The sequence below is a fragment of the Kushneria indalinina DSM 14324 genome, from assembly GCF_003385845.1.
GTDB lineage: Bacteria > Pseudomonadota > Gammaproteobacteria > Pseudomonadales > Halomonadaceae > Kushneria > Kushneria indalinina.
Map to the genome: position 1 here is coordinate 170,461 of NZ_QRDJ01000008.1, position 115,343 is coordinate 285,803.

The following is a 115,343-nucleotide window of genomic DNA, read 5'->3' on the forward strand; positions in this document are numbered from 1 at the left end:
TGGCGATATAGCTCAGCATGCCGGTCGACCTCGGCACATGATGGACATATAAGACACGGGGTTACTCCTCGAGGCTGATATAGCGCAGGGGATGGACGTCCATGGGGGTGGGTGCCCAGCCATGAACGCGCTCTGACACCAGCGCAGTGTTGACGTAATCGTAAAGCGGCAGCAGGGCGTAGTCGTCCAGCAGGTGCTGCTGGGCGCGGGTCAACAGCTCGGCGCGGGCTGAAGGGTCGATGGTTTCGCTGCTCTGCTCGACCAGACGGTCATAGTCGGCATTGTGATAGCCGCTGCTCAGCGCCGATGACCCGCCGGTGGTGTAGCTGCCCAGGAAGTCGTAAGGGTCATCGATGGTCGCCACCATGCCGTAGCGGGCCAGCTGGAAATCGCCTTCACGAATGGCGGCGTAGTGGCTGGCGGCCTCGGTATTGATCAGCGCGACGTCAACGCCCAGCGGTTTCCACATGGCGGCCAGCGCCACCGCAATCTTCTTGTGATCTTCCAGCGTGTTGTAGCGCAGCGTCAGCGTCAGGGGATTGTTCGGACCAAAGCCTGCCGCCTGCATCAGTTCACGGGCACGCGCCATGCGCTCATCCATTGCCATCTGCGCCGTAGGCAGCGCACCCTCGGCGCCACCGGCCGTTACCCGGGGCACCAGCCAGTACGACGGCGTCTGTCCCATGCCCAGCAGCTGATCGGTAATCACCTCACGCCGGGTGGCCAGGTTGAGCGCTTCCCGCACGCGGATGTCGCTGAGCGGGCTCTCGGGGCGCAGATTGAACATGTAGAAATACTCGGCCACCATCGGGTTGACCCGCAGAGTCTCCCCCAGCTCCCGGCGCAGCTGCTCAAAGCGCCCACCCGGGACGCTGGTATAGCTGATGTCCAGCGCACCGGTGCGAAAACGGTTCAGCGCGGCGCTGGCCTCTTCCAGCGGATAGAAAATGGCCTCATCGAGGGCCACGTCATCGGCGGCATAAAACTGCGGGTTCTTCTCCAGCGTGATGTGATCCTGAGGGGACCACTCGCTCAACGTGAAAGCGCCGCTGACCACTGTCCTGCCCGGTATGACCCAGCGCTCGTCCTGTTCTCTCAACACATGCTCGGGCAGCGGGGCGGCCTCGGGCATGGCGATGGCCTGCAAAAACCAGGCGGTGGGGCGCTCCAGCTGGATTTCCAGATGATGGTCGTCAAGAGCGCGCGCGCCCAGCGTCTCCGGGGCGGCCTCGCCGGCATTGATGGCCCGGGCGTTCTCGATTGGATAGTAGAGGTTGGCGTTGTGGGCCGTTGTTTCGGGGCGCAGCAGCCGGCGCAGGCTGAAAACGGCGTCACCGGCGGTAATGGGCTCGCCGTCGGACCACTGTGCATCGTCACGCAGTTCAAACGTCCAGGTCAGGCCGTCATCGCTCAGATCCCAGCGGCTGGCCAGTCCCGCTACCAGCTCGCCGGTAGCGTCCTGGCTGACCAGGGTCTCAAACAGCTCACGCACGATGCGCGTCTCCCAGACACCGCTGGTTTTCTGCGGATCCAGGGTGCCGGGTTCGGCGCCGTTATCGATACGCAGCGTGGCCGCCATGCTCAGTGGGGCGATGGTCAGCAGGCAGGCCGTGAGCGCGGCACGTTTGAAAAGGGAGTGATGTCTCACAGGGCGCGGAAATGGGGTCGTGTTGGTCATTGTTGTTGTCCGGGGCATGTCATCACGTCGCGCGAGCCGGTGCACCCGCGCGACATGAAAGGGTTACGGGTTGATGCTGATCCAGCGTGACAGGTGGCGATTGATGGCGTTGTCTTCCCAGCCGCTCATGTCCGGATTGACCAGATTGCGGGCCGCGTCGGCATAGATGGGGGCCATGGCGTAGTCCCCCAGTGCCTGCCGTTCGGCCTGCTCGAGCAGCTCGCGGCGCTCGTCCGGGTCGGCTTCCGCCGTGGCCTGCGCCAGAAGGTCATCGAATTCGGCGCTTTTGTAGCCGCTGTAGTTCTTGGTATTGCCCGAGGCGAGAATGCCCAGAAAATTGCTGGCGTCATCAAAGTCCGCCACCCAGCTGGCACGAGCGATGTCGAAATCGCCACGGGCGATCTCGGCGTAGTGCACGTTGGCTTCGGCGTTGACCATCTCGATGTTGATGCCCAGCGGCTTCCACATGGCCGCCGCGGCCACGGCAATGCGGCGGTGATCATCGCGGGAGTTGAAACGCAGACGCAGATCCAGCGGATGCTCGGGGCCGTAGCCGGCCTCCTTCAAAAGCGTTTTTGCCCGGTCCATGCGCGCGTCGATGTCGCCTTCTACGCCCGGCATGGTCTGCATCTCATAGTGGGCGGTGCCGTCAGGCACCAGTGAACTGGTCGCGTTGGCCGCGCCCTGCAGGACCTTTTCCACGATGATGTCGCGCCGCAGGGCCAGATTGAGTGCCTCGCGCACGCGCACGTCGCTGGTCGGATGCCCCTCGCGGTTATTGAGCGCGTAATAATAGGTCGAGAGCTGGTTATGCAGGTGGACGGCGTCGCTCAGGTTGTCTTTCAACCACTGATAGCGGCTGGCATCAAAGTCGCGCATGACGTCCAGATTGCCGCTGCGAAAGCGGGACAGGCCGGTGTTGAGGTCTTCAACGAGGTGATAGTTGACGCCGTCGAGGGTGACGCTGTCGGCATCATGAAACTGCGGGTTCTTTACTGCCTCGATATGGTCATGCGAGACCCAGCGGCTGGGCATGAAAGCGCCGTTGCTGGCGATGTTCGAAAGCTGCGTCCAGTCGTTGCCATGTTCGCGCACCAGATGGGCCGGCACGGGCGCGGCGATGATGTGGGCCATCAGGGTGGGCAGATAGGGCGTGGGCTGCTCGAGGGTCACTTCCAGCCGGTGATCGTTCGCGGCGTGGACACCCAGGGTGTCGAGTTCGGCCTCGCCGCGGTTGATGGCGGCGGCGTTGTCGAGCGGATAAAGCAGGTTGGCGTAGATGGAGGCGATGCTCGGATCGAGCGCGCGCTGAAAGGCGAGCACGAAGTCCTCGGCCGTGACCGGCTCACCGTCGGACCAGCGGGCATCTTCACGCAGGTTGAAGGTCCAGGTCAGGCCATCATCGGAGACCGACCAGTCGGTGGCCACGCCCGGCTGATAGTCGCCGTCCGGGGCCAGTGTGACGAGTCCTTCGAACAGATCGCCCAGCACATCGTTGTCATAAACGGCGCCGGTGACGCGAGCAGCGTCCAGCGAAGCGGGCTCACCGTAGATGCCGATATCCAGCGTGGCGGCGTGAACGGTTAGCGGCAATGACCAGACCAGGGCGGCTGCCATGCAGCCGGAAACAAGACGCTTCATGAGTGTGCCTGTTCAAAAAATAAATAACATCAGCATGATGGCACCGCCAGGGAGGCGGTGCCCTGAAAGTACAGGCTACTGCTCGATGCTGATCCAGCGAGAGCGGTGGATGTCTTCGATGTTGTCTTCCCAGCCCGTCAGGCGAGTGCTGACGAGATTGCGCGACACATAGTAATAAAGAGGCAGTGCGCCGAAGTCCTCAAGCATGACGTGCTCGGCGCTTTCCATGACATGAGCGCGCTGCGTCATGTCCAGCGTGCCGGCCGCCTGATCCATGAGCGCATCAAACTCGTCGTTGGAATACGCGCCGTAGTTGTTGGGTACGCCGGTCTCGAAAAGGCTCAGGAAGTTCTGCGGATCGTTGTAGTCACCGATCCAGCCGGCACGGCCGACATCAAAATCACCCTGACGCATGTTTTGGTAGTGGACCGCGACTTCGGCATTGCGCAGGTCGAGATTGATGCCCAACGGTTTCCACATGGCGGCCAGCGCTACCATGACCTTGCGATGATCATCGTCGGTATTGTAGGTCGCGACCAGATTGAGCGGCTTGTCGGGGCCATAGCCTGCCTCGGCGAGAAGCTCTTTCGCGCGGGCCATGCGCTCATCTGCACTCATGTCGTGACCGGGCATTTCCTGCAGCTCATAGTCATTGATGCCCTCGGGCACGATGCTCCAGGCAGGAATGGTGCCAATTTTCAGGATGTTGTTGCTGATGACATCACGGCGTGTGGCCAGATTCAGCGCCTCGCGGACACGAACATCGCTGGTGGGGTGACCTTCGCGCGAATTGAGCGCCATGTAATAGATACCCAGATAGGGGGCCACATGGGTCTCATCGGGCAGATTGTCCTTGAGCCACTGATACTGCTGGGTCGGGAACTCGCGGGCGATATCCACTTCACCGCCCCGGAAGCGGTTCAGCGCGGCGTTACGATCCTCGATCGGGTAATAGATGATCTCATCGAGCGCGACGTTATCGGCGTCGTGGAAGTACTCGTTTTTTGACGCTTCGATGCGATTCTGCGAGCGCCACTGATCCAGTTTGAAGGCGCCGTTGGAGACCAGGTGGCCCTGACGGATCCAGTCACGGCCATACTCCTTGAGCACATGCTCGGGCAGGGGATAGGCCGTGTAGTGAGAGAGCTGATCCAGAAAGTAGGGGGTTGAATGGGTCAGCGTGACTTCAAGGGTGTGTTCGTCGATGGCGCGAACGCCGAGGGTGTCGACCTCGGCCTCTCCCTTGTTGATCGCTTCCGCCCCTTTGACGGGATAGAGCAGATAGGCGTAGTTGGCGGCCGTATTGGGGTCGAGCAGGCGGCGCCAGGAGAAGACAAAATCCTCGGCCGTCAGGGGTTCACCGTCTGACCACTTCGCATCTTCTCGCAGGTGGAACGTGTAGGTTCTGCCGTCCTCGCTGATGTCCCAGGATTCAGCCACCCCGGGAATTCTTTTGATATGGGCATCTTCAGTGACCAGGCCTTCAAATAGATCCCCCACAACATCGTTTTCCCATACGCCACTGACCTGATGTGGGTCCAGCGAGGCGGGTTCGCCCATGATGGCAATGCGAAGGGTATCGGCAAGAGCAGGAGAGGCAGCAAACAGGGAGGACGCAAGCGCAACGGCGCTGACCAGCGGACGAATCGAGGGCATGGGTGTTCCTGACTATATTGGCGTTGTTGTTATCGCTATCGCGGACCGGGATAGCGGCGCGAGCTGAGATATCGCTTATGACGATTTTGTGAACTTACTCCGCGCCAGGGGGATGTGTCCAGAGTTAACAAAGCGTTAAAAAATGCGGCCCATGTCGAGGTCGCAGGGCCGCATGGTAATAAAAGGGTGACGGGCGCGAGCATGCGCCTGGCACCCGGGTGGGGCTTTTTAAGCGATCAGCGATCGCCGTCAACGGAGATCCAGCGTGAGGCGTGCATGTCCAGCGCGTTGTTGTCCCAGCCCTCGATCTCCGGGCTGACCAGGTTGCGCGCGGCGTAGGTATAGATCGGCGCCAGCGGGTAGTCGGCCAGCGCCATGGCTTCGGCGCGCTGCATCATGTCGCGGCGTTGGTCACTGTCGAGTTCGCGGTCGGACTGCTGGATCAACTGGCTGTAATCAGCGTTTTGATAGTCACCGTAGTTGTTGGTTTCGGCCGACAGCAGCTGCAGGAAGTTCTGCGCATCGTCATAGCTCGAGATCCAGGCGGCGCGGGCGACCTGAAAGTCGCCCTGCATCAGCTCCGAGTAGTGCACGTTGGCTTCACTGTTGCGCATCTCGACGTTGACGCCCAGCGGCTTCCACATGGCGGCGACTGCCACGGCAATGCGCTGATGCTCATCACCGGAGTTGTAGCGCAGGGTCAGATCAAGCGGCTTGTCGGGACCAAACCCGGCCTCTTTCAGAAGTTCGCGGGCCCGATTCAGGCGGGTGTCCATGTCGTCTTCAAGGCCCGGCTGGGCGGCCGGTGTGTAGTCGTTGACGCCTTCAGGGACCAGCGAGTGTGAGGGCGTGACGGCGCCATCCAGCAGCTTTTCGCTGATGACGTCGCGACGAATGGCCAGTGAGAGCGCCTCGCGCACGCGTTTGTCGGCCACCGGGGAGCCCTCGCGCAGATTGAAGACGTAGTAATAGCTGCCCAGCGACGGCGTGATCTGCACGGCATCGGGGATCTGCTCTTCGAGCCACTGATAGCGCGCGGCGGGGAAGTCTCGCAGGATATCGAGCTCACCGGCACGAAAGCGCGAGATGCCGGCGTTCTTGTCTTCGACGGGGTAGTAGTTGACTCCGTCGAGTGAGACGCTGTCGGCGTCATGAAACTCGGGGTTTTTGACCGTATCCAGCTGTGAGTTGGAGACCCAGCGCACCGGCTTGAAGGCGCCGTTGACCACGATATTGTCCGGGCGGCTCCAGCGCTCCCCCTTGTCCTTGACGACGTGTTCGGGGATCGGGTAGCCAAACGGCAGCACCAGCGTCTTGAGAAAGTAGGCGGCCGGCTCGGTCAGATGAATGACCAGAGTGTGGCCGTCGTCACGGCTCTCCACGCCCAGGCTGTCGAGTTCGGCCTCGCCGGCGTTGATCTTCTGCGCATTGACCACCGGGTAGAGGCGGTGGGCGTAGTTGGACGCGGTTTTGGGATCGACCTGATAACGCAGGGCAAAGACGAAATCCTCGGCGGTGACCGGCTCTCCGTCCGACCAGCGGGCATCCTCGCGCAGGTGGAAGGTGTAGGTTTTACCGTCTTCGCTGGTTTCCCAGTTCGTCGCCACGCCCGGGATGATCTGTCCCTGGGCGTCGATGGCCACCAGCCCTTCGAAGATATCGCGCAGCACGTCCTCTTCCCAGACGCCGCCGGTCACCCGCGCCGGGTCGAGCGAGGCGGGGTCGCCGCTGATACCGACATTGAGCGTGGCCGCAAGGGTCAGCGGCGCGCCCAGCGTCAGTCCGGCACCGATCAGCGACAGCAGTAGTTTTCTTTTCATGACGTTCCCCGGCAGAAATTGTTATCGATGCGCCCACTCGGGCATGACTGAAAGATCACAGCAAGGCGAGACGGTGTCAAAGCAGCACTTATAATCATTTCTGCCATTTTTATTTTGCAGGCGGGAAAGGCGCGGGCGGCGGGTGACGGGCAGGGCGTGGTTTGGCTACAATAACGCCCCTTGTTTTTCAACTCTTACATGAGGTGCTGCGGCCCTTTCCGGCGCAGTGGCCCTGGCCGAGCGAGCTATCATGCAGCAGGAACTCACGCCCATTCATCACCTGCTCAAGGACCTGTCCGAACGGACAGACGTCCTGAGGGGGTATCTTTGACTATGCCGAGCGAAAGGATCGTCTCGAGGAAGTAACGCGCGAGCTGGAAAATCCCAACGTCTGGAACGATCCGGACCACGCGCAGAAGCTGGGCCGCGAGCGCGCGCAGCTTGAAGACATCGTCACCACGCTGGATACGCTGCAAAGCGGCATTCGCGACAACGGCGAGCTCTACGAGCTGGCGCACATGGAAGACGACGAGGAGACCATGACGGAAATCCGTCGCGACCTCGACCGTTTTGAAGCGCAGCTGGCCAAGCTTGAGTTTCGTCGTATGTTCTCCGGCGAGATGGATCCCAACAACGCCTACATGGATATCCAGGCCGGCTCCGGCGGTACCGAGGCGCAGGACTGGGCCAATATCCTGCTGCGCATGTATCTGCGCTGGGCCGAGCATCACGGCTTCAAGGCAGACATCTCCGAGATTTCGGCCGGTGACGTGGCGGGCATCAAGTCGGCTACCATTCATGTGCAGGGCGAGTACGCCTTTGGCTGGCTGCGCACCGAAACCGGCGTGCATCGTCTGGTCAGAAAGAGCCCGTTTGATTCCGGCGGTCGGCGCCATACCTCGTTTGCCTCGGTGTTTCTCTCTCCGGAAATCGATGACAGCTTCGAGGTCGACATCAACCCGGCCGATCTGCGCGTGGACACCTATCGCTCCTCCGGCGCCGGCGGTCAGCACGTCAACACCACCGACTCGGCCGTGCGTATTACCCACGAGCCCAGCGGCGTGGTGGTGTCATGTCAGACCCAGCGCAGCCAGCATGCCAACCGCGATTTCGCGATGAAGCAGCTCAAGGCCAAGCTCTGGGAGCTGGAGATGCAGCGCCGCAGCGCCGAGAAGCAGCAGGCCGAGGACTCCAAGTCCGATATCGGCTGGGGCAGCCAGATCCGCTCCTACGTGCTCGATGATCAGCGCATCAAGGATCTGCGTACCGGCGTGCAGACCAGCAACTGTGAGCGTGTGCTCGACGGCGACCTGGATCAGTTCATCGAGGCCAGTCTCAAGCAGGGACTTTGATCGGAAGGAGCGCCTGAAAGGGACGACTTCCGACCGGCAGGCTCGTTGGCCGCCATCGCGTGTTTCAGACATGAACCGCTTCAGACATGAACCGCAGGCCGTAACGCGCCTGCCATTGACGGTTATTTTCAATAGGCAAGGTAATGGCGAATCAGGATCAGCAGGCAGGCAGCGAACACGAAGAGAACCATCTGATCGCCGAGCGGCGGGCAAAGCTTGCCGCTCGCCGCGAGCAGGCAAGCGCCCAGGGCGGTAGCGCCTTTCCCAATGATCTGCGTCGTGACAGTCTGGCCGCGGACCTTCAGGCAGAACTTGGCGAGCACGACAAGGAAGCGCTGGAGTCGCTGGGCCGTCAGGCGGCAGTGGCCGGTCGCATCATGCGAAAGCGCGGCCCCTTTATCGTCATTCAGGACGCCTCCGGCCAGATCCAGCTCTACGTGGACAAGAAGGGTCTGCCCGCCGAGGTGCTGGAAGACATCAAGGGCTGGGATATCGGCGATATCGTCTTCGGCCAGGGCCCGGTGCACAAGTCCGGCAAGGGCGATCTCTATGTGATGATGGAGACCGCACGTCTTCTGACCAAGAGCCTGCGCCCGCTGCCGGACAAGTTCCATGGTCTGACCGATCAGGAGGCGCGCTACCGCCAGCGCTACGTGGATCTGATCATGAATCCGGAGGTGCGTGACACCTTCCGCATTCGCGCGGCCGTGATCAGCGCCATTCGCCAGTTCTTCACCGAGCGTGACTTCATGGAAGTCGAAACGCCGATGCTCCAGCCGATCCCCGGCGGGGCCACGGCGCGACCGTTTGTGACCCATCACAATGCGCTGGATATCGACATGTATCTACGCATCGCCCCGGAGCTTTATCTCAAGCGGCTGGTGGTCGGTGGTTTCGAGCGGGTCTTTGAGATCAACCGCAACTTCCGCAACGAGGGGCTGTCGACCCGGCACAACCCTGAGTTCACCATGCTCGAGTTCTACTGGGCCTATGCCGACTACCACGATCTGATCGATCTGACCGAGTCGCTGGTGCGCTTTGCGGCCGAAAAGGCGGTGGGCACCACGTTGATCCACTATCAGGGCACCGAGTTTGATCTCTCTCAGCCCTTTGATCGCCTGACCCTGCGCGAGTCGATTCTGAAATATGGCCAGAACATCGAATCCGGCGAGCTGGACGATCTCGAGCGCGCCACCGCGCTGGCCGGGCGTCTGGGCATCGACGTCAAGCCGGGCTGGGGTCTTGGCAAGCTGCAGACCGAAATCTTTGAAACCGTGGCCGAGCATCGTCTCGAGCGGCCAACGTTCATTACCGAATACCCGGCCGAGGTCAGCCCGCTGGCGCGTCGCAACGATGACAATCCGTTCGTGACCGACCGCTTCGAGTTCTTTGTGGGCGGACGTGAAATCGCCAACGGCTTCTCCGAGCTCAACGACGCCGAGGACCAGGCCGAGCGCTTTGCCGCCCAGGTGGCCGAGAAGGACGCCGGTGATGTCGAGGCGATGTACTATGACGCCGACTACGTGCGGGCGCTCGAGTATGGCCTGCCGCCCACGGCGGGCGAGGGCATCGGCATCGACCGGCTGGTGATGCTGCTGGCGGATGCGCCGTCCATTCGCGATGTGCTGCTGTTTCCGGCCATGCGTCCGGAAGCAGAGTAAATCGCGGCGGCTTTGGTCGCCCGGCCACCCGATGTGCGCCAATGCCCGGATGAGTCATGGCATTGGTGACCCCGGGCGGCCATACTGGGGCGCTTGAACAGGATTTCCACCAGCCCCGAACCGGGAGAGTCGCAATGAAACTGGTGAACCGCTCTGCACTTAGCGTGCGTCCCAGACAGGCCTTTGTAGACTGGATCAATTCGCTGGAGGCGACCGAGGGTGAAGACGACCTCACCCTTGAGGATGCCGAACGCGAAAGCACCATCTACCTCATTCCCGAGATGGATACGGAAGACGCGCTGCAGGCCTGCCTGCACGAACGCTTTGCCGATATCCTTGAAAACGAGCTGTCCGCCTGGGAAGAGGATTCCCGTCACTGGCCGGACATCAACGAAGTCACCTTTGAATTCTTCCTTCGCGTCGAGCACAGCTATCTGTGTGTGGATCTGGACGAGGAAGCGGCCCTCGAGCAGAGCGATTTCGAGGACGACCTGCTGCTTGATACCGACGAGGTCTGATCATTCAGCAGTGAGATGACCCCAGGGCTTGCCCGGCATGCTGGCCGGTGTGAGCTTTTCTCGCCGTGTTTCTGCCCCCTGTGCTCACGCGTTCGTTGTCTCGCATGACCGGTAACTCTTCTTGAAAGCACTACTGTCCTGGCGTGAAGGTGATGATGGCCTGCCTCCCCGCCAGCGTATTCTGGCCATGATGGTCCTGATGTCGGGGTCGCTGATGGCGGTGCTCAACATCAATAGCGTCAACATCGCCCTGCCGACCACCGCCCGTGAACTGGGCGTCTCTTCTGCGGCGTCCGTCTGGATCATCAACATCTATCAGCTGGTGGGTGCCGCCTCGATGCTGACCTTTGCCGCCCTGGGCTATCGCATCGGGCGCTATCGGCTCTATATCGGCGGCATGATCATTTTCGTGCTGACCTCGGTGGCCTGTGCGCTGTCGCCCACGTTGGGCTGGCTGATCGCCTTTCGTGCCATTCAGGGGCTGGGGTCGGCGGCCATGATGAGCATTGGGCCTTCCATGTATCGGGTTATCTTCCCCACGCGGCTGTTGGGGCAGGCGATGGGGCTGACCGCGCTGACCATTTCACTGGCGGTGGCCGGCGGCCCGGCGCTGGGCGGCCTGGTGCTGGCCGTGGCCAGCTGGCCGTGGCTTTTCTGGATCAACGTGCCGCTGGGCGTGGCGGCCATCTGGCTGGCGATCCGGGCGCTGCCGAAAGAGCAGGGCAGCCGCTACCGGTTTGATGTGCTCGGCGCCGTGTTGTCCGCCGTGGGTCTGGGAAGCTTTGTCATCATGCTCGACAGCATCGCTGACATGTCGCGCCCGGGCAGCGTGCCGCTCCTGCTGATCGTGAGTCTGGTGGCACTCACCGGCTTCATCTGGCGCCAGCGCCATTTTGAAAACCCGCTGCTGCCGCTGGTGATCTTCCGGGAGGCGCGGTTCACCATGGCGGTGATGACCTCGTTTTTCTCCTTTCTGGCCCAGAGCATGGCGTTTATCAGTCTGCCGTTTCTGTTTCAGAGCGTGCAGGGCTACACGCCGCTGGAGTCGGCCTTTTTATTCACGCCCTGGCCGCTGGGCGTGATGATCGGCGCACCGCTGGGCGGACGGCTGGCCGACCGCTTCAGCCCGCCGGTGATCTCCTCCATGGGGCTTTTGCTGTTCATGGCGGGGCTTGCAGCGCTGGCCCTGCTGGGGGATCAGCCTTCGACCATCGATATCCTGTGGCGCAGTGCCCTGTGCGGGATGGGGTTTGGTCTCTATCAGGCGCCCAACAACCGTGAAATGATGGGGTCATTGCCCAAGGCGCGCAGTGGCAGCGCCTCCGGCGTACTGGCCAGCGTGCGTACCTTTGGTCAGTCTGTTGGTGCTGCCTTGGTTGCACTGGTGCTTTCTGGAATAATGAATACCACGATGGACAGTGCCATGACGGTCAGCCTGGCCCTCTGGATGGGCATGGCCTCGGCCATTGTGGCGCTGGTGCTTTCGGCTTCGCGAATACGCATGCTGAGTCGGCATCAATCAGGGTAGGCGACGGCATATCGACAGCCGCCGTCGTTCATGCCCACTGACAATATCTGACGTGCCGGAGGTGACAACCCATGACAATTTCTTCGGTGGATACGCTTGAAGGCGCGGATATTGCTGCGCTGATCGAGCAGAAACTGGCCGTTTTCGAGCCTCAGTGGCTCACCATCGAAAACGAAAGCCACAAGCACAATGTGCCCCCCGATTCACAGACGCACTTCAAGGTGACCCTGGTGTCCGAGCAGTTTGAGGGCATGATGCCGGTCAAGCGCCACCAGCAGATCTATGCCGCGCTTTCCGATGAGCTGGCAGGTCCGGTACATGCGCTGGCGCTGCATCTGTATACGCCCGAGCAGTGGGAAGCGCGCGGCAATGCCCGCCCGGATTCCCCGAACTGCCGCGGCGGTGGCGCCTAGTGCTGTTCAGACCGTGAGCCATCGATGCCGGTCTCTGGCCTTCCCTGCGGGAAGGCCTTTTACGCTGTATCCCTTCAATGGACGTAATGCATGGTGACCGAGCGCGCGCGCCGACAATACCTCGAGGCCATGGGGATCAACCTCTGGGTGGCCCGGCACCCGCTGCCCAATGCAATGGCGTCTTCCCTGCCGGCGCTGGAAGAAGCACCGGAAAGTACCGGTCAGTCGCTCGATCATCATCAGCGCCTGCATGCCCTGATCGATGATATCGACGCTCCGGAGATCGCGCCCGAGCCCGAGCCGCCGGCATCAACGCCCCGGGCAACGCCACATGACACCTCCCAGCCGGCACGGTCGATCCGCGCCCTGCTCGGTACCGGCACGGATGAGGCCGAAGACCGCGCCGGCACTGCGCCGGCACCGACAGCCTCTGCGCCCGCCGTCGAGGATAAAACCACCGCGACGGAGCAGAGCGCTGAAGAGAGCGTCACGCGAGCGCCTCATGAGCCGCTGCGCTTCTCGCTGCAGGCCGGCACGCTTGATGGCCGCTGGCTGCTGCTGCTGGCCCGCGATGAGGCGCTGAGCGAGCAGGAAGAGAGGTTGCTTGATGCCATATTGCAGGCCGGTGGGGTTCAGCCTGCCGCGTCGCTGTCCTGTCAGCGCTTTGGCTGGCCCATGATGGAGGGTTTGCCGGTCGATGATGCCCTCGATGAGGCGCGCCAGGGGTTCAAGGCCTTTCTGGCCGGCCGTCGGGCACGAGGCTGGAACCCCGAGCGCATCCTGTTGTTTGGTCGGCTGCCGGTGCTGGAGCAGGTGCTGGATGTGCAGGATGGGCAGAGCCGGGTGCTTGATCTGCCGCTCTGGCAGGGGCCGGCGCTCGAGTCACTGAATGAGGCGACATCACGGCGAGAACTCTGGGCCGCCATGAGTGAGTGGCGCACGTGGTGGCAGGCGCAGGCCGAGGCGCAGGATAACGATGATCATTGAACGTGTCCGTGACGCCGAGGCTCTGGCAGCGCTGGACGCTCGCGTCAGAGGGGCGCAGGCCTGGTCGGTGTCACGCTTTGAAACACTGGCCAATGACGAGGGCTATCGCCTGACGGGGATCGCAGACACCGCCACGAGGGCGCTGCTGGCCTTTGCCGTGGTCTCGCTCGGCCCCTTTGATCTTGAGCTTGAAATGATCGCGGTGGACCCGGGACATCGACGTCAGGGGCTGGCCGGTCATTTGATCGAGGCCATGATCGATGACGGAAAGACGTCGGGGCTGGAGCGGGTGCTGCTGGAGGTGCGCGCCGGCAACGAGGCGGCACAGTCACTCTACAGGCACTACGGCTTTGAGATGGACGGGCGCCGGGCGGGGTATTACCCGCTGGCGCCGGGCAGGCGCGAGGACGCGATACTGATGTCGCGTCCTCTCACGCGCTGAGTCAGGGCGCCGAAACCCCGCTTACCAGGAGGGGCTGGCCGTCGGTGCTTCGGGCGCCGAGGTTGCGCCGGTGTCAGGGGCAGAGGCCGTGCTGGCGTCGAGCTCACGAAAGCGCTCCAGCAGGCTACCCAGACGGCTTTCCCACTGCTGGCGTTCATTTTTCAGACGCTCGTTTTCCTGGCGCAGTTCATCAAGCTCCATGCGCTGCATCTCGATGGTGTCGACGGCGCTGTTGACGCGCTGTTCAAGCTGCTCGAAAAGTTCATTGCTCATGCTGTACTCCTGATACAGATAATAAGGCGAAATGCCGCCCTGCAGGGCCCGGGTCGGGTGCCGGCGCGCGCGCAGGCCAGACTACGCGCGCCGGCGCGTGGCGGCAAGAGGGGTGCCGGGTTATTGCGCGCTTTCACGCCGATAAAGCCGGGCGTGGCTGTCGCCTGCCCGGGTCTCGCGGATCAGACGCCAGCCGGCGGGCAGATGGGGGATCAGTTCGGCCTCGGTTTCGACGTGAATCAGCGCGTCGTCGGCCAGCCATCCCTCCTGGTCAAGCCGCTGACAGCAGTCAGTGATCAGGTCCTGGCGAAAGGGCGGATCAAGAAAGACCAGATGGAACGGCTGCACGGGGCGGGTGTCCAGAAAGGCATGCGCATCCTGCTGGTGGACCGGCATCGTGACCTCAAGCGTTGCCAGGTTCTGTTCGATCTGGCGGGCGACCTGGCGGTCGGCTTCAACAAAATGCACCTCGCCGGCGCCGCGTGAGAGCGCTTCGAGTCCCAGCGCGCCGGTGCCGGCAAAAAGATCGAGCGCGCGGGTGCGGCTGTCGATGTCATTTGCCAGCCAGTTGAACAGCGTCTCGCGCATGCGGTCCGGCGTGGGGCGCAGACCCGGATGATCGGGTACGGGCAGCAGGCGACGACGGAATCGACCGCCAATCAGCCGCAGGCGGCCACCACCCGAGCGGGCCCTGCCCTGTCGGTTGTCATGTCCTTGAGTGCCGTGACGCTGTCGCCTCATGTGCCCTGCAAGCCCCTCTTGGTGAAGATATGCGGTGAAGCTACGCTGCCGGTGCCGGGCAGTACGTTTGCCCGGGAGATCTGCAGCCGCAGCCGGTTGTGCCATCCTTGTCGATGGCTTGCACGGATTGTACCGGCGGGCAGCGCTTGAGTGGTAGGATGCGGTATCAAATGGCGTATCAGCCGCCTTTCCCCGATGGATCAATCGCGACGACATAGCCCATGTTTGGTTTTTTAAAGCGCAAGAAGCATCGCCGCGATCAACAGGATCGCGAAGAACAGCAGCAGTCTGAACAACAGGCGCCGGCGCAGGTACCTGACGAGACCGAAAAGGATACCCCGGAGCAGCCGCCCGAGGCGCGGGAAGACGCGGCCCCACGCCCGTCCGAAACGCCAGAGCCGTCGCCGGCTGCTCCCGAGCGTGAAGAGGAGAGCGAGACCGCCCGTCAGATCGCCGAGCCGGAGCTCGTCGTTGAGCCCGAACCGGAGCCCGTCATCGAGCCCGAGCCGGTGGTGGAACCTGAACCGCCGCTCGAGCCCGAACCGCCGCTCGAGCCCGAACCGCCGCTCGAGCCGGAGCCCGAACCGCCGATCGAGCCGGAACCGGAGCCCGTCATTGAGCCAGAGCCGGTAGTCGACCCGGATCCCGAGCCCGTCGAAGAGCGCCCGATCGAGACGCTGGACGATTCGACAGTGGTCTCCGATGAAACGGCGCTGGAAGAGGCGCCGGTCGAAAAAACACCTGATACGAAAGACGACAAGACAACGCCCGGGGTTGCCTCCGAGGTCACTACGCCGGCGCGCAACCGTGGGCGTGACAAGCCGCGTCGGGCGCGCTACGACACGGCCGTTGAAGTGGGACCGGAAACCGCTGACGAGCAGGGCGAAACGGCCGGTGCCAAAAAGGGCTGGTTTTCGCGCATGCGTCAGGGGCTGGGCAAGACGCGCTCCAACCTGACCGATGGTCTGGCGACGTTGCTGCTGGGTCACAAGGAGATCGACGATGATCTGCTGGAAGAGCTCGAAACGCAGCTCCTGATGGCCGACGTCGGCGTCGCCGCGACCAGCGAGATCATGGAAAATCTGGAAGGGCGCATCTCGAGACGCGAGCTCAAGAACGTCGATGCGCTCTACAAGGCGCTGCAGGAAGAGCTCTCCACGATGCTCGAGCCGGTGGCGAAACCGCTGCGTCTGCCGCCCAAGGGTGAAGGCCCGTTCGTGATTCTGATGGTGGGCGTCAACGGTGTGGGCAAGACCACGACCATCGGCAAGCTGACCCAGCGCTTTCAGCGTCAGGGCCGCAGCGTCATGCTGGCCGCGGGGGATACCTTCCGTGCCGCGGCCGTCGAGCAGCTGCAGGTCTGGGGCGAGCGCAATGACGTACCGGTGATTGCCCAGCACACCGGCGCCGACAGTGCCTCCGTCATCTATGACGCGGTGTCGGCGGCCAAGGCGCGTGGCATCGATGTCCTGATTGCCGACACGGCCGGGCGATTGCACAACAAGGGCCATCTCATGGATGAGCTCAGCAAGGTGCAGCGCGTCATGGCGCGCCTGGACGCTCAGGCGCCACACGAGGTCATGCTGGTACTCGATGCCGGCACCGGTCAGAACGCGATTTCCCAGGCGGAGACCTTCAATCAGGCGGTGCCGGTGACCGGCATCACCCTGACCAAACTGGACGGTACTGCCAAGGGCGGCATCATCTTTGCCATCGCCAAGCAGCTGGGGACACCCATCCGCTATATCGGGGTGGGGGAGACGCTGGACGATTTGCGTCCCTTCGAGGCCGAGGATTTTGTCGGGGCACTCTTTGACCGGGATGGCAGCTGATCTCTCATGGCCATGATCGAGTTTGCGCATGTCGGCAAGCGCTATGGCGGTCGTTTCGAGGCGCTGGCGGATCTCAATTTCAACGTGGAACGCGGTGAGATGGTCTTTCTGACCGGCCACTCCGGTGCCGGGAAGAGCTCGGTGCTGCGCCTTCTCATGGCGCTGGAGCGACCTTCCCGGGGCCGCATTGCTGTGGCCGGTCATGACATCACGAACCTTCATGTGTCACACATTCCCTTTTATCGGCGCCAGATCGGGGTGGTCTATCAAAACCACCAGCTGCTCTTTGATCGCAGCGTGTTCGATAACGTGGCGCTGCCGCTGGTCATCCAGGGGGCGACCCCTCAGGATGCCCGGCGCCGCGTGCATGCCGCCCTCGACAAGATCGGACTGCTGCACCGTGAAAGGGCGCTGCCTATCGAACTTTCCGGCGGTGAGCAGCAGCGGGTGGGAATCGCGCGGGCCGTTGTGACCAAGCCGGCCATGCTGCTGGCAGACGAGCCCACCGGTAACCTGGACCCGCAGCTGTCGGCCGACATCATGCGCCTTTTCGAAGACTTCAATCGCATCGGCACCACGGTGCTGCTGGCCAGTCACGATCTGGCGCTGATCGCCCGCCTCAGACACCGGGTGCTCAAGCTGCGCGATGGTCGTCTGATCGGCGATGAGGAGGCCGCATGAGTCAGAAGCCGCGTCGTAATCCTCAACAAGACACCGAGAAGCCACATCGCCCGTCTCAGGGCACTGAAAAGTCTCGTCGAGGGGCGCGCTCCCACCAGATTACCTTTGAAAGCCGCACCCGCGCCTGGCGGCGCCATCATGGTCAGATGGCCGTGGACAGTCTTTATCGTCTGCGTCGACGACCCCTGTCGACGCTCATGACCATGCTGGCGATTGCGATTGCCATGGTGCTGCCGGCCAGTCTCTGGCTGGCCCTGGGCAGCGCGCAGCTTTTGGACAGCAATCTGGACGACACTGCCCGCATGACGCTGTATCTGGACCCGGCGCTTTCCGAGTCGCAGGCCATGGACATTACCGACCAGGTGCGCGGTGAAAGTGACATTGCCTCCACTGAGCTGATCACGGCCGCGGCCGGTCTGGAAAGCTTCCAGCAGCGTCTGGGCATGAGTGATGCCCTGGCCATGATGGAGGACAATCCGCTGCCGGCGACCATTCTGGTACAGCCGCGCTCGCGTGACCCGGACGCTGCGCAGGCGCTGGCCGAACGACTCGGGCAGATCGAGGGTGTGACCGACGCGCGGCTGGACATGGCCTGGCTGGAGCGACTGCGCCAGCTCAGCGAGCTGGGGCGTCGTGTGGTGCTGGCCTTTGGCGTGCTGTTCGCGCTCGGTGTGCTGCTGGTGGTGGGCAACACCATTCGACTGGCGGTCGAAAGCCGTCGTCAGGAGATCGAGGTCGTGACCCTGATCGGCGCGACCCATGCCTTTGTGCGCCGTCCCTTTCTTTATGTGGGGGTCTGGTACGGACTGGGCGGCGGCATACTGGCGCTGCTGTTGCTGACGCTGGGAAGACGCTGGCTGTCGGCCCCCATCGATATGCTGGCCTCCGGATTTGGCAGCCACTTTTCGCTACCGGGCATCGGTCTGGGTGGATCGGCTTTGCTTTTGATCTGTAGTACCATGCTGGGTCTTGTCGGGGCATGGCTGGCCGTCAGCCGCCATCTGGCAGAAATCAGCCCGCGCTGAAATTGTTTAACGCAGGTGTCCGAGAAAAGTCGTCATACGGGCACCAAAGCACCATTACCATGGTCTATAATGGTTGATAATTACCAATCAGAGGCCAGGGGAGACCGTTTGAACATGAGTACCAGTCTTCAACCTATTGGTCATCTTTCGCCGGGCAATGACCTGAACGGCTATATTCAGGCCGTTAATCGTATTCCCGTACTGACCGTGGACGAGGAGAAGGATCTCGCCACGCGCTTGCATGCTGACAGTGACATTGAAGCCGCCCGTCGCCTTGTCATGTCGCATCTGAGATTCGTGGTCCATATCGCACGCAGCTATTCCGGTTACGGTCTGCCGCAGGCGGATCTGATTCAGGAAGGCAACGTGGGTCTGATGAAGGCCGTCAAGCGCTTCGATCCGGCTCAGGGGGTACGACTGGTATCCTTTGCCGTGCACTGGATCAAGGCCGAGATTCACGAGTTCGTGCTGCGCAACTGGCGCATCGTCAAGGTGGCGACCACCAAGGCGCAGCGCAAGCTGTTCTTTAACCTGCGCAGCGCCAAAAAGCGTCTGTCATGGCTGAACAACGATGAAGTGGATGCCATCGCGCAGGATCTGGACGTCAAGCCGGAAGCGGTACGCGAGATGGAAGGGCGCCTGTCGGCCTTTGATGCCGGCTTTGATCCCGCGCCCGGCAGCGAGGATGACGAGCAGAGCTATCAATCGCCGTCGCAGTATCTGGAAGACGGCCGCTCCGACCCGGCGCTGTCGCTGGAAGAGTCCGACTGGCAGGACCGCTCCTCGCAGCAGCTGCGCGAAGCGCTGGCAAGGCTCGATGATCGCTCACGCGATATTCTGCAGCGCCGCTGGCTGGCCGAGCAGAAATCGACCCTGCATGAGCTTGCCGATACCTATGGGGTGTCTGCCGAACGTATTCGACAGCTTGAAAAGAATGCCATGAAAAAACTCAAACAGGCGATCGGGGAATCCACCGAGGCGGCCTGAGCAATGGCATTGCTGTTCTCATACTAAAGATGGTTTTTGACGCTAAAGATGACCCCGGGCTCCCAAGGCCCGGGGTTTTTGCTATATGGTTGGGCATCATGAAAAAAAATGATGTTGAATGAAATGGATTATTTTAATTCATTTTTATCGATATAATTCTCTGTCGCTGTCATGAGCGCTGATCGATGTTTAGCCCTGCCTTCTTTTGCAAATCACCAGAGACGGTGCCCCATGCGCCACGATCCCTGGTCACCCTGCATCACTGCCTGATAGGCCTTTCCCTGGTCATCACCTGTCTACTGTGGTGGGGAAAGCACATGGATGCCGGCAGGCTGGCCCTGGGACTGCTGTTCTGGCTCTGGAGTCTGCAGCAGGGAATGAAGCTGGTGTTGAATGGGTGTCAGCGCTCCGGACGCCAATGCGTGGCGTCCGTGGATGGCGATCAACTGATCAGTGGATTTTCCGGGGTGGTGTACTGTTATTGCCCGCTACAGCAGCAGTATTGCTATCGAGCGAACGTGTCCGCTTCGGTCAAGGGACTCTCGCACCGGGCCTGCCAGCTGACCATCAGGGCCTTTGACGCCATGGTGCATCCCGAGGATCGGGCCTCCCTGCAGCGTGCTCGACGTCTTGCCCTGCACCGGGGATATTTTGAACATACCTACCGTTTGATTCATGGCACGTCCGTACAGCGGGTGCTGGACCGGGGCATCGTCCTGCGTCGCGGCGGCAAGCCCGAATGCCACGGCCTTTTGATGGACATCAGTCAGCTTGAGGAAGTCGGCGCGGCCCCGGGAGATGTCGAAAAGGAAATGGAGGCGGATGCCACGGTTCCTGTGACGGATAACGAAGACGCCTGCGGCGAGGTGTCCGGTCTCGGAGAGACGCCGTTTGCCGACCCGTTTCCTTTTGCAGAGACGTTGCGTCAGGCGCTGGCCGGCAGGCAGCTACGTCTGGTCTACCAGCCTCAGGTGCATGGTCATGATCAGCGCCTCGCCGGCCTTGAGGCCCTTTTGAGGTGGCATCACCCCACCCGGGGCAATATTCCACCGTCGTGCTTTATTCCCGTGGCCGAATCGATGGGGCTCATGCCGACGCTGGGCAACTGGATCATCGAGGAGGCCTGCCGACAGATCAGCCACTGGCGTAAGCAGGGTTATCGTGTACCGCCCGTGGCGATCAATGTGTCCGTGCTGCAGCTGGATGGAACATTGTTGACCCATGTTACCGGTGTGCTGGACAGATACGGGCTGGAAGGGGCCTGTCTGGAATTCGAGATCACCGAAAGTCGGCTGATGCAGAATTTTGACGAGTGCGTGCATGTCATCTCAAAACTGCGCCGGCAGGGCATTCGAATCTCGCTGGACGATTTTGGCACCGGCTACTCGTCGCTGGACAAGCTGGCGCTGCTGCCGCTGGATCGGCTCAAGCTGGACAGAAGCTTCGTGACGGCACTGACCAGTACCCACCACGGCTATCATGTGATCGAGGCCATCGTGCGACTGGCGCACGCCTTGCGACTCTCGGTCGTGGCAGAAGGGGTAGAGACACGACCACAGCAGCATCTACTCAACGAGCTGGGGTGTGAGATTCTACAGGGCTATCTGTTTGGTGCCGGGATCGAGGCTGATATGGTCATCAGGTATCTGCGCCGTGACGGGGTGTTTGCGAAGATCCAGCCTCTGCCATGAGATGGGCGCTCAAAAGCTGCCATTGATCTTCCCAGTGTTTCTGGGGCGAGTGACGAAACCCGCTTCTGACGTATTGACCGATACGTCCTTCGGCGGTCGCCATGAGCAGATTGGCCAGGGCTGATACGCCGATGGCGGGGCGGTAGTGCTGTTCGATTTCACCGGTGCGAAGCACCTGCTTGAGCTGCGTTTCCAGGCGCTCGAAAAGCTGGCCCATGCGGTTCTGCAGGCGCTCGTGTTCGCCGGTCAGGGCCTCCCCGGTCATAATGCGACACAGCCCGGGGTTCTTGTCGGCAAAGATCAGCAGCAGCGTCAGGATACGCTGACAGCGTTCATCGACATCGCCCGGTTCACTGATAATCAGCGTGACACGCTCGAAAAGCGTCTGCTCGATATATTCGATCAACGCCTCGTACATGCGCGTCTTGCTGGGGAAGTGGCGATAAAGGGCCGCTTCCGAGACCCCTACCTCACGTGCCAGCGCTGCGGTCGTGATGCGCTGACCCCGCCCCTGTTCCAGCATCCGCGCCAGCGCCTGAAGGATCTGGTCGCGTCGCGAGAGTTTTTGTTCCCTGGTCATGGCCATCTTTTTTGATCCGCCTGCCGGGGTGCCAGGGCGGCCTCTGGCACCCATGAATGAATGCTCACCCGTTGCGTGTGGCCTTATTGCGACGGTGTGTTCCCCTGATCGGTAATCAGGGTGCCCACGCCGGAGCGGGTAAAGATCTCCAGCAGGATGGCGTGTTCCACGCGACCGTCCACGATCACCGAGCTGGTGACGCCGTTCTTGACGGCTTCCAGCGCGCAGCGAATCTTGGGCAGCATGCCGCCGTAGATGACGCCGTCCTCGATGAGCTGATCGACCTGCTCGGTGGTCAGGCCCGTCATGACCTCGCCCTGCTGATTCATGAGCCCGGCCACGTTGGTCAGCAGCATGAGCTTCTCGGCACCCAGCGCCTCGGCCACCCGGCCCGCGACCAGATCGGCGTTGATGTTGTAGGAGTGCCCCTGGGCATCCACACCGATGGGCGCGATCACCGGGATATAGTCGGCTTCCGAGAGCATCTCGATCAGATCGGTCGAGATGTGCTCGACTTCCCCGACATGGCCGATATCGATGATCTCGGAGGCGGTCATGTCGGCGCTCTGGCGCTGCACGGAGAGCTTGCGGGCGCGAATCTGGGCGTTGTCCTTGCCGGTCAGGCCGATGGCCTTGCCGCCGGCGCCGTTGATCAGATTGACGATGCTCTTGTTGACGAGTCCACCCAGCACCATCTCGACCACGTCCATGGTTTCGGCGTCGGTGACCCGCATGCCGTCCACAAAGCGGGATTCAATGTTGAGACGCTCCAGCAGCTGACCGATCTGCGGGCCGCCGCCGTGGACCACGATCGGGTTAAGACCCACCTCCTTGAGCAGCACCACATCGCGGGCGAAGGAGTGAATCAGGTTGTCCTCGGTCATGGCGTTGCCGCCGTACTTGATCACCACGGTCTTGCCCGAAAAGCGCTGGATGTAGGGCAGCGCCTCGGACAGGATTTCAACGACCTGACGCGGGTTGTACTCGCTGTCATGCATATTGAAAAACGCTCCTGTAGAAGAGGACGAAAGGCCGGTGAAGGTTCAGGCCTTCCTGTCACGAATGCGATTGTGAGGAGCCCCGGTCCGGCGCAATGCGTATTGGCCCGGGGCGAACCAGCCCCCTGGAAGATCAGAAGGTCAGGGTAATGTCCGGGGCAACGGCCAGCAGCGCCTGACGAAAGCGGTCCTGAATGCGCTCAAGCGCCTCCCGGGATTTGCCTTCAAAGCGAAACACCAGCATGGGCGTGGTGTTGGAGGCGCGGCACAGCCCCCAGCTGTCCGGATAATCCACGCGAATGCCGTCCAGTGTCGTTCGGGTGGCCTGTGCGCCGAAATCGGTCTCGGTAATAAAGCGTTTGACGATATCGAACTTGTTATCATCGGTCACGGGCACGTTGATCTCGGCGGTGCTCGCATCCTGAGGAAACTGGCTGAAGTACTGATCGGCATCGCCTGGCTGGCGCGACAGGATCTCCAGCAGCCGTGCGGCGGCGTAAATACCGTCGTCAAAACCGTACCAGCGCTCCTGAAAGAAGATGTGGCCGCTCATTTCACCGGCCAGCGCCGCGCCGGTTTCCTTCATGCGTGCCTTGATCAGCGAGTGACCGGTGTACCACATCTCGGGGGTGCCGCCGCCATCCTCGATGATCGACACCAGGTTGCCGGTGCTCTTGATGTCGAAAATGATGCGCGCGCCGGGCTGGCGCTCCAGCAGGTCCCGGGCAAAGCCCATCAGCAGACGATCGGGGTAGATGATCTCTCCAGAGGGGGTCACCACACCGACCCGGTCGCCGTCACCGTCAAAGGCCAGCCCGATGTCGGCGCCGGTCTCTTTCACCTTTTCAATCAGGTCCGTCAGGTTTTCAAACTTGCCCGGGTCCGGATGGTGATTCGGAAAGCGCCCGTCGATCTCTTCAAACAGCGGCGTCACCCTGGCCCCCAGGCGGCGGATCAGTTCCGGCCCCAGCTCGCCGGTCACGCCGTTGCCGCAGTCCACCACGGCGTGCAGCGGTCGCTCGAGTACGACATCGTCAAGGATGCGATTCAGGTAGGCGCCACGGATATCGTGTTCGCGGCAGCTGCCTTCCCCGGAGGTCAGATCGCCCTGCTCGATACGCCGATAGAGGCTTGTGATGTCGTCCCGCGACAGGGCGTGGCCGCCCAGCACCACCTTGAAGCCGTTGTAGTTCGACGGGTTGTGGCTGCCGGTGACCGCCACGCCCGAAGTGATGCCGTCCAGCACGTGGGTGGCAAAGTAAAGCACCGGCGTGGGCACCATGCCGATGTCCACCACCTCACAGCCGGCGGCGCAAAGCCCCTCGATCAGGGCCGCCGACAGCGTCGGGCCGGAGAGTCGGCCGTCACGCCCCACGGCGATGCCCTTTTCCCCGCGGGCGAGCGCTTCACTGCCGATGGCCTGGCCAATCAGGCGTACGGTGTCGGGGGTGAGCTGTTCGTCGACCACGCCGCGAATGTCGTAGGCGCGAAAGATGGCGGCACTTACCTGTGTCATGAAAAGATTCCTGTTGTAGGCGCCAGCGTCAGTGTCGCCCCGAATGGCCGAAGCCGCCGGCACCACGACTCTCGGCGTTATCATCGTCATCGGGCGTGAACTCATCCACAACCTCAAGCTCGGCCTGAATCACCGGCACCAGCACGTACTGGGCGATGCGCTCGAACGGCTCAAGGGTGACGCGCTCCTGGCCGCGGTTCCAGACCGAGATCATCAGCTCGCCCTGATAGTCGGCGTCGATCAGACCAACCAGATTGCCCAGCACGATACCGCGCTTGTGACCCAGCCCCGAGCGCGGCAGGATCATGCCGGCCCAGGCTGGATTGGCAATATGGACAGCGAGCCCCGTGCGGACCAGCTCGCAGTCGCCGGGGGCGAGCGTCAGCGGTTCATCCAGCAGGGCGCGCAGGTCCATGCCGGCGCTGCCGCGTGTGGCGTAATGGGGTAGAGGGTATTCGCGTACCCGTTCATCAAGAATTCTGACCTGCAGGCGTGGCCGGTCGGCAAGGGCAGTCATGGGGCAACAGGGCTCCGCGTTGGTTGATGCGCCTGAAAAAGGGGCAGCAGGTACTCAAAAAGGGCGCGCGCCAGATCCTGCTTGGGGCGCGGCGACAGCGTATACGAGGCGACCGGATCTTCCGGCCCGTTGGGCACGAGATGATACAGCACGGCGGCGTTGTCATCGGCGCCAAAGCCCAGGTTGGGCGCGGCCACGTCATTGGCCACGATCAGATCCAGGCGCTTGCGCACGAGCTTGTCGTGGGCGTGGCGGGCAAGCTCCCGGGTTTCGGCGGCAAAGCCCACCGTGAAGGGCGGGTCTTCACGATGCGTAACGGCGGCAATAATGTCCGGGTTCTCGACCAGATTCAGCGTCAGGTCGGGACTGCCGGGCACCTTCTTGAGCTTGTGCTCGGCCACCTCTGCCAGACGATAGTCCGCGACCGCCGCACAGCCGATGAAGATATCGCAGCTTGGCAGCGTGGCGTTCACGGCCTCCAGCATCTCCACGGCGCTGATCACATCGGTGCGCGTGATGCCTTCGGGGGTGGCAAGCGATACCGGCCCGGCAATCAGGGTCACGTGAGCCCCCAGATCACGGGCCGCCTCGGCCAGCGCAAAGCCCATCTTTCCCGAGCTGTGATTGGAGAGATAGCGCACCGGGTCGATCGCCTCGCGGGTGGGACCGGCCGTGATCACGACGTGGCGTCCGGCGAGGGCGCCGGGAGTCGCATCGTTGCTGGCCGCCATGAAGGCATCGGTCGCGGGGGCGTGATCATCATGCTCGGGCGTGGTATCCAGCGGCAGCATGCCGGGAGCGGGCGCCTGCCCCGAAAGAGCCGCTTCAAGTTCGGCGACAATGTCTTCCGGTTCCAGCATGCGCCCGCCGCCGACATCGCCGCAGGCCTGCTCGCCGGCATCCGGGCCCAGCTGTTGCCAGCCCATGTCGACAAGCGTGGCGGCGTTGCGCAGGCTGGCAGGATGCGACCACATGGCCTGGTTCATGGCCGGTGCCAGCAGACAGCGCGCCCGGGTGGCCAGACACAGGGTGGTGAGCAGGTCATCGGCCATGCCGGCGGCCAGACGGGCCATCAGATCGGCGGTGGCCGGGGCAATCAGCACGATATCGGCCCATTTGGCCAGCTCGATGTGGCCCATGCCGGCCTCGGCCTGCGGGTCCAGCAGCGAGGTGCGCACCTCTTCGCCGGTCAGGGCCTGCAGCGTCAGCGGGGTGATAAAGGCCTGGGCGCCCTCGGTCATGACCACTCGAACCTCGGCACCGGCCTTTTTCAAAAGGCGTGCCAGCACCGCACTCTTGTAGGCCGCGATGCCGGCACTGATGCCTAAAACGATGCGTTGACCAGCCAGTCGTGACATGCAGGGCTCCATTGGCATAACGGAAATCAAGGGGATGCTACCTTACCACTGCGCGCCTGACGTGCGTAGCATCAGGCAAGCCCGTAACAACCACAATGAATGCTTGAAAAGGACACTGCCATGCCCTTGAGAAATACTTCCGCACGCGCTTCCCTGTACCGGCGCCGGCTGGCGCCGACGCTCTCGGCGCTGGCCATCGGGGTCGCCCTGAGCGGCTGCGCCAGCCAGGAGCCGTCGACGACCGCGACCTACAGCAATGCCGATCTCAACGAACAGCTCGTCATGGCCACGGCCTGGATGCAGAGCGCGGCCGAATACCGGGCGCTCTCTTACCAGGCCTTCAACGTCGCTCGTCTGCGCCTTGATCAGGCGCTTGAGGCAAGGTCGTCCGGCGATCGTACGCTGGCGGTCATCGTCGACTGCGATGAGGCGGTGATCGACAACACACCCTTTCAGGCCTGGCTGATCGGGCGCGATGAGCAGTACTCCAGTGCCAGCTGGAACGCCTGGGTCGAGGATGCTCAGGCCCGTGCGATGCCCGGTGCGGGCGAGTTTCTCAATTACGCGCATGCCCGCGGGGTGGAGGTCTTCTATGTCACCAACCGCCGGGAGAGCGGCCTTGACGCCACCATGGAGAATCTGAGAGCGCTTGATTTTCCGTGGGTCGATGAGGCGCACATGATGCTGCGCACCGAGTCCAGCGACAAGCAGGCGCGGCGTGATCGCGTCATGGCAGATCATGACGTGGCGCTATTGATCGGCGATCACCTGGCCGATTTTGACAGTCGCTACGATGCCGACGATGTGGCCACGCGCAATGCGCAGGTCATTCAGGATCGCGCGCAGTTCGGGGAGCGCTATATCGTGTTGCCCAACCCGACCTACGGTGGCTGGGAGGCCGCGCTTTACGAGGGCGACTTCTCACTGTCACCACGGCAAAAGGATCAGCGTCGCCGGGCGGCACTGCGGACCTGGTCGGGGCCGGAACACGAAACGCCCTGAGACGAGTTCGAGCGTTTTGAACAAAGCAGGGGCACCCCGGGTGCCCCTGTTGATTGCCGCTGTGATTGACTCTTGTCAGCTCAGGTACTGCGCGCCGCGCACGTTGACGAAAATCGAGTAGATGCCGTGGCTGGCGGCCATGAACAGCCGATTGCCCTGCGGGCCGCCGAAGCAGAGGTTGGCGCAGCGCTCCGGCAGGCTGATATGGCCGATGGCCTTGCCCTCGGGGTCGAACACGCGCACGCCATCCAGCGCTGCCGGGTCTGCATCGGGCGAGCCCGAGCTGCCCCAGCCGCACCATAGATTGCCCAGCTCGTCACACTTGATGCCATCAAGGCCGCCAAAGTCCTTTGCCACGATATGCTGCGCTCGCTCTCCCAGGGTGCCGTCGTCATTGACCTGATAGGCCCATACCAGCCGGTCCGGTCTGGCGCGGCCTTCCACGACGTAGAGGCGCTGCTCATCCGGTGAAAAGCAAAGGCCGTTGGGGCCGGCAATGTCGTCGATGACGCGGGTTACGTTCAGCGTGTCGCCGTCGATGCGATAAACCCCGTGCGGCAGCTCGATCTCGATTTTATGGCCTTCGTAGTAGCCACCGGCCTGAAACGGCGGGTCGGTAAACCAGATCGAGCCATCGCGCTTGACCACGATATCGTTGGGCGAGTTGAAGCGCTTGCCCTCGAAATTATCCGCCAGCACCGTGATCTGTCCGTTGGGTTCGGTGCGGGTAATGCGCCGGCCAAGATCGTGGGTCGTGGAGCCTTCACACACGATCAGGCGACCCTGACGATCGCGGGTCATGCCGTTGGAGAAGTTGGCGTTTTCCCGGTAGACGCCCAGCGACTGGCTGATTTCATCCCAGCGCACGATCCGGTTGTTGGGGATGTCGCTCACCAGCAGGTAGTGGCCGTCGCCGATCCAGACGGGGCCCTCGGCCCAGCGCAGGCCGTCGGCGAGCTTTTCGACGCTGGCATTGAAAAGGCGCAGATCCAGAAAGCGCTCATCCAGAATCTGTACGGCAGGGTCCGGGTAGCGCTGATTGATGGGCTGTGCGCCGGCAGGCCGGGCAAGAGAAACACCGGCGAGCGCCACCGCGCTGCAGGCCAGCGACTGTTTAAGAAACAGACGGCGCAGACCGCTATCGCAATGAGAAGGTGTGTTCATCGGCGTCCCCTTTATGGTTGTTAGCGCTAACATCGCGTGTTCTACGCTAGGCGATGTCAGCGCGTTTGGGTATCCGCCAATATACCAGGAAGGGACCTGCAAGCACCGGAGGCCGGCATTGCCGGGCGCGTTCGCCCGGCAATCCTCTGGTGGGTATCCCTGCTCCGGACAGGATCAGTCGATGGTGATGACGACCTTGCCCAGGTGCTGCTGGCTTTCAAGGTGTTCGAACGCGGCGCGGGCATCGTCAAAGGCGAAGGTGCGATCGATGACCGGCTTGATCTGATGCTGGGTAATGGCGCGGTTCATCTGCTCGAACATTTCACGTGAGCCCACAAATATCCCTCGCATCAACACGCTCTTGCGCATGATGGCGGTCGGGTTGATCTCGCCCCCCGTCAGTACGCCGATCAGATTGACCTGACCGCCCAGACGCGAGGATTCGATCGAGCGCGGCAGGGTGCCGGCGCCGCCGACTTCCACGACGTGATCCACGCCGCGCCCACTGGTCAGGCGCTTGACCTCTTCCTGCCACTCGGGCGTCTCGCGGTAGTTGATGGTGTCGTCAGCGCCCAGCTCACGCACGCGGGCGAGCTTGTCATCGCTGGAGGAGGTCTGAATGGCGCGGGCACCGGCGGCGCAGGCGAACTGCAGGCCGAACATGGAAACGCCGCCGGTCCCCAGCAGCAGCACGCTGTCACCGGCCTTGAGCGGCGATTTGCCGGCATACAGGGCGTTCCAGGCCGTGACGGCGGCGCAGGGCAGGGTGGCGCCCTCTTCAAACGAGAGATGTTCGGGCAGCGTGACCAGCCCTTCTTGATCGAACAGCACATATTCGCTGAGCACGCCATCCACGGCGCCGCCCAGCGCCGAGCCCGGGTGGCTGTCGTTGACCTCACCGCCCAGCCAGTTCTGCATGAAGATGCCGGCGACACGGTCGCCAACGTTGAACCGGGTCACGTCCTCGCCGGTCTCGACCACCTCGCCGGCGCCGTCGGACAGCGGAACGCGATCGGGCGCCACGCCGCCGCGGCTGTAGTTGCCCGTCACGATCATCAGGTCGCGATAGTTCAGTGACGCCGCGCGCATCCGGACCAGTACCTGGCCGCGTGCCGGGCGCGGGGTATCACGTTCACCAAGGGTCAGATCGCTGATGGCGTCGGTTTTGGGCAGGGTATAAAGCCGCATCATGAGTCTCCTTAAAATTATCCGGGTAACAGATCAAGCGTAGCGGGTGCAAGGGTGTGGCAAAAGTCGAAGCGTGTTTCAGTTTCGGTGGCTGGCGCCGTTATCCTTTTATCAGAATGTTTTGTTGAAAGGGGTAGGTGTGGGCATCAGTCACTGGCCGGAAGGCGAACGACCGCGGGAAAAGCTGATCAATCTGGGCGCGCAGGCGCTGTCGGATGCCGAGCTGCTGGCGATCTTTCTGCGGGTGGGCGTCAAGGGGCGTTCCGCGGTGGATCTGGCGCGTGATCTTCTGGGAGAATTCGGCGGGTTGCGGCCGCTTCTGGAAGCCGACCGTGCCACGTTTTGTCAGGCTCACGGGCTGGGTGATGCCAAGTACGTGCAGCTGCAGGCAGCACTTGAGCTTTCGCGTCGTCATCTGGAAACGCTGTTGATGCGCGGCGATGCGCTCAATTCACCGCTCATGGTGCGTCGCTTTTTAAGCGCGCATCTGCGTGATCTGGGCCATGAGGTGTTTGCCGCCCTGTTTCTGGACAGCCAGCACCGGGTGCTGCGCTTTGAAAAGCTCTTTACCGGCACGCTGGACGCCGCCGCCGTCTATCCGCGCGAGGTGGCCCGGCGGGCGCTGGCGCTTAATGCTGGTGCCGTGATCTTTGCGCACAATCATCCCTCCGGCGTGGCCGAGCCCAGCGACGCCGATCGTCGCATCACCACGCGTCTGGTCGAGGCGCTGGGGCTTTTCGATATTCGGGTGCTGGATCATTTCGTGGTCGGTGATGGCGACGTCGTCTCCTTTGCCGAACGCGGCTGGCTCTAGGCTACGGGCAATTATCTCAAGGTGTGCTTGCCGATCAGGGGGCTCTCTGGTATAAAGTACGCCCTTTGACTTTCTGCGGGTTATGAACAGGGGGCAGGGAGGCGTATCGCCTGCCACTTCTCACCGGTTTGCCCGAATACTTAATAGACACTCATGTGGGGCCCATTCGGGCTCACGGCTGGAGGCTTCCATGTCACAAGTCTGTCAGGTTACCGGCAAGCGTCCGGTGACTGGTAACAACGTTTCCCACTCTCAGCGCAAGACGCGTCGTCGTTTCGTTCCCAACCTGCATACGCATCGTTTCTGGGTCGAGTCCGAAAAGCGCTTTGTCAGCCTGCGTCTGTCCTCCAAGGGCATGCGCATTATCGACAAGAAAGGCATCGAAGTGGTCCTCAAGGATCTGCGTGCCAATGGCCTGAGCGTCTGAGACGACGGTTCGTGATTACACCTCAAGCGCCTGGCGCGCTTGAATGCGGAGAGCAAGAACATGCGTGACAAGATCAAGCTGGTTTCAAGCGCGGGTACCGGTCATTTCTATACGACCGACAAGAACAAGCGCAACACACCTGACAAGCTGGAATTCAAGAAGTACGACCCCGTCGTACGCAAGCATGTCATGTACCGTGAAGCCAAGATCAAGTAATTGATAAGGCTTTACGTGCCGCCCGACAGGGTGGCCTGAAAGGACCCGGTCATGGCCGGGTCTTTTTGTATCTGATGGTCGGCCATGAGGCCCTGATCCTCTGCGCCGTGACCGCCTGCTCAACGTCACTACGCCGGATTTCCATGCCCGAGCTGCCTGAAGTCGAAACGACCCGCCGCGGTATCGCGCCGTGGGTGGCGGGTTTCGAGATCAATGAAGTCATCATCCGTCACCACCGTCTGCGCATCCCCGTACCGCAAGGGCTGGCCGAACGACTGACCGGCGAGCGCGTCGGCGACATTGCCCGCCGGGCCAAGTATCTGCTGCTGCCGGTCGCAGGAGGCCATCTGCTCTGGCATCTGGGCATGTCCGGCAGCCTGCGCCTGGTCGAGATCGGCACCGAGCCGCGCAAACATGACCACATCGATCTGGTCATGAGCTCCAGTCTGGTGCTGCGCTATCACGATCCGCGCCGCTTCGGGCTGGTGGATTTCATCGAGGGTGACCCGCTCAGCGATCGGCGGCTGGCAAGTCTCGGGCCCGAACCGCTGGATGATGACTTCAACGGCGGGCATCTTTATCAGCGCTCGCGCGGCAAGCGCCTGGCGGTCAAGAACTTCATCATGGACAGCGCCGTGGTGGTGGGTGTGGGCAATATCTACGCCGCCGAGGCGCTGTTCATGGCCGGCATCGATCCGCGCGTCGAGGCCGGGAAAGTCTCGCGCGCCCGTTATCAGCGTCTGTCGGAGGCCGTCAAACAGGTGCTGGCGGCCTCGATCGAGCAGGGCGGCACCACGCTGCGTGATTTTGTCAGCGGCCGCGGTGAGCCCGGCTATTTCGTGCAGCGCCTCAACGTTTACGGGCGCGGCGGCGAGCCTTGTCGCGTCTGTGGTCGCGAGCTTCGCTCGATGACCATTGGCCAACGCGCCAGCGTGTTCTGCCCCCACTGCCAGCGTTAGTCGTCGCCCGGGCATACGACACGCTGCCGCGGCGGTGCCCAGCTGATAGAATGGCGGGCAATACGCTAGTGCCCCTTTTATTCCCCATTCTGGAAGCTGTCGTGACCCAACGTCTTCGTCTCAAGAAAAACGCCGATCGTCGTCTCAAGGCGGGCCATCTGTGGCTCTACTCCAACGAGATCGACATCACCGAAACGCCGCTCAAAAGCTTTGAGCCGGGCGCTCAGGCCATCATTGAAGCGGCCAGCGGGCGCGCCATGGGCGTGGCTTACGTCAATCCCAACTCCCTGATCTGCGCCCGTGTCGTTTCGCGCGATACCGACGTGATGCTGGGCCGCTCCCTGCTGGTGCATCGCTTCAAGCAGGCACTGTCCCTGCGCGAGCGCCTCTTTGCGCGGCCCTTTTATCGTCTGGTGCACGGCGAGGGCGATCTGCTGCCCGGGCTGGTCGTGGACCGCTTTGACGATGTGGTCGTGGTCCAGCTCAATACGCTGGGCATGGAGAAGGTGCGCGATGAGATCATCGATGCGCTCAACAAGGTGCTTTCGCCGCGTGTGATCGTGCTGCGCGGCGACACCGCCGGACGGCGTCTGGAGCAGCTCGACGAGCATGTCGAGATCGTTCAGGGCAGCCTGGAAGGCGCCGTGGCGCTGGAAGAAAACGGCGTGCGCTTTGAAACCGACGTGGTGGGTGGCCAGAAGACCGGCTGGTTCTTTGACCATCGCGATAACCGTGCCTGGTTCAACACCCAGGTGGCCGGCAAGCGGGTGCTGGATGTGTTCAGCTATGTCGGCGGCTGGGGCGTACAGGCCGCGGTCAGCGGCGCCTCGGAAGTGGTCTGCGTGGATGAATCAACGCCGGCGCTCGAGCGTGTCATGGACAATGCCGCGCTCAACGGCGTGGAAGACCGCGTCTCAACCCTTGAGGGCGACGCCTTTAAAGCACTGGCACAGCTCAAGGCGCAGGGAGAAGTCTTTGATGCGATCGTGCTCGATCCGCCGGCGTTCATTCGCAAGCGCAAGGACATTGCCGCCGGTGAGCGCGCCTACGGGCGGCTCAACCGGGAAGCGATTCGTCTGCTGGGCCGTGATGGCCTGCTGATGTCGGCGTCGTGCTCGATGCATCTGGCCAGCGATCGTCTGGTGGATATCGTGCGAGGTGCGGCGCGTCACCAGGACCGTCATGCCCAGCTGATCTATCAGGGGCACCAGGCCGGTGACCACCCCATTCATCCGTCCATCCCGGAAACGGCCTATCTCAAGGCGATGGGCGTACGCATCTTTCGCGACTGAGGTCATGATGCGCTGGGTTCGTGTCTTTCAGCATCCCAATAGTCTGCTGGTGGGGCATGTGCGCAATCTGATCGAGGGGGCCGGCGTGGTCTGTGATCTGCGCAACTGGACGCTGGCCGGCGGCATGGGCGATCTGGCCCCCATCGACTGCGAGCCTGAGATCTGGGGAGCGCCGCAGGATGAGGCGCGCGCCCGGGCGGTGGTCGAGCAGTGGCGCCATGATGCGCGAGAAGAGTCGACGCCCGGTGCGCGGTTGTCACGGGGCTGGCGCTGCCAGGCCTGTGGCGAATGGCACGACGCGCACTTTGATGCCTGCTGGCAGTGCGGGCAGGAGCGGCCCGCTCCACAGCGCTGACCGGCCTGCCTGTCGCCCGGCTGCCCCGCGCGCGTTACACTGTACGCACCTTACACGCGATGACTTCATCCGCGCCGTTTTCCATTACCGAGCAGACGTTGCGTTCATGACCAGCACACGAGTACTGACCGGCATTACCACGACCGGTACCCCCCATCTGGGCAATTATGTCGGTGCCATTCGCCCCGCGATTGCCGCAAGTCAGGATGACAGCGTTCAGTCCTACTATTTTCTGGCCGACCTGCATGCGCTGATCAAGGCAAGCGATCCCAAACGGGTGCAGCAGTCACGCCTCGAGATTGCTGCCACCTGGCTGGCGCTGGGGCTGGATACGGACAACGCCATCTTTTATCGCCAGTCGGACATTCATGAGACGACCGAGCTGGCCTGGCTGCTCTCCTGCGTCTGCGCCAAGGGTCTGATGAACCGGGCGCATGCCTACAAGGCCGGCGTTGCTGAAAACGAAGACAGTGGCAGCCCGGATCCGGACCGCGGCATCACCATGGGGCTTTTCAGCTATCCGGTACTGATGGCGGCCGACATTCTGCTGTTCAACGCCAATCGCGTGCCGGTAGGGCGTGATCAGGTACAGCACATCGAGATGGCCCGTGACATGGCCGGGCGTTTCAACCACCTGTACAAGGGCAATTACTTCACCCTGCCCGAGGCGGTAGTGGATGAGCGGGTGCAGACCCTCAACGGGCTGGACGGACGCAAGATGTCCAAAAGCTATGACAATACCATTCCGCTGTTCTCCTCCGAGAAGAAGCTTCTGAAGCTGATTCGCAAGATCAAGACCAACTCGCTGGAGCCGGGTGAGCCCAAGGATCCTGACACCTGCACGCTCTTTCAGATCTACTCGGCCTTTGCCAGCGAGAGTGAAGAGCAGGACATGCGCACACGCTACGCTGAAGGAATTGGTTGGGGCGATGCCAAGAATGCGGTGTTTGAGCACCTCAACGCGCAACTTGAAGGGCCGCGCGGCGAGTATGAGCGGCTGATGCAGGACCCGGGGCATATTGAGTCCGTGCTGCAAAAGGGCGCCGAGCGGGCGCGCGGTGAAGCCAATGCGCTGCTGGAGCGTCTGCGTCCGGCCGTGGGCCTGGGTCGCTTTGTCTGACATCGCCGGTAGCCCGGTGCGACTGATGCCGTTCCTGCACCCGATCATTCGGCAAAAGCGGCAGGAGCGGTGTCAGTTGCAACAGAAGCCGGAGGGTTGTATCCGATACCGAGCGGATCTTATCCGATACTGAATTGTCCGGAGAGCGTGGCGCCCTCCACGCAGCGCAGACGTCCCGCCTTCAGTTTGCCTTCGAAGCGGGCGTTGGCATAAAAGGTAGCGCTTTGCGTGGTATGTACGGCGCCGCTCAGGCGTCCATCAACCACCAGATGGCAAACCTGTACGTTTGGGCCTGCCTCACCGCTGCCAAGAATGGCGAGGCCATGATCGCGCAGCGTAATCTCTCCCTCGACGCGTCCGGCCACGGTCAGTGGCTGGGCAGCTTCAACATGGCCGATAACATGAATGCTCGGCCCGATGAAACTGCCGGAATGCACGGTCTCATTGCCGGCAGGGCCATGCCGATTCTGTTGTGCAGCGTCAGTGCCGGCGTGTGAAGGAAGGCTCGGTGCCGGCTCGATCCTGTCTTCTGCCCTGTCGACGACGGGTGATGGCAACGGACGTGCCAAGGGTTCGGCAGTCGCTACGTCGATCCGATGATCCCTGAGCCGAGCCCTGCGCGCACGTCGCTGACCGTCGTACAGAATCAGCAGTATTGCTGCAATGCCCACTATCAGCAGCCATCCCAGTGTATTCATGACGTCATCCCGAAACTATGAAGGCCGCATTCGCGGATCGGTGCCTGCGGCCTGTGGCGAGTGTCTGCTGGACATGATCAGAGCCGATTCTATCGGCGGTCTGTCGACATTCTTTATCCTTCGACGTGAAGGGTGGATGATGTGCTACCGATATTAGAGGATTATCACATTTTTCGATTACAGTACCAGAGGCCCCTGATGAGGGTAGCAGTGCATAGCCAGCGGAGATCGATATGTTTCAGAGGACGAAAGGCGTGGATGACACCGGCGAGCGTGATGTCGCCTCGAACACCGTGGCGCCTTCCCAGGCCGCTGAAGCGGGTGAACGCTCGACGCGCATCAGCAAGCGGGCACTGATCGGCTCGGAAACCCGAGTGACGGGTGATATGACAGGTGAAGAGGATCTGCATATCGAGGGGCATATCGTCGGCAGTGTCACGTTCAGACGCCATGCCGTCAGCGTCAGCAGCGATGGGTCGGTCGAGGGCGATGTGGTAGCTCAATCGCTGACCATCGGCGGCACCATTCGCGGACGCCTGATCGCCTCACACAGTGTTCGGGTGTTGGCCGGTGCGCATGTCAGCGGGGAAATTCACTCTCCCGGACTGGTGATCGAGGAGGGCGCTGAATTTCAGGGCACGGTTGACATGAATCCCGACAGTACGTTGCTCGAGCAGTCGTTCGATACGGCACTGCTGGAGCCTGTGCATCAGGCGCCGACCGATACCTGGCAGGCCGGCGCTCCGGATGACGATTATCCCGAAAGCACGGCGCTGGACGCGCTTGATGAAGAAGACGAGCGCGCCTCGCACCGGGTTCGCGGCGAATAGGTGGGAGCACCTGATGGCAGGTGGTCGAGGTGATACGTTGGCCTCATGAGGCAGGACCCGGCTCCTGAGCCGGGTCCGGGGAGGGGGCGTTAGCTGCTCAGGGCGTCACTCAAGCCGTGAGCATATTCGGCGCCATGGGGCACGGTAATCGAGGAAGACTGCAGGGCATCGCCGATCGGCTCGAATCGGCCACCCAGTGCTTCGGCAAGAAAGGCCTCGGTCACGGCGTTAAAAGCAATGTTGTTGACCGGACGGGCGAAGCCGTGGCCCTCGTCGGGGAAAAGCACGTAGGTGACGGGAATCGACTTCTCGCGCATGGCGTCCACGATCTGGTCGCTTTCGGCCTGCTTGACGCGCGGGTCGTTGGCGCCCTGACCGATCAGCAGCGGTCGCTGAATGCGATCGGTATGGGTCAGCGGCGAGCGCGCCTTCAGCCACTCGCGACCTTCCTCGGTATTGGGGTCGGCCATGCGGCGATACATCTGCTGGCGGCCGGCCTCCCAGTAGGGCGGGATGCTCTCCAGCAGCGTGGTCAGGTTCGACGGCCCGACAATATCCACACCGCAGGCAAACACCTCGGGCGTCATGGTAAGCCCCGCCAGCGTGGCATAGCCGCCGTAGGAGCCGCCCATGATGGCGACCCTTTTCGGGTCGGCAATGCCCTGATCGATGGCCCAGTCGACGGCATCGATCAGATCATCATGCATGCTCGTGCCCCATTCGCCATCGCCGGCGGCGGTAAAGGACTTGCCAAAACCGGTCGAGCCGCGATAGTTGACCGACAGCACCGCATAGCCGCGGTTGGCCAGCCACTTGTGATAACCGTTGCTGCCGTAGCTGTCGCGTGCCCAGGGGCCGCCATGGACCAGCAGCACCATCGGTAACGGATCACGGGGTGCTGTGAAACCATCGGCCTCGCTGCCGTGAGGCAGAGTCAGATAGGAAACCAGTGTCAGGCCGTCACGCGAGGTGAGCTCCAGCGGCGTCATGCCGGCCAGCGGTGCGCCTTCAAGTTCCGGACGACCAACAAACAGCGAGGTGAGAGTGCGCGTGTCGCGATCAAACAGCCAGGTCTCGGCAGGTGCCGTGACCGGATCGTTGACCACGATCCAGCGCCGGTCATCATCGGTGCGTGAGGTGACGTTGACATCGCCCTTGAGCTCGCCGTCGAGAAAGGCCAGCGCTGCGCCGATGTCCGGATCGATGGCAGTCCATTCGGTGCGCAGATAGTCCACCGCAAAGGCCTGAATCTCATGGTTGTCGCGGTCGGCCATGACGCCGGTGATGTCGGCCTTGGGTGACTCGGCAATCACGCGCGACTCGCCGCTGTCCCAGTCCTGGGCGGTCAGGGCGGCCGTATCGCGTCCGCGACTGTCGATCCAGTACATGGTGCGGCCGTCACGGGTAAAGCCGGCCGGCCCGGTGTTGGCGCTGTCTTCAAAGCTGATTGAGGCGAACGGCTCGGCTTCGACCGTCAGGTCGTTGACGCGAAAGAAATCCTCTCCGCCGTCGGCGCGGGGCTGCTCGGCCAGACGAATGTTGAGATCTTCATCGACCAGGAAACCGCCGTAGCCGTCGTTTTGCAGCACCAGCGACAGCTCGCCACTGTCGAGATTGAGCTGATAGACGTCGTGCCAGCGCGGGTCGCGGTCGTTGATGCCGACCATGATGCGGTCCTTGATATGGCGGCTTACCCCCAGTACCTGAACGCGTACGCCTTCCTGCGGGGTGAGAGTGCGCTGCTCGCCGCTTTCCACGTTGACGCCGTACAGGCGAAAGTTTTCATCGCCGCCCTGGTCGTTGACGTAAAGAAGCTGCTGGCTGTCCGGCGACCAGAAATAGCTGCGGATCGGGCGAGTGTCTTCCCGGGTCAGGGCCCGGGCGCTGTCGGGGTGATCGACCGGGGCGACCCACAGATTCAACACGTCATTGACGGGGGCGATCCAGGAGAGCCACTGCCCGTCGGGGCTCAGGCGGCCCTGAATACGGCTGGGGTTGCCGAACAGGCGCTGACGCTCGATAAGAAGCGCCACATCGTCTGTCTGACCGGCGCCTGCCGAGGGGGTCTGGCTGGCCGGCACGGCGGCCAGCGCGACATTGATCCAGCGCATCATGAACTCCTTGTACCAATAGCCGGGACCGCAGCGGTCTACGGTGTCATTTTGATTTCGACAGCATAACGCACGTGTGTTTCCCGGGCATGATGAATCCATTAGCCAGCTTTTATTTCAGACGGGGCGCTTATGCCGATAGAATATGGAAAAAAGCGTTCTTATTTCTGGAGGAAAGGTATGGCGCAGGTGACTGCAGCAGGTCAGCGCCAGCAGAAGGCCCTGCATCAATCCCCGATTGTCTGGGGGGCGGGCGCACTTTTGCTGGTCGCAATACTGATGGTGAGCAGCATCATCAGCGTGACGCAGGGCGCGTTGATGCTGGTAGGTGGTGCTCTGGGGATGGTGCTCTATCACGCCGCCTTCGGCTTCACGTCGGCCTGGCGGGTGTTCATTACCGAACGGCGAGGCCGTGGGCTGCGCGCGCAGATGGTGCTGTTGGCCGTAGCGGTGGTGCTTTTCTTCCCGGCGCTGTCGGCCGGCACGCTGTTTGATCAGCCGGTACGCGGCTTTGTCTCCCCCATAGGCGTGTCTGTCATGGTGGGGGCCTTCATGTTCGGCGTCGGCATGCAGCTGGGGGGCGGCTGTGCTTCGGGCACGCTGTTTACCGCCGGTGGCGGTAACGCGCGCATGATGGTGACCCTGCTCTTTTTCATTGTCGGCTCGGTACTGGCGACCATCAACTTTGACTGGTGGGCGTCGCTGCCGGCCTTTAGGCCGGTATCGCTGGTCGAGCTGGGGGCCGGTGGCGGGATCGCCACAAGCCTGGTGCTCTTCGCGATCATCGCCGCCGTAACCGTGCTGCTGGAGCGCCGTCGACATGGCGCACTGGAAGCAGCTGCCGTGCCGGCCGAGCGTCGTGGTACGGCGCGCTGGCTGCGAGGGCCCTGGCCTCTGCTGTTTGGCGCCGTGGCGCTGGCGCTGCTTAATTTCGCAACGCTGGCGCTGGCCGGTCGCCCCTGGGGGATTACGTCGGCTTTTGCCCTTTGGGGCGCCAAGGTCGTCCAGGCCGTGGGGGTCGACCCGGGGCAGTGGAGCTACTGGCAGCAGCCCGGCAACGCGCAGGCGCTGGGTGAGAGCATCTGGCGTGACGTGACCAGCGTCATGAACATCGGCATTATTCTGGGCGCGATGCTGGCCGCGGCGCTGGCCGGCCGGTTTCGGCCCAGCCTCAGGATTCCGGCACGCTCGCTGGCTGCCTGTATCATCGGCGGGCTGCTGCTGGGCTATGGTGCACGTATCGCCTTTGGCTGCAACATTGGCGCCTATTTCAGTGGCATCGCCTCCGGCAGCCTGCATGGCTGGGTCTGGATGGTCTTCGCCTTTGCCGGCAACCTGGTGGGCGTGAAGCTGCGTCCCTTCTTTTTCAATCAGCCGGCGCGTCCGGCCGTCAGCGGCTGCTGACCCTGGCATTGCCGGAAAGTGATGACAGCGGAGATGCCCGAGGGCATCTCCGCTGCTCTGTCGGCGATCGATTTGTTTATTCATGTGACTGCCATATGAATTTTTCATCCTTTTCTGATGACGAAGACGTTACAATGACTCGTTAACACGCTTACGAATTCTGGAAGCCCCATGTCAGATCCCATCCTGTCGACGCCCGCTGAACGTCGGCAGACGCTCAACAGCATCTATCGCTACGTTGCCTATCTCTTCTTCATCGCCCTCATCTGTCAGTGCATGTACTGGGACGCGCTGCCCAAAGCACTGGATGATCAGTTTACCGAAGCCTCCTTCGCCGAGATTTCCCAAAGCGTCATGTTGATCCTCAGCCTGGTGCTGCTGTGGAAAGTCCGCGCGATGGGCGTCTATCGCCACGGCACCGTGCTGATGTTCGCCTTTTTGCTGGCCTCACTGATTCGTGAGCAGGATTTTCTGTTCGATCGTGTGTTTGATGGGCTATGGCAGTGGCTGGTGACGCTGGTGCTGGTGCCGGCTCTGGTGTATCTGATACGCCATCGCCATCACGTCCTGGATGAATGCTGCCGCTATATACAGCAGATGTCCTTCGGGCTTTTCCTGAGCGGCATGCTGACGCTTTATGTCTTCTCGCGCCTGATGGGCCGGGGCATTTTCTGGGAGGCCATCATGAAGGCGCAGTACATCTACGAGATCAAGTCCACGGTAGAAGAGGGTATCGAGACGCTGGGCTATGCACTGATGCTGCTGGCCGTCGTTGAGCTGTGGCTCTGGGCGCGTCGGCAGATTGCATCCACTGCCTGATCATCCTTGTGACCCGATACCATGGAAAAGGCCCCATCCGAGGATGGGGCCTTTTGGTCTGACAGGGGCTGCTGTTACTTCGGCAGCATGCTGCGTAGCACGTAGTGGAGGATACCGCCGTGACGGTAGTACTCCAGTTCGTTGACGGTATCGATACGGCAGAGCGCGTCGAGCTCTTTGGTATTGCCATCGGCAAAGGTAATGGAGACCTTCACGCTGGCACCCGGGGTCAGATCACTCAGGCCCGAGATGCTGATGCTCTCGTCACCGGTCATACCGAGTGAGTTGCGATCTTCACCTTCCGGGAACTGCAGCGGCAGAACGCCCATGCCGATCAGATTGGAGCGGTGGATACGCTCGTAGGATTCGGCGATAACGGCGCGAACGCCCAGCAGACGTGTACCCTTGGCGGCCCAGTCACGCGAGGAGCCGGTGCCGTACTCCTTGCCTGCGATGACGACCAGCGGCGTGCCTTCTTCGGCGTACTTCATGGCGGCGTCATAAATCGCCATCTGCTCGCCATTCGGGACGTAGCGGGTCATGCCGCCTTCGACGCCGTCGAGCATCTCGTTGCGGATACGCACGTTGGCGAAGGTGCCGCGCATCATCACTTCGTGGTTACCGCGACGCGAGCCGTAGGAGTTGAAGTCCTTGACCTCGACACCGTTGTCCTGCAGATAGCGACCTGCCGGGCTGTCGGGCTTGATGGCACCGGCCGGGGAGATGTGGTCGGTGGTCACCGAGTCTCCAAGCTTGGCCAGCACGCTGGCATTTTCCACGTCCTGAATCGGCGCCGGCTCGCGGCCCATGCCTTCAAAGAAGGGCGGATGCTGGATGTAGGTGGAGTCCTTCGACCACTCGTAGACTTCACCCGGGGTGATGTCGATGGACTGCCAGGCCTCGTCGCCGTCAAAGACCTCGGCGTACTCCTTGCGGTACATGTCGCTGCGGACACGCTCGACGGCTTCGGCAATCTCCTTCTGGGAAGGCCAGATGTCCTTGAGATAGACCGGGTTGCCATCGCGGTCGTTGCCCAGCGACTCCTTCGAGATGTCCAGGCGCACGTTGCCGGCCAGTGCATAGGCCACCACCAGGGGCGGTGACGCCAGCCAGTTGGTCTGGACCAGCGGATGAATGCGGCCTTCGAAGTTACGGTTGCCCGACAGCACCGAGGCGACCGTCAGGTTGTCGTCCTGAATGGCGGTGTCGATCTGCTCGGGCAGCGGACCGGAGTTGCCGATACAGGTGGTGCAGCCATAACCGACCAGGTTGAAACCCAGCTCGTTGAGCGGCTCCTGGAAACCGGCCGTGGCCAGATAGTCGGTGACGACCTTGGAGCCGGGGGCCAGCGAGGTCTTGACCCATGGCTTGCTGGTCAGACCCTTTTCGACGGCCTTTTTGGCCACCAGGCCTGCGGCCATCAAAACGCTCGGGTTGGAAGTGTTAGTGCAGGAGGTGATGGCGGCGATAACCACCGCGCCGTCCTGCAGCCGGAACTTGTGCCCGCGGTGCTCGATGTTGGGATCTTCGCTGAAACTATTGTCGACAAACGGCGCCGTATTGCCACCTTCGCTCTGCCAGCGCCCTTCTTCCTTCGCCGGGGCATCCTTTTCCTGATCGGACAGCAGCTTCTCGAAGGTGGCGCTCATGTCGGTCAGGGCGACGCGGTCCTGCGGGCGCTTGGGGCCGGCCAGGCTCGCCTCGACTTCGTCCATGTCCAGCGACAGGGTGTCGGTGAAGATCGGCTCATGACCCGGCTCGCGCCACAGACCCTGCTGCTGGGCATAGGCCTGCACCAGTTCGATCTGCTCCTGGCTGCGTCCGGTCAGTTTCATGTAGTTCAGGGTTTCATCATCGATCGGGAAGAAACCACAGGTAGCACCGTACTCGGGCGCCATGTTGGCAATCGTCGCACGATCGGCCAGCGGCAGATCCTTGAGGCCGTCGCCGTAGAACTCGACAAACTTGCCGACGACGCCCTTCTTGCGCAGCATCTGGGTCACGGTCAGTACCAGGTCGGTCGCCGTGATGCCTTCCCTGAGCTTGCCTTCGAGCTTGAAGCCGATGACTTCGGGAATCAGCATGGACACCGGCTGGCCCAGCATGGCCGCTTCGGCCTCGATACCGCCAACGCCCCAGCCCAGTACACCCAGACCGTTGATCATGGTGGTGTGGGAGTCGGTGCCGACCAGCGTATCGGGGAAGGCGAAGGTCTTGCCGTCTTCTTCCTTGGTCCAGACCGACTTGCCCAGGTACTCGAGATTGACCTGGTGGCAGATGCCGGTACCCGGCGGGACAACGCTGAAGTTGTCAAAGGCCTGCTGGCCCCAGCGCAGGAACTCGTAACGCTCGAGGTTACGCTGCATCTCGATCTTGACGTTGTCTTCAAACGCCTGGGGATTGCCGTAATCGTCGACCATGACCGAGTGGTCGATGACCAGATCCACCGGCGAGAGCGGGTTGATGCGGGAAGGCTTTTCACCCAGTTTGGCGACCGCGTCGCGCATGGCGGCAAGATCGACAACGCCGGGGACGCCGGTGAAATCCTGCATCAGAACGCGGGCCGGGCGATAGCCGATCTCACGCGTGGAGCGACCTTCCTTCTGCCAGTCGACCAGCGCCTGAATGTCGTCTTCAGTAGCGGTGACGCCGTCCTGAAAGCGCAGCTGATTTTCGAGCAGCACCTTGAGGGTGAAGGGCAGACGCGTAAAATCACCGTACTGTTCGGCTGCCTTTTCAAGGCTATAGTAGTGGTAGGTGTTGTCACCGACCGTCAGCGCGCTGAGCGTGCCTTTGGTGTTATCAGGGCTCATGAGGCCTCCTCATCATCGGATTCCGGACCCGCACCATGCGACCTGGTAACCTCCGTCAGGAGAGGCGATAACGCATGGCCGGTACGCTGCATCAGGGAACATTTTTCAACGTGCCATTGTTCCCTGATGAGTATAGTAAGCATACCTTCAATATTACCTGGTGTCGGCTTGCCGACATTGTCGACAAACTTCGTGGCGCTAGCATAACAGTTTACCGCCTGTTTCGTTCAAGTATTTCAAGGCGAAAGCCCCTCATGCACGACCAATGGCTAATATCATGGCAGGACCATTGCCCCTATTGCGATGCCATGAACGATATTGATATCGACACCAGCCAGGGCTCTCACGTGACCTGGGTTGACTGCCAGTGGTGCTGCGCACCAATGGTCGTTACGGTGACGATATCCCCCTTCGATGACACCCTCGAGTCGGTCACGCTCGGGCGCGATGACGATGCCTGAGTCGGCCCGGGCAATGAGCGTCATTGCCATCACCGATTGGCCGCAGGCCCCCTGTCCGCTCACAATGAGACCTATCCCCATGTTTGCCCGGGCACTGAAGCAGGCGATGGTCAGTGTTACACTGGGCACCATACAATTTCTGTCGATTTCTACCGAGGTAAGTCATGAGTGATGCCAGCCATCATCCGCTGATTATTCTGGGCTCCGGCCCGGCCGGCTATTCCGCGGCGGTCTATGCAGCCCGCGCCAATCTGTCTCCGATGCTGTTGACCGGCATGGAGATGGGCGGTCAGTTGACCACCACCACGGATGTCGACAATTGGCCGGGTGATGACAGCGGTGTACAGGGTCCCGAACTCATGGAGCGCATGCGTCGTCATGCCGAGCGTTTTGAGACCGATATCCGCATCGATCACATCAACGAGGTCATGCTGACCGAGCGTCCCTTTCGGCTGAAGGGCGATCAGGGCAGCTATACCTGTGACGCCCTGATCGTGGCCACCGGCGCCAGCGCCCTGTATCTCGGTCTCGAGTCCGAGGAGCGTTTCAAGGGGCAGGGCGTGTCGGCCTGTGCGACCTGCGATGGTTTTTTCTATCGCAACAAGGAGGTCGTGGTGGTCGGCGGCGGCAACACGGCCGTCGAGGAAGCGCTCTATCTCTCCAACATCGCTTCGAAGGTAACGCTGGTCCATCGTCGCGATAGCCTGCGCGCCGAGAAGATCCTGCAAAAGAAGCTGTTCGACAAGGTCGACAACGGCAACATGGCAATCGAATGGAACACCATGGTCGATGAGGTGCTCGGCGATGGCTCGGGCGTGACGGGCGTGCGGCTCAAGTCCATGACGGATGGCAGTACGCGCGAGCTTGAAGCGCCGGGGCTGTTCGTGGCCATCGGCCATCGACCCAATACCGATCTCTTCAATGGCCAGCTCGACATGAAGGATGGCTACATCACGGTGAAATCAGGCCTTCATGGCAATGCCACCGCCACCAGCATCGAGGGTGTTTTTGCCGCCGGTGACGTGGCCGATCAGATCTATCGCCAGGCGATCACCTCGGCCGGCAGCGGCTGTATGGCAGCCCTTGATGCCGAGCGCTATCTCGACGGGCTTGATCCGAGCGTGCCGCATTCGGCCTGGTAAAACGCAGCGGTCATGATCGCGATTCAAAAGGGGGAAGGCCAGGGCCTTCCCCCTCGTTGTGTTCATGCATTCAATAATGGGGCGGGCGTTCCTCGGCGCTGTCGGACTGCATGGATTCCAGGCTTTCGCGCTGCTCTCCCAGACGCTGGGCCATGAGGTTACAAAGACGCTCCAGCCGTTCAATGGTGGCGTTTTGTGCAATCAGCGTCTCATCCAGGCGCTCCAGCCAGTCCTCCTGCCAGGCAAGGCGGCTCTCCATATCGTCGACGCGCTCTATCACCTGCTTAAGCGTAGTGTCAATGTGCATGTTAGAATCAGCTTGTTGCGGAGGTGTTGTCATGTCGTTGATCTCCGTACGGTAAACATCCGGCTTCACGGCCGGTGGCTGGGTTCGCCTTCTGTGAATAAAGGGCATTACGGGAACACGCAGAAGGCGAACGGTGCACGTAAACAATCCGATAAACGTTTGAAGCAGAGTATCGTCATGAGTGCAAAAACCATCTGGCGCTGTACCGTTATCAGCCTGCTGCTGGCGCTTTTAACGCCGGTCCTTGCAGGTTTTCTTGTCTATCTTGCAAGCCCTGTCGCTATCGAAAACATGGCCGCCAATCCCGGTCTTGTCGTCATCTGGGCGCTGTCTGCCGTGTCAGCCTTTGTGGCGCTCGAGATCGCAACGCTTGCCATGCATGTGCTGACGCCGACACTGTCCAACGTGGTGGAAGTTGAAAAGGATGATCGTGAGATCGGCGTGGTCAAGTGGTTCAATGTCAACAAGGGCTATGGCTTTATTACCCGCGACGGTGGCGAGGATGTCTTCGTTCATTTTCGTGCCATTCGTGGCAAGGGGCATCGTACGCTCGCCGAGGGGCAGCGGGTACGTTATTACTCCATCCAGAATGAGCGCGGTCTGCAGGCCGAGGATGTCACTGTCATTACCTGACAGTGGTTGTTATCCCATGGTCCGTGGGAGTCATCACGAAAACGCCCCGCAACGCGGGGCGTTTTTTATGGCTTCAGAAGCGCCGTACATCACTTCTTTTTTCCCTGATGACCGGCATCGGGCCAGTGGATCACGCCTTCGCTGCCATCGGCGAGCACCTGAAAAAAGCGATCGGGGTCATCGCCTGGCTGCCATCCGCCCAGCGAACAGCGAACCTCGCACGCAAGCGCCACACTCGCTGCGCGGGCGCAGTCGACATCCCTGGGCCAGGGGGTAAGTTCGCTGTCAAACCAGAGACTGGCCAGCCGGTCGGCGGCGTTTTCGACCAGCAGAACGGGCAGGCGCTGGCCCTGGTAGATGGGGGCGGCTCGCCACTGCTGTTTACCGGCGCGCTCGAGCGTGACAGGGATGTTCAGGGCCTGAGTGAGCCATTGCGAAATATGCTCGGCATCGTTGCAGGCAAGGTAAACCTCGATATCTGGATAGTGCTCCATGGTTATCGCAGCAGCCGGTCAAGGGTGGATTCAAGGGCCTGGCTCATCAGATCAAGGTCCGTGGCAAGGATGCGCTCATCGCGCTGGTGGATGGTGGCATTGCGCGGCCCGAACTCGATGGTCTGCGGCCCCAGCGTAGCAATAAAGCGAGCATCAGAGGTACCACCGCCGGTGGAGAGGCGAGGACGCAGACCGGTAATGTCGGCAAGTGCCGCGCTGACGGCCTCGGTCAGCGCGCCCGGCACGGTCATGAAGGGTTCACCGGAGAGCTGCCAGTCGATATGCCACGCCAGTTCGTGCGCATCCAGCAGGGCCTCGATGCGTGCCTTGAGCGCCTGCGCCGTGACCTCGGTGGAAAAGCGCAGGTTAAAGGTCACCTCCAGCTCACCGGGAATGACATTGTTGGCCCCGGTGCCGCCCTGGATGTTGGAGATCTGAAAGCTGGTCGGCGGGAAAAAGTCATTGCCGCTGTCCCAGTGCTCGGCGACCAGAGCCTCAAGCGCCGGCAGGGCCTGATGGATGGGATTGCGCGCCATCTGTGGGTAGGCCACATGGCCCTGAACGCCCTGGATACGCAGCACGCCGTTGAGCGAGCCGCGTCGGCCGTTTTTGATCACATCGCCAAACTGCGCCTCGGAGGAGGGCTCGCCGACGATGCAGTAATCAACAACTTCCTGTCGCGCGCGCAGGATCTCCACCACGGCGCGGGTGCCCTCTCGGGCCGGGCCCTCTTCATCGCTGGTCAACAGAAAGGCAATGCGCCCCGGGTGATCGGGATGCGCGGTCACGAAGCGCTCGACGGCCGTGACCATCGCGGCCAGTGACCCCTTCATGTCGGCCGCACCTCGTCCGCGCAGGTAGCCGTCGTCATCGATGCAGGGGGAGAAGGGTGGTGTCTGCCACAGATGTTCGGGACCGGTGGGTACGACATCGGTATGGCCTGCCAGCACCAGCGTGGGGCCGCCGTGGCCGCGCACGGCCCAGAGATTGCGCACCTCGCCCTGATCCATCCACTCCAGATGAAAGCCCAGCTGCGCCAGGCGCTCACCGATCAGCGTCTGACAGCCAGCATCCTCCGGGGTGACAGAGGCTCTTGAGAGCAGTTCAAGCGCCAGCGACAGTGTCTCGCCCGGCGCCTGCCCGTTCGCTGCAGTGTTGTCGGAAACCTTGTACATGACGCTCTTCGTTCAACGGGCGCCCGCATGAGCGCCCGGATGGGTGGACAGCGCTGAACGACCCCTTAGTTGTGGGCGTGCAGGGCGTCGTTGAGCGCGATGGCGCTCTTGTTGGTGCGGCACTCAAGGCGGCCCGTCTGGGAGTGGCGCAGAAACAGCAGATCGCTCTGTCCGGCCAGCTGGCGTGCCGCCACGGTCTCGACCAGTTCGCCCTGATCGTCGAGCACCGCCACTTTGGCGCCGGCGGTGATGTAGAGACCGGCTTCAACCGTGCAGCGATCACCCAGCGGGATACCGATGCCGGCATTGGCGCCGATCAGGCAGTTTTCACCGGTGCCAATCACGATGTTGCCACCGCCGGAAAGCGTGCCCATGGTCGAGGCGCCGCCGCCCAGGTCAGAGCCGCTGCCCAGCATGACGCCGGCCGCAATGCGACCTTCCACCATGCCCGGGCCTTCGGTGCCGGCGTTGAAGTTGCAAAAGCCTTCATGCATGACCGTGGTGCCTTCGCCCAGATAGGCGCCCAGGCGAACGCGGGCCGTGTCGGCGATACGTACGCCCTTCGGGACCACGTAGTCGGTCATCTTCGGGAACTTGTCGACACAGTCGACCGACAGGGCACGGCCTTCAAGGCGCGCCTTCAGGCGGCGGTCGTTGAGCTCCTCGATATCGATGGCGCCGTCACTGCTCCAGGCAATGTTCTTCAAGAGGCCAAACATGCCATCAAGCTTGAGGCCGTGGGGCCTGACCAGGCGGTGGGACAGCAGGTGCAGCTTGAGATACACCTCGGGCACGCTCTCCGGGGCGCGATCTTCTTCAAGGAAGACGGCGACCAGTGGGCGATGACTATCGGTCATGGCGCGGGCGATATCGGCCTGCTCATCATTGCCGGCATGCGCCAGAGCTTCCGCCAGACTTTCACAGTGCTCGGGCAGAAAGCTCACGGCCACGTTGCCTTCGGGAGCACCCAGTGTGCTGCGCACGGTATCGACAAGCGTGCGGTCCGGGGTGTGAAGCGGGGCGGGGTAATAGACTTCGAGCCAGTCGCCCTGACGGTTCTGGGTGCCGATACCCAGTGCAAAACTCAGCATGAAAAACTCCTTGAATGAAAGGGGGAGGGGTCAGGCCGACCAGTCGTCGACGGCCCTGCCTACCAGCACCTGAGCGCCGGTATCGAGCACCGGACGCTGGATCAGGCTCGGGTATGCCTTGAACAGCGCCATGGCGCGCGTCTGATCCAGATCGCCGCGTTCGGCATCATCCAGCCCGCGCCAGGTGGTGCTGCGCCGATTGAGCAGCGTGGACCAGTCCACGTACGCCAGAAAATGCTGAAGGGTCTCCTCCAGTTCGCCCTGATCGGCCAGATGTCGCAGGTCGATCATCTTGACGTCCTGATCACTGGCCTCGAGCCGCCGGCGGGCGCGCCGACAGCGGTCGCAGTTGGAAAGGCCATAAAGCTTCAGCATGACAATATCTCTTGTGGCGCATCGGGCGGCGATTATAGGCGCCCTATATGGCGGGGCTCAAATCGGGAAAAGTGTTGCTATCGACAGACAGGGACTATCCGGTCGTGGCGATACCGGCCTCGGCATTAAGGATGTCACAAAGACGCTTGCTCAGCGCCTTTTGAAGCTCGGGATCTGTCAGGGGAGCGCCCTGGGTATCTGTAATGAAGAAAACGTCCTCGACCCGCTCGCCCAGGGTGGCGATCTTGGCGCCGGACAGGGCGATGTCGAAGCTCATGAAGATCTGGCCAACATGCGCCAGAAGTCCCGGGCGGTCGGCCGCGATCAGCTCCAGTACCGTGCGCTGGTTGGCTTCGTCCTGCTCGATCAGAACCCGGGTGGGGACACGAAAGTGCTTGAGCTGGCGCGAGGTGTGACGCTTGACGATGCGCGGATAGTCATCGGGATCGTCGAGTTCCTCGATCAGATGCGCCTGGATCTCCCTGAGCCGGTCGGGATCACGAATGGCCTGCCCGTCACCATCGAGCAGAATGAAGGTGTTGAGCGTCCAGTCATTGCTGGAGGTGGCGATACGAGCGTCGTGAATGGACAGCCCCAGTTGATCGATGGCCGCGGCCGTGGCGGCAAACAGATTGTTGACCGAGCGGGTGTGGATAAAGACCTTGGTGCCGCCATCGGTCATATCCTCGGTCGGTGCGCTGATCAGAATCAGCGGCATGACCTCCACGCCGGCCTGCAGGATGCCCTGGGTGTGCCAGACGATTTCGCTGGCGCTGTACTGCAGGAAGTAGTCATCCCCCAGTGTTTCCCAGAGGGCATCCACGGCCTGACATTCGCCGCCCATGCACTGGGTCAGGGCGCGGGCTTCCTCGCGCGTCTCCTCGATCCACTCCTGACGGTCCAGCGGGTTTTCAAGCCCGCGGCGCAGCACACGCCGCGTCTCACCGTGCAGCTGTCGCAGCAGTGCCGCGCGCCAGCTGTTCCAGAGCGTAGGATTGGTGGCGTTGATGTCGGCCACCGTCAGCAGATAGAGATAGTCGAGATGCACTTCATCGTGAACGATGGCGGCAAATTCGCGGATGACTTCGGGGTCACTGATGTCGCGCTTTTGCGCCGTGGTGGACATCAGGAGATGGTGCTCGATCAGCCAACTGACCAGGTGCGTGTCGCGCCGCGGTACGCCATGGCGGCTGCAGAATCCCTGAACGTCCCGGGCGCCCAGCCGGGAGTGATCACCGCCACGGCCCTTGGCAATGTCGTGATAAAGGCCCGCGATCCACAGCAGCTCCAGCTTGGGCACGCGCGCCATGAGCGCGGCACACAGGGGATACTCCTCGCGCCCTTCGCGGGTACGAAAGCGCTGGATGACGTCCAGCACGCGCAGGGTATGGGCATCCACCGTGTAGATATGAAAAAGATCATGCTGCATCAGGCCGATGATATGGCCAAAGCGGGGCAGATACTTGCCCAGGATGCCATAGCGCGCCATGCGCCCCAGCTCGCGGGCCACCATGCCGCCGCCGCGCAACAGTTCCAGAAACAGGCTGCGGTTGCGCAAATCGGCCCGAAAGCCGTTGTCGATCAGGTGGCGATGGTCCCGAATGGCACGAATGGTGGCGGCACGCACACCTTCGATATCGGGGTGCTGGGCCAGTAGCACAAACATTTCGATCAGGGCAGAAGGGCGGCGCTTGAAGACGTGTGGATGTCGAATGCGAAGATAGCGCCCGTGCAGCTCAAAGCGGTTGTTGAGCGGGACGATCTCGGGCGCCTGGCCATGCTGAAGGATGTTTTCCTCGAAGTTCTGAATCAACATGTCGTTGAGCTCGACCAGCGCCGTCACCACTCGATAGTAACGACGCATGAACTCTTCCACTCCCAGCCGCTCCGGCGTGTCGTGATAGCCGAACAGGGTCGCGATGGTGCGCTGATGATCAAACAGGAGTCGATCTTCGGCGCGCTCACTGATCATGTGCAGGGCGTAGCGCACCTGCCAGAGAAAGGCCCGACTCTGGCTGGCGATGCGTCTATCAGCATCCGTCATGAAGCCGCGCTGCATCAGGACGTCGATGATGTTGGTGCCGAAGTGGCGTTTGGCGATCCAGGTAACGGTCTGAATGTCGCGCAGGCCGCCGGGCGAACCCTTGATGTTGGGCTCAAGATGATGCTCGGAGTTATTGAAACGCTGGTGGCGCGTCTTCTGTTCGGCAAGCTTGGCCTGGAAGAAGGTTTCGCTGCTCCAGGTCTCCAGTCGAGCCAGCCGCTCGCGCATCTGTTCCAGAAGCGACTCGGCACCGGCAATCCGACGCGTTTCCAGCAGATTGGTGATCACGGTGACATCATCGCGCGCTTCGCGCTCACAGTCTGAAAGCGAGCGCACGCTGTGGCCGATATCCAGGCCGATGTCCCAGAGCAGCGTAATAAAGCCGGTCAGCGGTTCACGCCAGGGCGTGTCGTCCTCGCCTTCCAGCAGGATCATCAGGTCGATGTCCGAGTGGGGGTGCAGTTCGCCGCGACCGTAGCCGCCCACGGCCACCAGGGCGATGCCGTCATCAGACCAGTCAAAACGCGACCACAAGAGCGCCAGCAGTTGATCGATACACCAGGCCCTGCCATGCACCAGATCACGAATGTCCGCGCCGTTTTTAAAGCGCTCGTCCAAACGAGTGCGAATATCGGCGAGTACCTCCCGAACGGCACCGATGGGAGACGCGTCGCGGTCAAGCCGGGTCTTCAGGGCCTCGATGTCGATCAGGGTGGTGTCCGGGATGAACCGGTAGTGGTGCAGCAACATGGGCCGTTACCCTGGTAGCAGTAAGAGGCAGCGTTCGCCATGGGCCTGCCGGAGCAGGCCGGAGAGGGCATGAGAAAGACCGGATCAGTCTGTCAGAAATCCGAGGTCCTCGTCATGGCGTACGGTGGTGGCTTCCACGCCGTCGGCGGTGACGATCAGGGTGTGTTCCCACTGGGCGGAGAGGCTCTTGTCGCGCGTGACGGCGGTCCAGCCATCCTTGAGTACCCGGGTCTGCCAGTCGCCGGCATTGATCATCGGCTCGACGGTGAGGCACATGCCTTCCTTGAGTTCGGCGTCGTTGTGCTCATTGTAGCCGTCGTAGTGCAGCACCTGCGGGTCTTCATGAAAGCTGCGGCCGATACCGTGGCCACAGAAATCCCGAACCACGCTATAGCCGTTGTCATTGGCATGGGATTCGATGACACGACCGATATCGGACAGCCACACGCCGGGACGCATGACCTTCATGGCCTCATACAGGCACTCCTGCGCCACGCGAGAGAGGCGTTCGCCCTTGATGTTGTCGCCGACGATAAACATGCGGCTGGTATCGCCGTAATAGCCGTCCTTGATGATGGTGACATCGATATTGAAGATATCGCCCTTTTTGAGCTTTTTGCCGAAATCGGGAATACCGTGGCAGACCACGTGATTGAGCGAAATGCAGGTGGCGTGCTGATAGCCGTGATAGCCGATAGTGGCCGAAATCGAGTCGATCTCGTTTTCGATATAGTGCTGACACAGGCGGTCGATTTCGCCGGTGGAAATGCCCGGGCGAATGTGGGCCTCGATCATCTCCAGCACGCTGGCGGCCAGTCGGCCTGCAATGCGTAGCTTGTCGATGTCTTCGGCGTTATGGATGGGGATGTTCATGGCGACTCGTGATAAGCGAAATGGGAAGCCGTGCGAGAAGACAGGATCGATTCCTCCTCGCAAGCGGGGCAGTGACAGCAAGGTTCGGCTTCATCCTGGCAGCATTATATGGTATAAAGCCGCGCGTTTTCCTGCAATCCATGTCCCGGTATGACAGACTTGTCCCGTGGACGGACGATGCACAAAGCGTTCGAACCATTACCACAGAGACCACACATGTACCGACACATGGTCCCGGGTGCCGTGAAAACGGTCGGACCCATGGGGTACGTGGAGGCTTAACCCGATACTCAGGAGAGTCATCATGTCAGTCAATATGCGTGACCTGCTCAAGGCAGGTGCCCACTTCGGTCACCAGACCCGTTACTGGAACCCGAAGATGAGCAAATACATCTTCGGCGCTCGTAACAAGATTCACATCATCAACCTCGAACATACGCTGCCGGCACTCAATGAAGCCGTCTCCGTGGTCGAGCGCCTGTCGGCCAACAACAACAAGATCATGTTTGTTGGTACCAAGCGCGCTGCCGCCAAGATCATCGCCGAGGAAGCGAATCGCGTAGGCCAGCCCTTCGTGAACCATCGCTGGCTGGGTGGCATGCTGACGAACTTCAAGACCATTCGTCAGTCCATCAAGCGCCTGCGCGAACTCGAAGCCATGCATGAAGACGGCACCTTCGAGAAGCTGACCAAGAAGGAAGTCCTGATGGCCACGCGTGAGCAGGACAAGCTCGAACGCTCCATCGGCGGTATCAAGGACATGGGCGGCCTGCCGGACGTGATGTTCGTGGTTGACGTTGATCACGAGCGCATCGCGATCAACGAAGCCAACAAGCTGGGCATTCCGGTTATCGGTGTGGTGGATTCCAATTCCGATCCGGACGGTGTTGACTACATCATCCCGGGCAACGACGACTCCATTCGTGCCATCCAGATCTACGTACAGGCGATTGCCAATGCCTGTGCCAAGGCGAAGGAAGGCCGCGGTGACGAGTTCGTTGAAGTCAACGAAGAAGCCGAAACGGCTTCCGAGTAATGTCACCAGCGCCGGCAGGTGAGTCCGCTGCCGGTGTCTGTGAATGACAGTGCAAGAGGGGGCTTACGGGCCCCCTTTTTTGAGGCGACAAACAGCATTGAAGCAGTATCTGCTCGTCTGTCTCCATAGTGTCATTCAGTAATGCTACCGATTTTTCTTCTCGTTCCGGCGTGGCCGGAACCGAACACATGATTCAACAGAGGTTCATGACATGGCAGCTATCAGCGCATCTCTGGTCAAGGAACTACGCGAGCGCACCGGGCTTGGCATGATGGAGTGCAAAAAGGCACTCTCCGAAGCCGATGGTGACATCGATACCGCGATTGAAAATCTGCGCAAGAACGCAGGGCTCAAGTCCGCCAAGAAGGCCGGCCGTGTGGCTGCTGAAGGCGCGGTACTGACGCGCGTTGACGACAGCGGCACGACTGCCGTCATGCTGGAAGTCAACTCCGAGACCGACTTCGTATCGCGTGATGACAACTTCAAGAACTTTGCCAATGAAGTCGTCAGCAAAGTGCTCGACACTCGTAACGAAGACATCGCCGTGGTGATGGAAGGCGAGCTGGAAGATGCCCGCGCGCAGCTGGTGCAGAAGATCGGCGAGAACATCACCGTACGTCGTGCCGCCGTGATCGATGCGCCCGAAGGCGGCAGCGTCGGTGCCTATGTGCATGGTGATCGCATTGGTGCGGTCGTGGTGCTCACTGGCGGCAATCAGGACGTCGCACGCGATATCGCCATGCACGTGGCAGCGATCAATCCGTCGGTCTCGCATCCCGAGAAGATGCCCCAGGCCGAGCTCGACAGCGAGAAGGCGATCATCCTGGCGCAGCCCGACATGGCCGGCAAGCCTGCCGAAATCGCTGAAAAGATGGTGCAGGGTCGCCTGAAGAAGTATCTTGCCGAAAACAGCCTGATCAATCAGCCTTTCGTCAAGGATCAGAACGTGACCGTGGCCGAATACGCCAAGCAGGCGGGCGCTGAAGTTGTTAGCTTTGTGCGCTTTGAAGTCGGCGAAGGTATCGAGAAGGAAGAAGTCGACTTCGCCAAGGAAGTCATGGAGCAGGCGCGCCGTAGCTGATCGGGCGTGTCGCTTCCCGCCTGCAGCCAGGGTTGGCTGCAGGCGTTTTGAAGGCGTGCGTTCGCGCACGCCTTCGCGTATCTGCTCGGGCATGACATTTATTGTCATGGCCGGCGATACTTCTCACGTTTTCTCCCCTCGGGCCATCAGGAGGATGTCACATGCCCCCCAATACTGAACGTAGCGCCAAGTACAAGCGTATTCTGCTCAAGCTCTCGGGTGAGGCGCTGACGGGCGAACAGGACTTCGGTATTGATCCAAAGGTTCTGGATCGCATGGCGCTGGAGATCGGCCAACTGGTGGGCATTGGTGTCCAGGTGGGTATCGTGGTCGGCGGTGGCAACCTGTTTCGCGGCGCGGCACTTCACGAAGCCGGCATGGACCGGGTGACCGGTGACCACATGGGCATGCTGGCCACGGTCATGAACGCGCTGGCCATGCGTGATGCGCTGGAGCGCGCCAACATTCGCTCGCGCGTCATGTCCGCCATTCCGATGAGCGGCGTGGTCGAGCATTACGATCGCCGTACGGCCATACGCTACCTGACCTCCGGTGATGTCGTGATCTTCTCGGCAGGCACCGGTAATCCCTTCTTTACCACCGATAGTGCTGCCTGCCTGCGCGGTATCGAGATCGATGCCAACGTGGTCATCAAGGCCACCAAGGTCGACGGTGTTTACGACAAGGACCCCGTCAAGCATCCCGATGCCGCCAAGTATGAGCGACTCAGCTACGATGATGTACTCGACCAGAAGCTCGGGGTCATGGATTTGACCGCCATCTGCCTGGTACGTGACCATGACATGCCGGTTCGCGTCTTCGACATGACGCGTCATGGCGCACTGTTGAATCTTGTCATGGGTGGTCGTGAAGGCACTATCGTCGATAACGGCCCGGTGTAATTACAAGGCTGAGCAGAGGATTTACAAAGTGATCAACGAGATCCAGAAAGACGCCGAAAACCGCATGCAGAAAAGCGTTGAATCGCTGCAGTCGGCCTTTGGCAAGATCCGTACCGGACGTGCCCATCCCAGCATTCTCGATGCCGTTCGCGTTGAATACTATGGTGCCGAGATGCCGCTGTCTCAGGTGGCCAACGTTAATGTCGAGGATGCTCGTACGCTGTCAGTAGTCCCCTGGGAAAGAACCATGGTACCCAAGGTGGAAAAGGCCATCATGACAGCAGATCTGGGCCTGAATCCGTCCACGGCAGGAACGGTCATTCGCGTGCCAATGCCGGCGCTGACCGAAGAGACCCGCAAGGGCTATACCAAACAGGCGCGCTCCGAAGCCGAGCATGCCAAGGTGGCCGTGCGCAATATTCGTCGCGATGCCAATGGTGATTTGAAATCCCTTCTCAAGCAGAAGGACATTTCGGAAGATGAAGAGCGTCAGGCGCAGGACGGTATCCAGAAGCTGACCGACCGCTTCATTGCCGAGATCGACAAGTCGCTTGAGCAAAAGGAAAGCGATCTGATGCAGGTCTGATGTCCGGGCCCGAAACCATCCGACTCAGGGCGCGGCGTGCTGCCGCGTCTGCAGTGAGAAGTCATGACGCCTGACAAGTTTTCAAACATGCCCCGGCATGTGGCTATTATCATGGACGGCAATAATCGCTGGGCAAAGTCACGCGGACTTTCTGGCGTACGCGGTCACCATGCCGGGGTAGAGTCGGTCAGGGCCGTGATCAAGCGCGCGGCCGAGCATCACCTTGAAGCCATCACCCTGTTTGCCTTTTCCAGTGAAAACTGGAAGCGTCCGGCACAGGAGGTCAGTGCCCTGATGGAGCTTTTCATCATGGCGCTCAAGCGTGAGGTGTCCCGACTGCATAAAAACGGCATCCGTCTGTGCATCGTTGGAGACCGTTCAAGGCTTTCGACATCGCTGAATCGCGCCATCGAACGCGCCGAGCACCTGACCCGTCACAATCAGGGGCTGAAGCTGATCATTGCGGTCAACTATGGCGGTCGCTGGGATATTGCCGGTGCCGCGCAGCGTCTGGCCCGTCAGGTTGAAGAAGGCCAGCTTGCGGCTGATGATATCGACGAAACGCTTTTCGATCGTGAAATGTCAGCGACCGGGATCCCGGAAGTGGATCTGTGTATTCGCACCAGCGGTGAGCAGCGCATCAGTAACTTTATTCTGTGGCAGATGGCCTATGCAGAATTTTACTTTTCACCGCTTTACTGGCCTGACTTTGGTGCCGAGGCCTTTGATGAAGCGCTAGGCGTTTATTCCGGTCGCAAGCGACGTTTCGGCATGACCGACGAACAAATCGAGGTTCAGGGTGCTTAAACAACGGGTGTTGACAGCGCTGGCCATCGGGCCCACGTCACTGGTGCTGCTGTTCGTGCTGGGCGGCGGCTGGTTTGCCACTTTTGTAGGTCTTCTGGTCGCGGCGTCTGCGTGGGAGTGGTCCAATCTTTCCGGTGGCGAGGCTCTCAAGGATCGTGCGCTCTTTACGATCACGGTGATCGCCCTGATGGCGCTGGGCTGGTCATCCGGTCTTGCCCTGCATACCTGGCCCCTATGGATTGCGCTGGTGGGCTGGCTGCTGTGTCTGTACTGGGTTGTCAGCTATCCCGAAAGACTTGATCAGTGGCAGAGTCGTGGCGTGCGCTATGTCATGGGACTGTGGGCGCTGCTGCCCTGCTGGGTGGGCCTTTTGCTGCTGCGCGAATCGCCTGTCTGGCTGCTTTATGTCCTGTTGCTGGTCTGGGGCGCGGATATCGCGGCCTATTTTGCCGGACGTGCCTATGGCAACCGCAAGCTGGCGCCCAATGTCAGCCCCGGTAAATCCTGGGCGGGTGTTTACGGGGCGCTGGGTGGAACGGCCCTTCTGGCACTGCTCATGGCGCTGTGGCAGGGCATGGGCATTGGTCAGACGCTGGTGCTGATCATCATCAGTGCCATCGTGACCGCGGCCTCGGTGCTGGGTGATCTCAACGAGAGCATGCTCAAGCGCTATCGCGGCATCAAGGATTCCGGCAACCTGCTGCCGGGCCACGGCGGGCTACTGGACAGAATCGACAGCCTGACGGCCGCCATCCCCATTTTTGCCCTGCTGGCGCCCTGGATCGGTTAACTACCGCCAGTATGAACCCTGTGGCTCGCGACCGATGGTCGATGCAGGTGATCGAATCCGTCCGGGCCACGCTTTTCGTGCCTCCCATCCGCTTCAGCTTTCAGGATCTCTTTCATGCAGACTGTCACCCTGCTGGGGGCCACCGGCTCGATTGGTACCAGTGCCCTTGATGTCATCGAACGCCATCCTGATCGCTATCATCTGCATGCGCTGACCGCGCATTCAAGCGTTGAAAAGCTGCTGGCGCTGTGTCTGAAGCATCAACCCGAGCATGCCGTTCTGGGCGGTGAAGACAGCGCCCATCGGCTGAGCTCGGCGCTGAAGGACCATGACATCAAAACCCGGGTCAGCTGGGGCGAGCAGGCACTGTGCGAGGTGGCAGGCAATGCAGAGGTGGTAGTGGCCGGTATCGTGGGGGCGGCAGGGCTGATGCCGACGCTTGCGGCAGTGCGTGCCGGGCGTCGTATCCTGCTGGCCAACAAGGAAGCGCTGGTGATGAGCGGTGCGCTGTTCATGCGCGAGGTGGCGCAATCCGGTGCGGTACTGCTGCCGCTGGACTCCGAACACAACGCCATCTTTCAGTGTCTGCCGCGTGAGCATCGCGGTGGCCTTGAGCGTCATGGCATTACCCGTTTGCTGCTGACGGCGTCTGGTGGCCCTTTCCGTGACCATGGCCGGGAAACACTGGCGCAGGTAACGCCGGAGCAGGCATGCGCCCATCCCAACTGGTCCATGGGGCGCAAGATATCGGTGGATAGCGCCACGCTGATGAACAAGGGGCTTGAGCTGATCGAGGCCTGCTGGCTTTTCGATGCCACCCCTGATCAGATCGAGGTGGTCGTGCACCCGCAAAGCGTGATTCATTCCATGGCAGCCTACAGCGATGGCTCGGTACTGGCGCAGCTGGGCAACCCCGATATGCGCACGCCGATTGCGCATGCGCTGGCCTGGCCCGAGCGTATCGATGCCGGCGTTGAACCACTGGATCTTTTCACGGTGGCGCGTCTTGATTTTCAAACACCCGATCTTGAGTGCTTTCCCTGTCTGCGGCTCGCTCGCGAGGCCATGGTGACCGGTGGGACAGCGCCGGCCGTGCTCAACGCGGCCAACGAGATCGCGGTGGAGGCCTTTCTGGCAGGCACTATCGGCTTCAACGATATTCCGGTGGTGGTTGAAACCGTCATGGGCCGCATCGAGCGATGCAGCGCTGACGAGCTTGACGTGATTCTGGCGCACGACCGTCAGGCCCGGAGCGAGGCACAAAATGTGATTAACGAGCTGGCCGTAACGGCTGCCGGAGGATAGCCATGGGTATCCTGCAAAATATCGTGGCGGTCATTGTTGTTCTGGGGCTTTTGATCACGATTCACGAATTCGGCCATTTCTGGGTGGCGCGGCGCTGTGGCATTCGCGTGCTGCGTTTTTCGGTTGGTTTTGGCAAGCCGCTGATCTCGCGTGTTGACCGTCATGGCACCGAGTTCGCTCTGGCCGCCATTCCGCTGGGCGGCTACGTCAAGATGCTCGATGAGCGCGAGGGGCCGGTAGAGCCCGGTGAACAGCATCTGGCCTTCAATCGCCAGCATGTTCTTAAACGCATTGCCGTGGTCATCGCAGGGCCGTTGGCCAACTTTATTCTGGCGGTGGTGGCCTACTGGGTCATGTTCATGGTCGGTACCACCGCGATTGTGCCCATGGTAGGCGAGGTCAGCCCGGACTCGCCCGCCGCACGCGGTGGTTTGCAAAACGGTCAGGAAATCGTGGCGGTTCAGGGACGCCAGACGCCGGACTGGAACGGGGTCAATCTGGCGCTGGTGGCCGAGATCGGTGCCAGCGGTCATCTCGAGGTCTCAACGCGCAATGACCAGGGGCGCCTTGAAGAGCACCGGCTGCCGGTCGAGCGCTTCATGGCGCGTCAGAACCCGCCCGAACCGCTGCGCACGCTCGGCTTTACGCCCTGGCGTCCTGACATTGCGCCCGTGATCGGACAGGTGCTTGATGACAGCCCGGCAGCGAAAGGCGGTCTGCAGGCGGGAGATCGCATCAGATCAGTGAATGGTCAGCCGGTATCACAGTGGGAGGCGCTGGTCTCCCGGATACAGGCATCTGCCAATACGCCGCTCGAGATGCGGGTAGAGCGTGATGGCCGCGATATGATGCTGACGGTCACGCCCGAGGCGCGTGAGCAAAACGGAGAGACCGCCGGCTTCATGGGCGCCGGTGCCGGCAGCGTCAGCTGGCCGCCGGAGTATCAGCGCGCCCTGTCATGGGGGCCGCTGGGCGCTGTGGGCCAGGCGTTGTCGCGAACCGGTGAAATGACCTCCCTGACCGTGGGTGCCATCGGCAAGATGATCACGGGCCTGATTTCGCCGTCCAATCTTTCCGGGCCGATCACGATCGCCCGAGTGGCAGGCGATTCGGCCCGGTCAGGGTTTGAAACCTTCATCAGTTTTCTGGCCTATCTCTCCATCAGTCTTGGCGTACTAAACCTGTTGCCGGTCCCGGTACTGGATGGTGGCCATCTTGTGTATTACCTCATTGAGCTTGTTCGAGGGCGGCCGGTGCCAGAGCGTGTGCAGGCATTCGGGTTGCGTATCGGCATGGCACTGATCGCCTCGCTGATGCTGATGGCCTTTTACTTTGACATCATGCGTCTTTGACGGCTTCGATGGCTGCGGGCGTGACAGCCCGGGCGGCTGGCGTCGCCATTATTACAAATTCTGTACCGAGCCCATGACGTCGGCGCTTGTCAGGGTGGTGGGGTTGTGTATAAGGTGCCTGTTCCCGTCAGGGTGGTTGATGGCTACTGCTGGCGTATCTGGAGTGTCATACTGGCCTTCCCGCTCGGAGCATCGATGTCGATAAACGAAACGGTTTCCTTTTTGTTGGACCCTGTCAGGGCATTGGCATGAATCTTGAGCAAAAGCGGGCCCCGAGTGGGCGGAATTCTGTAACAAGCGAAATGACGGCATGAAGATTAGAGCTACAGGTTGGGCGGTGTTGTTAATGGGCGCCTCCCAGGCGGCGTTTGCCGTGTCCTTCGAGGTTTCCGATATTCGCGTGGAAGGGTTGCAGCGTGTTTCTGCGGGGACCGTGTTCAACGCGCTGCCCGTTTCCGCTCACGATACGGTCAACGATGAATCCATCTCCAATGCCGGCAGGGCGCTTTTTCGTACGGGCCTTTTTGATGATGTGCAGCTGGGTCGGGATGGTGACGTTCTGGTCATCGATGTCGATGAACGCCCCTCCATTGCCAACATCAACATCAATGGCAACTCCAAGATTCCTGAGGACCAGCTCAGGCAGGGCCTGAGCGATGCAGGACTTGCCGAGGGGCAGGTGCTTCAGCGCTCAACGCTTGAAGAGATGCAGCGCGAGCTCGAGCGGGTCTATCAGGGGCAGGGACGTTACAGCGCCAGCATTTCAACCTCGGTCCACGAGCGCGACCAAAACCGCGTGCAGGTTGATATTGATATCAACGAAGGCAACGTGGCGCGTATCAAGCAGATCAACATCGTGGGCAACCAGGATTTTGATGACGAGACTCTCCAGGGCCAGTTTGAGCTGGAAGACCGGCCGGGCTGGTTCTTTGGCTGGTTCTCGTCCGATCAGTACTCCCGCGAGCAGCTTCAGGGCGACCTGGACCGTTTGCGTTCATGGTATCTGGATCGCGGCTATGTCAATTTCTCCATCGACTCCACCCAGGTCTCGATCAGCCCTGACAAGTCCTCCATCTATGTCACGGTCAATATCGATGAAGGCCAGCGCTACCGCTTTGGTGATATCAACTTCGCCGGCAGCATCGAAATGTCCGATGATGAGGCGCGTGGCCTGGTTCAGGCCAAAAGCGGCGAGATATTTTCCCAGTCGGACCTGACGGCCTCTTCCGAGGCGCTTCGCAAGGCGCTTGGTGCGCAGGGCTTCGCCTTCGCCCGCATCGAGGCCGTGCCCAATATTCATGAAAACGACGATCGGGTCGACGTGACCTTCAACGTTGATCCGGGCCGTCGTGCCTATGTCCGCCGCGTCAACTTCCGGGGCAATACCACTACCGCCGATGAAGTCCTGCGGCGTGAGATGACCCAGCTTGAGGGGGCGCCGGCGTCCACTGACGCCATCAGTGACTCTCAGGCACGTCTTGAACGGCTGGGCTTTTTTCGTCAGGTCGAGGTCAATACCCAGCCGGTGGCCGATACGCCCGATCAGTTGGATGTGACCTATAACGTTGAAGAGCAGCCCTCGGGCAGCATTTCGGCAAGCCTTGGTTTTGCCCAGTCCGAGGGCATCATCTATGGCGCCTCGCTGTCCCAGCGCAACTTCCTGGGCACGGGCAATCGCGTGGATATCGGTGCGCAGACCAGCAAGTACTACCAGAATCTGCGTTTCAGCTATACCGATCCCTACTGGACGCTGGACGGCATTTCGCGCGGCTACAACCTCTATTATCGGGCCACCGATTATGAGGACTCCGATATTTCGACCTATTCCACCGACGCCTTTGGCGGCGGGGTGAATTTCGGCTATCCGATCAGTGATCTGTCGCGCTTGAACTTCGGCATCAATCTTGAAAGCCTCCATGTCGACGACTACGACGATTCCCCCTCTGAAATCGTTCAGTTCATCAACGACGAAGGCAAGGATTTCAATACCTACAGCCTGACCGCCGGGTGGACGCGCAATAACCTCAACCGCGGTATCCTGCCCACGGCCGGCAGCTATCAGAACGCTTCTGTCGAAACGGCCGGTGGCGATGCGCAGTTCTACAAGCTGCGCTATCAGGGCCAGAAGCTCTTCCCGATCAAGACCGAGGAGTGGGCGCTCAAGTTCCGCTCGGAGCTGGGCTATGCCGACAGCTTTGGCGGCACCGACAACATGCCGTTTTACGAGAACTTCTATTCGGGTGGTCTGGGCTCCGTGCGTGGCTTCCGCAGCAATACACTGGGTCAGCGCACCACCGAGCGCAACGACGGTGATGATGACACGCTGGGTGGCAATATTCTGGTGGAAGGGTCTGCCGAGCTGATCTTCCCGACGCCCTTTATCGATGACCATCGTCAGGTGCAGACCTCGTTTTTCATTGATGCTGGTAATACCTTCCTGAGCGACTGCTATCCGGTAGAGTCGGATCGTACGTCCCAGTGCAGTTCGGGTATCGATCTGGGAGATCTTCGCTACAGCGCCGGCCTGGGGCTTTCCTGGCTGACGCCGGTCGGGCCGCTGACCTTCTCGGTAGCGCGTCCCATCAATAAAAAGGATGACGACGATACCCAGTTCTTCCAGTTTTCGCTGGGCCAGACCTTCTGATGATTGGCCATTGCGTTACAATGATACGAATTTCAGGAGTTGAGTAATGCGTAAGTGGATGCTGGCTCTGGCGGTGACCGGAGCACTTGGAACGGCTGCGGGGGCTGTGCAGGCCAATGAGGTGGCGGTACTGGACTGGCAGCAGGCGCTGCTGGAGACCAGTTCGGCGCAGCAGTCGATGAACCAGCTCAAGAATCAGCTGGGGAGTCAGCAGCAGCAGGTCAGGGCGCTTGGCGAAGAGGTTCAGCGTCTGCAGCAGCGTCTGCAAAGCGATGGTGACGTCATGTCCGACAGCGAGCGGCAAAACGTCATGCAACAACTGCGTCAGAAGGGCGGTCAGTTCCAGCAGCAACGTGGTCAGCTTGAGCAAAAGCGTGCCGAGCAGGAGGAAGCCTTCCTGAAGCAGGCACGCCCCAAACTCGATCGCGCCATCGAGCAGGTGGTCAAGCGTCACAATGTGGATGTGCTGGTCGACCGTAACAGCGTGATCTATGCAGGTGATGCGCTGGACCTGACACAGGAAGTGACCCAAACCTTCAACTCGCTCAACTGAAGGCGCGCGTCGCTCCGCCAAGATGACAAGATATTCAAGTCAAGATTTTACACTCGCCGATCTCGCCCAGCGTCTGGGTGCGACCCTTCATGGCGATGGCACCGTGCGTGTCGACGGGCTGTCGACCCTGCAGGATGCCGGCACCACTGACATTGCCTTTCTGGCCAATCGCGCCTATCTGAAGGATCTGGCCAGTACCCGGGCTGCCGCCGTCATGCTGCATCCGGATCTGGTCTCCCAGTGCCCGGTGCCGGCGCTGGCCATCGACAATCCCTATCTGGGCTATGCGCATCTTTCCCGCTGCTTCGCCCCGATTCTGCCCAGCCAGAGCGGGGGTATCCATCCCACGGCCGTGATCGATGACAGCGCCCGACTGGGTGATGATGTCACCGTGGCCGCCCATGCGGTGATCGGCGCGGGTGTCACGCTGGGTGATCGGGTGACCATAGGCGCCAATAGCGTTGTGGGGGAGTACTGCACGGTCGGTGAAGGCACTCTGATCCACGCCGGCGTGGCGCTCTATCACGGCGTTATCATAGGTGCCCGTGCCATCATTCATGGCGGTGCCGTCATTGGTGGCGACGGGTTCGGCTTTGCCCACGATGGTAGTCGCTGGCACAAGATTGAGCAGCTCGGCGGCGTCATCCTCGGTGATGACGTGGAAGTAGGCAGCTGCACCAGCATTGATCGCGGCGCGCTGGATGACACGGTCATCGGCAACGACGTCAAGATCGACTCCCAGGTACAGATTGCTCATAACGTGCATATTGGCGATCACAGTGCGCTGGCCGGCTGTGTGGGTATTGCCGGCTCCACGCATGTGGGCCGTCATTGTCAGCTCGGTGGCGGGGTTGGTCTTGCCGGTCACCTCACCCTGTGTGACGGGGTCAACGTGACCGGTATGAGTCTTGTCACCAACTCCATTGATGAGCCCGGCATCTATTCGTCCGGCACTGGCTCGATGCCCAATGCGCTGTGGCGCAAGAACGCCGTGCGCTTCAAGCAGCTTGATCAGCTGGCCAGAAGAATCACTCGTCTCGAACGCCACAACGAGGGTGAATAAGCGCCCTCGTTTGCCTGGCGCAAATGGTTTTCCATTGCCGCTGCGGTGGCAAACATCATAATGGTTGGCCATGCGGCCGCCAGTCACATGCCTGCCGGTTCGGCAGGCATTTCGTTATGTCAGAGGTTGTGAGCCCATGGTCATGGATATCAACGAGATCCAGGAATATCTCCCCCATCGTTACCCGTTTTTGCTCGTGGATCGCGTTACCGCGCTGGAGCTGGGCGAATGCATTACGGCATGCAAGAACGTCAGCTACAACGAGCCCTTCTTTCAGGGGCATTTTCCGGGTCACCCGATCATGCCGGGGGTCCTGATTATCGAAGCGCTGGCCCAGGCCGCCGGTATTCTCGGTTTCAAGACGGTCGACAAGCGACCGGCCGATGGCTACATCTATTACTATGTCGGCAGTGATAATGTTCGCCTCAAGCGTCCGGTTTTTCCGGGTGATCAGCTGACGCTGGAAGCGCGCATGCTCAAAGCGCGCCGCGGCATCTGGAAGTTTTCCTGCCGTGCGCACGTCGGTGGTGAAGTGGTCTGTGAAGCCGATATCATCTGTGCCGAGAGGAAAGTCTCTTGATTCATCCATCTGCCATCATCGATCCTGCTGCGCGCCTGGCTGACGATATCGAGGTCGGCCCGTTCAGCGTGATCGGTGCCGATGTCGAGATCGGCGCCGGGAGTGTCATCGGGCCGCACGTGGTGGTCAGAGGACCCACCACGATGGGATGCAACAACCGCGTCTATCAGTTCGCGACCATCGGTGAAAACTGTCAGGACAAGAAGTATCAGGGGGAGCCTACCCGTCTCGAGATCGGTGACAACAATATCTTCCGGGAAGGCGTGACCGTTCACCGGGGCACCGTTCAGGACAAGGGGGTCACCCGTATCGGCAATGGCGGGCTGTTCATGGCCTACGCCCACGTGGCGCATGACTGCGTTCTGGGTGACAACGTGATTCTGGCCAATCAGGCCACGCTCGGCGGTCATGTCCATATTGGGGACAATGTGATTTTGGGCGGGCTGTCCGCCGTTCACCAGTTCTGCCATGTGGGCACCTACGCCATGTGCGGCGGCGGCTCCATCATTACCAAGGATATCGCCGCCTTCGTCATGGTGACCGGCAATCCGGCAGCGACCCATGGACTCAATGCCGAGGGCATCAAGCGCCGCGGCTTTGAAAGCGAAGTGATCAGCGAGCTGCGCCGTGCCTACAAGCTGGTGTTTCGCAGTCAGAAAACGCTGGCTCAGGCCCTTGAAGAGCTCGACCAGCAGGAAAACCGCAGCGACTGGCTCAATGTTTTCATCGACTCACTGCGAAGCTCATCGCGTGGCCTGACGCGCTGATGGCGCAGGCCGCTCGCCGGAGAGAATCACGATGCGCGTTTTTCTGGTAGCCGGTGAGCTCTCGGGCGATATCCTGGGGGCGACACTGATGCGTGAGCTCAAGCGTCATCACGGCGATGTGAGCTTTCGCGGCATCGGCGGCCCCCGGATGATCGAAGAGGGGATGGATAGTCTTTATCCGCTGGAAACCCTGTCCATCATGGGGCTGGTCGAGGTGCTCAAGCACCTGCCAAGACTGGTGGGCGTGCGTCGACATTTAAGGCGTGAGGCGCAGGCATGGCCTGCCGATATCATGATTGGTATCGATGCGCCGGACTTCAACCTGGGGCTGGAAGCGCAGCTCAGATCAAACGGCATGACCACGGCGCACTATGTGAGTCCGTCGGTCTGGGCCTGGCGTCAGGGGCGGGTCAAAAAGATTCGTCGTGCCGTCGACATGATGCTGACCTTCCTGCCCTTTGAGGCCGAATTTTACGAGCGCCATGATGTGCCCGTCCGGTTCGTGGGGCATCCGCTGGCCGAAGAGCTGCCGCTGGAAAATGACCGCCACCAGGCACGACAGGCCCTGGGGCTGAGCGATGACGCCCGCATGCTGGCGGTCCTGCCCGGCTCACGCAGCAGTGAAATCGGCTTCATGACGCCCGTATTTCTCAAGGCGGTACAACTGCTGCGCCAGCGTTTGCCGGCGCTTGAAGTGGTCATGCCCGCCGCCACTCCCGAGCGTCGCGAAGAGTTACTGGCCCACGGCGTGGCGGAGCAGGGCATTACGGTGGTAGATGGCCGGGCGTGGGAGGTCATGACGGCGTCTGATGCGGTGCTTTTGACCTCGGGCACTTCTGCACTGGAAGCCATGCTCTGTCATCGCCCCATGGTGGTGGCCTACCGCATGGCACCCGTGACCTGGCAGATTGCGCGACGCATGGTCAAGACCCGCTGGATCTCCCTGCCCAACCTGATCGCGCAGGAGAGTCTGGTCCCCGAGCTGATTCAGGATGACGCCACCGGTGAGGCCATTGCTGCAGCACTGACGCCCCTGCTCGAAAACGAACCTGAGGCCCGTGCGCTGACCGAACGATTTGTCGATATGCACCGAACGCTTCAGCGGGGTGCCAGCGCACGCGCCGCCCAGGCCATTGTTGAGTTGATGGCCCGGCCACATCAAGACAGCAGCGCTGGAGAACCATGAACTTTATTCCCGAAATCATGACCCCGAATGCCGAGCATCCACCGCTGGTCGTCCCCTATCAGGGCTGGCGGCTGGCAGGGGTGGACGAGGTCGGGCGCGGTCCGCTGATCGGTACCGTGGTGGCCTGCGCCGTGATGCTCGATCCCGAGCGTCCCATTGAAGGCCTGATGGACTCCAAGAAGATGACGCCTGCGCGTCGCGAACGTCTTGATCGCCAGATTCGCGAGCAGGCCCTGGCGGTGTCGCTGGGAGAAGCCACTTCCGGCGAAATCGACACGCTCAACATCCATCACGCCACGCATCTGGCCATGTGCCGCGCCATTGATGGCCTGTCGATTACGCCGGAGTATCTGCTCGTCGACGGCAACCGCCTGCCCGGGCATCGTTTGCCGGGTCAGGCCGTGGTCAAGGGCGATGGTCGGGTTGCGGCCATTGCCGCGGCCTCGATCGTGGCCAAGGTGGCCCGCGATGCGCAGATGAAGGCGCTTGATGCTCGCCACCCCGAATACGGCTTTGCCGCCCACAAGGGCTACCCGACCCGGGCGCACCTGGAGGCGCTGGCACGGCTGGGTCCGCTGCCCGAGCATCGACGCTCCTTTCGCCCCGTCAGGGCACTGCTGCAGGACTGAGTCCTGTAGCAAGTATCTGCCTCTTCCTGCCGGACCACTGGTCCGGCACCGGTTCTCATCGGTATCATGGCGTTGCCAGTCCGGTGTTCCCTGAAGTCATTCGTTGACTGATGTTATTAGTTGACTAGAGCGAGCCTGCACCCATGACCACGCCCTTTGTACATTTGCGACTGCACAGTGAATATTCGCTGACCGATGGGCTGATTCGGCTCAAGGCGCTGACGCAAAAGGCGGCTGAGATCGGCCAGCCTGCCCTGGCCGTCACCGATGAAACCAATCTGTTCGGGCTGGTCAAGATTTACAAACAGGCGCAGGGCGCCGGGCTCAAGCCGATCGTGGGCAGCGATGTCTGGCTTTATAACGCCCAGGACCCGGCTCACCCCTATCGCCTGACCCTGCTGGCGATGAATCAGACCGGCTATCTCAACCTGACCGAGCTGATTTCACGGGCCTGGCAGCATGGTCAACAGCAGGGGCGTGCCTATCTGCACAAGGAGTGGATTCTTGAGCAGAGCGAAGGGCTGATTGCCCTTTCCGGCGCCCGGGAAGGCGAGATCGGTCGCTATCTGCTGCACGGCCATGCCGAAACCGCACGTGAGCTGCTCACCGAGTGGCAGCGGTTTTTCCCCGACCGGTTCTATCTGGAGCTTCAGCGCACCTCGCGTGAAAACGACGAGGAGTGTCTGCATCTCTGCGTGCAGCTCGCCATGGAGACCGGCACGCCGGTCGTGGCGACCAATGATGTCCGCTTTTTGTCACGTGAAGACTACTGGGCGCACGAGACCAGGGTCTCGATTGCCGAGGGCAAGGCACTGGATGATCCGCGTCGTGAGACGCGCTACACCGAGGAGCAGTATTTCAAGACGCCGGAGGAGATGGCCGAGCTTTTCTCCGATATCCCCGAGGCGCTGGAGAACAGCGTGCATATCGCCGCGCGCTGCAGCGTCGAGATGCGTCTTGGCGAAATCTTTCTGCCGGAATATCCGGTGCCGGAAGGCCAGACCATGGAAGAGTTCTTCTGCGAGCTTTCTCATGATGGCCTGACCCGGCGTCTGGATCTGCTTTTTGGCGGTGAACGCCCCATCTATCCGGGCCGCTCGCGCGAAGAGCACGAACCGGCATATCGCGAGCGGCTGGATTTCGAGCTTAACATCATCAATCAGATGGGCTTTCCCGGCTACTTCCTGATCGTGATGGACTTCATCCGCTGGGCCAAGCAAAACGATGTGCCCGTGGGGCCGGGGCGTGGCTCGGGCGCCGGCTCACTGGTGGCCTACGCGCTCGAGATCACCGATCTCGACCCACTGGAATACGACCTGCTGTTCGAGCGTTTCCTGAACCCGGAACGTGTCTCGATGCCCGACTTTGACGTCGATTTCTGCATGGAAAAGCGCGATCGAGTCATCGACTACGTGGCCGACCGCTACGGGCGCAACGCCGTGTCGCAGATCGTTACCTTCGGCACCATGGCGGCCAAGGCCGTGGTGCGCGACGTGGCGCGTGCCCAGGGCAAGCCCTACTCGCTGGGGGACAAGCTCTCCAAGCTCATTCCCTTCGAAGTGGGCATGACGCTGGCCAAGGCGCACGAGCAGGAAAGCGCGCTGCGTGAATTTCTGGAGGTCGACGAGGATGCCCAGGAAATCTGGGACATGGCGCGTCGGCTGGAAGGTATTACCCGCGGTACCGGCAAGCACGCCGGGGGCGTGGTGATCGCTCCCACCAGCCTGACCGACTTCTCGCCGCTGCTGTGCGATGAGGATGGCAGCGGGCTGATGGTGCAGTACGACAAGAACGACATTGAGGAGGCCGGTCTGGTCAAGTTCGACTTCCTGGGGCTTCGTACGCTGACCATCATCGACTGGGCGCTCGAGATGGTCGATACGGTGCGGGCGCGGGAAGGGCAGGGGGCGCTGGATATCGCCACCATTCCGCTTGATGACAAGCCGACCTTTGACATGCTCAAAAAGGCCGAGACCACGGCGGTGTTCCAGCTGGAATCACGCGGCATGAAGGAGCTGATCAAGCGCCTTCAGCCCGATTCGCTGGAAGACATGATCGCCCTGGTGGCCCTGTTCCGCCCGGGGCCGCTGCAGTCCGGCATGGTGGATGACTTCATCAACCGCAAACACGGCCGCGCCGAGCTTGCCTATCCGCATCCCGACTATCAGCACGAGCTGCTCAAGAGCGTTCTGGAACCCACCTACGGCATCATCCTCTATCAGGAACAGGTAATGCAGATTGCCCAGGTGCTGGCGGGCTACAGCCTGGGCCAGGCCGACATGCTGCGTCGTGCCATGGGCAAGAAAAAGCCCGAGGAGATGGCCAAGCAGCGCGCCGGTTTCATGGAAGGGTGCGCCAACAACGGCATTGATGCCGATCTGGCCGGCAACCTTTTCGATCTGGTCGAGAAATTCGCCGGCTACGGCTTCAACAAGTCGCACTCGGCGGCCTACGGCCTGGTCTCCTATCAGACCGCCTGGCTCAAGGCCCACTACCCGGGCCCCTTCATGGCCGCGGTGCTCTCGACTGAAATGGACAACCTGGACAAGGTGGTGCCGTTGATCGAGGAGTGCCGGCGCATGGGGCTCACCGTCACGCCACCGGACGTCAACATCGGCAGCTACCGTTTCAGCGTCAACGAGCAGGGCCAGGTCGTCTACGGCCTCGGGGCGATTCGCGGCGTGGGTGAAGGCCCGATCGGTGCCATCGTTGAGGCGCGCGATGCTGGCGGTCCCTTCCAGGATCTCTTTGATTTCTGCCGTCGCATTGATGGCAAGCGCATGAACAAGCGCACGCTGGAGGCGCTGATTCGCTCCGGGGCGCTGGACCATCTGGGCCCGTCACGGGCGGTGCTGTTCTCGGCGCTGGAAGACGCCCTGCGCGCGGCGTCGCAGAGCCAGAACAACGCCAGCATCGGCATGGTGGACATGTTCGGTGAGGCGTTTGTCGGTGAAGACGAGGGCGGGAGCGATGTCTACAGCGACCATCGCGGCGCGCGCAACTGGAGCGATCGCGATCGTCTGGCCGGTGAGAAGGATACGCTGGGGCTTTATCTGACCGGCCACCCGATCGATGAGTATGAAGCCGAGCTCAAGCGTTTTGTCTCGACCCGCATCGTCGACCTCAGGCCCGCGCGCGAGCCTCAGCGGGTGGCCGGCCTGATCGTTGCCATGCGGACCATGAAGTCAAAGCGCGGCGACACCATCGCCTTTGTTACGCTCGACGATCGCACCAGCCGGATCGAGGCGTCCCTGTTTGGCGAGCTCTACGATCAGGTGCGCCAGCATCTGGCGGCCGACCGGGTCGTGATTCTGGAAGGTGAGGTCAGCCTGGATGACTACTCCGGCGGGCTGCGCCTGCGGGCGAAGGAGGTCACGCCCATGGTCGAGGCCCGTGCCCGCTTTGGCGAGGCGCTCGAGATCAGCATCGATGCCGAGCGCATTAACGGCCGCTTCAGCCGCACGCTCATGGATCGACTGACGCCGCATCTGGATCAGGAGGGGCTGCCCATCCGGCTTCAATATCGCAACAGCCAGGCCGGCGGCTGTCTCGAGTTCGATCCGCAGTGGCGGGTATCGCCCTGTGACGAGCTGATCAGCGGCCTGCAGGAAGGCGTTGAAGGCCATCCCGAGGTCAGGCTCTGCTATCGCTGACGCCGATGACCCGGCATCACTGAACAAAGGATGTCGTCTCATGGTTGCACCCAACGCCCACAATGGGATAATGGCCCACCGATTCACCGACGCCGTGCGCTGCCTTCCTGTGCTGCGACGGTCCAGACCGATACTGTCGTGCACGCCCTGCGCTGCTCGCGTTGATGAAAGAGCTCTGTGACGTACCCTATGAATCCGAACTATCTCGACTTTGAACAGCCGATTGCCGAACTGCAGGCCAAGATCGAAGAACTGCGGCTGGTGGGCAACGACAGCAAGATCAACATCAGTGACGAGATTGCCAAGCTCGAGGACAAGAGCCGCAAGCTGACCGAGCAGATCTTTCGTGATCTGACTTCTTGGCAGGTTTCTCAGCTGTCCCGTCACCCCCAGCGCCCCTATACGCTGGACTATCTTGCCGAAATCTTTACCGAATTTGACGAGCTGCACGGCGATCGCAACTTTGCCGATGATGCTGCCCTGGTCGGCGGTGTGGCGCGTCTTGATGATCGCCCGGTTATGGTCATCGGCCATCAGAAGGGCCGTACGGTCAAGGACAAGGTGCGCCGCAACTTCGGTATGCCGCGTCCGGAAGGCTATCGCAAGGCCTGCCGTCTGATGGAGATGGCCGAGCGGTTTCACATGCCCATTCTGACGTTTATCGACACGCCCGGCGCCTATCCGGGCATCGATGCCGAGGAGCGCGGTCAGAGTGAAGCCATCGCCCGCAATCTTGCGGTCATGTCGCGCCTGAAAACGCCCATCATCTCGACCGTCATCGGTGAGGGAGGCTCCGGCGGGGCACTGGCGATCGGCGTATGCGACTCGCTCGCCATGCTGCAGTTTTCCACCTATTCGGTCATCTCGCCGGAAGGGTGTGCCTCGATTCTGTGGAAGAGCGCCGACCGCGCCTCGGACGCCGCCCAGGCGATGGGCATCACGGCCACCCGGCTCAAGGAGCTCGGGTTTGTCGACACGTTGATCGAGGAACCGCTTGGCGGTGCACATCGTCACATGTCCGAAATGGGCCGCCGCCTCAAGGGCTCCCTGTTGCATCAGCTGGATGTGCTGCAGGCCATGGACACCCAGTCACTGCTGGAGCGTCGCTACGAGCGGTTGATGAGCTATGGTGCGCTCGACTGATCGCGACTGCGATCAGGGAGGCATGCAAAACGGGAAGGCTCTGCCTTCCCGTTTTTGATGGTCACCACCTCCGAGCAGGGAGCGTCCGGTCATGACATCGTCACTTGAAGCGCGCATCGAAAACGCCATGGCAGCGCTGCACGAGCGCTCGCCCGCCGCGACGCTCTGGGTGGCGCTGTCGGGCGGGCGTGACAGCACCTGTCTTTTGCTGCTGGCTGCCCGCGCGGTTCGACACTATCCCGATATCACCCTGCGGGCCGTCCATGTCCACCACGGGCTGCAACCGGCGGCCGATACCTTTGTTGAGACGGCCCGGCGCGCCTGCCGCCAGCTGGGTATCGCGCTGCATATCGAGCGGGTGACGCTTGAAACGCGTGGTGGTCTTGAAGCCGATGCCCGACGCGCCCGCTACGCCGTGTTCGAAGCTTTACTATCGCCCGGCGATACCCTGTGGATGGCGCATCATCAGAAGGATCAGGCCGAAACGCTGTTGTATCGCCTGATGCGGGGCAGCGGCGTGCGCGGGCTTGCCGGGATCCCATCCCGTCGAGCGCTGGGCGAGGGCTGGCTCGAGCGGCCACTGCTGGAGGCCGCGCGAGAGGAGATCGATGCCTGTCTGGTCGAGACAGCTATCCCATGGTGTGACGATCCCACCAATCGCGATGATCTTCAGGATCGCAACTACCTGAGACACCACGTCATGACGCCCCTGGCCGGGCGCTGGCCGGCCGCCGCCGAGCAGATGGCACGCAGCGCGGCCCATCTGCGCGAGGCGGATGAACTTCTGCAAGAATTGGCGGAGATGGATCTGGCAGGTTTGGGCGGGGCGGTCGATCGGTTGCCGCGTGCCGCGCTGTGCGAGCTGAGTCGGGCCCGGCAGCGGCTGGTCATCGATACCGCCCTGCAGCGGCTGGGGCTGGCATCGCCGCCGCGCGGGCGGATGGAAACCCTGCTGGATCAGCTGGCCCGTGCCGGAATGGATCGTCAGGTGCAGGTGGCGTGGCCCGGCGGCCAGGCCAGACTCTGGCGGGAAACGCTTTTTTTGCTGGCCGAAGATGAAGTGACCACACCAGAGCCTGCATGGTTGCTCGAGTGGGATGGCATAACGCCGATCGAGACGCCGCTGGGCACTATCCGGGATCAACTGCAGCCGCTGGCAGGCGGGCATCCCACGCTGATAATAACGTCCCGCGCCGGGGGAGAGAAGCTGCGGCTGAACGGGCAGAGGCGCCCGCTCAAAAAGCTGTTACAGGAGCACGCCGTCCCGCCGTGGCAGCGCCACCGGATCATGCTCGTATGGCACGGCGAGATGCCGGTGGGCGTGCTGGGGCCGCTCATGCTGGCGGCCGATGACTGGGCGCTGGGGAAAAGCGTCGATCCTGATGACTCAGGGCGTGTTGATCGCAAGCATTAGTCCTGCTCGCTGCTGCCACTGACGCTCCAGGGCCAGATCCTGACTCAAAAGGTCGGGTATCGATTGTGCAAAGGTCAGCACCAGGCTTTTGTCGTCGGCATGTAGTTCGGGCTGCCAGTCGTTTGACACTTCGCGCGTGCGACAGAGGACCACGGCCAGTCGCAGCAGGCGGGCCAGACGAACCAGTTCGCCCGAGGAGAGCGCTGCACGATGTTCCGGCGGCGGTTCGGGGAACTGGCGACGATGTGCCTGTACCAGCCAGGCAAGCGCCAGCTGATCGGGCAGCGAAAAGCCCGCCATGTCGCTGTTGGCCAGCAGGTAACTGCCATGCTGATGGTAGCGGTTATGGGCAACCCCCAGCCCGATTTCATGCACCATGGCGGCCTGCTCCAGCAGCTGCCGGGCCTCGTCATCCAGCGTCCACGACCTCGACAGCTGATCGAACAGCGTCAGGGCGGTGGCGGCCACGTATTCGGCGTGCTGAACATCGACCTGATATTGCCGCTGCATGTCGCCCAAAGTGGTATAGCGCACGTCATGGCGGGTATCGCGTGCCACCAGATCCAGCAGCACGCCATCGCGCAGCGCGCCACTGGTATGCTGCATGTGCTCCAGATTCAGTGCCTGGAAAATGGCGCTCAGGATGGCAACGCCGGCCGGAAAGACCCGGGCACGGTTGCTCTTGAGCCCTACCATGCTGACCTGGTCAAGATGGCCCAGATCGATCAGCTTCTGACGCAGCTCGGCAAGCCCCGTGCGCGTGATCTCGCCCTTTTTGAGATGCGGGTGGATCGCTCTGAGCGTGGCGGCGGCGGCCTTGATGGTGCCGGAGGTGCCGATGGCACGCTGCCAGCCCAGTCGTCGGTAATGGGCGGTGATGTTGGCAAGCTCCAGCAGGGCGGCCTGCTCGGCGGCCTGCATGGTCGCCTCGGTGAGCTCGCCGCTGTCGAAAAAGCGCCGTGTATAGGCCACACAGCCCATTTCCAGACTTTCAAGCGCCAGTGCCCGGGTGCCGGCACCGACGATCAACTCGGTCGAGCCGCCGCCGATATCGGCCACCAGGCAGTTGGCGGGATCGTCCTGCCAGGCGGTGGAGGCGCCCTGATAGATCAGGCGCGCTTCTTCGCGGCCCGAAATGGTCTCGATTCGCTGGCCCAGACACTGCTCGGCGCGAATCACGAAGTCGATGCTGTTGGCGGCCAAGCGCAGGGCATTGGTGCCCACGACCCGCAGCCGATCAACCCGGTGTTCATCGATGATGGTGCCAAACTCTGCCAGACACTCGAGAGCCCGCATCATGACGCTCTCTTCAAGCTGACCCTGGTCATCCAGACCGGCAGCCAGCTGCACCTTGCGGCTGCATTTTTCAAGTTCGGTGAAATGGCCGTTGTCGGAATCCACGATCAAGAGGTGGAAGCTGTTGGACCCCAGATCCACGGCGGCCAGGCGCAGTGGGCCGGAAGAGGGTAGTGTCTGAAAATGCGTCATGAGCCTGTATCCATGGCGTTGCTGCCCTTGCGGGCCCTGCACATCAGGCCCATTCGGTCAGGGGTTGGTTCGCCAAAGAGTGGTGTCAGGCTGATATCATGTCAATTACTTAAACGGGCGGGCCGCCCCAAAAGGCAGGCGATGACACAACGTCAACGGGGAGAGGCATGAGCACCATTATTGATCTGGATGAAAATCGCTTCGAGCAGGACGTCGCCGATAAACATGAGCCGGCACTGGTGGTGCTGACGGCTGACTGGTGCCGCCCCTGTCGGGCCCTGATGCCCGTGCTTGAAGATGTGGCCGGAGATTACGCCGAGCGTGTGAAGGTCTATCGTGTCGATATCAACGCCTCGCCCGGGCTTGCCACACGGCTGGGGGCCCGGGGGGTGCCGACCCTGTGTCTTTTCATTGATGGTACGCTTGAGACCACGCGTGTGGGCGCCCTTTCCCGGGTTCAGCTAGAGCAGCTGCTTGATGAGCACCTTTAAATGCTACTTTGGTTTGGAGTGCCTGAACCGGCCCTTCCAGAGGTAATAAAAGGGCTTGCGTCGATGATCAGCGTTGTCTAACATCGGTGCGTTCGCCTGATTTCAGCTGCTGACCAGCCGCCGAGCGAGCCACCAGGGTCATACCGCTTTTCTCCCAGTCTGCCACGCCATTTCTCAAGCAGACGAATGGATCCTGATGCTATCGGTGCTGAACTCGGGTTTTACCGTCATGTTACTTCTTTCCTTCGAACGAGGCGCTTTTCGGGTCCATCTCCATTGCCGGGGTTTCAATAACCATCAGGCGTCGAGACCCCGCGGGCTCTGACTACAATCAGGCGGTATTCAAGATACCGTTTCCTGTCCCGGCCGCATCTCTTACAGCCATGCTGACTAAAGCGATTTCCGAATCAAGCCGATGAATCTAACCGAACTCAAGCAAAAGACTGTTCCCGAGCTGTTGGAAGTTGCCCAGGAAATGGGCATCGACAATCTGGCTCGTTCGCGCAAGCAGGACATCATCTTCGCCATCCTCAAAAAGCACGCCAAAAGCGGCGAGGACATTTATGGCGATGGCGTACTCGAAATCCTTCAGGATGGCTTTGGTTTTCTGCGCAGCGCCGACTCTTCCTATCTGGCCGGCCCTGATGACATTTATGTCTCCCCGTCGCAGATTCGCCGCTTCAATCTTCGCAAGGGCGACTCGATCGCCGGCAAGATTCGTCCGCCCAAGGAAGGCGAGCGCTACTTTGCGCTGCTCAAGGTCAATCAGATCAACTTTGATCGACCCGAGAACGCCAAGCACAAGATCCTGTTTGAAAACCTGACGCCGCTGTTTCCCCAGGAGCGTCTGGTCATGGAGATCGGCAACGGCTCCACGGAAGACATTACCTCGCGTGTCATTGACCTGACCTCGCCGATCGGCAAGGGCCAGCGCGGTCTGATCGTCTCGCCGCCCAAGGCGGGCAAGACGATGATGCTGCAGAACATCGCCAACTCGATCACCCGCAACAATCCTGAATGTCACATGATTGTGTTGCTGATCGATGAGCGGCCGGAGGAGGTCACCGAGATGTCGCGTACCGTACGCGGCGAAGTCGTGGCTTCCACCTTTGATGAGCCGCCGGCGCGTCACGTGCAGGTCGCCGAGATGGTGATCGAAAAGGCCAAGCGTCTGGTCGAGCATAAAAAGGACGTGGTGATCCTGCTGGATTCCATTACCCGTCTGGCCCGTGCCTACAACACCGTCGTTCCGAGCTCCGGCAAGGTGCTGACCGGTGGTGTGGATGCCCACGCGCTTGAAAAGCCCAAGCGCTTTTTCGGTGCGGCTCGTAACATCGAAGAGGGCGGCAGCCTGACCATTCTGGCGACCGCGCTGGTCGATACCGGCTCCAAGATGGATGAAGTCATCTTCGAGGAGTTCAAGGGGACCGGTAACATGGAGGCGCATCTGGACCGCAAGCTGGCCGAGAAGCGTGTCTATCCGGCGCTCAATATCCGCCGCTCCGGCACGCGTCGTGAAGACCTGATCGCCTCAGAGGACGAAATGCAGCGCATGTGGATTCTGCGCAAGCTGCTCAATCCGATGGAAGATGTGGCGGCCACCGAGTTTCTCATCGACCGGTTGAAGGATACCAAGACCAATCTGGAATTCTTCGAGGCCATGAAGCGCCGCTAGCGCGTCCTGCGGTGTCACGGGCGTTGTCGGAAGGCGCCTGCATGAGAGGGGCAGCATGCTATGCTGCCCCTTTGCTTTATTACGGGAGCAGGACCGGGCATGAAGTATCGCGATCTGCGGGAGTTTATCCAGGGGCTCGAGCGGATGGGGGAGCTCAAGCGTGTTACCGCTGAAGTCGACCCTCATCTGGAAATGACCGAGATATGTGATCGCGTGCTGCGCGATGAAGGGCCGGCCCTGCTGTTTGAAAACGTGCGTGGCAGCACGATGCCGGTGCTGGCCAATCTGTTTGGCACGCCGCGCCGGGTGGCGCTGGGCATGGGACAGGACAGCGTGGGCGCCCTGCGCGAAGTTGGCGAGCTGCTGGCCTTTTTGAAGGAGCCCGAGCCGCCCAAGGGCTTTCGTGACGCCTGGCAGAAGGTGCCGATTTTCAAGCAGGTCATGAGCATGGGGCCGCGCCACGTCAAAAAGGCGCCGTGTCAGGAAGTCGTGCTCGAGGGAAGCGATGTCGATCTGGATGTCATCCCCATTCAGCACTGCTGGCCGGGGGACGCCGCGCCGCTGGTGACCTGGCCTCTGGTCATTACCAAAGGGCCGCACAAGGAGCGCCAGAATCTGGGCATCTATCGCCAGCAGAAGCTGTCGAAAAATCGCCTGATCATGCGCTGGCTGTCCCATCGCGGCGGGGCGCTGGATTTTCGCGACTGGCAGCAGACGCACCCAAACGAGCCCTTTCCGGTGGCGGTGGCGCTGGGCGCTGATCCAGCCACCATTCTGGGCGCCGTGACGCCGGTACCCGACTCGCTGTCCGAATACGCCTTTGCCGGGCTGCTGCGTGGCTCCAGGACCGAGCTGGTCAAGTGTCATCACGCCGATCTCAGCGTGCCGGCCAGCGCCGAGATCGTGCTGGAAGGCCATATCTATCCCGACGACATGGCGCCGGAAGGCCCCTTTGGCGATCACACCGGCTATTACAACGAAGTCGATACCTTCCCGGTCTTTACCGTCGAGCGCATCACCCATCGGCGCGATCCCATCTATCATTCCACCTATACCGGCCGTCCGCCGGATGAGCCGGCCGTGCTGGGCGTGGCGCTCAATGAGGTCTTTGTGCCCATTCTGCGTCGCCAGTTTCCCGAAATCGTCGACTTCTATCTGCCGCCCGAAGGGTGCTCCTATCGCCTGGCCGTGGTGTCGATGAAAAAGCAGTATCAGGGACACGCCAAGCGGGTGATGATGGGCGTGTGGAGCTTTTTGCGTCAGTTCATGTACACCAAGTTCGTGATCGTGGTGGATGATGACGTCAACACCCGGGACTGGAAGGACGTGATCTGGGCCATTACGACGCGCATGGACCCTTCCCGCGATACGGTCATGGTGGACAACACACCGATCGACTATCTCGACTTTGCCTCGCCGGTCAGCGGTCTGGGCTCCAAGATGGGCCTTGATGCGACGTCCAAGTGGCCGGGCGAGACCCAGCGCGAGTGGGGCACGCCGATTGTGATGAGCGATGAGATCAAGGCCCGGGTGGACGAGCGCTGGGACGACTACGGCATCAATACCTGAGCCGTTAATGGCTCGGGAGTTACCGACACAATGCACTGCTGCATTTCTATCGATTGAAGGAAGCACCATGTCTGCCAGGACGCTGACCTGTAGGGTCGAGACCATGGAAACGCTATCGGCCGATGTCTATCGCCTTTTTCTGCGTGGCGATCCGCAACAGATTCTGTTTGCCCCGGGTCAGTATCTGACGCTGGTGGTGCAGGGGAATCATCTGCCGTTTTCGATTGCCAATGCGCCCAACGGCGAGGGCATTCTGGAGCTGCATGTTCAGTATGTGGCCGATAGCAACAACGCCCGGGCCCTGTTTGAACAGCTCCACGTGGGCGCTGATCTCGAAGTGTCGCTGGCCGGTGGCGAGTCCGTGCTGGAACTCGATGATCCGCGGCCGCTGCTGTTGATCGCCGCCGGTACCGGCTTTGCGCAGATGAAATCCATCATCGAGGCCTCGCTGGCCCTTCACCCCGAGCGCCCCATCCATCTGTGGTGGGCGGCGCGCGCGCGCAGCGAACTTTACATGGAGCTTCAGGCGCGCCACTGGGCCGAACAACACGAGCAGTTCAGCTTTACGCCGGTGGTGGAGTTGCCCGGTGAAGAGGATTTTGACGGCGTGGTCGAGCGTATCGATAACGCCCTGCATGACCGCATTCAGCGTGCCGACGAGGCCAGCATCTTTATCGCCGGCTCCCCCGGCATGGTCTATGCCGTAGTGGATACGCTGGCCCGGATCGAGCCCATGGCCAAACGAATATTTTCCGATGTCTTCAGCTATGCGCCCCGAGTGCAGGGGGAGGATGGCGGGTCATGAGCCAGGCGCCGATACTGATCACTGGCGGCGGTCAGCGACTGGGCCGCTACTGTGCCGAACGCCTGCATGATGATGGCCATCCCGTCATCATCACCTATCGGCGTGAACGCCCGGCCATCGAGGCGCTGCGTGCCCGCGGTGTCATCGCGCTGTATGCTGATTTCTCCAATGAGGCCGACATTCTGGACTTCATTGCTCGGCTGAAGGCGCATACCGGAGTGCTCAGGGCCATTATCCACAATGCCTCGCACTGGCAGCGTGACGAGGACAGCGCCTCGTGCGGGGAGGACTTTGCCCTGATGTTTCAGGTGCACATGCAGGCGCCCTATCTCGTCAATCTGCACGCCCACGATCTTTTGATGGCCTGTCCCGAGCCGATGCGCGATATCATCCATATCACGGATTACAGCGCCACGCATGGATCAAAAAAGCATATGGCCTATGCAGCCACCAAGGCCGGTCTCGAGAATCTGACCCTGTCGATGGCCGGTCGCTTTGCCCCCGATATCAAGGTCAACGCCATCGCACCGGCAGGCATCATGCTCAATGCCAGTGACACCGATGACTATGTGGCACATCTCAACGCCAAATCAGCGCTGCCTGCCGTGCCGGGGCCGAAGGTGATCTGGCAGGGGGTGCGTTACCTGCTCGATAATGCTTTCGTCACAGGCGTCACTTTGCCTGTTGACGGCGGGCGTCATGTGAAGTGAACTGATATCGGCGATTGCCTCGCCAGACAACAACCACGATGTTCAACAACAACGTTGTTCCAACGACCGTGACAGGTGACCCTCATGACATCGCCGTCGACGTTACTGAAGGATCGTGCATTGCTGGTCGGTATGGTGGCCGGTGTAGTGGTGATATCGCTGGCGGCTGCGTTGCCGGCACTGTTTATCTGGAAGGAGTTTCTCATCTGAGTCGGCCATGCTAGTCTCGGATGATCGATCACGGGGTCGCTGGACCCCGTGAGCTGAATCAGACATTTTTCATCAGGATAACCCGGCATGTCGCATCTCGTGCTCAATGACACACTGACACCGCTGTCGCGCAGGGCGACAGCGGTGTTGTCGTGTGCTCAGAACACGGTCGGTTATCCAGTGGGCTATTGGTTTAGAGACAGGCACGCCTGATTGTTCAGGGCGTGCCGGTGTCTACCGTGCTGCCCACCCATGAAACCCCCGGTCGGCAGCATGCCACCGGGGGTTTTTTGTTTTCATGCCATGGGTCAATGACCCGGTAGCCATCAGGAGAGCCGCATGACCATGACTTATCACAACGATTCGACCCTTGACTGGCGATTTAAGCCCACGCTGGCGGCGCTTCGGGCGCTGGCCGTCGGCGTGCTGGCACAGGGCGCTCCACTTTCCCCCTTGTTACGCTGTTAAAGGATAGAAGAGACACCATGAACGCCTTACGCCATACCGCCGAACCTGCCAGTGCTGCACCCGCCGAGCATGACCAAAAGGCTGGTGCGACGGGAGCTGCCCAGCCTCTGCCCACACCGGGCGCGCTCAAGGAAGCCATTGCGCTTGCGCCTTCTCTACAGGTGCAGATCGCAGGTCATCGCCAGACCATTCGTGACATTCTGGATGGGCGGGATTCGCGCCTGCTGGTCGTGATGGGGCCCTGTTCGATCCATGATCGCGACAGCGCACTCGACTATGCCCGGCGCTTGAAAGGGCTTGCCGATGAGGTGGCAGACAGCATGGTGCTGGTCATGCGGGTCTACGTCGAAAAACCGCGTACGACCGTGGGCTGGAAGGGGCTGGTGTATGATCCGCATCTGGATGGCAGCGACAACATGGCAGAAGGGCTTGCCAGTACGCGCCGGCTCATGCGCGATATCACCGAACTGGGCCTGCCGATCGCCTGTGAGCTGCTTCAGCCCATGTTGAGTGCCTACATGGAGGATCTGATCAGCTGGGCGGCCGTTGGGGCACGTACCACCGAGTCACAGATTCATCGTGAAATGGTCAGTGCACTGCCCATGCCCACGGGCTTCAAGAATGGCACCGACGGCGGCATTCAGGTCGCCATTGATGCCATGGGCGCCAGCCGCCACGGCCATCGCTATCCGGGCTTTGATGACAACGGCTGTCCGGCGCTTCTGCACTCCAGTGGCAATTCTCATACCCATTTGGTACTGCGCGGTGGCCACTGGGGTCCCAACTTTGACGCTCAAAGCGTCGAAATGGCTACCGGAGCCCTCAGGGCGGCCGGCGTTTCAACGGCCATCATGGTGGACTGCTCTCATGCCAACAGTGGCAAGGACCCCGCTCGACAACCTCTGGTGCTCGATGAGGTCATTCGCCAGCGTCTTGATGGCGCGTCATCCCTGGTCGGCGTCATGCTTGAAAGCCACCTGGAAGCGGGTAAACAGGCTCTGGGCGGAACGCTGCGCTACGGCGTCTCCGTGACCGATGGCTGCCTGGGCTGGACCGACAGCGAACATCACCTGCGCCTTGCCGCGCAGCGTCTGTCCGAGCAGCATATTTGAGTTATTCAGAGGGTGGCCCAAGACCGCGCTGCAGCCACCCTGAGCCGGGAGATTGTCAAAAATCTGTCATGATATCGTCGTAATCTCGCCTCATTGATCAAGCTCCCGAGAGACGATGACATGAGTCAAGAAATTGAAAATCATGACAATCACAATGATAGCGGTAATCGTCCTTTCTCATCCGTGATGGCGCGCTATCTGTCGCGTCGTCGCATGTTGCAGGGCAGCCTGGGGCTGGCAGCCGCCACGCTGTTTACCGATTTCGGTTTGAGTGCTGCCCTTCGCCAAGCCAGTGCCGAGCCGCGGCGCCGGCTCACCCTGGGATTTGAATCGCTGCCCGGCAGCATGACGGATGCCATCGTCGTTCCTGAAGGCTATACCGCTCAGATACTGGTTCCCTGGGGCACACCACTGGATGGTAGTGCTGCCGACTGGCAGCAGGACATGCACCTCACACCGGCCTTTCAGGCACGTGCCATGGGCATGCACCACGACGGCATGTACCACTTTCCGCTGGACACACAGCACGCCTCGCGCGATTTTCTGCTGGCGATCAATCATGAATATATCGATCAGAGCGCCCTCTGGGCGCCTCAGGGTGGGCCGACCAACAATGACGAGGGGGCGCGCCCGGCTGATGAGGTGCGTACCGAGATCAATGCCCATGGCATGGCGGTTGTCCGTCTGCGGCGTGATGATCAGGGGCACTGGGCGCCGGTGGCCGATGATGCCCACAATCGACGTGTTACGTCGGCCACGCCCATGGAGCTTGCTGGCCCCGTTCGCGGGACATCATGGGCGGTAACCGCCTGGTCACCGGAAGGAACGCATGTTCGTGGCACCAATAACAACTGTGCCAGCGGTTATACTCCCTGGGGCACCTATCTGACCTGTGAAGAAAACTGGCCCGAGGTCTTCATTAATCGGGGCAAGCTGACTCCCGATCAGGCGCGTCTGGGCATTAACGGTGAGCGCGGCCGCTACAGCTGGGAAAGTGCTGAAGATGGCGAGCAAGGTGAGTTCAGCCGTTTCGACAATACCCCTCACGGCGACGACCCCGCGAAGGACTACCGCAATGAGGCCCGTGGCTTTGGCTACATTGTGGAGATTGATCCCTACGATGCTGACAGTATCATTTACAAGCGCACGGCGCTGGGGCGTTTTCGTCACGAGGGCTGCTGGCCCGGCCGTGTGGTCGAGGGCATGCCACTGACCTTTTATACCGGTCACGACAGCCGCAACGAATACATCTACAAGTTCGTGACGACCAAAATCTGGCAGCAAAGCGATGCCAACCGTCCGGGCGAAGCCTATGATCGACAGGCGATCGGCACCAGCTATCTGGACGAGGGCACACTGTATGTGGCCCGGTTTGATGCCGATGGTGAAGGCGAGTGGCTGCCTCTAACGGTGGACGCCATCATCCCTCAGGGAGAGCATAAGGGGCGTCGGCTGGGGGAAGTTTTCGAAAATCAGGCCGGCATTATCATCAATACCTGCGACGCGGCCGATCTGATGGGTGCCACGCCCATGGACCGCCCGGAATGGGGAACGGTCGATCCGCATTCGGGCATCGTGTACATGACGCTGACCAATAACTCAAAACGCACTGAGGCAGAGCGTCCGGCAAGCTTCACCGGTGAGGGCGATGATGTTTTCACCGTGGGCAGCGGTTACGCCACCGCGCCGGTCAATGCCGCCAACCCACGCCCGGATAATACCTACGGCCATGTCATTCGCTGGCAGGAGCGCCATGATGATCCGACCCGCATGCGCTGGGAGCCTTTCGTCTTTGGCAGCAGTGCCAGCGATGCCGACAGCAATCTGTCCGGGCTTACCGACGTGAATGCCTTTGCAAGCCCTGACGGTCTCTGGTTTGACGAGCGTGATGATGGCGAAGGGATTCTCTGGATCGAAACCGACAACGGTCTGGACAAGGGGCGCGAGAATGCGGTGGCCGAAATGACCAACGATCAGGTGCTGGCCGTGGTCCCCGGTGCCATGAGTGACGATGGCCAGCCTGCCATCAACGCCCAAAACCAGGCACAGCTCAAGCGTTTCGCCATCGGCCCCAATGAGGCGGAAGTCACCGGCATTTTTGCAACGCCTGACCGGACTGCGCTGTTCATCAATATTCAGCATCCGGCCAATTGGCCGGCAGCCAATACCGAGAATGCCACGCAAACAGCGCAAGGGCAGGTGCGTCCGCGTTCCTCGACGGTAGTCATCCAGAAACGTGATGGCGGCAGAATCGGGGTATAACCTTCTGATACGGGTTACAGCGAAGGTGTCATCAAGGGAAGCAACAGCTCGGGCCGCCTATGCGGCACGAGCTGTTTCATGCGGTCTGGAATGCCTGATCAAGGACGCGCGGCATAGGCATACAGCAGGGTTTCCTGGGCACTGATGGCGGCTTCATCCTTGCCCGGGCAGCGCTTTTCATAGTGGCCGTCCGGCTGCAGCGTCCAGCTCTGGCAGTTGTCCAGCATGTAGGTATCCAGATCCTTTCTGACCCGTTGGGCGATCTTCTTGTCCAGCAGGGGAAAGCAGGTTTCCACACGCTGGAACATGTTGCGCTCCATGAAGTCGGCGCTGGAGCACCAGGTCTCGGACTTGCCGGCGTTGTGAAAGTGAAAAACGCGGGTATGCTCCAGAAAACGGCCCACCACCGAGCGCACCGTGATGTTGTCGGACACTCCGGGGACGCCCGGGCGCAGACAGCAAGTGCCACGAATGATCAACTGACAGATAGCACCCGCCTGAGAGGCCCGGTACAGCGCCTGAATCAGTTTGGGCTCCGTCAGGGAGTTGCACTTGATGGTCAGCATCGCCTTGTGTCCCTTGCGAGCGTGCGCCGTTTCGCGATCGATCAGCTCCACCAGCCGACGGTGCAGCGTAAAGGGTGCGTGCAGCAGGTGCTCGGTATGGCGCGGCTCCCCCATGCCCGAGAGTTGCTGAAAGACGTGATGGACGTCCTCGCACAGCGTTTCGCGCGCCGTGAGCAGGCTGTAGTCGGTATACAGTTTCGCCGTCTTGGAGTGGTAATTGCCGGTGCCCATGTGGGCGTAGTGGCGAATACGCCCGGCTTCGCGGCGCACGATATGCAGCATCTTGGCGTGGGTCTTGTAGGCCATGACGCCATAGATCACGTTGGCGCCGGCTTCCTGCAGCCGGGAGGCGAGCGCGATGTTGTCGGCCTCGTCAAAACGGGCGCGCAGCTCGATCACCACGGTGACTTCCTTGCCGCTGCGCGCCGCATCGACCAGCGCACTGACTACCCCGGAATCGGAGCCGGTGCGATAGAGCGTCTGCTTGATCGCCAGCACCCCCGGATCACGAGCGGCCTCGGCCAGCCAGTTTTCGATCACGCCGAACGACTCCCAGGGATGCAGCAGCAAAATATCCTGTCGGCTGATCAGGTCAAACAGGCTCTCATCCTTGCGCAGGGCTTTCGGCAGGCCCGGCACGAAGGGGTTATAGCGCAGATCGGCGCGCTCGCTGTCACCGATCATGGCCATCAGCCGGCTCAGGTTGACTGGGCCGTCAACCAGATACAGGTCCTCATGGCCGAGCTGGAACTGCTTGAGCAGAAAGTCGCTCAGATGTGACGGACAGTTGTTGGCCACCTCAAGGCGGACGCCGTCGCCGTAGCGTCTGGCCAGCAGTTCGCTCTTGAGCGCCGAGGCCAGGTCCGCAACATCTTCGGTGTCCATGGCAAGATCGGCGTTACGGGTCAGGCGAAACTGGTAGCAGCCGCGTACGGTCATGCCGGGGAAGAGCTGTTCGGCATGGGCATGAATCATCGAGGAGAGAAACACATACTCCTGACACTCCTCGCGCTCCAGCGCCTTTGGCAGTCTTATCAGGCGGGGCAGGGAGCGCGGCGCCGGGATGATGGCCATGCCGCCTTCACGCCCGAAGGCGTCACGACCTTCCAGCTCGACGATGAAGTTGAGGCTCTTGTTGACCAGCCGCGGGAAGGGGTGCGACGGGTCCAGCCCGATGGGGCTGATGACCGGCATGATCTCGTCATCGAAATAGGAACTGACCCATTCCCGCTGCGCCTTGTTCCAGTTGTTGCGGCGCAGAAAATGGATGCCGCGCTCGGCCAGTGCCGGAATCAGCTGGGTATTGAGAATATGGTACTGACGCTCTACCTGCTCATGGGCAGTGGTGGCAATCTCGTGAAAGATGCTCGAGGTCGAGTGACCGTCCATGCCGGGTTCTTCGTTGCCATAGGCAATACGTCGCTTGAGCCCTGCCACACGAATCTCGAAAAACTCATCCAGATTGGACGAAAAGATCAGCAAAAACGTGAGTCGCTCCAGCAGGGGATGGGTCTCATCGAGCGCCTGCTCCAGTACGCGAACGTGAAATCTCAGGGTTGACAGTTCGCGGTTGAAGTAGAGTCCGGCATCATCCAGATCACGTGCGGCATTGGCGGCGGCCCGGGCGCGGATACCGGCGTGCGTGTGGTTGATCCTCAGCGTCGAGGCAGGGTCGTTCTCGGGTGAAGCGGGTGTTTCAGAAGCCGGGTTAGTGGGCATTGATGACATCGAGAACTCTCCGGGAAATGACATGCGCCCTCAAAGGACCGCATCCATCAGTGTGGGAAACTCTCATGACGCTTTGATGACAGTCAGTCTGCCTTAAGCGCCTGCGCGGCCTGCCTGGCAAACCAGGCCAGAATACCGTCGGCACCGGCCCGTTTAAAGCAGCGCAGTGATTCCAGCATGACCGTCTTTTCATCCAGCCAGCCGTTTTCAAAGGCTGCCTTGTGCATGGCGTATTCGCCGCTGACCTGGTAGACGAAAGTCGGGACACGCAGCTCGTGGCTGACGCGATACAGTACGTCCAGGCAGGGCATGCCCGGTTGGATAATGATCGCATCAGCGCCTGCCGAGATGTCCATGGCAGCCTCATGCAGCGCCTCGTCGCTGTTGGCCGGGGCCATCTGACAGGTCGACCTGTCGGTGCGTCCCGGGCTGGCGCTTGAGTCTGCCGCGTCACGAAAGGGGCGGTAATAGCGTGAAGCATAGTGGGTCGAGCAGGCCAGGATGCGGGTATTGATCAGTCCTTCCGCTTCGAGAACCTCGCGAATGGCGCCAATGCGACCGTCCATCATATTGGAGGGCACGATATGGTCAGCACCGGTTTCAGCATGACTCAGGGCCTGCTTGACCAATGTCCCGACGGTCCGGTCGTTGATTACCTGCCCCCGCTCATCAAGGATGCCGTCCTGACCAGGGATCCGGAGCAATGTCGGTCATGAGGCCAAGGGTTGGCCAGGCGGCCTTGAGGGCCCTGATGGCTCGTGTACTCAGGCCCGAGGCGTTATAGGCCTCTTCGGCGAATTCGCTTTTATGCTCGGCATCAATGACAGGAAACAGGGCAATGACCGGGATCCCCGGAGCGAACAGTTCACCGGCTTCTTCCATCAGCTGGTCGACGCAGAGGCGCTCCACGCCCGGCATTGACGCAATGGCGTCGCGGCGATTGTCCTCTCCCTGGACGAACACGGGCAGAATCAGATCATCAACCGTCAGCGTGCTTTCACGCGTCATGCGTCGCGAAAAGTCATCATGACGCACGCGGCGCAGTCGGATTCCGGGAAATGTACGTGAGGGGGTGGCGGTCACGACTGGCCTTCTGAAACGCGCAAATGGCGCGTGCGAATACAACTATAATAGCTGGCCTGTACGGCAGCGGTGACGATTATCGTCGCACTCGATCAGGCCCTTCTGGTGCCGGTCGCCACTGTCTGCCCGGGAAGGCGGATGTCATGTATCTCATGGGAGCAGCAGCATGAAAAAGCGTGTAGCAGTCGTGATTTCCGGATGCGGATGGCTGGATGGTACCGATGTGCAGGAGCTGACGATGGTGCTGTTGCGCCTGGATCAGCTGGGCCTTGAGTGGAGCTGTTTTGCTCCGGATGTGGCACAGCACCATGTGATCGACCATACCAGCGGCGAATCCATGGACAGTGAAGGCCGCCACGCCATGGTGGAGTCATGTCGTATGGTGCATGAACGTGTCTATCCGCTGGACAGATTGCAGCCAGCAGAGTTTGGCGCGATCATTATCCCCGGCGGGCATGGCGCCATCAATCAACTGAGCGATTTTGCCGTCAGTGGCTCTTCCATGCAGGTGCTCGAACAGCTCGTGTCCCGGCTTCATGAGTTTCATGACGCGCACAAGCCCATCGCGCTAGTCGGCATGGCAGCGCTGCTGGTCCCGAAACTCTTTGAGCAGGCCATCCCGGTGACCCTGGGGCAGAGTGCCGAGCTTTCCGGCACCATCAGTGCCATGGGGGGGCTGCACAAAAGCGCCGGCGTCGGCGAGATCGTGGTGGATCTCGAACACCGCGTTCTCACCACGCCCGGCTGGCTCATGGGCAAGCGACCCTCGGACATCGCTCAGGGGCTTTTCAAGCTGGTGGAGCGCGTCAATAGCCTGATGGAACAGTCACGCTGATGGATGGAGCCGCGCCGAGGCGCGGTCTGTCAGCTGCCGGTGTCATTCATCTCGACATCGTCGCGACCGCCGCGCGGGCGCCGAATGAGACGAGCAAAGAGGATGCCGACTTCAAACAGCAGCCACATCGGGCCTGCCAGCAGCGTCTGGGAGATGATGTCGGGCGGTGTCAGCACCATGCCCACGATAAAGCAGGCAATGACCACATAGGGGCGCTTGGCCGTGAGTGCCTGTACCGTGGTGGCGCCGGTCAACACCAGCAAAAAGGTGGCCACCGGAATCTCGAAGGCCAGCCCGAACGCCATGAAAAGCTTGAGCACGAAGGAGAGGTAGGCATTGATGTCGGTCATGATTTGCACATCTGCCGGCCCGGCGGTGGTGAAAAACTGAAACAGCAGCGGAAACACCACGTAGTAGGCAAAGGCGGCCCCGCCATAAAACAGCATGACGCTCGAGCCCAGAATGGGCAGGGCCAGCTTCTTCTCGTTGGCATAAAGGCCCGGGGCGATAAAGGCCCAAGCCTGATAGAGCACAAAGGGAATGGCCAGAAACAGCGACACGATCAGCGTCAGCTTGAACGGCGCCAGAAAGGGCGAAGCGACTTCCGTGGCGATCATCTGCGAGCCGGGCGGCAGCAGAGCCATGAGCGGCTCGGCCACAAAGGTATAGATCTGGTTGGAAAAGGCGTACAGCGCGGCAAACGCCACCACGATAATGATCATGGCGCGCAGCAGTCGCGAACGCAGCTCAATAAGGTGATCGATCAGCGGTGTCTGCGACTGATTATCGTCCTGTGGGCTCATCGATCGTGGTTATCCCTGTCATGACGGTCCGATGCCGGTGGTCGAGAGGCGGCGGCATCGGATGGTTTCTGCTCATCGGACGCAGCTTCAGAGGCCGGTGCCGGGGCGGTTGCCGGGTCAGCGGTATTTGCATGACGATCCGGCGCCGGCGCTGTCGAGGGATCAGCGGTATGCGCGTGGCGGTCCGACGCCGACTCGGCATCGGATGTCTCTTTCTGTCGGTCCGCTGAGCGATCATCGGAAAGGGCCCTGTCCGAGAGCTTCCGACTGCTGGCAGAGGGATCATCTCCCAGACTCTCGATATCGTCCCGGGCCTTTTTCAGCCCCTGATCGAAGCGGTCCTGCTGGCTTTTCATCTTGCGCTGCAGCTCTTCGGTTTCGAGCTGAGAGGTGATTTCCTGCTGCACGCTGGAGACCGTACGCTTGATCTTTCCCAGCCATAGACCGGCCGTACGTGCTGCCGTTGGCAGACGTTCGGGGCCCAGCACCACCAGAGCAATGGCACCGACCACGATCAGCTCGGGAAAACTGATATCGAACATGAAGGATTATTTCCGGGTGTCTTCTTTTTCGCGCGTGTCCGTATGGCTATCGATGGTCTCGTTGCCCGGGCTCTCGTCATGCTTGACGCGCTGCTGAGGTTTGCTGGTCGTCTCGTCATCGTCATTGACGGCCTGCTTGAAGCCCTTGATGGCGCCACCCAGATCGCCGCCCAGATTGCGAAGCTTCTTCGTACCGAAAATCAGGATGATGATGCCCAGAACGATCAGAAGCTGCCAGATACTGATACCACCCAACATGGCTTTTCTCCATTGTGTCCGATGGACACGGTCGTTGATAAATCCGGTGCTGTCTTGAACAGCATCCATCATTGTAATGATAAGACAGGTAAAAGGGGCAAATGTTAGCCGTCAGTACGTGACGCCTTTTCCTCAAGCCCCGAAATGCCCTGGCGACGTGCCAGTTCTTCAAGCACGCTGCGATGGTCCAGTCCCAGATGGGACAGCATGACCAGCGAGTGGAACCAGAGATCGGCCGTTTCACTGATCAGTGCCTGTCGGGCCTGGTCGTCGCCATGTTCGGCATCGCGAGCGGCAAGAATCGTTTCGACCGATTCTTCGCCCACCTTTTCCAGAATCTTGTTGAGACCGCGCTGGTGCAGACCGGCAACGTAGGACGTATCAGCGTCACCATGGCGCCGGTCGGCCAGGCTTTGATCGAGCTGATCGAGAATAGTGCTCATTGAAATGGGTTCCTGATGTTTCATGCCAGAGCGTGTTCAGGACGATGGGAGCTTATATCATCACCGTCCGCAATCTGTCGATGTTATCTGCATCGCTCAGCGCCAGATTACCAGGGCCAGCCCGATACCGGCGGCGGCCAGAACGCTCCAGTGCTGCTGCAGTGCCCACTGCGAAACGGGTTGCCAGGCCAGTGCCCCGGCGATCAGTACCAGACCGATCCGAATCCGTCGCGCGCCCTTGCGTATCCCCGAAAAGGAGTTTTGCAGGGTCACGAAGGCAGCCGTCTGCTGCTCGCGATGCTTGCGCTCGTTTTCAACCTGAGAGAGGGCCTGGTGGGCCAGTACCGGCAGCTGGGGAATGCGCTGGGCAAGATCCGGTGCCTGACGCTTGAGCTCTTCCCAGAATCCCTTGGGACCGGCGCGCTCGTGCATCCAGCGCTCCAGAAAGGGTTTGGCGGTATGCCAAAGATCAAGGTCTGGGTACAGGGTGCGCCCCAATCCTTCAATATTGAGCAGCGTTTTCTGCAAAAGAACCAGCTGCGGCTGCACTTCCATATGAAAGCGCTGGGCCGTCTGGAAAAGCCCCATCAGTACCTGGCCAAAGGAGATGTCCTTGAGCGGCTTTTCCAGAATGGGCTCACAGACTGAGCGGATGGCCGCGGCAAATTCGTTGGCGCGGGTATCTTCACCCACCCAGCCGGACTCGATGTGCAGCATGGCCACTTCGTAATAGTCCTGGCGGAAAAAGGCGATGATGTTACGCGCCAGATAGTCCTGATCCTCGCGGGTCAGGCTGCCCACGATCCCGCAGTCGATGGCAATGTAGCTCGGATCAAGCGGGTTGCTGATGTCAACGAAGATGTTGCCCGGGTGCATGTCGGCATGAAAGAAGTTGTCACGAAACACCTGGGTGAAAAAGATTTCCACGCCGCGCTCGGCGAGCAGACGCATGTCGACGCCCTGTGATTCCAGCGCGTCGGTATCGGCCACCGGAACGCCGTTGACCCGCTCCTGGGTCATGACGCGCTTGCGCGTCAGCGGCCAGTAGATGGTCGGGACATGTAAAAGCGGGGAGTGCTGGAAGTTACGCTTGAGCTGGGAGGTGTTGGCGGCCTCCTTTTGCAGATCAAGTTCATCAAAGAGCGTGGATTCATAGTCCTTGACCACTTCCACTGGGCGCAGGCGCCGGGCCTCGGGCCAGACCTTCAAAAGAACCTTTGCAAAGGTATACAAAAGCGCCATGTCGTTGCGCATGACGCTGTCGATGCCGGGGCGAATGACCTTGACCACCACCTCTTCACCGGTATGCAAGCGCGCAGCATGGACCTGAGCGATGGAGGCCGAGGCCATCGAGTCGGGCTCGAAATGATCAAAAAGCTCACCGACCGGCGCACCCAGCTCTTCCTCGATGATGGTGCGTGCCGTGTCGCTGTGAAAGGGCGGCACCTGATCCTGCAATCGCTTGAGTTCGACGGCGATGTCCGGCGGCATCAGATCGCGCCGGGTCGAAAGCATCTGTCCGAACTTGATAAAGATGGGCCCCAGATCTTCCAGGGCCAGTCGCAGGCGCTCACCGCGCGTCTTGTCCCCTTTCGGGAACAGCCTGATGGGGGCAATGGCCATCAGGAAACGGGCGTAGCCCGGCAGGCGTTCTCCGGGAATCAGGCTGTCGAGCCGATAACGGGTAACCACCCAGGCAATACGGATCAGGCGCCATAGCGTCATCAAGAGTGATGCCCTCGCAGACGACGGTTGAGACGTTCAAGCCGGGCTTCCAGCCGGTCCGTCGCAATTTCGAGTTCGGTCAGATGGTCGCGGGCGACATCAAAGCGGGCGCGGCCGGCAAGCCACTGACCCTCTTCCAGGATGTACTCGCGCAGATCCTGCTCAAGACTTCTTGATGAGTGCACGCCAAAGTGCCCCAGACGTCGCAGACCGGTGGCCAGGCTGTGGGCCGGTGCCTCACCGAACCACTCGGCAAAGGCGCCTTCCCAGTCGATATCAAGATCCATCAGCAGCTCGCGCGCCTGCATTAAAAGACCCAGCTGCCCACGCACCACCAGTCTATGGCTGGTCATGAGTGACTGTATCGGCGTGCCGCCCAGCAGGGCACCCAGCGTATCGGCATCGATTTCGATGGTCGTGTCCGCATCCCGGTCCTCGCCATCGGGGAGGGATGCCAGCGTGAGACCATGAATGTGAAAAATAACCAGCACTTCAATCCGGGGGGATTCAAGTCTCAACAAAAGGCGCTGACCGGCCATGGCCGACAGACGAGGCGGCGCCGCCGGGTCACGTGAGAGCAGGCGGTTAATGCTTTTCTCGATACCGGCCAGCAGTACGGGGGTGATAAAGGACATCAGCAGAACTGCCCTTGTATGCAATGACGAGAAGTCATGAAATACGCGTATGTCATGCCATTAACCCTGTCGGGAAGCGGCCCGGCGGATGCTGCCGAACAAAAGGCACCACCCGCGCAGGTCGTTCAGAACTTGATACCGCGGTGCAGTGCCACAACACCGCCGGTCATGTTGGTGTACTCGACGCGCTCAAGCCCTGCATTTTCCATCATGGCCTTGAGGGTCGGCTGATCGGGATGCATGCGGATCGATTCGGCCAGATAGCGATAGGAGTCGGCATCGTTGGCCACCCACTTGCCAATGCGGGGCAGGACATGGAAGGAGTACTGGTCATAGACCTTCTCGAAGACCGTGTTGACAGGCTTTGAGAATTCCAGGATCAGCAGTCGTCCGCCCGGCTTGAGCACGCGCGCCATGGACGCCAGCGCGGCATCCTTGTCGGTGACGTTGCGAAGACCGAAGGCAATGGTGATGCAGTCAAAGGTGTTGTCGGGGAAGGGCAGGGCCTGAGCATCGGCCTGCACGATTTCAACCTGAGCACCGATACCGCGATCCAGCAGCCGGTCACGTCCGACCTGCAGCATGGCGGCGTTGATATCGGCCAGTACCACTCGACCGGTGGGGCCGACACGCTCCACGAATTTGGCCGTCAGATCACCGGTGCCGCCGGCAATGTCCAGTACGGCATGGCCGCGGCGTACGCCCGAACGCTCCAGCGCCACACGCTTCCAGAAGCGATGAACGCCCATCGACATCAGATCGTTCATGATGTCATAGCGGCGTGCCACGCTATCGAAGACCTGCTCGACGCGGCCGGCCTTCTCCTCGACAGGGACTTCCTCATAGCCGAAGTGCGTTGTCTGCTTGTCCATGGCGTTCCCCTGTCAGCGTTTGCAAATTCATGTGTTCTGGCATTGTCGGCGGCGCTGCCTGCCCCGCAGGCATCAGTGCGTTGTCACTCCGGTCGGGAGGGGCGCGCCTGTCGAGAGCCATTGTAGCTTTCAGGACTTCATTTGTCCTGACGGCGACAAGAGGCTGCGCTTATTGGCTCTGCAGCGGTATGCCCAGCGGTTCGCGCGAGGCATTGGCCTTTTTGAGCTCGTGAAGATAGTCGTCCCACCAAAGCTCGCGGTTTTCGATCATCTCCCAGAGATAGGCGTAGGTGTACAGGCCGCTGTCATGGCCATCATCAAAGTGCAGCTTGAGGGCATAGTTGCCCACTGGCGTAATGTTTTTCAGCCCGATGTATTTCATGCCGGTCTGCAAAACGGCCTGCTCCGGGCTGTGGCCACGGACTTCAGCCGATGGTGAATACACCCGGAGCATTTCGGCGCTGAGGCGAAAGCTCTGCTGCTCACCGTTGATGTCATAGGTCAGCGCCAGCTCGCGACTGCGCTGATGGTAGTGAACGCCGGTTGGCATGGGGGCACTCATGGGACGTCTCCATGATGTTGAATAGTACTCGATGATGCCCGCTCCGTAAGGAGGCCGGCATCATGTCAAAAAGCGGGCGGCCCATGAACGGGCCGCCCTCCAGGATACGCCGTTGGCGTCAAACGATAAAGACGCTCAGAGGATGTAGCGAGAGAGATCCTCATCGCGGGCCAGCTCGCCCAGACGCTCATCGACATAGGCGCCGTCGATCACCAGCGGGCCCTGCATGTCACTGCCGTCAAAGAGCGCTTCTTCCAGCAGGCGTTCCATGACCGTATGCAGACGCCGCGCGCCGATGTTTTCGGTGCCTTCGTTGACCTGCCAGGCCGTCTGCGCAATGCGCTCAATGCCGTCATCGGTAAATTCGATGTCCAGCCCTTCGGTCTTCATCAGCGCTTCATACTGGCGTGTCAGCGACGCTGACGGCTCGGTCAGGATGCGCTTGAACTCGTTCGGTGACAGTGCCGAGAGCTCCACGCGGATCGGCAGGCGGCCCTGCAGCTCCGGAATCAGATCCGAGGGCTTGGAGAGGTGGAACGCACCCGAGGCGATAAAGAGGATGTGGTCGGTATGCACCATGCCGTGCTTGGTCGACACCGTTGACCCCTCGATCAGCGGCAGCAGGTCACGCTGCACGCCCTCGCGGGAGACATCGCCACCGCTGCCGGATTCGGCGCGCTTGGCCACCTTGTCGATCTCGTCCAGGAACACGATACCGTTTTGTTCCACGGCTTCGATGGCCCGGGCCTTGAGATCGTCATCGTTGACCAGCCTGGAGGCTTCCTCATCGCGTACCAGCTTGTACGCTTCCTTCACGGTGAGGCGACGCGTCTCCTTGTTCTGCTTGCCCATGTTCGAAAACATGCTGGAGAGCTGGTTGGCCATGTCTTCCATGCCGGGAGGGGCCTGAAAGTCCATGCCCTGACCGGCCGGCGACAGCTCGATGTCGATCTCCTTGTCATCGAGCGTGCCTTCGCGCAGCTGCTTGCGAAAGGTCTGGCGCGTGGCGCTGTCACGGCTCTTGCCGCTGTCATATTCACTGCCGCGGGCGGGCGGCAGCAGAGCGTCAAGGATGCGCTCTTCGGCGGCATCATCGGCCTTGGTGCCCACCTGTGACTTGGCCTGTTCACGGACCAGCTTGATGGCAGCTTCCACCAGATCACGAATGATCGATTCGACATCGCGACCGACATAGCCGACCTCGGTGAACTTGGTCGCCTCGATCTTGATAAACGGCGCGTTGGCAAGCTTGGCCAGGCGGCGGGCGATTTCGGTCTTGCCCACGCCGGTCGGGCCGATCATCAGGATGTTCTTGGGCGTGACCTCCGGGCGCAGCGCGTCATCAAGCTGCATGCGACGCCAGCGGTTGCGCAGGGCAATCGCCACGGCACGTTTGGCGTCAGCCTGGCCAATGATGTATTGATCCAGCGCGTGCACGATTTCGCGCGGGGTCATGTGATTGCTGTTGGCGTTTTGAGGGGACATTGAAGTCTCGGTCATGATCAGTCCAGTGATTCGAGCGTCACGTTGTGGTTGGTGTACACACAGATATCTGCCGCAATCGCGAGGCTCTTTTCAGTGATTTCACGCGCTGACAGGTCGGTATTGTCCAGCAGGGCGCGTGCTGCGGCGTTGGCATACTGACCGCCCGAACCGATGGTGATGATGCCATGTTCGGGTTCCAGCACATCGCCGGTGCCGGTGATGATCAGGGAGGCGTTGCGATCGGCCACGGCCAGCATCGCTTCGAGCTTGCGCAGGGCGCGATCGGTGCGCCACTCCTTGGCAAGCTCCACGGCCGCCTTGGTCAGGTGGCCCTGATACTTCTCAAGCTGCGCCTCAAAGCGCTCAAACAGCGTAAAGGCATCTGCCGTACCCCCGGCAAAGCCGGCCAGCACCTGGCCGCGATGAAAACGGCGGACCTTGCTGGCGTTACCCTTCATGACCGTATCGCCCAGCGACACCTGTCCGTCGCCGGCCAGGGCGACCTGTTCGCCGCGGCGAACGGATACAATCGTGGTCATCGGCGCTACTCCAATGCGTTGGTGACATGCACCTGGTGACTTGAACGCAGACAGCGCTCAGGGCGCGTAAGGTCGTCTGCGTTTTGGAAACTTTCCCTTGAAGTGCGGGCTCTCGCTGCTCAAATCAAGCCGTGCTCCCCAGGGAAATTGGCTGAAGTGCGCAATTCAACCCCGGCATGGCCCGCCCTCAGCCCCTTTCAGCCATCAGAGAGTCGCTTTGGCACATGCAAAAAGGGCGCCCGTTGCCATGCAACGGGCGCCCCTTGCTAGACGCAGGCGATGTGTCAACGCTGCTGAATCTGCATTGGGTCGATGCCGCGGGTCTGCATCAGCCCTCTGGCGCGCGAAAGCTCACCCGAGTCCCGGTAGGGGCCGGCCTGGACGCGATGCCAGGTAGTACCGTCCGCCGTCTGGACCTGACTGACCTGCGTGACAAGCCCAAGGTCGCGCAGCTTGCCGGCCATGGCATTGGCATCGCTTTGCGACTTGAACGACGCCGCCTGCAGCATATAGCTGGGACCGTTGCCAGAGCTGTTGTTGCTGCTCGAGCTTTCCTGCCTGGCAGGGGCACTCTGGCGGGAGCTGGAAGCCTCATGGCGAGACGCCAGCTGCTGAATGGCATCATCATTGTCGGTATTGCCGCTGGGCGCAGGCTCGGGTTTGCGTGTCGGTGCACTCTGCTGTGACGACGAGGATGCATTGCCGCCGGGGTTGCTCACTGACGAGTCACCGGTACTGCCCGCGATGCGTCGGGCGTGCTGTTCGAGCACGGCGCCTTCGGTACCAGGGCGCGGGGGCGAGCTGTAGTCTTCCACGTTCGGGGCGATCACTTCCGATTCGGGCAGCAGGGTATAGAACTCGAAGGTCGGCATCTGACCCTCTTCACTGGTCTGCTGTGACGCCTCGCCGTCCTGCGGCTGCTCTGCGCCATCGGCGCGCTTTTTGGTGACTACGGCGGCCACCTGATCGCGCTTGGGCGGCGCATCATTCTGGAAATACTGGGCGATGGCAAAGCCCGCGATGATGCCTACCAGCGCCCACAGCCAGCCGGGAATATGGAAACCGTCACCACCGCCGCCGCGTTTGGTCTTGCTGCGTGATGTGGCGCCCTTGCCCGAGGGTGCCTTCTTGCTCTGGCGCTGTGCCATTTACATCTCCCTGGGGGCGGAAACGCCCAGCAGGTCAAGCCCGTTGCGCATGACCTGGCGGACGGCCAGACCGAGTGCCAGCCGCGCGTTGCGCAGATCGGCGTCCTCGACCATGACCTTGACGGCGTTGTAACAGGTATGGAATTCGCTGGCGAGCTCCTGCAGATACAGGGCGATCTGCTGGGGCTCACGCTGCTGCGCGGCGCGGCGCACGGTTTCGGGCCAGCTGCCCAGCCGATTGATGAGATTGCGCTCGCGTGCGTCCTCGAGCAGATGCAGCGATGCCCGCGCCAGATCCGCGTCAAAGGCCCAGCCGTTATCAGCGGCCTTTTTCTCCACGCTGCATACGCGCGCGTGGGCGTACTGGGCGTAGTAGACCGGGTTGTCGCTGGACTGGGAGCGTGCCAGATCGATATCAAAGGTCATCTGCGAGGTGGCTGCGCGCGACACCAGGAAGTAGCGCGTGGCGTCACGGCCGACCTCATCGATAAGATCGCGCAGGGTGACGTAGCTGCCGGCCCGCTTGGAGAGCTTGACCTCCTGACCCGAGCGGGTGACCAGCACCATCTGGTGCAGGACGTAGTCCGGCCAGTTCTTCGGGATGCCGGTATCCAGCGCCTGAAGACCGGCGCGAACGCGGGTCACCGTGGAGTGGTGGTCGGCGCCCTGTTCGTTGATGACGGTGGTAAAGCCGCGCTCCCACTTGTCGAGATGATAGGCGACGTCGGGCAGGAAGTAGGTGTAGCCGCCCTCGCGCTTTCGCATCACGCGATCCTTGTCATCGCCGAAGTCGGTGGTCTTGAGCCACAGGGCGCCGTCGGACTCGTAGGTATGACCGCCCTCGATCAGACGCTTGACCGTGGCCTCCACCTTGCCGCTTTCATAAAGGTCGGACTCAAGGAAAAAGACGTCAAAGCCGACACCGAAGGCCTTTAAATCAAGATCCTGTTCGTGGCGCAGCCAGGCGACCGCAAAGGCGCGAATGGCGTCCATGTCGTCGGAATCGGCCGCGGCCGTGACCTGACGGTCGTCGGCGGTGACGGTGTCGCCCTGCATATAGGCGCGCGCCACGTCCTGAATGTACTCGCCGCGATAGCCGTCGGCCGGCCAGGCCGGGTCGTTGGGCTCGATGCCCTTGATGCGCGCCGCCACCGACAGGGCCAGATTGTCGATCTGAGCGCCGGCATCGTTGTAGTAGAACTCGCGGGTAACGCTGTAGCCGTTGGCCTCGAGCAGGCGACACAGGCTGTCGCCTACCGCCGCACCACGACCGTGGCCCACGTGCAGCGGGCCGGTCGGGTTGGCCGAGACAAACTCGACCTGCACTTTCTGACCCTGACCGTCGCTGTTGCGACCAAACGCGTCACCGGCGTCAAGGATATCGAAAAGCACTTCGCCGGCGGCGCTGGTGTTGACGAAGAAGTTGATAAAGCCGGGGCCGGCAATCTCGACGCTTGAGATGGCGCTGGAGGCAGGCATGGCGGCAATCAGGCGCTCGGCCAGCTCGCGCGGCTTCATGTCGGCGGGCTTGGCCAGCATCATGGCCAGATTGCTGGCGTAGTCGCCGTGGGCCCGGTCGCGCGCCACATCGACACGAATGTCGGGCTGGATGCCAACGGGCAGGGCGCCTTCGGCCCTGAGCACATCAAGCGCCGTGTTAAGCAGTAGGGTGATCGTCTCTTTCATGCTGGCATCTATGGTCGTGGATGGCTGGCCCGACGCATTCGGCCAGGTCTGAAACTGCGCGCCCCGTGACCAGGCGTCCGAATTGACACGGTCGATGGGTCAGCGGGGGCAGTCGCTTTGGGCCCGCCATTATCGTTCAACCGTGGACAGTGTCAAAACCGGTATTGTGTCCGATGTGTATCGAGCGCGTGTGCCGACCACCCGATGGCTCAGCACATCTCCTGCGGATCGATGTCGATGCTGTAGCGCAGGCGTCGGGCATCGGCCTGCTGCGACATCCATTCATCCAGCCAGGCGCTGGCCTCATGCAGGGCGCCGCGTCGGTCGGCGCTGAGCAGCAGCTGGGCGTGATAGCGGTTCTGACGCCGCTCCATGGGCGCCGGGACCGGCCCCAGACAGTGCACGGCCAGCCCCCGCTCCTTTAGCCACGTTCGCATGGCCTCACCGGCCTGGGTGAACAGCTCGATCACGGCTTCCATGCGTGCGCTTTCGCCGCGCATCAGCGCCATGAAGCGAAAGGGCGGCAGCCCGGCCAGGCGGCGCTCGCTCAGCAGCGATTCAGCCAAAGCGTCATAGCCTTCCTCGACCAGTAGTCTCAGGCTCGGGTCCTCGGGATGCAGGGTCTGGATCAGCACGCGTCCCGGATGCTGGGCGCGTCCGGCGCGACCGGCCACCTGGGTCAGCAGCTGGGCGGAGTGCTCGAGCGCGCGAAAGTCGGCGCTGTAGAGCCCGCCGTCGGCATTGACCACCACCACCAGCGTGACATGGGGAAAGTGATGGCCCTTGGCCAGCATCTGGGTACCGACCAGCAGACACGAGCTGCCCTGGCGGATCTCGGTCAGCGTCTGTTCCAGCGCGTCGCGCCGCCGGGTGCTGTCGCGGTCGATGCGCAGAATACGGGTGTCGCTGAAGGCCTCCTGCAGGGCTTCTTCGGTGCGCTCGGTGCCGGCACCCTGGGGCCTGAGATCCGCGCTGGCGCATTTGGGGCAGGCGTCCGGCACGCCGCGCTGCTGCTCGCAGTGATGGCAGATCAATCGGTGCGGGTCACGGTGCAGAGTCATGCGGGCGTCGCACTGGGGGCATTCGGCCAGCCAGCCGCACTGATGGCAGGCAAGCGTCGGGGCAAAACCGCGGCGATTGACGAACACCAGTACCTGACGCCCCGCCTGCAGATGCTCCTTGATGGCCGATAGCGCCTGCGGCCCGAGGCCGCCGCGCTGCGGTTTGCCACGCAGATCCACCAGCGACAGTGCGGCCGGGGCGGCGTTGCCGGCGCGGGTGGTCAGTCGCAGGTGGCGGTAGTGGCCGTCACGCGCGCGGGCGAGGCTTTCCAGCGACGGCGTAGCGCTGCCCAGCACGATGGGGATGCCGTGATGCTGGGCGCGGACAATGGCCAGATCGCGGGCGTGGTAGCGCAGGCTGTCCTGCTGCTTGAAGGAGCCGTCATGCTCCTCATCCACGATGATGACGCCGGGGCGCGCCAGCGGGGTAAAGACCGCCGAGCGGGTGCCGATCAGCACGGCGGCGCGTCCCGAACGCGCCGCCTCCCAGCTGTCCAGGCGTTCGCTGTCGTTGAGCCCGGAGTGCAGGGTGATGACCGGCGCGTTGAAGCGTTTGCGAAAGCGCGACAGGGTCTGCGGTGTCAGGCCGATTTCGGGCACCAGCACCAGCGCTTGGCGCCCGCGATCGATGACCGCCTCGATCAGTTGCAGATAGACCTCGGTCTTGCCGCTGCCGGTCACCCCGTGCAGCAGCGAAACTCCAAACCGGTCCATGTCCTGATGAAGCTCGGCCAGCACGCTCGACTGTTCCCGATTAAGCGGCAGCGTGGGTTCGGCAAGCGTTGTGGCGGCTCGCTCGCTGGCGGGGGCGGCCAGGCTTTCCTCGCGGCAGTCGATCAACTGCTTGTCACGCAGGGCGTGAAGCTGCGTTCGATTGAACCCCAGCGCGGTAATGGCCGAGGCCACCAGCCCGCGCGGGTGCTGGGCGATGGCGGCCAGCAGCTCGGCCTGGCGCGGTGCGCGCGCCAGGGCCTCATTCGGTGCCCGGCCGGCGTCGGTGACAAACCAGCGCGCCTGGGAGCGCGCCTGAAGCGGGCGACCCTGGCGCAGCAGGGCCGGCAGGGCACTGCTCAGGGTCTCGCCCAGCGAGTGCTGGTAGTAGCGTGCGGCAAAGCGACACAGCCACAGCCAGTCGCCGGGCAGGGGGCTGCGGTCGATCAGGGTCTCGATGCGGCGCAGGCGATCGAGCGGGACATCGCTGTGAGATCGAATCTCGACCACCACGCCGACCACCGAGCGCCGCCCGAAGGGGACACGCACGCGTACGCCGGCCACCCAGCCCTCCTCGGGTGTTTCACGGGTAGGCAGGTAATCGAACACTCGCTTGAGCGGCGAGGGCACGGCCACTGCCAGAATCACGCGTTCAGGCCCGGACGTGGACACGGTCGGCTTGCTCCAGAGATGAAAGGGGTGAATCCGGCCCGTTTTGAGGGGGTACCCTCCGGGCCGCGGCAGGGTAGCACGTTCCCTGCATCGGTCGTGATGGCGATCCTGTGACACCTTTTTGTAGTGTCCGTGTACCCACGCGTGTGGCGGGGTTGTCAACTTGTGAGCATGAGGCTTTTTCGTTACGCTGCGCCGGATTGATCGTTGATTTTCAATCGGATAAAAAACATGTCACAGGATAAAAGACAGGCAGCACTGGATTATCACGCCGACCCCATTCCGGGAAAGCTGAGCATCGAAGTCACCAAACCCACCAGCTCCTCAAAACATCTCGCCATGGCCTACAGCCCGGGCGTGGCCGAGCCGGTACGTGAAATCGCCCGCGACCCCGAAAACGCCTATCGCTATACCGGCAAGGGCAACCTGGTCGCCGTGATCTCCAATGGTAGCGCTATCCTCGGGCTGGGTAATCTGGGGGCGCTGGCCAGCAAGCCGGTCATGGAGGGCAAGGGCGTCTTGTTCAAGCGCTTTGCCGGCATTAATGCCATCGACATCGAAGTCGATACGGCAGATCCCGCCGTCTTTATCGAGACCGTGGCCCACATTGCCCTGACCTGGGGCGGCATCAATCTGGAAGACATCAAGGCGCCCGAGTGTTTCCGGATCGAGCGCGAGCTCAAGGCGCGCTGCGATATTCCGGTCTTTCATGATGACCAGCATGGCACGGCGATCGTGACCGCTGCGGGGCTGCTCAACGCCCTGGATATTGCCGGCAAGACGCTGAAAGATGCCCGCATCGTCTGTCTGGGCGCCGGCTCTGCCGCCATTGCCTGCATGGATCTGCTGATCGCCTGCGGCGCGGCGCGTGACAACATCCGCATGCTCGACAGCAAGGGCGTCATCCACGACGGTCGTAATGATCTCAACGAGTTCAAGGCGCGCTACGCGGCCACTACCTCCGAGCGCAGTCTGGATGATGCCATTGACGGTGCCGATGTCTTTATCGGCCTGTCCGGCCCCGATCTGTTTGCGCCCGAGCAGCTTGAGAAAATGGCGGCCAATCCCGTGGTGTTTGCCTGCTCCAATCCCGATCCTGAAATTCACCCTGATACGGCGCACGCCACTCGGGATGATGTGATCATGGCCACCGGGCGTTCGGACTACCCCAACCAGGTCAACAACGTGTTGGGCTTTCCCTTCATCTTCCGCGGGGCGCTGGATGTGCGCGCACGCGAAATCAATGAAGAGATGAAGGTCGCGGCCGTGCACGCCCTCAAGGACCTTGCCCGCGAGCCGGTCACGCCGGAAGTGCTGACGGCCTACGAGCTTGAGTCGCTCGAGTTCGGTCGCGGCTACATCATTCCCACGCCGATGGACTCGCGCCTGCTGGACCGGGTCTCCTCGGCCGTGGCCCGCGCTGCGGTGGATTCAGGCGTGGCGACGAAGGCGTATCCGTCCCACTATCCGCTGACCAGCGTCGAGGATGTCTACGGCGGCTGATGGATTGCCCCGGGCAACACCAGAAACCCCGCACCACTGGTGCGGGGTTTTTTCATGTCGGACAGAAAACGCTAGAAGTTGTAGACCACCGAGGCCGCCGTGGTGCGATCGGTATGGGCATCCGCCTCGCGCGGCGGACTGGAGTTGCTTTTGATGTCGTGGGACACCCGCAGCGACAGGCTTGAATTGATGGCTACCGAAATGGCCGAGTAGGAGCGAATCGTCACGTTGTCCTCGGCGCCTTCGACCGAAAACTGCTGAATGAAACTGGCCGTATCCGATAGCGTCAGCGCATAGTCCGCGGCCAGATAGCCCAGCATCATGTGGCGGCTGCCGCCGTTTTCGTAGTCATCAAAGCGATAGCCGGGGCCTGCCTCCAGCGACAGGGCCTGAAGATCGGTATCAAAGAGCTGGCGGCCGTAGCCGACAATGGTCGTGAACTGATTGTCATAACCCGAGAAGCGCTCCTTTTCATAGCGTGCCAGACCGAAGAGATAGTTGAGCGAATCCTCCAGCGAGTAGCGTTCGCGCTGGCTGAACAGGTACTGCTCGGCGGTGGTGTTTTCGCTGTCGCTGACGCTTTTGACCTCGGCCCGGGTGGTGTGTGTCCAGGCCTGGTCGTACCAGGTAATACGGCCCTTGCCCAGCAGCGTCTCGGTATTGGTATTGCCGGACAGCGCCGTATAGCCAAGCTCGATGGCGCCCGAAAAGGGCACGGCGTCATCGCTGGGTGGTGGCGGGGCATAAAACAGCGAATCGGCTGCCTGGGCACTGTTTTGCCAGCAGGCCAGTACGGTCAGCACGAAAAGCCCGAGACACCGGCGCAGGGCCGGGGGCGGGCAGGACAGGGCAACCGGCGCAGCCGGCGTCGTGACACTGTTGTTGGCGTGAACGGGTGAACGCATGGTCATGAAGTTTCACTGCGGTGTGGATACCTGTCCGGGCGGGGCGCCCGGACAGGCAGGTAGGCGCGATCAGAAAATGGCGTCGTAGCTGCCGGTGCCCTGAGAGCCGCTTTCCGATTCAAGTTCAGGACGAATCGAGCGCTGCTGATAGGGCGGCAGGTTGTCCTTTCTGAAGATTTCGGTAATGCCGCCACCGTCTTCATCGTGCAGCCGCTTGCCGGTGTCGGGGTCGATACGCACCGTCACGATATCATCGGGCGGGGTCGGCGCCGCTTCCGGCGTCCCCTGAAGTACCGTCCCCATGTAGTCCTTCCAGATGGGCAGCGCCGCCTGCGCGCCGTATTCGGCAATGGTCTCGTTGGTATCCTTGCCGACCCAGACGCTGGTGGCCACGTTGCTGTTGAAGCCGGAGAACCAGGCATCACGCTGATCGTTGGTGGTACCGGTCTTGCCGGCGATATCACCGCGGTTGAGCGACAGTGCACCGCGACCGGTGCCGCGCTCAATCACGTCACGCATCATGGTGCGCAGCATATAGACCGACTCGGGCGAGGCCACGCGCTCGGCGATCGGATAGGTGCGATCACCGATGGTGACGGTGGCATCCATCGGGTCGCACTCGCGACACGCTGCCGGCGGATTGGTCTCTTCCAGCAGGTTGGGACCATCCTCGCCTTTGGTGACACTCTCGATGAACCACGGCTTGATGCGGAAACCGCCGTTGGCGATTTCGGCGTAGCCACGGGCAATCTCCAGCGGCGTCAGCTCGGCCGTGCCCAGCGCCAGCGACAGGCCATGCGGCAGACGGTTGCGCTCAAAGCCCATGTTGACCAGAAAGTCGATGGTGTTGTCCAGGCCTACCGACTGCAGGGTACGGATGGTCACCAGGTTGAGCGAGCGATACAGACCCACTCGCAGGCGGGTCGGACCGCCAAAGCTGCGCTCGGAGTTCTCCGGGCGCCAGGTGTCCTGATTACCGATGCCGGCCTGCACGATCGGCGCATCGTTGACGATGGTGGCCGGCGTCATGCCGTTTTCAAGCGCTGCCAGATAGATAAAAGGCTTGAAGTTGGAGCCGGGCTGGCGGCGCGCCTGGGTAACGCGATTGAACTTGCTGTTGGCAAAGCTGAAGCCGCCCTGCAGTGCCCTCAGGGCACCGGTCTGCGGGTCCAGAGAAACCAGCGCACCTTCGGCCTGCGGCATCTGTGCCAGACGCCAGCCCTCCCCGCGGGTGCGCTCCATGATGCGCACCAGATCGCCGCGACCGGCGATCTGACCGGCACTGCCTGGTGCCGCTGCCCGGCCGCGCGGGCTCAGATAGCGTGCCGCCCATTCAAGGCCCGGCCACTCGATGGTGATGACCTCATCGTTGTCATCAAGCACACGCATGGTACGGCCATCGGTGTCGATCACGATGGCCGGCTGCAGCGGCCCCAGACGCGGCGTGGCGTCCAGCACGCGCTGCCAGTTGCTGACATCGCCGTCGATGCCGGCCACGGTGGTCTTGCTGCGTGCCGCGGCCTCGCGGGCGGTACTTTCGACTTCCGGCGACTCGGAGAGCTCCTCTTCAAGCCCTGCGCGGTCGGTACGGTCCTGGGCCTCCGACAGACTGGCCGGGATATCGCTCTCTTCGGCACCGCGCCAGCCGTGGCGGGTGTCGTAGTCCACCAGACCATTGATCAGGGCGTTGCGGGCCGCCTCCTGCATCTCGCTGTCCAGCGTCGTGACGATGCGGTAGTTGCCGGTATAGGCCTCTTCGCCAAAGCGCTCCAGCGCGTACTGGCGGGCCATCTCGGCCACCCAGGGCGCCTGGACATCGGGCTGGGTGTGATGACGTCGGGTTTCGATCGGCGCCTGAACGGCGTCCTGATAGGCGCTCTGGTCGATCAGGCCCAGCTGCTGCATGCGCAGCAGTACCCAGTTGCGGCGAATCAGCGAGCGCTGGGGGCTGCTGATCGGGTTCAGGCTGGAGGGCGCCTTGGGCAGGCCGGCGATGGTCGCCAGTTCCGGCAGGCTCAGTTCATCGAGCGGCTTGTCGAAATAGGCCTCGGCTGCCGCGCCCACGCCGTAGGCGCCCTGGCCCAGGTAGATCTTGTTGACGTAGAGCTCGAGGATCTGCTGCTTGGACAAAATCTGTTCCATCTGCAGCGACAGCAGGATTTCACGGATCTTGCGGGTAAAGGTCTGATCCAGGGTGAGCAGATAGTTACGGGCCACCTGCATGGTGATGGTGCTGCCGCCGGAGCGGATACGCCCGCTGGTACCCAGCTCGAGGGCGGCGCGCACCAGACCGCGCGGGTCAACGCCCGGGTGCTGATAGAAACCGGCATCTTCTGCCGCCAGCAGGGCATTGATGAAGTCCTGCGGGATCTCGTCACCCTTGACCATCTGGCGACGCTGGGCACCGAACTCGCCGATGAGCTTGTCATCGGTGGTATAGACCCGCAGCGGCATCTCGAGCTGATAGTCCTGCAGCTGGTGAACGTCAGGCAGGCTGGGAGCAAAGTAGAGCGCAGCGCCAGCTACAGAAAGCGCAATGCCTGCCGTTATGGCAAGCAGCAGGAAGAAGAGGTGGAAAACCAGGCGCTTGATGAACGTCATGTAACACGTGTTCCGTCAATGAGGCGGGCTTGGGTCCGCAGGACATCGGTGACCGTCTGGCGTCGTCGTCGAAGACCGCGCGGGAATATGGAACCAGCAAGCCGGGCATTATAAGTAGCCGGTGCCAGGGCGACCAGCGTTAATGGGTAGTCGAGCACAGAGTGATCGCTTTTAAAACCGTTTAAAGCGTGCGTAAACCCCGTTATTTGCGACTTCATGGTGGTCTTCAAAACGTTATAAACAACGTCCGCATGAAGCGGGTCATTGGCCGGAGAACTTGAGTGCTGGGTTTCGGACGTGCGACACAGGGTTTGATCGGCGTGGATATTACCTCTGCCACCGTCAAGCTGCTTGAGCTTGAGCGCTCGGGTGATCATTGGCGGGTGGCCTCCTGGGCCGTGCGCCCGCTGGTGGATCGCGCCGTGGTGGAGCGGCGCATTCGTGACATGGATCAGGTGGTCATGGCGCTGTCGCGTGCCATTGATCACGCCGGCCCACGGGCGCGTCGTGCCGTGGTAGCCGTGCCCACCGGCGCCGTGATCACCAAGGTGCTGAGCATGCCGGTGTCGTTTAACGACAACGATATTGCCCAGCGCATTGCCATGGAATCGGACAAGCATATCCCTTTTCCGTTCAATGAAGTGACGCTCGACTTTCAGCGTCTGGGCGTCAACGCCCGCTATGACGATCAGCAGGATATCCTGCTGGTGGCCTGCCGCCGTCAGGACATGCAGCTGCTCACCGATGTACTGGAGCAGGTGGGGCTCGAGCCCGCGGTGGTGGATGTCGAGATGTTCGCCATGGAGCGCGCGACCCGCTACCTGCTCTCCCGAATCACCCATCACCCCGACCGGGGCAGTGCCCTGATCGACATCGGTGCCAGCATGACGGCCTTTCACATCTTTCATCGCGGCCGCATCGTCCATACCCGCGACAACGTCATGGGCGGGCGCCAGCTGACCGATCAGATTCGCCAGCACTATCGCCTGACCTTTGACGAGGCCGGGCGTGCCAAGAAAACCAACGATCTGCCGGACTATCGCCAGCGCATTCTGAACCCCTTCCGGGAGTCGCTGGTGCAGCAGATCATGCGCTCGCTGAAGCTTTACTACACCACGGCCGGGGCCTGTGAGATCGAGCGGCTGATTCTGGCCGGGGGTTCCAGCGTCATCGAGGGGCTGGCCGAACGCCTGGCCGAGGAGAGCCGGCTTGAAGTGGTGCCGGCCAACCCATTTGCCTCCATGCGCATCGGCAGCGGGATCGACAATACCAGCCTTGCCCTGGACGCGCCCGCCATGATGACCGCCTGCGGGCTGGCCATGAGATCGTTGTCATGAGCACGGTGATTGAAACCCCGGGCGACGTTCAGATTGATATCAACCTGCTGCCCTGGCGCGAGCAGGCGCGCGAGCGCCGGACCCGCCGGTTCCATCTCTGGCTGTTGCTGAGCGCACTTCTCGGACTGGGCATCGGATTTTTGTGTCAGCAGTATCATCAGTACCAGCTGAGTCGTATCGATGCCGATATTGCCCATATTCAGCAGCGTACGGACGCGCTGGAGCACGATATTACCCAGGGGCAAGCGCTGGAGGAGAAGCGCCATCAGATGCAGGACCGCATCGAGCTGATTCGCCAGCTGCAGTTTTCCCGCTCTCAAACGGTGGCGCTCTTTCAGGCGCTGACCGATACCCTGGGCGACGGGGTGGTCTACGACCGGGTCGAGCGTCATGACGGTCAGCTCGATATCAGTGGGCTGGCCACCACCAACCGTCAGGTGTCCGATCAGATGCGTGCGCTGTCGACTGCGGCGGTGTTGGGCGAGCCGCTGCTGCTGGACGTGCGTGCCGAAAGCGAACGCTCCAACCAGCGGCGTTTCAACCTGCAGGTGCCCGAGCATCCCCTGCATGATGGGCAGACGCCTGTGCCGGAGGCATCATCATGAAGCCCATCGACTGGCGTCTTGAATGGCAGCGCCTGCGCCAGATTCGCCTTTCCGAGCTGAGCTTCGAAGAGGGCGGCAGCTGGCCGTGGCTTTTGCGCGTGCTTGTCTGTGGGGTGGTGGTGCTGATCGTGGCCTTCGGGGCGCAGTGGTTTCTGGCCGCCCCCGTGGCGCGTGAGGTGGAAGAGGCCCATGCGCAGGTAGAAACGCTGAAATCGCAGTACGCCACGCGGGCTTTCCAGGCGGCCAATCTGCCGCTGCTGGAACGACGCATGCAGGAGCTGGACGTACGCATGGGCACGCTGTTGAGCATGCTGCCCACCGACAGTGAGGTGCCGGCGCTGCTGGACGACATCAGCGACGCCGCGCGTGGGCAGCAGCTCGAGATCGACTTCATCCGGCTGGCATCGCCCGAGGCACATCCTTTCTATATCACTCAGCCACTGGATATTCAGGTGCGCGGGGATTACCACCGCCTGGCCGCCTTTATTTCGCAGGTGGCGGAGCTGCCGCGCATTGTGACCCTGCACGATTTCACCCTGGCACCGGCCAACGGCGAGGCGGGCGAGGCACTGGTGCTGTCGCTGCAGGCCGAAACCTATCGCTATGAGCCCGAACAGAACAAGGTCGCGTCGGCCGGGGCGGTGACGCCATGAACAGGGCATCTCCCCTGATCGTGCTGGCGCTGTGTCTGGGGCTGTGGGGCTGCGAGCAGGACAGGACAGAGCAGCTGGATGCGGCGCTTGAGACACTGCGTCAGCGCCCGGTCGGACATCTGGACGCGCTGCCCGAGCAGCCGGTCTATCAGCCGCTGCGCTACGACGCGCACGAGCGTCGCAGCCCCTTTGCCGCCGCCCCGGGCATGGTCGCCGCCGCGCCTGTTGAGGCGACGCCGTCGGGCAGCGTCAGACCGGACCCCGGTCGCGTGCGCGAACCGCTGGAAGGCTATGCGCTCAGCGCCCTGCGACTGGTGGGCACCCTGAGCGTGGACGGTCGCACGATCGCGCTGATCCGCACGCCGGAAGGCCGGGTCGTGCGCCTGCAGCACCGGCAGCATATCGGTGAGAACAGTGGACGGGTCACGCGCATCGGCAGTGACCATATCGAGATTACGGAGCTGGCGCCGGATGGCAGCGGCGGTTTCAGCGAAGTCAGCCGCACGCTGACGCTGGGAGCAACCTCATGACACCCAAGGGTCACCACCTTTACCGCAGGCAGCTGTCGAGCGGCCTGCGCCTTGTCACCGGTCTGATGTGCCGCCGATCCCGGCGTCATGTTACAGCGCTGGTATCGGGCCTTTTGCTGTTTCTGACCGCCTCGCTGGCCAGTGCGGCATCATTAACCGATATCTCGCGGCAGCCGGCCGGTCAGGGTCAGGAGGTCGTTCGACTGACCTTTGACGGCGCCATCAACGTACCGCAGTCCACCATGCTGAGTGCGCCGCAGCGGCTGGTGCTGGATTTCGACGGCGTCGGCAGTCGCCTGTCAGCACCGCGAGTGCCGCTGGCCGGTACGAGCGTTGATGAGGCCGAGGCACGTGTATCGGGGAATCAATTGCGCGTCATTTTTGCCATGGCCCGCCCGGTGGGCTGGCAGCTCTCTGCGCGGGGCAACGTGCTGGAGGTCAGACTCGGCGAAGGCGGGCAGGGCGGCAGCGCAGGCCAGGGCGGTGATCTTTTGCAGCGCATTGCCGCCGTGCAGGCAGGGGGTGCGGTCAGTCGTAGCTACGATAACAGCGGCACCGCCGCGGTGAGCGACGCGCGCGCCCGGATCGAGGATATTGATTATCGCGCTGCCGGGCAGGGCGCCGGGGAGCTGATCGTGACCCTGGACCGTCAGGGCATCTCGCCGCAGCTGGATGTGCAGGGCAGCCAGGCACGCGTGCGCTTGAGCGGCGTGCGTCTGACCCCGCAGTGGCAGCGCATCGTGGATGTCAGCGACTTTGCCACGCCCGTGTCGCGCATTACGCCCTCACAGTCCGGCGAGGATGTGGTGCTGACGCTGGCCCTGCAACCGGGTGCGGTGGCGATGGCCACCCAGCGCGGGAGCGAGGCGGTCATTCGGGTCTCGCCGGCGGATTCCGCGGCCGCTGATCGTCAGCAGTTGCAGTTTCCCTTTGACGGCAAGCGCATCTCGCTGAATTTCGAGGATATTGATGTGCGCACGGTGCTGTCGATTCTGGCCGATGAGGTCGGGCTCAACCTGGTGGTCAGCGACAGCGTCAGCGGTAACGTGACGATCAACCTGCGCCAGGTGCCGTGGGACCAGGCGCTCGATCTGATCTTGCAGACCCGTGGCCTTGCCAGTCGGCGCAGCGGTGATGTGCTGCTGGTGGCACCCGGTGAGGAGCTGGCCGGCATGGCGCAGCGCGTCGCCCAGGCCGATCAGAGCCTTTCCGCCAATGAGGCGCTGACCACCGACTATCTGCAGATGCGCTATGCCAAGGCGATCAACATGGCAGCGCTTCTGCGCGGTGATCAGGGGCTGGGGCTTTTGTCCGAGCGCGGCCATGTGTCGGTGGATGAGCGCACCAACACGCTGCTGGTGCAGGATACCCGCGAGCGTATCGAGCAGATCCGGCGCACCATCGACCACCTGGATGTGCCGGTGCGGCAGGTGCAGATCGAGGCACGCATCGTGATCGCCCGTGACCGGGTGGTCAATCAGCTGGGCGTGCGCTGGGGGCTGTCGCGTCCGGGCACGCCGTCGAGCGGCATCAATCTGTCCGGGGCGTCCAGCGGTATTGCGGCCAACGGCGGGCTGAGCGTGGATCTGGGCAACGCGGTGGCGCCGACCACCGGGTTCAGCTTTGGCTATCTCTCCGGCGATGTGCTGCTGGATCTGGAGCTCAATGCGCTGGAGTCCGAAGGCAAGAGCCAAACGATATCCCAGCCCAAGGTGATCACGGCCAACCAGCATCCGGCCCTGATCAAGCAGGGTCAGGAAATTCCCTATCAACAGGGCGGGGACAACACCCTGACCGGTACCACCGTCCAGTTCAAGGAGGCCGTGCTGTCACTGGAGGTCACGCCCCAGATCACGCCGGACAATCGCATCATCATGGATCTGATCGTCAATAACGACGACGTCTCCAGCAGTCAGTACAACGGTGTACCGGCCATTGATACCAATCAAATTCAGACCCAGGTGCTGGTCAACGATGGTGAAACGGTCGTACTTGGCGGTATCCTCTCTACCGAGCAGGTCAATAATCTGTACAAGACCCCGTTTCTGGGGGACCTGCCGGGCCTTGGTCGACTGTTTCGCTATACCGAACAGTCCAATGAAAAGGTAGAATTGCTGGTGTTCATTACGCCAAGGATCCTTGAGGACACCCTGACGGTGCGCTAATGCAGGCTTTACCCAATCTGTTTCTGGTCGGTCCGATGGGGACCGGCAAAAGTACCATCGGCCGCACGCTGGCGGCCGAGCTGCATCGTGACTTTTTCGATAGCGATCACGTTATCGAGAAGCGCTGTGGCTGCAATATTCCCTGGATATTTGATGTCGAGGGCGAGGCCGGGTTTCGCATTCGCGAAGCCCAGGTCATTGATGAAATTACCCGCTATCAGGGGATCGTGATGGCCACCGGCGGTGGCGCAGTCATGCATCCTACCAACCGGCGCCTGTTGCGTGAGCGGGGCGTGGTCATCTATCTCTCCACTACCGTTGAGCAGCAGCTCCGGCGCACGGCGCGCGATCGCAATCGCCCGCTTTTACAGTGCGCCGACCCGGAGCAGCGCCTGCGCGAGCTTCTGGAGCTGCGTGACCCGCTTTATCGCGATACCGCGACGTTGATTGTCAGCACCGACCGGCGCAGCCCGCGCTCGGTGGTCGCCGAGATCCGACGGCGTACCCGGCGCTATGCGACCAGCACCTCGCGTGGCTGTCACTCCGACCTGCCGGGCTATTCGCTTTAGCCGATGACTGTTGGCGCCGGCATGAGGCGCCGCCATCTATTCCTTACTGATCAACGGATGTCGCAGATGCAGACCCTCACGGTGGAATTGCCGGATCGTCACTATCCCATTCATGTCGGTCCCGGCCTTCTGGATGACGCCTCGCTTCTGACCCCGCATTTTACCGGGCGTCAGGTCATGATCGTGACCAACGAGACGGTGGCGCCGCTCTATCTCGAGCGACTGAAGACGACGCTGGCCGATTACGATGTCCATGAGGTGATCCTGCCCGACGGTGAGGCGACCAAGAATCTCGAGCACGTCGAGCGCATCTGGGACGCCCTGCTGGCGGCCGGCTTCAACCGGCGTGCCACCCTGATCGCGCTGGGTGGCGGCGTGACCGGCGACATGACCGGTTTCGCGGCGGCCAGCTATCAGCGCGGCATCGCCTTTATCCAGGTGCCGACCACGCTGCTGGCGCAGGTGGACTCCTCGGTAGGTGGCAAGACCGGGGTCAATCATCCCCGCGGCAAGAACATGATCGGTGCCTTTCATCAGCCGCGTGCGGTGATCGTGGATACCGATACGCTTAACACGCTGCCGGCGCGTGAGCTGACCGCCGGGCTTGCCGAGGTCATCAAATACGGTCTGATCCGCGATGTGGACTTCATGACCTGGCTTGAAGACAACATGGCCGGCCTGCGCTCGCTGGAGGCGCCGCTTCTGACCGAGGCGATCCTCAAAAGCTGTGCCATCAAGGCCGAGATTGTGGTGGAAGACGAGACCGAGCAGGGCGTACGGGCCCATCTCAACCTGGGCCACACCTTTGGTCACGCCATCGAGACCGCCATGGGCTATGGGAACTGGTTGCACGGTGAGGCGGTCGGTGCCGGCATGATGATGGCCACGGGCCTGTCACAGCGTCTCGGCTGGCTGGACGAGGCGACCCTCGAGCGCGTGGCGTCCCTGCTCAACGCCGCCGGGCTGCCGCGTCATGCGCCGACCGAGGTCAGCGCCGAGCGTTTTCTGGAGCTGATGCATCTGGACAAGAAGGTCACCGATGCGCGCCTGCGACTGGTGCTTTTGAAGGCGCTGGGTAAGGCCTGTATTACCGATGAGGTCAACGAGACGACAGTCCGAGAGCTTCTGGAGAACTGGGAAAGGCAGTAGTTTGATGCGCCTTTTCTGATCCAGGGCGTTGCCCTGTCACAGTGGCCGATGCGACAGCGCATCGGCCATTTTTTTATTTCGACTTTAGTAGTGTTGCTACATCGATCGAGGCTTTCATTTCTGACAGGTTTGAGGCTTGAAAGCCGCCGTGAATAACAATGGTTATCATCGGGCCGGCAACCCCTGAGACCAAGGTCTTATTGTGTCGTCGCGACCGCTCCCAAAAACCCTTTTCTTTCAATTGTGTAAGCTTTGCCTTGCCGGTGCCCGGCCCTCTAGTCTCGCTCGATTGTTCTCCAGCCGGCCCGATGCCGGCAGCTTCCCATCAAGACAACAACCGCGGGAGAGGAAAGGTGCTGACCCTCATAGGCCTTGCCATCATCATTACCATCGTGACCCTTTTGCTGTTTGAAAAGGTCATCCCGATTATCGCCCTTAGCGCCATCCCCTTTGTCGGTGCGCTGCTGGCCGGTTTTGGTATCAATGAGATCTCGGAATTCTTTCAGCAGGGTGTGAACAAGGTGGCGGGCGTCGCCTTCATGTTCATGTTCGCTATCCTGTTTTTCTCCATCATGAAGGAACGCGGGCTCTTTGACCCCCTGATTACCGGCATGGTGAAGCTGACGCGCGGCAACGTGGTGGCCGTGGCGGTCATGACCGCGCTGGTATCGGCCTGCGTGCACCTGGACGGTGCCGGAGCGGCCACCTTTCTGATCGTGATGCCGGCGTTGATTCCCCTCTATCGCCGGCTGGGCATGAGCCCCTATCTGATGCTGACCCTGATGGCGACCAGCATGGGCCTTTTGAACATGGTGCCCTGGGGCGGGCCGATCGGGCGTGCCGCAGCCGTGACCGATATTTCTCCCGATAAGCTCTGGCACGGGCTGATTCCGGTGCAGCTGGTGGGCATCGTACTGGCCGTGATCGGGGCGCTTCTGCTGGGGCTGCGGGAAAAGCGGCGCATCGAAGCCCTCGGCGGGATGGAGGCGGCCATTGCGCACAACTATCCGCCGGGCAGCAGCATGGATATTGCCTCCAGCGGTACGGCCACCGACGCGTCTGCGCATGATGCCGATCCCAGTGGACGGACTTCCGGGGCGCATGAGGGCATGCCGCGGTTTTACTGGATCAACGCCGCGCTGACGCTGGTGACGGTCGTATCGCTGGCGCTGGGGCTGATGGCCCCGGCCTATATCTTCATGCTGTCGCTCTCCGTGGCACTACTGCTCAACTATCCGA

Annotated in this window: 104 protein-coding genes and 1 pseudogene (2 of these 105 only partly in view); 63 read left to right on the top strand and 42 right to left on the bottom strand. The window is 61.5% G+C overall.

Translation table 11 applies throughout. The features are described 5' to 3' along the window. From oppB to C8D72_RS11845, 5 genes are all read right to left on the bottom strand, one after another. A protein-coding gene (gene oppB, locus C8D72_RS11825) for an oligopeptide ABC transporter permease OppB (RefSeq protein ID WP_115854645.1) crosses the window boundary here: on the bottom strand, positions 1-19 show its 5' portion. It extends 908 nt beyond the left edge of the window; 19 of the gene's 927 nt are visible here — the first part of the coding sequence; its start codon is at positions 17-19; its stop codon lies beyond the left edge, outside the window. Between the two features lie 42 nt (positions 20-61). Further along, positions 62-1,678: a peptide ABC transporter substrate-binding protein gene (locus C8D72_RS11830; RefSeq protein ID WP_115854646.1), complete on the bottom strand. Its 1,617-nt coding sequence runs from the start codon at positions 1,676-1,678 to the stop codon at positions 62-64. Positions 1,679-1,741: 63 nt separating this feature from the next. After that, positions 1,742-3,319: a peptide ABC transporter substrate-binding protein gene (locus C8D72_RS11835; protein WP_115854647.1), complete on the bottom strand. Its 1,578-nt coding sequence runs from the start codon at positions 3,317-3,319 to the stop codon at positions 1,742-1,744. A 75-nt stretch (positions 3,320-3,394) separates the two neighbouring features. After that, a complete protein-coding gene (locus C8D72_RS11840) occupies positions 3,395-4,975 on the bottom strand; it encodes a peptide ABC transporter substrate-binding protein (RefSeq protein WP_115854648.1) in 1,581 nt (526 codons plus the stop codon). Positions 4,976-5,211: 236 nt separating this feature from the next. Continuing rightward, a complete protein-coding gene (locus C8D72_RS11845) occupies positions 5,212-6,795 on the bottom strand; it encodes a peptide ABC transporter substrate-binding protein (RefSeq protein WP_115854649.1) in 1,584 nt (527 codons plus the stop codon). Between the two features lie 250 nt (positions 6,796-7,045). Between C8D72_RS11845 and prfB the strand changes: the two genes are divergently transcribed. From prfB to C8D72_RS11880, 7 genes are all read left to right on the top strand, one after another. Continuing rightward, positions 7,046-8,147, top strand: a protein-coding gene (gene prfB, locus C8D72_RS11850; protein ID WP_115855105.1) for a peptide chain release factor 2 whose coding sequence is annotated in 2 segments (ribosomal slippage) — positions 7,046-7,123 and positions 7,125-8,147 — 1,101 coding nt in all. Because the reading frame shifts where the segments join, the coding sequence is not laid out codon by codon here. A 143-nt stretch (positions 8,148-8,290) separates the two neighbouring features. Continuing rightward, a complete protein-coding gene (gene lysS, locus C8D72_RS11855; RefSeq protein ID WP_115854650.1) occupies positions 8,291-9,808 on the top strand; it encodes a lysine--tRNA ligase in 1,518 nt (505 codons plus the stop codon). A 134-nt stretch (positions 9,809-9,942) separates the two neighbouring features. Beyond that, the gene (locus C8D72_RS11860) at positions 9,943-10,326 is read left to right on the top strand and encodes a hypothetical protein (RefSeq protein ID WP_115854651.1); all 384 of its coding nucleotides are present in this window, start codon (positions 9,943-9,945) and stop codon (positions 10,324-10,326) included. 121 nt (positions 10,327-10,447) lie between these two features. Continuing rightward, positions 10,448-11,854 carry a DHA2 family efflux MFS transporter permease subunit gene (locus C8D72_RS11865; protein ID WP_115854652.1) on the top strand — a complete coding sequence of 469 codons (1,407 nt, stop codon included), beginning with the start codon at positions 10,448-10,450 and terminating at the stop codon, positions 11,852-11,854. 71 nt (positions 11,855-11,925) lie between these two features. After that, positions 11,926-12,267 carry a BolA family protein gene (locus C8D72_RS11870; protein WP_115854653.1) on the top strand — a complete coding sequence of 114 codons (342 nt, stop codon included), beginning with the start codon at positions 11,926-11,928 and terminating at the stop codon, positions 12,265-12,267. Between the two features lie 90 nt (positions 12,268-12,357). Next, on the top strand, positions 12,358-13,254 hold the full coding sequence (locus C8D72_RS17545) for a hypothetical protein (RefSeq protein WP_170140587.1): 897 nt from the start codon (positions 12,358-12,360) through the stop codon (positions 13,252-13,254). Next, positions 13,244-13,696 (top strand): GNAT family N-acetyltransferase, encoded by a 453-nt coding sequence (locus C8D72_RS11880; RefSeq protein ID WP_115854654.1) that lies wholly within the window; start codon positions 13,244-13,246, stop codon positions 13,694-13,696. The genes C8D72_RS17545 and C8D72_RS11880 overlap by 11 nt, the downstream gene beginning before the upstream one ends. Positions 13,697-13,717: 21 nt before the next feature. Here the strand turns inward: C8D72_RS11880 and C8D72_RS11885 are convergent, their stop codons facing one another. Together C8D72_RS11885 and rsmD are read right to left on the bottom strand one after the other, a co-directional pair. Then, positions 13,718-13,969 carry a cell division protein ZapB gene (locus tag C8D72_RS11885; RefSeq protein WP_115854655.1) on the bottom strand — a complete coding sequence of 84 codons (252 nt, stop codon included), beginning with the start codon at positions 13,967-13,969 and terminating at the stop codon, positions 13,718-13,720. Positions 13,970-14,089: 120 nt separating this feature from the next. Then, positions 14,090-14,710 carry a 16S rRNA (guanine(966)-N(2))-methyltransferase RsmD gene (rsmD, locus tag C8D72_RS11890; protein WP_115854656.1) on the bottom strand — a complete coding sequence of 207 codons (621 nt, stop codon included), beginning with the start codon at positions 14,708-14,710 and terminating at the stop codon, positions 14,090-14,092. Between the two features lie 221 nt (positions 14,711-14,931). Between rsmD and ftsY the strand changes: the two genes are divergently transcribed. From ftsY to C8D72_RS11915, 5 genes are all read left to right on the top strand, one after another. Continuing rightward, entirely contained in the window at positions 14,932-16,542 is a 1,611-nt protein-coding gene (gene ftsY / locus C8D72_RS11895; RefSeq protein WP_115854657.1) for a signal recognition particle-docking protein FtsY, read from the top strand. A 12-nt stretch (positions 16,543-16,554) separates the two neighbouring features. Next, complete coding sequence (gene ftsE / locus C8D72_RS11900; RefSeq protein ID WP_115855106.1) at positions 16,555-17,223, top strand: cell division ATP-binding protein FtsE; 669 nt, start codon at positions 16,555-16,557, stop codon at positions 17,221-17,223. After that, complete coding sequence (gene ftsX / locus C8D72_RS11905) at positions 17,220-18,248, top strand: permease-like cell division protein FtsX (RefSeq protein WP_115854658.1); 1,029 nt, start codon at positions 17,220-17,222, stop codon at positions 18,246-18,248. Before ftsE ends, ftsX begins: the two co-directional genes overlap by 4 nt. A gap of 114 nt (positions 18,249-18,362) precedes the next feature. After that, complete coding sequence (gene rpoH / locus C8D72_RS11910) at positions 18,363-19,235, top strand: RNA polymerase sigma factor RpoH (protein WP_115855107.1); 873 nt, start codon at positions 18,363-18,365, stop codon at positions 19,233-19,235. 317 nt (positions 19,236-19,552) lie between these two features. Then, entirely contained in the window at positions 19,553-20,926 is a 1,374-nt protein-coding gene (locus tag C8D72_RS11915; RefSeq protein ID WP_170140588.1) for a putative bifunctional diguanylate cyclase/phosphodiesterase, read from the top strand. On the opposite strand, the gene slmA is transcribed toward C8D72_RS11915, so the two are convergent. The 5 genes from slmA to C8D72_RS11940 form a co-directional block, all read right to left on the bottom strand. After that, positions 20,874-21,506 carry a nucleoid occlusion factor SlmA gene (slmA, locus tag C8D72_RS11920; RefSeq protein WP_115855108.1) on the bottom strand — a complete coding sequence of 211 codons (633 nt, stop codon included), beginning with the start codon at positions 21,504-21,506 and terminating at the stop codon, positions 20,874-20,876. The genes C8D72_RS11915 and slmA overlap by 53 nt on opposite strands. A gap of 83 nt (positions 21,507-21,589) precedes the next feature. Next, entirely contained in the window at positions 21,590-22,504 is a 915-nt protein-coding gene (argB, locus tag C8D72_RS11925) for an acetylglutamate kinase (protein WP_115854660.1), read from the bottom strand. Between the two features lie 133 nt (positions 22,505-22,637). Then, the gene (locus C8D72_RS11930) at positions 22,638-24,020 is read right to left on the bottom strand and encodes a phosphomannomutase/phosphoglucomutase (protein ID WP_115854661.1); all 1,383 of its coding nucleotides are present in this window, start codon (positions 24,018-24,020) and stop codon (positions 22,638-22,640) included. A gap of 28 nt (positions 24,021-24,048) precedes the next feature. Next, positions 24,049-24,537: a dUTP diphosphatase gene (gene dut / locus C8D72_RS11935; RefSeq protein ID WP_115854662.1), complete on the bottom strand. Its 489-nt coding sequence runs from the start codon at positions 24,535-24,537 to the stop codon at positions 24,049-24,051. Next, a complete protein-coding gene (locus C8D72_RS11940; protein WP_170140589.1) occupies positions 24,534-25,895 on the bottom strand; it encodes a bifunctional phosphopantothenoylcysteine decarboxylase/phosphopantothenate synthase in 1,362 nt (453 codons plus the stop codon). Before C8D72_RS11940 ends, dut begins: the two co-directional genes overlap by 4 nt. A 120-nt stretch (positions 25,896-26,015) precedes the next feature. Here C8D72_RS11940 and C8D72_RS11945 point away from each other — a divergent pair, with 120 nt between their 5' ends. Then, positions 26,016-26,897 carry a 5'-nucleotidase, lipoprotein e(P4) family gene (locus C8D72_RS11945; protein WP_170140590.1) on the top strand — a complete coding sequence of 294 codons (882 nt, stop codon included), beginning with the start codon at positions 26,016-26,018 and terminating at the stop codon, positions 26,895-26,897. 75 nt (positions 26,898-26,972) lie between these two features. Here the strand turns inward: C8D72_RS11945 and C8D72_RS11950 are convergent, their stop codons facing one another. After that, entirely contained in the window at positions 26,973-28,061 is a 1,089-nt protein-coding gene (locus C8D72_RS11950) for an SMP-30/gluconolactonase/LRE family protein (RefSeq protein ID WP_115854665.1), read from the bottom strand. A gap of 174 nt (positions 28,062-28,235) precedes the next feature. Continuing rightward, positions 28,236-29,252 carry a zinc-dependent alcohol dehydrogenase family protein gene (locus C8D72_RS11955; RefSeq protein ID WP_211308846.1) on the bottom strand — a complete coding sequence of 339 codons (1,017 nt, stop codon included), beginning with the start codon at positions 29,250-29,252 and terminating at the stop codon, positions 28,236-28,238. Positions 29,253-29,388: 136 nt separating this feature from the next. Here C8D72_RS11955 and radC point away from each other — a divergent pair, with 136 nt between their 5' ends. The 7 genes from radC to trpS all read left to right on the top strand — a co-directional run bounded on the left by radC (position 29,389) and on the right by trpS (position 34,432). Continuing rightward, positions 29,389-30,063 carry a RadC family protein gene (gene radC / locus C8D72_RS11960; RefSeq protein ID WP_115854667.1) on the top strand — a complete coding sequence of 225 codons (675 nt, stop codon included), beginning with the start codon at positions 29,389-29,391 and terminating at the stop codon, positions 30,061-30,063. Positions 30,064-30,253: 190 nt separating this feature from the next. Next, the gene (gene rpmB / locus C8D72_RS11965) at positions 30,254-30,490 is read left to right on the top strand and encodes a 50S ribosomal protein L28 (RefSeq protein ID WP_115854668.1); all 237 of its coding nucleotides are present in this window, start codon (positions 30,254-30,256) and stop codon (positions 30,488-30,490) included. Positions 30,491-30,550: 60 nt separating this feature from the next. Then, a complete protein-coding gene (gene rpmG / locus C8D72_RS11970) occupies positions 30,551-30,706 on the top strand; it encodes a 50S ribosomal protein L33 (RefSeq protein WP_086620664.1) in 156 nt (51 codons plus the stop codon). 143 nt (positions 30,707-30,849) lie between these two features. Further along, positions 30,850-31,665 (top strand): bifunctional DNA-formamidopyrimidine glycosylase/DNA-(apurinic or apyrimidinic site) lyase, encoded by an 816-nt coding sequence (gene mutM / locus C8D72_RS11975; protein ID WP_115855109.1) that lies wholly within the window; start codon positions 30,850-30,852, stop codon positions 31,663-31,665. Positions 31,666-31,766: 101 nt separating this feature from the next. Next, a complete protein-coding gene (locus tag C8D72_RS11980; protein WP_115854669.1) occupies positions 31,767-32,957 on the top strand; it encodes a class I SAM-dependent rRNA methyltransferase in 1,191 nt (396 codons plus the stop codon). Positions 32,958-32,961: 4 nt separating this feature from the next. Beyond that, positions 32,962-33,312, top strand: coding sequence for a putative signal transducing protein (locus tag C8D72_RS11985; RefSeq protein ID WP_115854670.1), 351 nt, complete (start codon positions 32,962-32,964; stop codon positions 33,310-33,312). Positions 33,313-33,418: 106 nt separating this feature from the next. Then, the gene (gene trpS, locus C8D72_RS11990; RefSeq protein WP_115854671.1) at positions 33,419-34,432 is read left to right on the top strand and encodes a tryptophan--tRNA ligase; all 1,014 of its coding nucleotides are present in this window, start codon (positions 33,419-33,421) and stop codon (positions 34,430-34,432) included. Positions 34,433-34,551: 119 nt separating this feature from the next. Here the strand turns inward: trpS and C8D72_RS11995 are convergent, their stop codons facing one another. Then, entirely contained in the window at positions 34,552-35,130 is a 579-nt protein-coding gene (locus tag C8D72_RS11995) for a bactofilin family protein (protein ID WP_115854672.1), read from the bottom strand. A 233-nt stretch (positions 35,131-35,363) separates the two neighbouring features. On the opposite strand from C8D72_RS11995, the gene C8D72_RS12000 reads away from it, so the two are divergent. Continuing rightward, the gene (locus C8D72_RS12000; protein WP_115854673.1) at positions 35,364-35,960 is read left to right on the top strand and encodes a bactofilin family protein; all 597 of its coding nucleotides are present in this window, start codon (positions 35,364-35,366) and stop codon (positions 35,958-35,960) included. Between the two features lie 89 nt (positions 35,961-36,049). Here the strand turns inward: C8D72_RS12000 and C8D72_RS12005 are convergent, their stop codons facing one another. Then, a complete protein-coding gene (locus C8D72_RS12005; RefSeq protein WP_115854674.1) occupies positions 36,050-38,071 on the bottom strand; it encodes a S9 family peptidase in 2,022 nt (673 codons plus the stop codon). A 180-nt stretch (positions 38,072-38,251) separates the two neighbouring features. Here C8D72_RS12005 and C8D72_RS12010 point away from each other — a divergent pair, with 180 nt between their 5' ends. Next, complete coding sequence (locus C8D72_RS12010) at positions 38,252-39,475, top strand: YeeE/YedE family protein (RefSeq protein ID WP_115854675.1); 1,224 nt, start codon at positions 38,252-38,254, stop codon at positions 39,473-39,475. 171 nt (positions 39,476-39,646) lie between these two features. Further along, complete coding sequence (locus tag C8D72_RS12015) at positions 39,647-40,294, top strand: hypothetical protein (RefSeq protein ID WP_115854676.1); 648 nt, start codon at positions 39,647-39,649, stop codon at positions 40,292-40,294. A gap of 74 nt (positions 40,295-40,368) precedes the next feature. Here the strand turns inward: C8D72_RS12015 and acnA are convergent, their stop codons facing one another. After that, the gene (gene acnA, locus C8D72_RS12020; protein ID WP_115854677.1) at positions 40,369-43,107 is read right to left on the bottom strand and encodes an aconitate hydratase AcnA; all 2,739 of its coding nucleotides are present in this window, start codon (positions 43,105-43,107) and stop codon (positions 40,369-40,371) included. A gap of 74 nt (positions 43,108-43,181) precedes the next feature. Between acnA and C8D72_RS17795 the strand changes: the two genes are divergently transcribed. Together C8D72_RS17795 and trxB are read left to right on the top strand one after the other, a co-directional pair. Beyond that, the gene (locus tag C8D72_RS17795; RefSeq protein WP_342768071.1) at positions 43,182-43,568 is read left to right on the top strand and encodes a zinc ribbon domain-containing protein; all 387 of its coding nucleotides are present in this window, start codon (positions 43,182-43,184) and stop codon (positions 43,566-43,568) included. 164 nt (positions 43,569-43,732) lie between these two features. After that, on the top strand, positions 43,733-44,710 hold the full coding sequence (gene trxB, locus C8D72_RS12030) for a thioredoxin-disulfide reductase (RefSeq protein WP_115854678.1): 978 nt from the start codon (positions 43,733-43,735) through the stop codon (positions 44,708-44,710). Positions 44,711-44,780: 70 nt separating this feature from the next. Here trxB and C8D72_RS12035 read toward each other — a convergent pair whose 3' ends face one another. Further along, the gene (locus C8D72_RS12035) at positions 44,781-45,017 is read right to left on the bottom strand and encodes a SlyX family protein (protein ID WP_115854679.1); all 237 of its coding nucleotides are present in this window, start codon (positions 45,015-45,017) and stop codon (positions 44,781-44,783) included. A gap of 177 nt (positions 45,018-45,194) precedes the next feature. Here C8D72_RS12035 and C8D72_RS17770 point away from each other — a divergent pair, with 177 nt between their 5' ends. Then, positions 45,195-45,650 (top strand): cold-shock protein, encoded by a 456-nt coding sequence (locus C8D72_RS17770; protein ID WP_115854680.1) that lies wholly within the window; start codon positions 45,195-45,197, stop codon positions 45,648-45,650. 89 nt (positions 45,651-45,739) lie between these two features. On the opposite strand, the gene C8D72_RS12045 is transcribed toward C8D72_RS17770, so the two are convergent. The 6 genes from C8D72_RS12045 to map form a co-directional block, all read right to left on the bottom strand. Continuing rightward, positions 45,740-46,144 carry a hypothetical protein gene (locus C8D72_RS12045; protein WP_115854681.1) on the bottom strand — a complete coding sequence of 135 codons (405 nt, stop codon included), beginning with the start codon at positions 46,142-46,144 and terminating at the stop codon, positions 45,740-45,742. Between the two features lie 2 nt (positions 46,145-46,146). Next, on the bottom strand, positions 46,147-47,319 hold the full coding sequence (gene dapE / locus C8D72_RS12050) for a succinyl-diaminopimelate desuccinylase (protein WP_115854682.1): 1,173 nt from the start codon (positions 47,317-47,319) through the stop codon (positions 46,147-46,149). A 65-nt stretch (positions 47,320-47,384) separates the two neighbouring features. Beyond that, complete coding sequence (gene dapD, locus C8D72_RS12055) at positions 47,385-48,410, bottom strand: 2,3,4,5-tetrahydropyridine-2,6-dicarboxylate N-succinyltransferase (RefSeq protein ID WP_115854683.1); 1,026 nt, start codon at positions 48,408-48,410, stop codon at positions 47,385-47,387. Between the two features lie 30 nt (positions 48,411-48,440). Continuing rightward, positions 48,441-48,785 carry an ArsC/Spx/MgsR family protein gene (locus C8D72_RS12060; protein WP_115854684.1) on the bottom strand — a complete coding sequence of 115 codons (345 nt, stop codon included), beginning with the start codon at positions 48,783-48,785 and terminating at the stop codon, positions 48,441-48,443. 94 nt (positions 48,786-48,879) lie between these two features. Further along, positions 48,880-51,579, bottom strand: a complete 2,700-nt coding sequence (locus C8D72_RS12065; RefSeq protein WP_115854685.1) for a [protein-PII] uridylyltransferase — start codon at positions 51,577-51,579, stop codon at positions 48,880-48,882. 84 nt (positions 51,580-51,663) lie between these two features. Further along, positions 51,664-52,452 (bottom strand): type I methionyl aminopeptidase, encoded by a 789-nt coding sequence (map, locus tag C8D72_RS12070; protein ID WP_115854686.1) that lies wholly within the window; start codon positions 52,450-52,452, stop codon positions 51,664-51,666. A 301-nt stretch (positions 52,453-52,753) separates the two neighbouring features. Between map and rpsB the strand changes: the two genes are divergently transcribed. The 18 genes from rpsB (at position 52,754) to tilS (ending at position 73,943) form a co-directional block, all read left to right on the top strand. Continuing rightward, positions 52,754-53,488 (top strand): 30S ribosomal protein S2, encoded by a 735-nt coding sequence (gene rpsB, locus C8D72_RS12075; protein WP_115854687.1) that lies wholly within the window; start codon positions 52,754-52,756, stop codon positions 53,486-53,488. 211 nt (positions 53,489-53,699) lie between these two features. After that, positions 53,700-54,569 (top strand): translation elongation factor Ts, encoded by an 870-nt coding sequence (gene tsf, locus C8D72_RS12080; protein ID WP_115854688.1) that lies wholly within the window; start codon positions 53,700-53,702, stop codon positions 54,567-54,569. Positions 54,570-54,730: 161 nt separating this feature from the next. Beyond that, a complete protein-coding gene (pyrH, locus tag C8D72_RS12085; RefSeq protein ID WP_115854689.1) occupies positions 54,731-55,471 on the top strand; it encodes a UMP kinase in 741 nt (246 codons plus the stop codon). Between the two features lie 28 nt (positions 55,472-55,499). Continuing rightward, positions 55,500-56,057, top strand: coding sequence for a ribosome recycling factor (gene frr / locus C8D72_RS12090; RefSeq protein WP_115854690.1), 558 nt, complete (start codon positions 55,500-55,502; stop codon positions 56,055-56,057). A gap of 63 nt (positions 56,058-56,120) precedes the next feature. Beyond that, the gene (gene uppS, locus C8D72_RS12095; protein WP_115854691.1) at positions 56,121-56,864 is read left to right on the top strand and encodes a polyprenyl diphosphate synthase; all 744 of its coding nucleotides are present in this window, start codon (positions 56,121-56,123) and stop codon (positions 56,862-56,864) included. Continuing rightward, a complete protein-coding gene (locus C8D72_RS12100) occupies positions 56,857-57,654 on the top strand; it encodes a phosphatidate cytidylyltransferase (RefSeq protein WP_115854692.1) in 798 nt (265 codons plus the stop codon). The genes uppS and C8D72_RS12100 overlap by 8 nt, the downstream gene beginning before the upstream one ends. A 114-nt stretch (positions 57,655-57,768) precedes the next feature. Beyond that, positions 57,769-58,959, top strand: a complete 1,191-nt coding sequence (gene ispC, locus C8D72_RS12105) for a 1-deoxy-D-xylulose-5-phosphate reductoisomerase (RefSeq protein WP_115854693.1) — start codon at positions 57,769-57,771, stop codon at positions 58,957-58,959. 2 nt (positions 58,960-58,961) lie between these two features. After that, positions 58,962-60,311 (top strand): sigma E protease regulator RseP, encoded by a 1,350-nt coding sequence (rseP, locus tag C8D72_RS12110; RefSeq protein WP_115854694.1) that lies wholly within the window; start codon positions 58,962-58,964, stop codon positions 60,309-60,311. A 310-nt stretch (positions 60,312-60,621) separates the two neighbouring features. Next, positions 60,622-62,955, top strand: coding sequence for an outer membrane protein assembly factor BamA (gene bamA, locus C8D72_RS12115; protein WP_115854695.1), 2,334 nt, complete (start codon positions 60,622-60,624; stop codon positions 62,953-62,955). A gap of 46 nt (positions 62,956-63,001) precedes the next feature. Next, the gene (locus tag C8D72_RS12120) at positions 63,002-63,508 is read left to right on the top strand and encodes an OmpH/Skp family outer membrane protein (protein WP_115854696.1); all 507 of its coding nucleotides are present in this window, start codon (positions 63,002-63,004) and stop codon (positions 63,506-63,508) included. A gap of 22 nt (positions 63,509-63,530) precedes the next feature. Further along, positions 63,531-64,571 (top strand): UDP-3-O-(3-hydroxymyristoyl)glucosamine N-acyltransferase, encoded by a 1,041-nt coding sequence (gene lpxD, locus C8D72_RS12125; protein ID WP_115854697.1) that lies wholly within the window; start codon positions 63,531-63,533, stop codon positions 64,569-64,571. A gap of 136 nt (positions 64,572-64,707) precedes the next feature. Continuing rightward, entirely contained in the window at positions 64,708-65,151 is a 444-nt protein-coding gene (gene fabZ / locus C8D72_RS12130; protein WP_115854698.1) for a 3-hydroxyacyl-ACP dehydratase FabZ, read from the top strand. Next, positions 65,148-65,918, top strand: a complete 771-nt coding sequence (gene lpxA, locus C8D72_RS12135; RefSeq protein ID WP_115854699.1) for an acyl-ACP--UDP-N-acetylglucosamine O-acyltransferase — start codon at positions 65,148-65,150, stop codon at positions 65,916-65,918. The genes fabZ and lpxA overlap by 4 nt, the downstream gene beginning before the upstream one ends. Before the next feature lie 31 nt (positions 65,919-65,949). Next, positions 65,950-67,104, top strand: a complete 1,155-nt coding sequence (lpxB, locus tag C8D72_RS12140; RefSeq protein ID WP_115854700.1) for a lipid-A-disaccharide synthase — start codon at positions 65,950-65,952, stop codon at positions 67,102-67,104. Then, complete coding sequence (gene rnhB, locus C8D72_RS12145) at positions 67,101-67,733, top strand: ribonuclease HII (protein ID WP_245955241.1); 633 nt, start codon at positions 67,101-67,103, stop codon at positions 67,731-67,733. Before lpxB ends, rnhB begins: the two co-directional genes overlap by 4 nt. Positions 67,734-67,876: 143 nt before the next feature. After that, positions 67,877-71,386: a DNA polymerase III subunit alpha gene (gene dnaE / locus C8D72_RS12150; protein WP_115854701.1), complete on the top strand. Its 3,510-nt coding sequence runs from the start codon at positions 67,877-67,879 to the stop codon at positions 71,384-71,386. A gap of 189 nt (positions 71,387-71,575) precedes the next feature. Then, complete coding sequence (gene accA, locus C8D72_RS12155; protein ID WP_115854702.1) at positions 71,576-72,529, top strand: acetyl-CoA carboxylase carboxyl transferase subunit alpha; 954 nt, start codon at positions 71,576-71,578, stop codon at positions 72,527-72,529. A gap of 91 nt (positions 72,530-72,620) precedes the next feature. Further along, positions 72,621-73,943 (top strand): tRNA lysidine(34) synthetase TilS, encoded by a 1,323-nt coding sequence (tilS, locus tag C8D72_RS12160; protein ID WP_115854703.1) that lies wholly within the window; start codon positions 72,621-72,623, stop codon positions 73,941-73,943. Here tilS and C8D72_RS12165 read toward each other — a convergent pair. Further along, positions 73,917-75,431, bottom strand: coding sequence for a Ppx/GppA phosphatase family protein (locus C8D72_RS12165; protein ID WP_115854704.1), 1,515 nt, complete (start codon positions 75,429-75,431; stop codon positions 73,917-73,919). The genes tilS and C8D72_RS12165 overlap by 27 nt on opposite strands. 167 nt (positions 75,432-75,598) lie before the next feature. Here C8D72_RS12165 and C8D72_RS12170 point away from each other — a divergent pair, with 167 nt between their 5' ends. The 9 genes from C8D72_RS12170 (at position 75,599) to C8D72_RS12200 (ending at position 84,733) form a co-directional block, all read left to right on the top strand. After that, positions 75,599-75,922: a thioredoxin family protein gene (locus tag C8D72_RS12170; protein WP_115854705.1), complete on the top strand. Its 324-nt coding sequence runs from the start codon at positions 75,599-75,601 to the stop codon at positions 75,920-75,922. Positions 75,923-76,337: 415 nt separating this feature from the next. Beyond that, complete coding sequence (gene rho / locus C8D72_RS12175; RefSeq protein WP_086620628.1) at positions 76,338-77,597, top strand: transcription termination factor Rho; 1,260 nt, start codon at positions 76,338-76,340, stop codon at positions 77,595-77,597. Positions 77,598-77,696: 99 nt separating this feature from the next. Then, positions 77,697-79,166, top strand: a complete 1,470-nt coding sequence (ubiD, locus tag C8D72_RS12180) for a 4-hydroxy-3-polyprenylbenzoate decarboxylase (protein WP_115854706.1) — start codon at positions 77,697-77,699, stop codon at positions 79,164-79,166. Between the two features lie 67 nt (positions 79,167-79,233). Then, the gene (locus C8D72_RS12185; protein WP_170140591.1) at positions 79,234-79,971 is read left to right on the top strand and encodes an FAD-binding oxidoreductase; all 738 of its coding nucleotides are present in this window, start codon (positions 79,234-79,236) and stop codon (positions 79,969-79,971) included. Beyond that, complete coding sequence (gene folM / locus C8D72_RS12190) at positions 79,968-80,681, top strand: dihydromonapterin reductase (protein ID WP_115854708.1); 714 nt, start codon at positions 79,968-79,970, stop codon at positions 80,679-80,681. The genes C8D72_RS12185 and folM overlap by 4 nt, the downstream gene beginning before the upstream one ends. Before the next feature lie 84 nt (positions 80,682-80,765). Beyond that, positions 80,766-80,891, top strand: a complete 126-nt coding sequence (locus tag C8D72_RS17775; protein WP_257789415.1) for a hypothetical protein — start codon at positions 80,766-80,768, stop codon at positions 80,889-80,891. Positions 80,892-81,230: 339 nt separating this feature from the next. Then, positions 81,231-81,359: a hypothetical protein gene (locus tag C8D72_RS17780; RefSeq protein ID WP_281271624.1), complete on the top strand. Its 129-nt coding sequence runs from the start codon at positions 81,231-81,233 to the stop codon at positions 81,357-81,359. A gap of 17 nt (positions 81,360-81,376) precedes the next feature. After that, positions 81,377-82,471, top strand: coding sequence for a 3-deoxy-7-phosphoheptulonate synthase (locus C8D72_RS12195; protein WP_115854709.1), 1,095 nt, complete (start codon positions 81,377-81,379; stop codon positions 82,469-82,471). A gap of 120 nt (positions 82,472-82,591) precedes the next feature. Further along, positions 82,592-84,733: a PhoX family protein gene (locus C8D72_RS12200; protein WP_115854710.1), complete on the top strand. Its 2,142-nt coding sequence runs from the start codon at positions 82,592-82,594 to the stop codon at positions 84,731-84,733. A gap of 98 nt (positions 84,734-84,831) precedes the next feature. Here the strand turns inward: C8D72_RS12200 and ppk1 are convergent, their stop codons facing one another. Next, positions 84,832-87,018, bottom strand: coding sequence for a polyphosphate kinase 1 (gene ppk1, locus C8D72_RS12205; protein ID WP_245955275.1), 2,187 nt, complete (start codon positions 87,016-87,018; stop codon positions 84,832-84,834). 92 nt (positions 87,019-87,110) lie between these two features. Then, positions 87,111-88,110 (bottom strand): annotated as a pseudogene (gene hemB, locus C8D72_RS12210) (porphobilinogen synthase). A gap of 166 nt (positions 88,111-88,276) precedes the next feature. Here hemB and elbB point away from each other — a divergent pair. Next, positions 88,277-88,945 carry an isoprenoid biosynthesis glyoxalase ElbB gene (gene elbB, locus C8D72_RS12215; protein ID WP_115854712.1) on the top strand — a complete coding sequence of 223 codons (669 nt, stop codon included), beginning with the start codon at positions 88,277-88,279 and terminating at the stop codon, positions 88,943-88,945. A 29-nt stretch (positions 88,946-88,974) separates the two neighbouring features. On the opposite strand, the gene tatC is transcribed toward elbB, so the two are convergent. From tatC to C8D72_RS12280, 13 genes are all read right to left on the bottom strand, one after another. Beyond that, positions 88,975-89,748, bottom strand: a complete 774-nt coding sequence (tatC, locus tag C8D72_RS12220; RefSeq protein ID WP_115854713.1) for a twin-arginine translocase subunit TatC — start codon at positions 89,746-89,748, stop codon at positions 88,975-88,977. Beyond that, positions 89,745-90,290 carry a Sec-independent protein translocase protein TatB gene (tatB, locus tag C8D72_RS12225; protein ID WP_115854714.1) on the bottom strand — a complete coding sequence of 182 codons (546 nt, stop codon included), beginning with the start codon at positions 90,288-90,290 and terminating at the stop codon, positions 89,745-89,747. Before tatB ends, tatC begins: the two co-directional genes overlap by 4 nt. Positions 90,291-90,296: 6 nt before the next feature. Beyond that, positions 90,297-90,548 carry a Sec-independent protein translocase subunit TatA gene (gene tatA, locus C8D72_RS12230; protein ID WP_115854715.1) on the bottom strand — a complete coding sequence of 84 codons (252 nt, stop codon included), beginning with the start codon at positions 90,546-90,548 and terminating at the stop codon, positions 90,297-90,299. Positions 90,549-90,652: 104 nt separating this feature from the next. After that, positions 90,653-90,991, bottom strand: a complete 339-nt coding sequence (locus C8D72_RS12235) for a phosphoribosyl-ATP diphosphatase (RefSeq protein WP_115854716.1) — start codon at positions 90,989-90,991, stop codon at positions 90,653-90,655. Between the two features lie 96 nt (positions 90,992-91,087). Continuing rightward, a complete protein-coding gene (gene ubiB / locus C8D72_RS12240; protein WP_115854717.1) occupies positions 91,088-92,716 on the bottom strand; it encodes a ubiquinone biosynthesis regulatory protein kinase UbiB in 1,629 nt (542 codons plus the stop codon). Next, on the bottom strand, positions 92,716-93,351 hold the full coding sequence (locus C8D72_RS12245) for a ubiquinone biosynthesis accessory factor UbiJ (RefSeq protein ID WP_115854718.1): 636 nt from the start codon (positions 93,349-93,351) through the stop codon (positions 92,716-92,718). The genes ubiB and C8D72_RS12245 overlap by 1 nt, the downstream gene beginning before the upstream one ends. Before the next feature lie 125 nt (positions 93,352-93,476). Continuing rightward, positions 93,477-94,223, bottom strand: coding sequence for a bifunctional demethylmenaquinone methyltransferase/2-methoxy-6-polyprenyl-1,4-benzoquinol methylase UbiE (gene ubiE / locus C8D72_RS12250; protein ID WP_115854719.1), 747 nt, complete (start codon positions 94,221-94,223; stop codon positions 93,477-93,479). Positions 94,224-94,392: 169 nt separating this feature from the next. Beyond that, positions 94,393-94,785, bottom strand: a complete 393-nt coding sequence (locus C8D72_RS12255; protein WP_115854720.1) for a gamma-butyrobetaine hydroxylase family protein — start codon at positions 94,783-94,785, stop codon at positions 94,393-94,395. Between the two features lie 135 nt (positions 94,786-94,920). Continuing rightward, positions 94,921-96,285: an ATP-dependent protease ATPase subunit HslU gene (gene hslU / locus C8D72_RS12260; protein WP_245955242.1), complete on the bottom strand. Its 1,365-nt coding sequence runs from the start codon at positions 96,283-96,285 to the stop codon at positions 94,921-94,923. Positions 96,286-96,287: 2 nt separating this feature from the next. After that, positions 96,288-96,809: an ATP-dependent protease subunit HslV gene (hslV, locus tag C8D72_RS12265; protein WP_115854721.1), complete on the bottom strand. Its 522-nt coding sequence runs from the start codon at positions 96,807-96,809 to the stop codon at positions 96,288-96,290. A 284-nt stretch (positions 96,810-97,093) separates the two neighbouring features. Beyond that, complete coding sequence (locus C8D72_RS12270) at positions 97,094-97,957, bottom strand: SPOR domain-containing protein (protein ID WP_115854722.1); 864 nt, start codon at positions 97,955-97,957, stop codon at positions 97,094-97,096. Beyond that, positions 97,958-99,643, bottom strand: a complete 1,686-nt coding sequence (gene argS / locus C8D72_RS12275; RefSeq protein ID WP_115854723.1) for an arginine--tRNA ligase — start codon at positions 99,641-99,643, stop codon at positions 97,958-97,960. Positions 99,644-99,852: 209 nt separating this feature from the next. Further along, positions 99,853-102,087: a primosomal protein N' gene (locus C8D72_RS12280; RefSeq protein WP_115854724.1), complete on the bottom strand. Its 2,235-nt coding sequence runs from the start codon at positions 102,085-102,087 to the stop codon at positions 99,853-99,855. A gap of 231 nt (positions 102,088-102,318) precedes the next feature. On the opposite strand from C8D72_RS12280, the gene C8D72_RS12285 reads away from it, so the two are divergent. Further along, entirely contained in the window at positions 102,319-103,590 is a 1,272-nt protein-coding gene (locus C8D72_RS12285; RefSeq protein WP_115855113.1) for a malic enzyme-like NAD(P)-binding protein, read from the top strand. A 71-nt stretch (positions 103,591-103,661) separates the two neighbouring features. On the opposite strand, the gene C8D72_RS12290 is transcribed toward C8D72_RS12285, so the two are convergent. Further along, on the bottom strand, positions 103,662-104,501 hold the full coding sequence (locus C8D72_RS12290; RefSeq protein ID WP_245955243.1) for a DUF481 domain-containing protein: 840 nt from the start codon (positions 104,499-104,501) through the stop codon (positions 103,662-103,664). 63 nt (positions 104,502-104,564) lie between these two features. Next, positions 104,565-107,096, bottom strand: coding sequence for a penicillin-binding protein 1A (locus C8D72_RS12295; RefSeq protein ID WP_115854725.1), 2,532 nt, complete (start codon positions 107,094-107,096; stop codon positions 104,565-104,567). Between the two features lie 281 nt (positions 107,097-107,377). Between C8D72_RS12295 and pilM the strand changes: the two genes are divergently transcribed. The 8 genes from pilM to C8D72_RS12335 form a co-directional block, all read left to right on the top strand. Continuing rightward, on the top strand, positions 107,378-108,433 hold the full coding sequence (gene pilM / locus C8D72_RS12300) for a type IV pilus assembly protein PilM (protein WP_115854726.1): 1,056 nt from the start codon (positions 107,378-107,380) through the stop codon (positions 108,431-108,433). Next, positions 108,430-109,038, top strand: a complete 609-nt coding sequence (locus C8D72_RS12305) for a PilN domain-containing protein (RefSeq protein WP_115854727.1) — start codon at positions 108,430-108,432, stop codon at positions 109,036-109,038. The genes pilM and C8D72_RS12305 overlap by 4 nt, the downstream gene beginning before the upstream one ends. Continuing rightward, complete coding sequence (locus tag C8D72_RS12310; protein ID WP_245955244.1) at positions 109,035-109,691, top strand: type IV pilus inner membrane component PilO; 657 nt, start codon at positions 109,035-109,037, stop codon at positions 109,689-109,691. The genes C8D72_RS12305 and C8D72_RS12310 overlap by 4 nt, the downstream gene beginning before the upstream one ends. Then, on the top strand, positions 109,688-110,221 hold the full coding sequence (locus C8D72_RS12315; protein WP_115854728.1) for a pilus assembly protein PilP: 534 nt from the start codon (positions 109,688-109,690) through the stop codon (positions 110,219-110,221). Before C8D72_RS12310 ends, C8D72_RS12315 begins: the two co-directional genes overlap by 4 nt. Then, a complete protein-coding gene (locus C8D72_RS12320) occupies positions 110,218-112,386 on the top strand; it encodes a type IV pilus secretin PilQ (RefSeq protein ID WP_245955245.1) in 2,169 nt (722 codons plus the stop codon). The genes C8D72_RS12315 and C8D72_RS12320 overlap by 4 nt, the downstream gene beginning before the upstream one ends. Beyond that, positions 112,386-112,955: a shikimate kinase AroK gene (aroK, locus tag C8D72_RS12325; RefSeq protein WP_115854729.1), complete on the top strand. Its 570-nt coding sequence runs from the start codon at positions 112,386-112,388 to the stop codon at positions 112,953-112,955. Before C8D72_RS12320 ends, aroK begins: the two co-directional genes overlap by 1 nt. Positions 112,956-113,021: 66 nt before the next feature. Continuing rightward, positions 113,022-114,104 (top strand): 3-dehydroquinate synthase, encoded by a 1,083-nt coding sequence (gene aroB / locus C8D72_RS12330; protein ID WP_115855117.1) that lies wholly within the window; start codon positions 113,022-113,024, stop codon positions 114,102-114,104. 353 nt (positions 114,105-114,457) lie between these two features. Further along, positions 114,458-115,343 carry the 5' portion of a CitMHS family transporter gene (locus C8D72_RS12335; protein WP_115854730.1) on the top strand. Its footprint extends 482 nt past the window's final position, so the window shows 886 of its 1,368 coding nt (coding positions 1-886); the start codon lies at positions 114,458-114,460; its stop codon lies off the right edge, out of view.

Bases quoted from the DNA above. Each gene is read 5' to 3' on its own strand.
- C8D72_RS11830 (WP_115854646.1), bottom strand. From the start codon at position 1,678: ATGACCAACACGACCCCATTTCCGCGCCCTGTGAGACATCACTCCCTT.
- C8D72_RS11835 (WP_115854647.1), bottom strand. From the start codon at position 3,319: ATGAAGCGTCTTGTTTCCGGCTGCATGGCAGCCGCCCTGGTCTGGTCA.
- C8D72_RS11840 (WP_115854648.1), bottom strand. From the start codon at position 4,975: ATGCCCTCGATTCGTCCGCTGGTCAGCGCCGTTGCGCTTGCGTCCTCC.
- C8D72_RS11845 (WP_115854649.1), bottom strand. From the start codon at position 6,795: ATGAAAAGAAAACTACTGCTGTCGCTGATCGGTGCCGGACTGACGCTG.
- lysS (WP_115854650.1), top strand. From the start codon at position 8,291: ATGGCGAATCAGGATCAGCAGGCAGGCAGCGAACACGAAGAGAACCAT.
- C8D72_RS11860 (WP_115854651.1), top strand. From the start codon at position 9,943: ATGAAACTGGTGAACCGCTCTGCACTTAGCGTGCGTCCCAGACAGGCC.
- C8D72_RS11870 (WP_115854653.1), top strand. From the start codon at position 11,926: ATGACAATTTCTTCGGTGGATACGCTTGAAGGCGCGGATATTGCTGCG.
- C8D72_RS17545 (WP_170140587.1), top strand. From the start codon at position 12,358: ATGGTGACCGAGCGCGCGCGCCGACAATACCTCGAGGCCATGGGGATC.
- C8D72_RS11880 (WP_115854654.1), top strand. From the start codon at position 13,244: ATGATCATTGAACGTGTCCGTGACGCCGAGGCTCTGGCAGCGCTGGAC.
- C8D72_RS11885 (WP_115854655.1), bottom strand. From the start codon at position 13,969: ATGAGCAATGAACTTTTCGAGCAGCTTGAACAGCGCGTCAACAGCGCC.
- rsmD (WP_115854656.1), bottom strand. From the start codon at position 14,710: ATGAGGCGACAGCGTCACGGCACTCAAGGACATGACAACCGACAGGGC.
- ftsY (WP_115854657.1), top strand. From the start codon at position 14,932: ATGTTTGGTTTTTTAAAGCGCAAGAAGCATCGCCGCGATCAACAGGAT.
- ftsE (WP_115855106.1), top strand. From the start codon at position 16,555: ATGATCGAGTTTGCGCATGTCGGCAAGCGCTATGGCGGTCGTTTCGAG.
- ftsX (WP_115854658.1), top strand. From the start codon at position 17,220: ATGAGTCAGAAGCCGCGTCGTAATCCTCAACAAGACACCGAGAAGCCA.
- rpoH (WP_115855107.1), top strand. From the start codon at position 18,363: ATGAGTACCAGTCTTCAACCTATTGGTCATCTTTCGCCGGGCAATGAC.
- C8D72_RS11915 (WP_170140588.1), top strand. From the start codon at position 19,553: ATGGATGCCGGCAGGCTGGCCCTGGGACTGCTGTTCTGGCTCTGGAGT.
- slmA (WP_115855108.1), bottom strand. From the start codon at position 21,506: ATGACCAGGGAACAAAAACTCTCGCGACGCGACCAGATCCTTCAGGCG.
- argB (WP_115854660.1), bottom strand. From the start codon at position 22,504: ATGCATGACAGCGAGTACAACCCGCGTCAGGTCGTTGAAATCCTGTCC.
- C8D72_RS11930 (WP_115854661.1), bottom strand. From the start codon at position 24,020: ATGACACAGGTAAGTGCCGCCATCTTTCGCGCCTACGACATTCGCGGC.
- dut (WP_115854662.1), bottom strand. From the start codon at position 24,537: ATGACTGCCCTTGCCGACCGGCCACGCCTGCAGGTCAGAATTCTTGAT.
- C8D72_RS11940 (WP_170140589.1), bottom strand. From the start codon at position 25,895: ATGTCACGACTGGCTGGTCAACGCATCGTTTTAGGCATCAGTGCCGGC.
- C8D72_RS11945 (WP_170140590.1), top strand. From the start codon at position 26,016: ATGCCCTTGAGAAATACTTCCGCACGCGCTTCCCTGTACCGGCGCCGG.
- C8D72_RS11950 (WP_115854665.1), bottom strand. From the start codon at position 28,061: ATGAACACACCTTCTCATTGCGATAGCGGTCTGCGCCGTCTGTTTCTT.
- C8D72_RS11955 (WP_211308846.1), bottom strand. From the start codon at position 29,252: ATGATGCGGCTTTATACCCTGCCCAAAACCGACGCCATCAGCGATCTG.
- rpmB (WP_115854668.1), top strand. From the start codon at position 30,254: ATGTCACAAGTCTGTCAGGTTACCGGCAAGCGTCCGGTGACTGGTAAC.
- rpmG (WP_086620664.1), top strand. From the start codon at position 30,551: ATGCGTGACAAGATCAAGCTGGTTTCAAGCGCGGGTACCGGTCATTTC.
- mutM (WP_115855109.1), top strand. From the start codon at position 30,850: ATGCCCGAGCTGCCTGAAGTCGAAACGACCCGCCGCGGTATCGCGCCG.
- C8D72_RS11985 (WP_115854670.1), top strand. From the start codon at position 32,962: ATGATGCGCTGGGTTCGTGTCTTTCAGCATCCCAATAGTCTGCTGGTG.
- trpS (WP_115854671.1), top strand. From the start codon at position 33,419: ATGACCAGCACACGAGTACTGACCGGCATTACCACGACCGGTACCCCC.
- C8D72_RS11995 (WP_115854672.1), bottom strand. From the start codon at position 35,130: ATGAATACACTGGGATGGCTGCTGATAGTGGGCATTGCAGCAATACTG.
- C8D72_RS12000 (WP_115854673.1), top strand. From the start codon at position 35,364: ATGTTTCAGAGGACGAAAGGCGTGGATGACACCGGCGAGCGTGATGTC.
- C8D72_RS12005 (WP_115854674.1), bottom strand. From the start codon at position 38,071: ATGCGCTGGATCAATGTCGCGCTGGCCGCCGTGCCGGCCAGCCAGACC.
- C8D72_RS12010 (WP_115854675.1), top strand. From the start codon at position 38,252: ATGGCGCAGGTGACTGCAGCAGGTCAGCGCCAGCAGAAGGCCCTGCAT.
- C8D72_RS12015 (WP_115854676.1), top strand. From the start codon at position 39,647: ATGTCAGATCCCATCCTGTCGACGCCCGCTGAACGTCGGCAGACGCTC.
- acnA (WP_115854677.1), bottom strand. From the start codon at position 43,107: ATGAGCCCTGATAACACCAAAGGCACGCTCAGCGCGCTGACGGTCGGT.
- C8D72_RS17795 (WP_342768071.1), top strand. From the start codon at position 43,182: ATGGCCGGTACGCTGCATCAGGGAACATTTTTCAACGTGCCATTGTTC.
- trxB (WP_115854678.1), top strand. From the start codon at position 43,733: ATGAGTGATGCCAGCCATCATCCGCTGATTATTCTGGGCTCCGGCCCG.
- C8D72_RS12035 (WP_115854679.1), bottom strand. From the start codon at position 45,017: ATGCACATTGACACTACGCTTAAGCAGGTGATAGAGCGCGTCGACGAT.
- C8D72_RS17770 (WP_115854680.1), top strand. From the start codon at position 45,195: ATGAGTGCAAAAACCATCTGGCGCTGTACCGTTATCAGCCTGCTGCTG.
- C8D72_RS12045 (WP_115854681.1), bottom strand. From the start codon at position 46,144: ATGGAGCACTATCCAGATATCGAGGTTTACCTTGCCTGCAACGATGCC.
- dapE (WP_115854682.1), bottom strand. From the start codon at position 47,319: ATGTACAAGGTTTCCGACAACACTGCAGCGAACGGGCAGGCGCCGGGC.
- dapD (WP_115854683.1), bottom strand. From the start codon at position 48,410: ATGCTGAGTTTTGCACTGGGTATCGGCACCCAGAACCGTCAGGGCGAC.
- C8D72_RS12060 (WP_115854684.1), bottom strand. From the start codon at position 48,785: ATGCTGAAGCTTTATGGCCTTTCCAACTGCGACCGCTGTCGGCGCGCC.
- C8D72_RS12065 (WP_115854685.1), bottom strand. From the start codon at position 51,579: ATGTTGCTGCACCACTACCGGTTCATCCCGGACACCACCCTGATCGAC.
- map (WP_115854686.1), bottom strand. From the start codon at position 52,452: ATGAACATCCCCATCCATAACGCCGAAGACATCGACAAGCTACGCATT.
- tsf (WP_115854688.1), top strand. From the start codon at position 53,700: ATGGCAGCTATCAGCGCATCTCTGGTCAAGGAACTACGCGAGCGCACC.
- pyrH (WP_115854689.1), top strand. From the start codon at position 54,731: ATGCCCCCCAATACTGAACGTAGCGCCAAGTACAAGCGTATTCTGCTC.
- uppS (WP_115854691.1), top strand. From the start codon at position 56,121: ATGACGCCTGACAAGTTTTCAAACATGCCCCGGCATGTGGCTATTATC.
- ispC (WP_115854693.1), top strand. From the start codon at position 57,769: ATGCAGACTGTCACCCTGCTGGGGGCCACCGGCTCGATTGGTACCAGT.
- rseP (WP_115854694.1), top strand. From the start codon at position 58,962: ATGGGTATCCTGCAAAATATCGTGGCGGTCATTGTTGTTCTGGGGCTT.
- bamA (WP_115854695.1), top strand. From the start codon at position 60,622: ATGAAGATTAGAGCTACAGGTTGGGCGGTGTTGTTAATGGGCGCCTCC.
- C8D72_RS12120 (WP_115854696.1), top strand. From the start codon at position 63,002: ATGCGTAAGTGGATGCTGGCTCTGGCGGTGACCGGAGCACTTGGAACG.
- lpxD (WP_115854697.1), top strand. From the start codon at position 63,531: ATGACAAGATATTCAAGTCAAGATTTTACACTCGCCGATCTCGCCCAG.
- fabZ (WP_115854698.1), top strand. From the start codon at position 64,708: ATGGTCATGGATATCAACGAGATCCAGGAATATCTCCCCCATCGTTAC.
- lpxB (WP_115854700.1), top strand. From the start codon at position 65,950: ATGCGCGTTTTTCTGGTAGCCGGTGAGCTCTCGGGCGATATCCTGGGG.
- rnhB (WP_245955241.1), top strand. From the start codon at position 67,101: ATGAACTTTATTCCCGAAATCATGACCCCGAATGCCGAGCATCCACCG.
- dnaE (WP_115854701.1), top strand. From the start codon at position 67,877: ATGACCACGCCCTTTGTACATTTGCGACTGCACAGTGAATATTCGCTG.
- accA (WP_115854702.1), top strand. From the start codon at position 71,576: ATGAATCCGAACTATCTCGACTTTGAACAGCCGATTGCCGAACTGCAG.
- tilS (WP_115854703.1), top strand. From the start codon at position 72,621: ATGACATCGTCACTTGAAGCGCGCATCGAAAACGCCATGGCAGCGCTG.
- C8D72_RS12165 (WP_115854704.1), bottom strand. From the start codon at position 75,431: ATGACGCATTTTCAGACACTACCCTCTTCCGGCCCACTGCGCCTGGCC.
- C8D72_RS12170 (WP_115854705.1), top strand. From the start codon at position 75,599: ATGAGCACCATTATTGATCTGGATGAAAATCGCTTCGAGCAGGACGTC.
- rho (WP_086620628.1), top strand. From the start codon at position 76,338: ATGAATCTAACCGAACTCAAGCAAAAGACTGTTCCCGAGCTGTTGGAA.
- ubiD (WP_115854706.1), top strand. From the start codon at position 77,697: ATGAAGTATCGCGATCTGCGGGAGTTTATCCAGGGGCTCGAGCGGATG.
- C8D72_RS12185 (WP_170140591.1), top strand. From the start codon at position 79,234: ATGTCTGCCAGGACGCTGACCTGTAGGGTCGAGACCATGGAAACGCTA.
- folM (WP_115854708.1), top strand. From the start codon at position 79,968: ATGAGCCAGGCGCCGATACTGATCACTGGCGGCGGTCAGCGACTGGGC.
- C8D72_RS17775 (WP_257789415.1), top strand. From the start codon at position 80,766: ATGACATCGCCGTCGACGTTACTGAAGGATCGTGCATTGCTGGTCGGT.
- C8D72_RS17780 (WP_281271624.1), top strand. From the start codon at position 81,231: ATGACCATGACTTATCACAACGATTCGACCCTTGACTGGCGATTTAAG.
- C8D72_RS12195 (WP_115854709.1), top strand. From the start codon at position 81,377: ATGAACGCCTTACGCCATACCGCCGAACCTGCCAGTGCTGCACCCGCC.
- C8D72_RS12200 (WP_115854710.1), top strand. From the start codon at position 82,592: ATGAGTCAAGAAATTGAAAATCATGACAATCACAATGATAGCGGTAAT.
- ppk1 (WP_245955275.1), bottom strand. From the start codon at position 87,018: ATGCCCACTAACCCGGCTTCTGAAACACCCGCTTCACCCGAGAACGAC.
- elbB (WP_115854712.1), top strand. From the start codon at position 88,277: ATGAAAAAGCGTGTAGCAGTCGTGATTTCCGGATGCGGATGGCTGGAT.
- tatC (WP_115854713.1), bottom strand. From the start codon at position 89,748: ATGAGCCCACAGGACGATAATCAGTCGCAGACACCGCTGATCGATCAC.
- tatB (WP_115854714.1), bottom strand. From the start codon at position 90,290: ATGTTCGATATCAGTTTTCCCGAGCTGATCGTGGTCGGTGCCATTGCT.
- tatA (WP_115854715.1), bottom strand. From the start codon at position 90,548: ATGTTGGGTGGTATCAGTATCTGGCAGCTTCTGATCGTTCTGGGCATC.
- C8D72_RS12235 (WP_115854716.1), bottom strand. From the start codon at position 90,991: ATGAGCACTATTCTCGATCAGCTCGATCAAAGCCTGGCCGACCGGCGC.
- ubiB (WP_115854717.1), bottom strand. From the start codon at position 92,716: ATGACGCTATGGCGCCTGATCCGTATTGCCTGGGTGGTTACCCGTTAT.
- C8D72_RS12245 (WP_115854718.1), bottom strand. From the start codon at position 93,351: ATGTCCTTTATCACCCCCGTACTGCTGGCCGGTATCGAGAAAAGCATT.
- ubiE (WP_115854719.1), bottom strand. From the start codon at position 94,223: ATGGACAAGCAGACAACGCACTTCGGCTATGAGGAAGTCCCTGTCGAG.
- C8D72_RS12255 (WP_115854720.1), bottom strand. From the start codon at position 94,785: ATGAGTGCCCCCATGCCAACCGGCGTTCACTACCATCAGCGCAGTCGC.
- hslU (WP_245955242.1), bottom strand. From the start codon at position 96,285: ATGACCGAGACTTCAATGTCCCCTCAAAACGCCAACAGCAATCACATG.
- hslV (WP_115854721.1), bottom strand. From the start codon at position 96,809: ATGACCACGATTGTATCCGTTCGCCGCGGCGAACAGGTCGCCCTGGCC.
- C8D72_RS12270 (WP_115854722.1), bottom strand. From the start codon at position 97,957: ATGGCACAGCGCCAGAGCAAGAAGGCACCCTCGGGCAAGGGCGCCACA.
- argS (WP_115854723.1), bottom strand. From the start codon at position 99,643: ATGAAAGAGACGATCACCCTACTGCTTAACACGGCGCTTGATGTGCTC.
- C8D72_RS12285 (WP_115855113.1), top strand. From the start codon at position 102,319: ATGTCACAGGATAAAAGACAGGCAGCACTGGATTATCACGCCGACCCC.
- C8D72_RS12290 (WP_245955243.1), bottom strand. From the start codon at position 104,501: ATGACCATGCGTTCACCCGTTCACGCCAACAACAGTGTCACGACGCCG.
- C8D72_RS12295 (WP_115854725.1), bottom strand. From the start codon at position 107,096: ATGACGTTCATCAAGCGCCTGGTTTTCCACCTCTTCTTCCTGCTGCTT.
- C8D72_RS12305 (WP_115854727.1), top strand. From the start codon at position 108,430: ATGAGCACGGTGATTGAAACCCCGGGCGACGTTCAGATTGATATCAAC.
- C8D72_RS12310 (WP_245955244.1), top strand. From the start codon at position 109,035: ATGAAGCCCATCGACTGGCGTCTTGAATGGCAGCGCCTGCGCCAGATT.
- C8D72_RS12315 (WP_115854728.1), top strand. From the start codon at position 109,688: ATGAACAGGGCATCTCCCCTGATCGTGCTGGCGCTGTGTCTGGGGCTG.
- C8D72_RS12320 (WP_245955245.1), top strand. From the start codon at position 110,218: ATGACACCCAAGGGTCACCACCTTTACCGCAGGCAGCTGTCGAGCGGC.
- aroK (WP_115854729.1), top strand. From the start codon at position 112,386: ATGCAGGCTTTACCCAATCTGTTTCTGGTCGGTCCGATGGGGACCGGC.
- aroB (WP_115855117.1), top strand. From the start codon at position 113,022: ATGCAGACCCTCACGGTGGAATTGCCGGATCGTCACTATCCCATTCAT.